The organism is Arthrobacter sp. CAU 1506 (assembly GCF_005047635.1).
In the GTDB taxonomy this organism is placed as follows: Bacteria; Actinomycetota; Actinomycetes; order Actinomycetales; family Micrococcaceae; genus Crystallibacter.
On record NZ_SUKC01000002.1, the window covers coordinates 342,086 to 454,599 of the forward strand.

The following is a 112,514-nucleotide window of genomic DNA, read 5'->3' on the forward strand; positions in this document are numbered from 1 at the left end:
GCCATCTGCGCGAGCGACTGGCCGCGGTCCGCCGCCAGCCGGTTCAGCCCACGGACGCGGTCCAGGTTTTCTTCGGAGAGCATCTGCGGGAACAATGACTTGTTCTGTGCCGCGCGGGAGTCCTCCGGAACGCCGTTCAGATAGCGGTCGGTGAGCATGCCTTGGGCCAGCGGCGAGAACGCGATGCACCCCATGCCCTCTTCGTCGAGCACTTCCAGCAGGCTCGGGCTGCCCTCTTCCACCCAGCGGTTCAGCAGGGAGTAGGACGGTTGGTGGATCAGCAGCGGGGTGCCGAGACCGCGCATGATGCGGGCCGCATCCCGAGTCTGTTCGGCCGTATAGGAGGAGATGCCGGCATACAAGGCCTTGCCGGAACGGACCGCCTGGTCCAGCGCACCCATCGTCTCTTCCAGCGGCGTGTTGGGGTCCGGCCGGTGGCTGTAGAAAATGTCCACGTAGTCCAGGCCCATCCGCTTCAGCGAGGCGTCGAGGCTGGACAGCAGGTACTTACGCGAACCCCATTCGCCGTAGGGTCCCGGCCACATCAGGTAGCCCGCTTTGGTGGAAATCACCAGTTCGTCGCGGTACGGCAGGAAATCCTCGCGCATGTGCCGGCCGAAATTCGTCTCGGCGCTGCCCTCGGGCGGACCGTAGTTGTTGGCCAGGTCGAAGTGCGTCACACCCAAGTCGAAGGCCCGGCGCAGGATGGCGCGCTGGACCTCCAGAGGCTTGTCGTCGCCGAAATTGTGCCAGAGCCCCAACGAGACTGCGGGCAATTGCAGGCCGCTTCGTCCCACCCGGCGGTAGGGCATGTTCTGGTAACGGTTCTGTGCAGCTTCAAACGCCATCCCCTCATCATGCCATCGCGCACCTACTGGTGCGGACCGCAAAACGACGGGGAGGGCGGATTTCCCGTCCTCCCCGTCATCGGGTCCTTAGGTTAGGGGCGAGTCGCTAGTCGCGGTCGCAGTGGAAACGGACCTTGTTGCTCGACACCCAGCCGTCTTTACGGCTGAAGGTCACCGCCTTGTAGGTGCGGTCGCAGCGCAAGCCGTCGTCACGGACCGTGAAGTGGCCATGATGGGTCCGGGCGTAGGACTCGTGCACGACGCGGTCTCGGGAAACGTTGACAACCCAGACGTGGACACGGCGTGCATCGTAGTCCGCGCCCCGCACCCGGTAGTCGCCATTATGGAAAATGCGCAACGACAGATTGGCATCGCCTCTGTCTCCCCTGTCAGCCTGGGATTGCGAAGACGTCGCGGCGACGCTGCTGGCACCGGCTGGAGCTGCCACGCCCATGCTGGCGAGCAGTCCCAGGAAGACGCCGGCGATCAACAACCGCGCGCGCCATTTTGCTGAGCTTCTCATCATTAGTGCTTCCGTGATTTCCGGTGAGCCCGGACGCGGAAGGCGCGTCCGCCTGTCATCGAGAAGCGGCTCGGCGGGCCCCCGGCTTTCCTGTCGCCGCTGCCGCTCACTGGCGCCGGATAAACCCACGGGGCTGCCCCGGCCCATCGTTGTCATCCTGAGGTTGCCGTCCCTCGGAGGATCCTGCCTCCTATGCTCCGCGCCGTGCCCCTTTGGTGCGGTTAACACGTGCATTCAGAGTAGTGGAAACAGGTAGCGGCGGATAGCCTGTCAAGGCACTTTTCCGTCACCCCCCCTCCGGCCCGGCGCAGCCCCTACCTCTGCCGCCCTGCCATCGTGCGGCTAGCGGTTCCGATCGGCGATGATCCGGCCCACCACGGCAGGTACGGCGGCGCTGATATCGGATGCAGCCAGCGGGCGGCCCCGCTCGAATGACGACGGCGGTGCACACCACCCGCGGCTCGCCTCCGCGGGGCCCGGGTCCGCTGCGGATTTGATATTGTCCCGTCCCGCTGCCTCCGTCCCGGCCAGTCCGTGAAGGCAGGCAGCCATGGCGGCAACCACCGCCCAATGCTCCGGCTCCGCGATTCCGGCCGCCTCCAGTTGCTCCGTGCGGACGGTCGCTGCGAGGGCTCCAAGGATCCCGGCGAGCGTGTCGCCGGATCCTGCGGTGGCCAGCCAGTCGGGCCCGTCGTGCTGGCAGAACAGGACGCCGTCCGGTGCGGCGATCACCGTTACCGCCCCCTTGAGCAGCACGGTGGCACCGGTGAGGCCGGCGGTCAGGGCTGCGAATTCGGCGGGTGTGGCCTCAATATGTTGTCGGTCGGTGGCGACGCCCTGAGCTTCCAGGATGCGCACCAGTTCGCCGGCGTGCGGGGTCAGGACCACGTGCGGTCCCAGCTCGGCCGGAAGTACGTCGAAGGCGCCGGCGTCGGCGACCACCGGCAGCCCGGAAGCGATGGCGTCCCGAGCCCGCTCGCGCTGATCCTGGTCCCCGTCGGTTCCAGGACCCACCAGCCAAGCCTGGACCCGGGAGTCTGCCACCGTTCCCTGCGAACAAACGGCCTCGGGTGTCTGCAGGTTGATCAACCGGCACACTTCCGAAGGCCCCAGATACCTGATCATTCCGACCCCGGTGGCCGACGCCGCCTTGGTCGCGAGCAGGGCCGCGCCGGGATAGGAGCTGGATCCGGCGGCGATGCCCAGCACTCCGCGGGTGTACTTGTGGTCGGTCCGCCGCGGCACCGGCCAGAGCGTGGCCAGGTCCTGCGCGTCGAGGCGCCGCAGTCCTGGCTCCGGAAGCAAGTGTCCGATACCAATATCCACCGTCTCGATCCTGCCGGCGAGCGCGGCCGCGGGGTCCAGCAAAAGACCGGCTTTGGCCCCGCCGAAGGTGACCGTGAGGTCTGCGGGCAGCACCGGCCCGTTCACTTGGCCGGTCTCGGCGTTGACACCACTGGGCAGGTCGCACGCCACCACCAGGGGCCGGCGGCGGAGGCCTTCGTGGGAATCCAGCAGCGCCTGCACCAGCTCCCGCGCCGGACCGCGCAGTCCCCCGGCGGCGCCGGTGCCCACAATCCCGTCGACGATGGCATCCGCGGCGGCACAGACCTCTGTCGCGGCCCGAAGCGTGTCCGCCGGTACTGGTGCACCGGCTGCAGCCGCCGAATCCAGCCGGATTACCCGGCCGCTGCTCCGTTCGAAAGCAGCCAGCGCCTCCGGGTGCACGCGCGCGGAGGTGAGCACCGCCGTCGTCATGGCACCACGTTGTGCCACCGCCGCCGCTGCGAAGAGGGCGTCCCCGCCGTTGTTGCCGCTTCCGGCCAGTACCACCAGGCGGGTCCCGTAGACCCGGCCGGCCACGCGTTTGAGTTCGCCGATGATGCCGGAGGCCAGTCCGGCTGCCGCGCGGGCCATGAGTTCCGGGCCCTGTCCGTCGTCGAGCAGCGGGCGTTCGGCGGCGCGGATCTGGTCCGGGGTCCAGGCCTCGATCATGCGGTCCTTTCGGTCAAGCAGCCAGCGGGGCAACGAGCGGTGAGGCGGATGGTGCGGTTACTGCTGCCGGAGCGGCCAGGGCTGCCAGCCGTTGGGCAACAACTCCAGTGTCCGTTCCGCCCGCAAGAGTTGATCCTCGGTGTAGTCGTGGGAGGGTTCACCGCCGCCACCTTCCCAGCCCGAGCCGTCCACCCGTACCAGTTGGTATTCGGCTCGCCGGTGCTTCCCCAACGGATACCGCTCCGCGAAGCCGCCAGCAGCCACAGAGAGCACTTGCTGCTCCAGCCCGGCCGCCTCGGAGTCCAGGATCTCGTCGCAGGCATCGCAGCCACAGGACGGAAACGGTGTGCTGTGCAGCAGCCCGCTGTGCAGCAACACGCCGGGGAAATCGGTATACGTAAAGACCAACGGCGCGGCATCCGGGCTGGCTGGGTCCACCCGGACGGCCCGGAGCACACTGACCTGCCCGCGCATCCGGGCCTCTGTTTCGGCCGTGACGTCCCTGGTGCTGGCCGCGTAGGTGGAGACCAGGAAGTCGATCAGACTGTCGGCCACGGCATGGAGGCCGCTAAAACGCCCGGTGTTGCTGGTGACGCCATAGGACTCGGACGCTGCAGCTTCGTCTCCCCACCTGGTGCCGTAGGGAAGCGGCGTCCCGTCCGCATCGCGGTAAACCTCCACCGAAATATCCGGCCGAACGTAGGGTTTCCAGCCGGCGGGCAACGGAACCGGTTGCGGCAAGTTGCCGTCGTGCTCCTCGAACCGTGGCAGCGGCTCCGGGTCCGATTCAACCCACTCGCGGACGGTCGCCAGCGACTCCGCGAACTGTTCCACGCTGGCGGAATGCAGCCGCTCGACCAAGCCCTGGACAATCAGGCTCATCTCGTGGTCCCCGGCCTCGGTGACCCCGCCTTCCATGCTGCGCCATTGGGCGTCCGGGCGCTGCGCCACGACGGTGTTGCCGGTGAACACTTCCGCGGCGTTCGCCACGTCCGGATCGGCGAGCAGGGCGGCGGCGTTGGCCCGCAGGAATTCCAGCAGCCGCACTGGGTCGGCCGCCAGACCCGCAGCATCTTCCCCAAGCCGGGCACAAAACCCGACGAACGGTGCATAGCCGCCGACGTGCCGGATCTCGGACTCGTCAGTCTCCGACCGGTACAGCGCGCGTCCGGAGTACACAGGGAGCGGCGGCCCGGTCGCGGGTCCTTCGAACAAGTCCTCTGCGGCAGCCATGAAGCCGATCCTAGCCTGAGGCTCCGCTGCGGACTATGGCGGCAGAGTGCCCGGGCAGAACCAGCCCGTCAAACGCCCCGGTGCCGTCACTCCCAGCCCCGTCCTCGCGGCCGGCGGCACTCGCGGCGGTGTACGCAGCGCCGTCGTCGGTAGCCAGCACCACCGTGCCTGACGCCGGGACCACGCGGGACTCGGTGGCGAAATTGCAGCAGATCGCGAGCGGGCCACGGTGCAGGATGAGCCACCCTGCGCCCGGGTCCGTTTGCACCGAGACCGCTGCGAAGTCCGGGTCGGTGAGCTCGGGCTGCTCTTTCCGCAGCCGGATCAGCCGCTTGTACAGCTCCAGCATCCGTGCGTGGTCGCCGGTTTCGGGCTCCGTCCAGTCCAGCTTTGAGTTGCGGAAGGTGCGCGGGTCCTGCGGGTCGGGCACGGTCTGCCGGTCCCAGCCCATCCGTTCGAACTCTTTGAGCCGGCCCGCGGAGGTCGCTTCGCCCAGTTCCGGTTCGGGGTGCGAGGTGAAGAACTGCCATGGGGTGGACGCGGCGAACTCCTCGCCCATGAACAGCATGGGGGTGAACGGCGCGGTCAGGTTCAGCACCGCTGCGAGCGCCAACTGTCCGTAGCCAAGGCTGCCGGTGAGCCGGTCGCCGGCGGCACGATTGCCGATCTGGTCGTGGTTTTGCGTGCAGACCACCAGCTGCGGTGCGGCCACCCGCTCCTTGTTGATCGGCCGGCCGTGGTGCCGTTCCCGGAACGAGGAGTAGCTGCCGTCGTGGAAGAACCCGTCCTGCAGCACCTTCTCCAGCGCTCCCAGTCCGGCGAAGTCGGCATAGTAGCCACTGGCCTCGCCGGTGAGGTTCACGTGCACGGCATGGTGGAAATCGTCGCTCCACTGCCCGGCCAGTCCGTAGCCGTTCGACTGCCGGGGCTCGATGAGCCGCGGATTGTTAAGGTCCGATTCCGCGATCAGGAACAAGGGCTTGCCCAGCTCGGCCGCGCAGTCGTCCGTCACCGCCGCGATTTCCTCCAGGATGTGGACGGCCCGCTCGTCGCGCAGGGCGTGCACCGCATCCAGCCGCAGCCCGTCCACGTGGTAGTCGCGGAACCACATCAGCACGTTGTCCGTGATGAAGCGGCGGACTTCGTCCGAGCCCGGCCCGTCCAAATTGACGGAGTCGCCCCAGGTGTTGGCGCTGCTGCTGCTCAGGTACGGCCCGAACCGCGGCAAGTAGTTTCCGCTGGGACCCAGATGGTTGTAAACCACGTCCTGGATGACGCCGATGCCCTTGGCGTGCGCGGCATCCACGAAGCGCTGATAGGCGGCCGGCCCGCCGTAGCTTTCCTGCACGGCAAACCACAGCACGCCGTCGTAGCCCCAGTTGTGCGTTCCGTTGTAGGCGTTGACCGGCAGCAGCTGCACGTAGTCCACGCCGAGTCCGGCCAGATAGTCGAGCTTGCCAGCGGCCGCGTCCAGTGTTCCTTCGGGGGTGAACGTGCCGATATGCAGTTCGTAGATCACTCCGCTCAGCCCCGGGGAAACCCAGTCTTGGTCCTGCCACGGGTGCGCCCCGGCGTCGAACGTCCGGGACAGTCCGTGCACACCGTCCGGCTGGCGGCGGGACCGCGGGTCCGGCAGCGCCCTGTCCTCGCCGTCCAGCAGATAGCCGTAGTCGGCCTCTCCCTCGGGCACGGCGGCGGTGTCTGCCAGCCGCCACCAGCCGTCGTCGGTCCCCCGCAGCGGTAGCCGTGCGCCGCCCGCCCGCAGTTCCACCGTTCCGGCCCGCGGCGCCCACACCGCAAAGTCCCGGCTCAAGGTTGTTCCTCTCCGCGCACCAGCAGCGCCACTGGCAATTCGGCCAGCACGCCGGACAGCCGGAGGACCCCGTCGCTGGTGTGCCTCCGCCCGCTCAGCACGTCCTGGTATGGCCCCGGCGGAATCACGACGGCGGTGTCCCGCCATCCGCCGTCCCGCTGCAGCCGGACCGGCAGCCTGGTGGCCAGCGTGATGGCCCCGCCGCGGTCGAAGCCGAAGGCGTGATCGGCGGCGGGACCGCGCACCGAAATGGCCTGGTAACCGGTAAACAGCTCGGGCCGGTCCCGGCGCAGCCGCAGTGCCCTGGCCACCACCAGCATCTTGGCGGCAGCGCTGTCGTCCACCGGCGGCGTCCCGTACCGGTCCAGGTTCTCCAGCGCCGTGCGCCGGGCCTGGAAGTCGACCGGCCGGCGGTTGTCCGGGTCCACCAGCGAGTGGTCCCAGAACTCCGTCCCCTGGTAGACGTCCGGCACTCCGGGCATGGTCAGCTGGATGAGCTTCGCGGACAGGGAGTTGCTCCTGCCGAAAGCCGTGGTGTCCTCCACCAGTCCGACCAGCAGCCGGTTCACCTCCGGGTCGTCGAAGGCAGCATCCACAGCGGCATGCAGCTGCTTTTCAAAATCGGTGTTGGGGTCGATCCACGACGTGCTGTTGCCGGCTTCGCGGGCGGCCTTCTCCGCATAGGCGTGCGCGCGGTCCCGGCTGAACGGCCAGGCCCCCAGCGCCGCCTGCCACAGCAGGTCGGCGAACGGCAGGTCCCCGAACGGGGCCAGCCGGTCCAGCTCCGCCAGCCGCGCCGGCCATTGGTCCGCCAGCTCGGCGAGCACCGAGATGCGGGCGCGGGTGTCCTCGCTGCGTTTCGTGTCGTGCGTCGAGAGCGTGGTCATCGCCAGCGGCGCCTCCTGCTGCCGGCGGATCAGCCGTGTGTGCAGCTCAAACGGCTCCACCGCGAAGATGGACGGATCGGCGCCCACCTCGTTCAAGGAGGTCAACCGTGTGTACCGATAGAAGGCGGTGTCTTCCACCCCCTTGGCCATCACCATTCCGGACGTCTGCTGGAAACGCACCGCCAGTTCGGTCAGCACACCGTCCGGCTGCAGCAGTGGCAGCAGGGCGGTGACCGCTTCGGCCAGGTCCGGCCGGCGGGCCCGGGCCGCGATTCCGGCTTCCTCCAGATACTCCGCGCCGACCGGAAGGTAACTCCGGTACACCGGAAAGCAGCTCAGCAGTTCGGCGAGCGCATCCGCGGCGAGGTCGAAGCCGACTCCGGCCTCGGCCGGAACCAGCCGCGCCAGGCGCAGCACCTCGGAACGCAGGATGCCGTCGGCGATTCCCCGTTTGGTGTCATGGATCATGTGCTGGTACGGCTGGACCGGTGCCGCCTCGGTCAGGCGTTCCCGCCCGTCGGGATCAACCAGCAGCCGGTCCACTTCCGCCAGCGCGTCGTACCCGGTGGTTCCCGCGCAGGCCCAATCCGTCGGCAGCGTCTCCCCCGGCTCCAGGATCTTTTCCACCAGCACGTAGGCGCCACCAGTCAGCTCCTGCAGCCGCTGCAGGTAGCCCTTCGGGTCTGCCAGCCCGTCCGGATGGTCCACGCGCAGCCCGTCCACCAGGCCCTCATCGAACCATCGCTTGATCTCGGCGTGGGACTCGTCAAACACCCACGGCACCTCCACCCGCACACCGGCGAGGGAGTTGACGCCGAAGAACCTGCGGTAATTAAGCTCCGCGTCGGCGCGCCGCCAATTCACCAGCTGGTAGTGCTGGCGTTCGTGGACTACCCGGGCCGTGGCGCCGTCGTCGGCCGTTCCCGCGGCGATGGGGAACCTGTTCTCGTAGTAGCGCAGCTCGCCGTCGGCAAGTTCCAGCACATCCAGTTCAGCGTCGCCGTCGCCCAGCACCGGAATCCGGATCTTTCCGCCACCGGCGTCCCAGTCGATGTCGAACGCCTCGGCATAACGTGACCCGCGGCCTTCGGCCAGGAGCGACCACCACCAACGGTTGTTGGCCGGGGTGCCCACGCCCATGTGGTTCGGGACAATGTCCACCATGACTCCCAGCCCCGCTTTCCGGGCGGCCGCGGAGAGCGCGCGCAGCCCGTCGATGCCGCCCCTGGCCGGATCCACCGCACCGAAATCCACCACGTCGTAGCCGTGATCCGACCCCGGTTCAGCCGTGAGCAGGGGCGAGAGATAGACCCAGTCGACCCCGAGATTGTGCAGGTACGGCACCAGGTCAGCCGCGTCGTACAGCGTAAGAGATTCCCTGATCTGCAATCTGTAGGTCGACGCCGGGGACCTCATCCGTCCTGCTTCCCCTTGTTGCCCTTGGCGGCCGGCTTCGGGGCGGATTCGGGGGCCGCCTCCGGCGCAGCGTTGGTGTCCGGTCCCGCCGCGGTTTCTGGGGCCGCGGCATGTGCGGGTTTCGGCGCCTGCGCGGATTCCGTTGCGGGTTTCGGCGCCTGCCCGGATGCAGGCACCTGCTCCGCCTCGGACATGGCAGCCACCGAAGCGGCCACGGAGTGGTCCGGCTCGTCTTCCTGCGGCGAGTGGGCCCGCAGCACCATGGTGGACTTCGCGGCGACCGGCGCGGTCTCCCCGGCCTTCAGCGGGCCGGTCGAGTCCGCGCCGCCTGCTGTATCGATGACGACGTCCCACGCCGGCGCATATTCCCGCGGCGGCAGGACGAACGGCACATCGTCGTCGTCCGCATTGAAATAGATCAGGAAATGCTCATCGGTGATCCGTTGCCCACGGTCGTCGCGTCCGCGGATGCCTTGGCCGTTGAGGAAGATGCCGATGCACCGGCCCAGTGCTTCGCCCCAGTCCTCCGGTTCCATCAAGGTCCCCTCCGGAGTAAGCCACACGACGTCGCTCAGCGGTTCGCCCTCGCCGCGGCGGACCGGTTTTCCGTCGAAGAACGTGCGGCGCCGGAAGGTGGGGTGCTCGGCCCGCAGCCGGTTTACCGTGGCCACGAACTCAAGCAGCGGCTGGTCCATGTTGTTCCAGTCCACCCAGGACAGCTCCGAATCCTGGCAGTACACGTTGTTGTTGCCCTGCTGGGTGCGGCCCAATTCGTCGCCGTGGGCGATCATCGGCACGCCCTGGCTCAGCAGCAGCGTGGCCAGGAAGTTTCGCTGCTGCCTGGCGCGCAGGGTGAGGACCTCCGGGTCGTCGGTAGGGCCTTCCACCCCGCAGTTCCATGAGCGGTTGTGTGACTCGCCGTCGTTATTGTCTTCGCCGTTGGCCTCGTTGTGCTTCTCGTTGTAGGACACCAGGTCCCGCATGGTGAAGCCGTCGTGGGCGGTGATGAAGTTGATCGAGGCGACCGGCCGGCGACCGGTCGCTTCGTACAGATCGGACGATCCGGTGATGCGGGACGCGAATTCGCCCAGAGTGGACGGCTCGCCCCGCCAGAAATCGCGCACGGTGTCCCGGTACAGGCCGTTCCACTCCGTCCACAGCGGCGGAAAGTTGCCCACCTGGTAGCCGCCGGGACCGATGTCCCACGGCTCGGCGATCAACTTGGTCTGCGACACGATCGGGTCCTGCTGCACCATTTCAAAGAAGGTCGAGAGCCGGTCCACATCGTAGAACTCGCGGGCCAGCGTCGAGGCCAGGTCGAATCGGAATCCGTCCACGTGCATCTCCGACGCCCAGTAGCGCAGCGAGTCCATCAGCAACTGCAGCGAGTGGGGATGGCGCACATTGAGGGAATTTCCCGTGCCGGTGTAGTCCATGTAGTACTGCGGCTGATCGTCCACCAGCCGGTAGTAGGCACCGTTGTCGAGCCCGCGGAAGGACAAGGTGGGCCCCAAATGGTTGCCCTCCGCCGTGTGGTTGTACACGACGTCGAGGATCACTTCGATGCCGGCCAGGTGCAGCTCCCGGACCATCGCCTTGAATTCTTGCACCTGCTGACCGGTATCACCGGAGGAGCAGTAGGTATTCTGCGGCGCGAAAAAGCCTATGGTGTTGTAGCCCCAGTAGTTGGACAGTCCCTTGTCCTGCAGCGTGCTGTCGTTGACGAACTGGTGGACCGGCATCAGCTCGATGGCCGTCACGCCAAGCTTCTTGAGGTGCTCGATCACCGCCGGATGGGCGATCCCGGCGTAGGTGCCGCGCTGTTCTTCCGGGATCTCCGGATGCAGCTGGGTCAGGCCCTTGACGTGGGCCTCGTAGATCACCGAGCGGTGGTACGGCGTGCGCGGCTTCCGGTCGCCATCCCAGTCGAAGAAAGGATTGACGACGACGCCGAGCATCATGTGCTCTGCCGAGTCCTCGTCATTGCGGGAGTTCTCGTCCCCGAAGTTGTAGCCGAACAGCGGCTGGGCCCAGTCGATCTGGCCGCTAACGGCCTTGGCGTAGGGGTCCAGCAAGAGCTTGTTCACGTTGCAGCGAAGCCCCCGGCCGGGCTCGTACGGGCCTTCCACCCGGAATCCGTACTTCTGGCCCGGTTGGATCTGCGGCAGATAGCAGTGCCACACGTAGCCGTCGACGTCTTTGAGCTTGATCTGCTGCTCGACTCCGTCGTCGTCAAACAGGCACAGGAAGACGGCATCCGCTACTTCGCTGAACACGGCAAAGTTGGTTCCGTTGCCGTCATAGGTTGCCCCCAGCGGATAGGCGTCTCCCGGCCAAACTTCCATGCGCAACTCCTGATCATCGATGGCGGATCCCTCTTTCTTTCTTACCCCATGGCGATGACATTGGATATCCCGGTTTGCCCGCCAAAAGGCCGCACCACGACGACGGAGCCCGGCTCCGCGCGGAATCCGGCGGCTGCCGTCCCGCTGAAATGCCCCGCCAACTGCAGCCTTCGGGGTCGATCAGGCAGGAGGCGCCACCGGCCCTACACAGCGATGGGTACTACTGTCGACCAGCTCACCGCGGGCGTATCGTTGAGCTACTATCGGGTTCTGGTGAAGCGGGGGCGGCCATGACTGGCGGCGATTCGGGATCCATCGGCGTCGTCTCCCGGCGCCAGTTCACCACAGCGACGGCTCTGACCGTGCTCGGCGCAGCAGGCCTGCTCGGCGCCCTTCCCCGGGCCCTAGGAGCATGACGTGACGGATCCTCCAGGAGCAGGCGGACACCAGGACCTCGCTGTGCTAGACCTTCTTGCCCGCCGGTATGCCGACGACCCGCTGGTTGAACGCGGCACCATGTTCCGCGGTCCCGGCCTGCGGGTGGGTGGAAAAATCTTCGCGTTCCTCGGCCACGGCGACCGCCTGATCGTGAAGGTTCCCCGGCGACGCGCCGATTCTGCTGTTGCTTCCGGTGCGGCAGAACCGGTCACCATGGGCCAGCGGACCATGAAGGAATGGGTGGCTTTTCCGGCGGTGGCAGACGACGCGCCAGCCACCGAGCGACTGTGGCTCAGCGCCGCAGACGAAGCCTATGCGTACGTCAAGAGCCTTGGCGGCAGCTGAGGCTGCGACTTCCGCGAGCTGGCGTCACCCAGGCTGCTCTGCCGGCTGGAACAATTCCACCAAGTTCCCTGCCGGGTCGGCGAGCAATATCTGGCGGCCGCCCGGGCCCTCCACCAGGTCGCTGCGAAATTGCAGCCCGGCGCTGTGCAGCCGGCCGACCTCTGTCTGCAGGTCGTCAACGATCAGATGGATGCGGTTGCCGCCGGCGGTTGCGTAGTCCGCCGGGGTGGCCCGGGCGCCCGAGCTCGCCGGCCCGGACAGCAACAGCCGCAACGGGCCGCGCCGCACGTCGGCAAAGGCGGGTGAGCGCATGCTGACCGTGAAGCCGAAATGGTTGGTGTAGAAGTCGACGGCGGCATCGACGTCGTCCACAAGATAGCGGACGCTGGCGTACTGCTCCGGTGCTGTCACGGCTCATTCTCCTTCGATCATGGCCTGCTGCCAGTGCCTGCAGGATACACACCGCGCGGTCTTGATGGAATGGGGCCTTCGGCCGTTCCCGGTGCCGCCTGAAACAGTGCCGCCTCAACCGGTTCCCCCGAAAGACCTGGTCGGGAACAATGGGACAACGCTGCCCCGCCAGTCCGATCAGCCCAGGAGCCCTCGTGGCAAAACTACTGTATTCGGCCATCATGTCCCTGGACGGCTACATTGCCGACCAGAACGGCAACTTTGACTGGAGCATGCCGGACGACGAAGTTCATTCGTTCGTGAATGGCCTGGAGAACCATGTCGGAACGTACCTTCTCGGCCGCCGGATGTATGAAGTGATGGTGTTCTGGGAGACCGTCCCGGCCGGCCCAGACGTCCCGCCGGTGGAACGCGACTTCGCCGAGTCGTGGCTGCGGAAGGACAAGGTGGTTTACTCGCGGACCTTGGACAAGGCCGCAAGCGCCCGGACCCGGATCGAGCGGGAGTTTGACCCGGAAGCCGTCCGTCGGATGAAAATCGAAGCGGCTGAAGACCTGAGCATCAGCGGGCCGGACCTGGCCAGCCATGCGTTCAGGGCCGGTCTGGTCGACGAATGCCAGTTCTTCGTCTCCCCGGTCGTAGTCGGGGGCGGGAAGCGCTTCCTGCCGGAGGACGTGAAAGTGGATTTGGAACTGCTGGACGAGCGGCGCTTCGGCAATGGGGTGGTCTACCTGCGCTACCGGGTGGCGGGCGGCTGACCGTTACCTTTCGGCTATCACCATGGCAGTGGCCAGATCGCCGTCATGGCTCATCGACAGGTGCCAGTACTTCACTCCCCTGGCCTCGGATGCCGCGGCGACCGTGCCGGTGAATTCCGGGTAAGGGTCTCCGCCTGGGTCCACACAGATGGTGCAGTCCTGCCAGTTCATGCCCGAGGGAGCGCCCAGGGCCTTGGCGATCGCTTCCTTGGCGGCGAAGCGGGCAGCCAGCGACCTGGTGTTGAGCTCACGTTCGGCGGGTGTGAAGAGCCGCTCGCGCAAGGCCGGGGTGCGCTGCAGCTGCCGGCGGAACCTGGAGACTTCCACCACGTCCACGCCGATGCCAACGATCATTTCCCGGCCCCTGCCCGGACCGCCCATGGCGAGCGGGCGCATCTGGGCGACAGCGCCGGCTCCGGGTTGGACCGGAGCGTGCACCGCACCGGCGGCACGGACAGCAGCCGCACGCGCAAGAGCAGCGCTGCCCGGCGCACGCGCACCGGACGCCGGGGAACGGAGCAGTCCCCGATCCTGTTGTACGGGGATCGGGGCGATGCGAAGAGAAGGCGGGTAGCCATGCTTGCCTGCTGCCTCTTATTCGACAGTGACGCTCTTGGCCAGGTTCCGCGGCTGGTCCACGTCGTAACCCTTGGCCGTGGCCAGCTCGCAGGCAAAGATCTGAAGTGGAACGGTGGTCAGCAGCGGAGCCAGCAGGGTCGGCGTCTCCGGCACGAAGAAGACGAACTCGGCGAAGTCCTTGACCGCCTCATCGCCTTCTTCGGCGATCACGATGGTCTTGGCGCCGCGGGCCCGGATCTCCTGGATGTTGGAGACCACTTTGGAGTGCAGCGAATTGCGTCCGCGCGGCGAGGGCACCACCACGAAGACCGGCTGGCCGTCTTCGATCAGGGCGATCGGTCCGTGCTTGAGCTCGCCGGCGGCGAAGCCTTCGGCGTGGATGTAGGCCAGTTCCTTCAGCTTCAGCGCGCCCTCCATGGCGACCGGGAAGCCGACATGCCGGCCGAGGAACAGCACCGACTTGGTATCCGCCATGCGGGCGGCCAGGTCCTTGATGCCCTTGGCGTTGTCCAGCACGTTCTGGATCTTGGCCGGGATCTTGCCCAGGTCCGCCAGAATGTCCCTGATCTCGCCCTGGAACTTGTTCCCGCGCAGCTGCGCCAGGTACAGGCCCAGCAGGTAGGCTGCGGTGATCTGCGCCAGGAAGGCCTTCGTCGAGGCGACCGCGATTTCCGGACCGGCGTGCGTGTAGAGCACTGCATCGGCTTCACGCGGGATGGTTGACCCGTTGGTGTTGCAGATCGCCATCACCTTGGCGCCCTGTTCCTTGGCGTAGCGGACGGCCATCAGGGTGTCCATGGTTTCGCCGGACTGGGAGATGGCAACAATCAGCGTATTGGCATCCACGATCGGGTCGCGGTAGCGGAACTCGTGCGACAGCTCCACCTCTACCGGGATCCGGCACCAGTGCTCGATCGCGTACTTCGCCACCTGGCCGGCGTAGGCCGAGGTGCCGCACGCCAGCACGATGATCTTGTTGACCGCTTTGAGCAGCTCGGGGTCGATCCGCAGCTCGTCCAAGGTCAGCCGGCCGTTCAGGTCGTACCGGCCAAGCAGGGTCTGTCCTACCGCCTCCGGCTGGTCGTTGATTTCCTTCTCCATGAAGGACGGGTAGCCGCCCTTCTCCGCGGCGGCGGCATCCCAATTGACCTCGAACTCGGTTCCCTCGGCGGCATTGCCATGGAAATCGGTGATCTCGAAAGACTCGGGAGTGATGGTGACGATCTGGTCCTGATCCAGTTCCACGGCGCGACGGGTGAAGTCGATGAAGCCGGAAACGTCGGAGCCCAGGAAGTTCTCGCCCTCGCCCAGCCCCACGACCAGAGGAGAGTTGCGGCGTGCAGCCACGACGACGTCGGGCTGCTCCTCGTGGATGGCCAGCAGAGTGAAGGCGCCCTCCAGCCGCTGGCAGGCAAGCTGCATGGCCTTGGCCAACGTGGCCGTGGCGGGGTCCTTGGCCACCAGCGAACGGTAGATATCGCCGAGCAGCACTGCCGCCACCTCGGTGTCGGTCTCGGATCGCAGCGTGTAGCCCTTGGCCAGCAAGGACGCGCGGAGTTCGGCAAAGTTCTCGATGATGCCGTTGTGGATCACGGCCAGCTTGTCATCGTCGGCCAGATGCGGGTGCGCGTTCTGGTCGGTGGGTCCGCCGTGCGTCGCCCAGCGGGTGTGGCCAATGCCGGTCAGCGACTCGGGCAGCGGGTCGGTCTCGAGTTCCTCCAGCAGGTTGCTCAGCTTGCCGGACTTCTTGCGGGCTTCGATGCCGGCCTCGGAAATGACCGCCACTCCCGCGGAATCGTAACCGCGGTATTCCAGGCGACGAAGTCCCTCAAGAACAACATCCAGGGCGCTGTGGTCAGCAACGCTGACTCCGGCCCCGCCGTCGCGGCGGCCAACATATCCGACGATTCCACACATGGGGTTAAGGGTACCTGCCCGCAGGCCGGCCGAAGACAGCACGTCCTCTTCTCCCTCCCCGCCGACAGGCCGGCTCCAGACCCACAGCCCGCATGCGGTGAGCCGAAGGCGTAACCCGGCGCGCCGCCGTCGTGCGCCTTTTGGGATTTGAAAGCCGCAGCAGGCACAATTCATAGGTGACTGATGCGACACCGAAGACGACGGCGTCAAGCGGTGAGAGTAATTTCACACCATTCGTTGAGCTGGACCGGCAGACGTGGTCCCGGCTATCCAACGAGATTGAACAGCCGTTGGACCAGGACGATATTGAGCGCCTGCGGGGCCTGGGCGATGCCCTGAACCTGGATGAGGTCCGCGAGGTGTACCTCCCGCTTTCCCGTCTGCTCAATCTGTATGTGGGCGCGGCCGGCGAGCTGCACAAGGCCACCACCACGTTTCTGGGCGAAACCACGCGCCGCACTCCGTTCGTGATCGGCGTCGCCGGGTCGGTGGCGGTCGGAAAGTCCACCACGGCACGCGTGCTGCGCGAGATGCTGCGCCGCTGGCCGGACACCCCGAACGTGGAACTGATCACCACCGACGGATTCCTCTATCCGAATGCTGAGCTGACCCGGCGCGGCCTGATGGAACGCAAAGGCTTCCCCGAGTCCTACGACCAGCGGGCGCTGCTGCGCTTTGTGTCCGAGGTTAAATCCGGTGCCGAAGAAGTCCGTGCCCCCTGGTACTCGCACCTGACCTACGACATCGTGCCGGACAAGGAAGTGGTGGTCCACCGCCCGGACGTCCTGATTGTGGAAGGCCTGAACGTGTTGGCTCCGGCGCGCCCGCGGGCGGACGGCCGGACCGGACTGGCGCTGAGCGACTTTTTCGATTTCTCCGTATATGTGGACGCCAAGACGTCCTATATTGAGCAGTGGTACGTCAGCCGCTTCCACAAACTGCGGCGGACGTCCTTCGCCGACCCGGAATCCTATTTCCACCGCTATGCCTCACTCACGGACACCGAGGCCACCGAGACGGCGCTGGGCATCTGGCGCCGGATCAACGAACCGAACCTGAGGGAGAACGTGCTGCCGACACGCGGCCGGGCACAACTGGTGCTGACCAAGGACGCGGACCACTCGATCCGCAGAATGCTGCTGCGGAAAACCTGAGATGGCGCTCCTGAGGGCTCCGGTGCTCGTGGCAGGCCTGGCCGCCGTGCTGGTCCTGCTGACCGGTTGCGTTCCGGCCGAAGAAACCACGCCCTCCCCCAGTTCGACGGCGGCCGTGCCGGATCCGTCGGAAGGCGCCACGTCCCTGCCAGTTCCGTCGCAGAGCCCGAAAGCCACGAAGAAGAAGGACGGCAAAACCCCCGATGCCCGGGAAGACCACACTGATCCGGCAAGCATCGGCGTCGTCGTCAATAAGCGCAGGCCGTTGGCTCCGCTGGACTACCACCCCGACGACCTGCGCCAGCCGGCGGTAAGCATCGGGACCGGCGGTGAGTCTGCCCTGCTGCGCGATGCGGTGGCTGACGCCACCGAGAAGATGTTCAGCGCTGCCGCGGCCGACGGGGCTCCGATGATCATGGTCAGCGGATTCCGTTCCTATGCCACCCAGGTGGATACCTACAACCATTGGGTCCTGCAGCACGGCAGCGAGGCCGCCGCCGACATGATTTCGGCACGCCCCGGCTACTCCGAGCACCAGACCGGCTTGTCCATGGACATCGGCGACATCACGGGAGCCTGCAACCTGCAGCAATGCTTTGCCGACACTGCCGCCGGAACCTGGGCTGCCCGGAATGCAGTGCGCTTCGGGTTCATCATCCGCTACTCGCCCGGGGAGGAAAAAGTGACGGGGTATTCGCCCGAACCGTGGCACCTGCGTTACGTCGGCAAAAAAGTGGCCGGGAAGATGGAGGAACGCGGCATCGGATCGCTCGAGGAGTATTTCGGTCTTCCTGCTGCACCCGATTATTCATGACGAATTCGAATGAACCGGCGGCTTGAACACCCTTCTGCTGCGAACGGACGATACATTTAGCGACATGCTCAACGGGTTTAAAGAATTCATCATGAAGGGCAACGTCATTGACCTCGCCGTCGCCGTGATCGTCGGCGGTGCCTTCGGCGCCGTGGTCAATGCCCTGGTCAACAGTGTGCTGATGCCGTTCATCGCCGGACTGACCGGTTCGCCCGACTTCAACAGCTTCCTGCTATGGAACTTCAACGGCAATGAAGTGGCGTTCGGGGTCCTGCTCACCGCGATGGTGAACTTCCTGCTTATTGCCTCCGCGATCTACTTCGTGGTCGTCACGCCAATGAACCACCTGATCGCCCGGCGCAACCGCCGTATGGGCATTAACAAAGAGGAAGAGGCCGTGGATCCTCAGATCGCGCTGCTGACCGAGATCCGGGACGCTCTGCACGCGCGCAACCGGATGTAGCCGCCAAGCACCACGAAGCACCACGGCCGTCAGGCAGACATCAACAGGCCCTTCCCGCAGACCAGTTCAGACCTGCGGGAAAGGCCTGGCCTTTCGAGGTGGTGGTCGACGCCCGGCGCTAACGGCCAGTTGCCGCGCCGGGGGTGATCAGACGCCGGGATGAACAGGCGAGGGCTCAGTCGACGTCACGGGTTCCAGCGACAGGTGCTGCTTCACGACCCCGGCCAACTCCTCGGCGGTGGCCTGCGCGGTTGCCATGTCCGCGGCCTCCACCATCACGCGGACCACGGGCTCCGTGCCGGACGGCCGCAACAGCACCCGTCCGGTCTCACCCAGTCGCGCGGAGGCTGCTTCGACCGCCGACTGAAGCGGCTGGTTGGTGGTGACGGCTGTTTTGTCCACGTCCTTGACGTTGATCAGGACTTGCGGAAGCCGGACCATCAGCTGGGCCAACTCGGACAGCGGTTTGCCGGTCTTGGCCAGCCGTGCTGCCAACTGAAGGCCGGTCAGCACGCCGTCGCCGGTGGTGGCGTAGTCCGAGAAGATCACGTGGCCGGACTGCTCGCCGCCCAGCGAGTAGCCATTGGCGCGCATGTTCTCCAGCACGTATCGGTCGCCCACCGCGGTTTCCTCAATCCGGATGCCGGCCTCCTGCAGCGCCAGCTTCATGCCGAGGTTGCTCATCACGGTGGCCACCAGGACGTCGTCCTTGAGCCGGCCCGCTTCGCGCAGGGCAAGCGCCAGGATGGTCATGATCTGGTCGCCATCCACCACTTCGCCACGCTCGTCCACGGCGAGGCAGCGGTCAGCATCGCCGTCGTGCGCAATGCCCAGGTCTGCACCATGCTCGACGACGGCGGCCTGCAGCCTCTCCAAGTGTGTGGAGCCAACGCCGTCGTTGATGTTCAACCCGTCCGGCTCGGCGCCCATCACCACAATGTCGGCACCGGCGGCGCGGAACACTTCCGGCGAGCAACCGCTGGCGGCGCCGTGGGCGCAGTCGAGGACTACCTTCAGGCCCTCGAGGCGGACCGGCAGGCTCTGCAGCAGATGCAGGATGTAGCGGTCCTCGGCATCGGAGAAGCGCTGGATCCGCCCCACCTCCGCACCCGTGGGCCGGACGCGCGGCCGCGACATCTCCTGCTCGATCGCGTCTTCGACCTCGTCGGGCAGCTTATGACCACCGCGGGCGAAGAACTTGATCCCGTTGTCCGGAGCCGGGTTGTGCGAAGCGGAGATCATGACGCCGAAGTCCGCATCCAGGTCCCCCACCAGATAGGCGGCAGCGGGTGTAGGCAGCACGCCGGCGTCGTACACGTCGACGCCGGAACTCGCCAAGCCGGCCTCGACCGCAGAGCTGATGAACTCGCCGCTGGCACGCGGATCCCGGGCGATAACCGCCGTCGGGCGCTTGCCGTTGTCAACTTGCCGGTGGCCCAAGACCACTGCGGCTGCCTGCGCAACTTGCAGCGCGAGCTCGGCAGTGATCAACCCGTTGGCCAGGCCGCGGACTCCGTCGGTACCAAATAATCTAGACATTGCGAATCATTTTACGGCAGGCTCCGGCCGGGACGTTTCACAACGTGTCGACCGCCACGTGAAGCTGCCAGCCGTGCCGGGTGGGTGCCGTCCGTATACAGCGGCGTCGCGGGAGTGGGCGCGCTGGGGATTCCGGTGTCACAGTTGAGGCGTCGCGGGAGCGGACCCCGGGGTCCCGGTGTCGCTGCTGCGGCGGCCCGAACCGGAGGGTGGATCCCGGCGTCGCTGCGGCGCGGGTCTGGGGCCTGAATGATCCCTGTGCCGCTGCGGCGCGGAACAGCCCACCTTACTGCTTAAACGGCCGCGAGGCCCCGCAGCAAATGCTGCGAGGCCTCGCGGTGGAAGCACAGACTTCCGAAGCGGTTTAGCGCTTCGAGTACTGGGGTGCCTTGCGGGCCTTCTTGAGGCCGGCCTTCTTGCGCTCGATGATGCGAGCGTCGCGGGTGAGGAAACCGGCCTTCTTCAGCGTCGGGCGGTTGTTCTCGCGGTCGATCTCGTTCAGCGCGCGGGCAACGCCCAGGCGCAGCGCACCGGCCTGGCCGGAGGGGCCACCGCCGTGGATGCGGGCGATAACGTCGTAAGCGCCTTCCAGATCCAGGATCTTGAACGGATCGTTCACTTCCTGCTGGTGCAGCTTGTTCGGGAAGTAGTTCGCCAGTTCGCGATCGTTGATGGTCCAGTTGCCGGAACCCGGAACCAGGCGCACGCGGGCAATGGCCTGCTTGCGGCGACCGACGGCAGCTCCGCCGACGGTCAGGGCCGGACGTTCCTTCTTGGCGGTCTCGGTGGCCTCGGATGACTCCGAGGTGTAGCTGGTGAGGGTTTCGCCCTCAGCAGCGGTGTTCAGCTCTTCAGCCACGATTCTCCTTGAATTAAGTTTCTAGTGGTGGCCGGCGCTACTGGGCGACCTGGGTGATTTCGAAAGTCTTCGGCTGCTGGGCAGCGTGCGGGTGCTCGGCACCCTTGTAGACCTTCAGCTTGGACAGCTGCTGGGCAGCCAGGGAGTTCTTCGGCAGCATGCCCCTGATGGCCTTCTCAACAGCGCGAACCGGGTTCTTTTCCAGCAGTTCGGCGTAGCTGACGGAGGACAGGCCACCCGGGTAACCGGAGTGGCGGTAGGCACGCTTCTTTTCGAGCTTGGCGCCGGTCAGGGCAACCTTCTCAGCGTTGATGATGATGACGAAATCGCCCATGTCCATGTGAGGAGCAAAGGTCGGCTTGTGCTTTCCGCGCAGCAGTGTTGCGGTCTGGCTGGCAAGACGACCCAGGACAACGTCGGTGGCGTCAATGACGTGCCACTGGCGGTTGATATCGCCGGGCTTCGGAGTGTACGTACGCACGGTTTTTGCCTTCGTTTGGTGTTCTTAGGTAGCGGCGCATTCTTCACAGAACGCACGCGCAAAGTTGGTGATGCGCTACCGGAACTTCAGGTGAGGACTGAAATCTAACCAGTGGCCCAGAGAGTCTCGGCTATCTCCGTGGATCAGGTTGGCCCTGCAACCGGGCCGTCTCACGGACATAGCGTATCGAGGTTGGACACGCACAACGACGATTAAGATTATCCTGCCGCCCCGGGTTAGGTCAAAAAGACTAAGAACGACGGCGGTTGGTCTCGCTGGTTGGACCCTGCCCGACCGACGGCCCGCGCCGACGGAGCACCCAGGGCGCAGAGACGACCGTGCAACCAGGGGCCGCCCCGGAACCGTCCTTCACGGTCGGAGCACACCGCGCTTCGCGACATGGCCACCGTTTGGGAAACGCGATGCCTGCAGACGCCAAGCCCCTTAGTGGGCCGGCTAAGAGGTCAACTCCCGCTGGTATCGGCGTTGCCGGCGGTATTCAGCCCCAAGAGGGCCTTGATGCGTTCCTCGGCCTCCGGCCCGCTCTGCGCGGCAGCCACATTGGCTTCGCTGACGGCCTGGACCACCTCATCGCGCTGGATTTTCACTCCGCGCGGGGCTTCGATGCCAAGGCGGACGCCATCGCGGCGGGCGTCCAGCACGGTGATGACAATGTCGTCACCGATCAGGATCCGCTCTCCGGGTTTTCGCGTCAGCACCAGCACCCATCAACTCTATCGCAGGAAAAACGCGGTTCGGCCGGGCCACGCTCGCCTGCCACCAAACGTGGTGAACCCATTAAGCAAGACGAGGGTCAGCACTATCTTTTACCGCAGGCTTATCTGGGGGTCCGGAGTCAGAGCCAGGCGGCTTCCGACGGCGCGCCGTCAATCCAGCCGACAGGAACGCCCAGGGTGTTGACGGTCTTCGGAGTGCTGGTGAGCCGGCTTCCGGTCACGGCCAGACCGTCGGGAACTACAACGCGCTGCACGGCCTGTACCCAGCGGTCCGTGTCCTCGGCCTTACGCCCGGCGTCCACGGCCAGCCAGATCTGGTCCGCTCCCAGGGCGGGCAGGATCGCAAGCATCTGGAGGGGCGGCGTCAGCGTGTTGCCCAGGCCAAACGCCACAAAGACGCTCTGTCCCCTTTCCACCCCGCGGGCGCGGGCACCGATGGCGCTGTTGCGGTCCTGCACCGGACGCCTGACGTCAGCAGCGTGCGAGCCGGCCATCCTGACCATGTTCCCGCCGCTGGAGATCCAGTCCGCAGCCTCCGACGGCGCGCCGTTGACGGCAGGCGCGGCGGCGGCCATGGCGTTGGCGGCCTCCAAGGCATTGCTTCCCTGGCCGATCACCAGCACCAGGTCACCGGGCCCGTACAGCGGCGCCGGAATGTCCGACACTGCGGCCGACCCCGGCCCCGTAACCTGTCTCGCCTCGTCCCGGTCCCCCGGTCCTGCCGCCGGCAAGATGCCGCTGTCGACGACGGTGCCTGCCACGACGTCCGGCTCGCCATCGGCGAGCCCCGGGCGGTGTGGCGCCGGTCCGGCGGCCTCCGGGTAGGCGCCCTGATGAGCCGTGGCGGACGCCGGGTTGGCCGCTGCAGTAGTTTCAACCGATGCACCGGCGGTGCCCGCCGCTTCGGCGTCGGATCCTTGGCCTTGCCCGGCCGCCGCTGACTCTGACGCGTCGTCGGGCTGTGGTTTCGGGTCGGTCCGCCGTCGGCCGAATCCGGGTCGTGCCGGACCATTCGCGGCACCCGTCGGCCCGGCACCCGGCGTCCCAGCACCCATCGGAGTGGCAACGGTCGGTGCGGCGCCCATCGGAGCGGCGCCAGACGCAATGACAGTCGACGCAGTGCCCGCTTCTGGGGTTCCCGCTTCCGGATGGCCCGCTTCCGGCCGCGCCATGCCCTGCGCGGCGACGTCGGTCCCGGGCTCCTCCAGTTTGGCACCCTTGGGCAGCCGGGTGGGCCGGGCGGTGTTGAACGTCAGGTTGTCCATGATTACCGCGAACTGGTCGGTATGCGTGGACACCTGCAGTTCGGGAGCCTTGCCGGGCAGCCGGGAGCCGTGCAATTGGGATTCGGCGAGCTCGGCGTCCGCCAGCAGCGCAGCGATGCCGGCGCGGGCCTTCTGGTCCAGCGCATGCTGTCCGCGCACGGACGGGGCAGGCAGTTCCACGGTGACTTCGTAGTGCTCCCGGGCGAAGAAGCCGCGGATGCCGCCGACCGTGACTTTCTCGGCGGCGACAATTTTCGCGTCGGGTCCGTGCTCGGCCAGTACTTGGGCTTTGAGCTCCTGCAGTGAAGCGCCCTTAAGCTGCAGCCGTCTGGCCGACACGCACTACCCCCACGGTCTCGATCTTCACATTCGCGGAGGTGACCTCCTGGTAGGACAGTACCGGAAGTCCCCCGGCCTGCGCCGAGACCAGCCGGCGGATGGCCGGGCGCAACGCGGGCGCGCAGACCAACACTGCGGTGAGCCCGTTGGCTTCCACCTTTTCCAGAGCATCCCGCAGCGACGCCAGCACGGCTTCGGTCCGGTCGGCCGAGAGCAGGATCTGCGTGCCCAGTTCGGATGGCCGCATGCCCTCCAGCATGGACTGCTCCAGCGTGGGATCGATCATGATGACCCGCAGCAGCTGCCCGTCCAGATACTGTGCGGTTAAGGCCGGCCCCAGAGCCTGCCGGGCGGCCTCGATCAGCCCCTCCGGATCGGTGGACGACTTGGCCTTGAGCGCCAGCGCTTCGTAGATACGCGGCAGGTCGTTGATCGGGATCTGCTCCGCCAGCAGCCCCTGCAGCACCCGCTGCACCTCGGCCAGCGAGAGCAGCGACGGCGTGAGTTCGTCGACGGCGGACGGGTTCACGGTCTTCACGCCTTCGGTCAGCACGCGCACGTCCTCGCGGGTGAGCAGCCGGGCCGCGTTGGCCGAGATCAGCGAGGACAGGTGGGTCACCAGAACCGAGACCCGGTCGATCACCGTGGCCCCGGTCATCTCCGCGCTGTGCCGCATCTCCGCCGGCACCCACTTGCCGGCCAGGCCGAACACCGGCTCCACCGTCGCGATGCCCGGCAGCGAGTCCAGGTTGTCGCCCAGCGCCAGCACCTTGCCGGCCGGGGCCTCGCCGCGGCCGGTCTCCACACCGGCAATCCGGATCGCGTAGGTGGACATCGGCAGGTCGATGCTGTCGCGGGTGCGCACCGGGGGCACCACGATGCCCAGTTCCATCGCGATCTTCCGGCGCAAGGCCCTTACCCGTGCCAGCAGGTCGTCCGACGCACCGGAGACCAGGTCCACCAGGTCAGGTGCCAGCTGGATCTCCAGCGCATGCACCCGCATCTGCTCGATCAGGTCCTCGGTAGTCTCCGAAGCGGGAGCCGAGGGACCCGCTTCGGCGGCAGCGGCGTCGTCGTCCTTGGCTTTGGCCGCCTCCGATGCCTTGAGCCGTTGCGACATGAAAATCAGGAACGCGCCCACCAGGATGAACGGGATCTTCGGCATGCCCGGGATCAGGGCCAGCAGAATGGCCGCGCCGCCGGCGATCATCAGCGCCTGGCGGGACTGGGTCAGCTGGTCGGACGCGTCCGAGCCCATCTCCGAATCCGCGTTGGAACGGGTCACCACCATGCCGGTGGACACGGCCATCAGCAGCGCCGGGATCTGCGTGACCAGGCCGTCGCCGATGGTCAGCAGCGTGTAGGTGCTGACCGCCTCGCCGATCTCCATGCCGCGCTGCAGCATGCCGATGGCAATGCCGCCGACGATGTTGATGATGATAATGATGATGCCGGCGATCGCGTCGCCCTTGACGAACTTGGACGCACCGTCCATAGCGCCGTAGAAGTCTGCCTCGGCGGATACCGCCGCACGGCGTTCGCGGGCCTGCACGTCGGTGATCAGGCCGGCGTTGAGGTCGGCGTCGATCGCCATCTGCTTACCGGGCATCGCGTCCAGCGTGAAGCGCGCGCCCACCTCGGCCACGCGCTCGGCGCCCTTGGTGACCACCACAAACTGGATGACCACCAGGATCAGGAACACCACCGCACCGATGATGATCGACCCGCCCACGGCCACATGCCCGAAGGCCTCGATCACCTGTCCGGCGTACCCGTCGCCCAGCACCAGCCGGGTCGACGCCACGTTCAGGCCCAGCCGGAACAGCGTGGCCACCAGCAGCAGCGACGGGAACACGGAGAAGTCCAGAGGCTTCTTCACGAACATGGTGGTCAGTAGGATCACCAGCGCCAGCAGAATGTTCACGATGATCAGCACATCCAGCAGCCCGGCCGGGATGGGCACCACCAGTAGCAGGATGATGCCCACCACGCCCATGGGGACAGCGAGCTTGGAGAGGTTGCGGTTCATCAGTCACCTCCAGGCGACGGTAGGGACAAGGCACGTCGGCCCTGCGGGGTTGCAGCATGGGCGGCAGCATCGGCATCGGTCATCGCCGGTTCCGCCATAGTGTGGACGCCTGCGGCCGCGCTGGCCGAGGTGCCGCGGGCCTTCAGGCTCATCACGAAGGCCAGCACGCGGGCCACGGCGTTGTAGAGCTCCAACGGGATTTCCTGCCCGATCTCGCAGGCCGCGTGCAGGGCCCGCGCCAGCGGCACATCACGGACCACCGGCACCTGGGTGGTCTCCGCCTCCTCACGGATGCGGGCCGCAATGATGCCGGCTCCCTTGGCCACCACGCGCGGCGCGGATTTGCCCGGTTCGTATTTCAGCGCCACCGCGTAGTGCGTCGGGTTCACCAGCACGACGTCGGAGCCGCCTACCGCGGCAATCATGCGGTTCCGGCTCATCGCCAACTGCCGCGAGCGCCGCTGCGACTTGATCAGCGGATCGCCTTCGGAGTTCTTGTTCTCGTCCCGGACTTCCTTCTTGGTCATCCGGGTCTTCTTCCGGTTGCGCCGGATCACCACCATCACGTCCAGTGCGGCCAGGATGAGTCCGGCGATGATCGCCGTCTGCAGCAGTCCGACGGTGCCGGCGCCGGCGGCGTCCAGCAGTGAGGACACCGAGAGCCCGCCGGCGGTCATCAGTACCGGCACCAGCCCCTGCACCACAAAGTAGAGGGCAAGCCCCACCACGACGGTCTTCAGCAGCGCCTTCACGCCCTGCCAGAGCGCCTGCATGCCGAACACCTTTTTAAGCCCGTTGACCAGGTTGAACTGCTGGGTTTCCGGCTTGAACTTCTTCCAGTGGATGCCGCCCTGCAGCGCCGCGCCGGCCACGATCACCGCGACCACGGCCAGGAACATCGGCGTGAGCGTGTACATGATGGTGCCCAGCCCGTCCTCCAGCGCCTTGACCACCAGACCGGGATCCGGCGACGCGATCATCCGCGTGACGGTGAACATCTGGTCGGTGCCGGCCTGCGAGGCCCGATCGATGGTCATCGGCAGCATCACGGCCGCGGCGCCGATGCCCAGCCAGGCCGTCAGGTCCTGGGACTTGGAGAGCTGGCCCTTTTGGCGGACTTCCTTCAGCCGCTTGGGAGTGGCTTGTTCTGTCCGTTCTTCGGAAGTTTCCTGCGACACCTAGCCCACCCCCGTCAGCGCTGTCACGGCCTGGCCGGCCAGCGAGGAGACGATCCGCGGCAGCGCCACGAACACCACGCCGCCCAGCATCAGGGTCAGGAAGATTTTCAAGGGAAAGCCCAGCGCAAACGCGTTCAGCGCCGGGGCCACGCGGGTGAGCAGGCCCAGGCCGGCGTCGGCCAGGAACAGCACCACCAGCAGCGGCCCGGCGATCTGCACCGCGGCCAGGAACATCTGGGTCACGCCGGTGATCATCAGCTGCACCGGTTCGGTCAGGTCCACTCCCCCGGCCAGCGGCAGCGCGGTGAAGCTGCGAGCCAGCCCGCCGATGATCAGTTGGTAGCCGTCGGAGGCGAAGAGCAGCGCCAGCGCGGCCATTTGGAACAGCCGGGTGAACTGCGCGCCGTTGACCATGGACTGCGGATCGAACGCCTGCGCCATCGAGAAACCGCCGAACAGGTCGATCAGTGTGCCCGCGGATTGCACCGCAGAGAAGACCAGGAACACCAGGAAACCCAGCAGCGCGCCCACCAGGATCTCCAGCACCAGGGCGCCGAAAAACCCGGCGGTGTCCAGCGGCTCGTACCCGTTGACCACCCGCGGCGACACCGCCAAGGCCAGCCCGACGCCGAGCATGGCCTTGACCCGGGCCGGAATGGCTCCGTACGAAAACGGCGGGGCAATGAGCAGGAACGCCACCATGCGGACTCCTGCCAGCATGGTGGCCTCGATCCACGCTTGGTCAAGCGGGATGTTCATTATCCGCCGCCGAGCAGGCCGGGGATTTTCTCGAACATTTCCTGGGTGAAGGAGACCATCTCGGAGATCATCCAGTGTCCGCAGATGAGCAGTGCCACCGCCACGGCAACCGCCTTGGGCACGAAGGAGAGCGTAATTTCCTGGATCTGCGTCATGGACTGCACCAAGGAGACGGCGAAGCCCACCACCAGCGCGGTGACCAGCACGGGTGCGGAGAGCTTGGCGGCGATCAGCAGGCCCTGCAGGCCGATGTCCAGGACGGCGTTTGTATCCACAGCTAGGTACCGTAACTTCCGACCAGGGCGGTGATGATCAGGCCCCAGCCATCCACCAGCACGAAGAGCAGGATCTTGAACGGCAGCGAGATCATCACCGGCGGGAGCATCATCATGCCCATGGACATCAGCGCCGAGGCGACCACCAGGTCGATCACCAGGAACGGCACGAAGATCACGAACCCGATGATGAACGCGGCACGCAGTTCCGAAATCATGAAGGCCGGAATCAGGGTCTGCAGCGGCACTTCCTCCGGGTTGGCCGGGTTGGGCATGTCCGCCGCCCGCATCATCAGCGCCAGATCTTCTTGCCGGGTGTGCGCCAGCATGAAGTTCTGCAGCGGTGCGGCAGCGGCCGAGACCGCATCGGTGAATGTCTCGGTTCCTTCCATGTACGGTTGCACGCCGAGCTCGTTCACCTGGGTCAGCACCGGCCACATGATGAACAAGGACAGGAACAGTGCCAGCCCGGCGAGCACCTGGTTCGGCGGGATCGACGGCAGCGACAGGGCGTTCCGGGTCATCGCCAGCACCACGAAGATCTTGGTGAACGACGTCATCATCAGCAGCAGTGCCGGGGCCACCGACAGCAACGTGATGCCCAGCAGCGTGATGACCGCCGACGACGGGGTGCCGTTGGGACCGTTGATCTCCACCGAGAAGCCGCCGTCACCGTCCGGTGAACCCGGCTCCGTGGGCGCCAAAGGGTCAATCGGAGGTACAGGCGCGACTGGCGATGCGAAAGCTGAAGGAGCGTTGAGGAGCGCGGCAGCTACGGCAAAAAGCACTGCCAGCAGTAGTGCCAGGAGTGCTGTGGTGGCCAGACGGGGCCAGCGGCCTGCCGTGAGGGCCGGAGTGCCGGTGGTGCTCAACGCGAACGGACCTGCTTCAGCGCTTCGGCCGTCTGCTTCCACGTGGACGGAGAAAGGATGGATCCTGCCAACGGGGAGTCCGGCACCTGATCCTGCCAGCTGGCCGACCGGGATGCGCGGCGGCCGGTGCGCTCGGAACGGCGCCCGCCGTCGATCGGGTACAGCCCGGCGTGCCGCAGCGGAATCACGTCGGTGTCCTGGCTCGGTTCTTCGAATGCTGGGCCGTCGAGTTCCTGGTCGCCCATCGACTGGTCGTAGCCGTACGTGTCCGTCTCCACCGGTTGCGGTTGCGCTGCGGCACGACGCGCCGCGCGGCGCGGGAGGTCGAAGGATCCGGCAGCGGGTGCTGCGGAGGAGCCGGCCACCGCGGCATCAAACACGTTGGCAGGACCGGCGGCATCGCGCGAGGCAGAGCCTCCGGTTCGGCCGTTGCCGGCAGCGAAGCCATGGGCACCGTCCGTGAAATCGGCACCGGCGGCAGGTGCCGCGGCACGGCGTGGCGAGGCACCGCCGTCGTACTGGGCTGATGTCTGGGCTGCTGCCCGGTCAGTGGCCATCGCACGCGAAGGGGCGCGGCCTGCGGTTTGGCCCTTGCCGGCGGCACGGCCGGTGGCCGCTTCCAGCAGCCGGGCGAAGCTGTCCGAAGCGGTCTGCGAGGCCCGGTGGGATGGCTGCGCCTCTTCCTCCGCCGGAGCCTCGCGGGTGTCGAGTACACTCACGGCCTGGTCGGTCACGCCCAGCAGGAAGCGCTGGCCGTCGGCATCCACCACCACAACCGAAGCCTTCGGCCCGATGGTTTGACGTTCCACCACACGCACCAGCTTGCGCGCGCCGGTGCGGGCGCCGCGGCTGAAGCGGCGCTGCAGCACCCAGAGCAGTCCGAGCACCACGGCCAGCGAGAGCGCTACCCGCAGTGCAAGGACCACGGTCTCCATTTAGAGAAGTCCTTCGGGCACATCGAGGATCTTGGTGATGCGCACGGCGTAGTCCTGGTCGACGACGACGACCTCGCCATGCGCAATCAGGCGGCCGTTGAGCAGCACATCTGCGGGGGCACCGGCCGAGCGATCCAGTTCAATCACGCCGCCCGGTTCCAGGTTCAGCACATCGCGCACCGACATCCGGGTCCGGCCGATCTCCACGGTCAACGCCATCTCCACGTTGTTGATGCGCCCCAGCTTGGCCAGCACGGACTCGTCCACACCGTTGCCCGCATGATTCTCGCGCAGCCGGATGGCGAACCAGCCGCCTGCCTCGCCGTCTCCGCCGGTGAGCTTGAAGACTGCGGCTTCCGGGTCGGAGAACAACGCCGCGGCGTTGGCCACGTGGGCCTCCCCCAGCACGCCGGCGCCGAGCACCGACGTGGCCGCTTCCAGCGCCGGGCGCAGCAGGTCCGCGGCGGAAACCAGCGGGGAATCGGTACCGGCGGCCGCGGCCAGCGCGGCCTGATCGGCCACCACCAGCGCCACATCGGCGGACGTGCCGCCCACGAAAGAACCGACGACGGCGGAGGCCACCTGCCCGGGCAACGGCCCGCCCTCGTCCTGGCGGACCGCGTACAGCGGAGTGTTGGTGGGCAGCAGCCCCAGGAGCGCGTCGGCGGCAGCAGCCTGCAGGGTCTGGGTCTGTGTCATCGGGCATTCTCCTCGGTTGTAACAATGACTCCGGCCAAGCGGTTGCCGTTGGCGCCGACGGCGGCATGGGCCAGACATTCGCCGTTGATGGCAACATCCAGCGGACGGTGCTGCGGGTGCGGCAGCGGCAGCAGGTCCCCGATCGACAGGTCAAGGACCTGGCCAGGACGGACCCGCATGGGGGCAAACTGCAGTGACACATCCACGGGGATCTGCACCAGCTGGGTCTCGAGCAGTTTGCGGGCGTTGGCAGGGCTGCTCAAGGCGAACGAATCGCGCAATTGGGTCAGCAGCACCTCGGCCGGGATGGCCACCGTGGCCGGTGCGGCCAGATCGCCCACGCGGATCTCGAACGTCGCCACGATCATCAGGTCGTTCGTGGCGGCCGCCTGGGCGAACTGCGAGTTGTAGTGGATCTGGTCCAGGCTGATCGGCGTGGTCAGCAGCGAGCCGAGGGAGTAGCGCAGGTCCTCCAGCGCATCTTCCATCAGCCGGCTGACCAGGGCCTGTTCAATCTGGGTGAACTTGCGGTCCGGGTAGTTGTGGGTGCCGTTCCCGCCCAGCATGTGGTCCACCCAGGTCATCGCGGCCTTGGTGGGGAACTGGATCACCGCTTTTCCGGTGATGTCATCCAGGGCGCAGAGCACCATCGCGGTACTGGCCGGCAGCGAGGCCGCGTACTCGTCGTAGGTCTGCATCTGGACCTGCTCTGAGGTCACCGTGCAGATCACGCGGACCTTTGCGGTCAGCTGGGTGCCCCACTGGCGGGCGAAGGTTTCGAAGGCCAGTTCCAGCACGCGCGAGTGCTCGCGCGCCAGAGTGGTCGGCCTCCGGAAGTCGTACACTTCGACGGCTCTGGCCGGCTTTTCGGGCGCGCTAGATTGCACATGTTCCTGGACCGTCACAGCAGGCACTATCGGCAGCTTTTTCCCGGTCGTTAGGAGTCCGGGAAGTGTGATGCACCTGGGTTGCCGAATTGCTCCCCCGCACGAGCACGCGCCAGCGGCAACTGCTGCTGGTGCTCCGGCTTCAGCAGCCAATCCCGCGTTAGCAGCCAGCGTCAGCCGCCAGGGGCCCCGTCAGTGACTGCCGGAATTTCCGCCCGCCTCAGTGGCCGTGGGAATTTCCGGCTGCCTCAGTGATCGTCGGACTTTCCGCCCGCCTATGTGGCCGTCGGAATTTCCGGCTGCCTCAGTGATCGTCGGATTTTCCGCCCGCCTATGTGGCCGTCGGAATTTCCGGCTGCCTCAGTGATCGTCAGACTTTCCGCCCGGCGCCGGTGAATAGGTGGCGCTCGGGCCCGGACCGACTTTGCCGTCGCCTCCGGTTACTACTTCGCCACCGCCGGAGCCTCCGGCGCCAGGCTCGCCGGCCACCCGCTCGGCCGACTTGCCTTCGGAGCCTTCGGCCTCGGCCGCAGCCTTTGCCGCCGCGTCGGCTTCGGCCGCCTTCTTGGCCGCTTCCGCCCGTTCGGCGGCAGCATCCTTGGCGGCACCGGCCGGGTCCTTGAGCACCTCGGGCATCAGATTGCGGATGGCCTCGGGCTGGCCGGAGAGCACCACGATGTCCACGCGGCGGTTCATCGCCAGGTCCTCGTCGCTCCCGCTGGTCTTCAACGGCCTGGACTCACCGAACCCCACAGCGGAGATCCGGTTCGACACGACGCCGCTGTCCTCCACCAAATGCCGCAGCACATTCACTGCCCGCTCGGAGGAGAGTTCCCAGTCCAGGGCCCCCGGGTCCAGATGGCGCACCTGCGCCGTGTGGCCCTCGACCTTTAGTTCGTATGAAACAGGCTTGAGCACGGGTCCCACCACATTGAGGATCCTGATGGTCTGCCGCGTGAGTACGGGTGAATCCGGTTCGAAGAACGTTTCGCTGCCGATCAGGCGGACGGTCAGGCCGCGTTCATCCAGTTGGAAGCGGACCGCCTTTTCCAGGTTCTCTTCCTGCAACCCCTTGGTGATTTTCTCCTGGATGCTGCGCAGGTCGCTGACTTCCTCGATGGCCAGATCCAGATCGGTCTTCCGCTCGCCTTCGGTGTCTTCCTCGGCGTCGCCCGCGGTGAAGCCTTGCCCGTCTTCGTCGATGAGGTCGGGAGGAACCACTACACCCTCAGCCGTATCGACCGTCTGGGTCCGCACCACGCCAAAGCCGGTAGCCAGAGAGTTGGCCAGCTGCTGGAACTTGGCCGCATCGACCGTGGACATCGCGAAGAGGACGATGAACATACACATGAGGACGGTGACCATGTCCATGTAGGACGCCATCCACCGCTCGTCCGGGTGCTCGTCTTCTTCTTCGAGCGGCCGACGCGGACGCCGTGACTTCATGCCGCCTTGGCCTCTGGCTTGCCGTCAGACTTACCGGACTTGTTTTCCTTGCCCGGTTTGCCGGCGCCCATCTCATGTGCAGGAACCATGGCCCGCAACCGCTCCCCCAGCAGACGCGGCTGACTGCCGGCTTGTACGGCCAGCATGCCTTCCATCAGCAGGGTCATGCGCTCGGTTTCCAAGTCGGAGAGGCGCTTCAGCTTGCCGCCGATCGGCAGCCAAATGAAGTTGGCGGAGAGCAGGCCCCACAGCGTTGCCACGAACGCCGTCGCAATCATCGGTCCGAGGGTGTCCGGCGTGGACAGGTTTTCCAGCACGTGGGTCAGCGAGACGACTGTGCCGATAATGCCGATGGTCGGTGCATAGCCGCCCATGCTCATGTAGAACTTCGAGGACTGGCGATCGGCGCGGGCTTTCGTGCTGATCTCGTCTTCGAGGAGGATCCGCAGTTCCTCGCCGTCGGTGCCGTCGGCAATGTTCTGCAGCGCCCGCTGCATGAACGGGTCCTTCTCCTCGGTAGCCTCGGCATCGAGCGCCAGGAGCCCCTCACTGCGAGCCTTCTCGGCCAGCTCGACCACCCGGTCAATGACTACCTGAGGCTTCGCAACCTTGCCGGTGAAAGCCCGTGGCAGCGCCTTGAACGCCTGGAGTCCATCCTTGAGCGTCGTGCTGGCCAAGCCCACGGCGATAGTAGCGCCGAAGACCAGAATCATGGGGGCCGGGATGAGGAGCGCCTCGACGTGTGCACCCTCAAGGGTGATCATCGCGTAGAGCGAGCCGAAGGCCAGCAGGAGGCCAATAAGTGTTGCGGGATCCATTTACGTATTCCTAGGGCGCAGCGGCACAGTGTTACCGGAGTCCCCGGATTCGTCTCCGGAAGCCGGCGCCGCGGGGGGCACAAGGCCGAGTTGGGGGTGGCTGTGCTGGTGGACTGAAGGCGGCAGCTCACGGGCCAGATGCAGCACGTAGGCGCGGTAGCTGGCGATCATCTCGATGACCTGGCTCAACGTCTCGGTGACGATGTACTTTGCTCCGTCTACCATCACCAGCGTGGTGTCCGGGTTGGCATGGATGCGCTCAATAAGGTCAGGGTTGACCGCAAACTGGCTGTCATTCAGCCGCGTTACTACGATCATCAGCCCATCCCAGGTTTCTCGAGGGCTCCGGTGAGCCGCTACCTACTACCTTCGGCCGCGCACGCCCCGCGGTTAGCTAAGCGGGCCGGTTGTCAGATGTGTCACCCCGCGCGGATGGGTCGGAACAGTCGCTGATTCCTATTGATTGGAATGCGCCACGCGTCTGCTCAAGCACCGGTGGGTGGGTTGCGCTTCGCTTGGGCGGCGGTGGTGCCCCTCCCATGGGCATCGCCTTTCCCTTGGGCGGACCGCCCGCCGTTGGGCGGAGCCCCTCCATTGGGCGTCGGCGCCATTCCCTTAGGCGGAGCCGTCCTTCACTTCGGGCGACGGTTGAGCACTCTCTGAGGCCGTTTCGCACCATGGCAGGGGGCACCGGCGGAGCCGACTCTACTCTGGTGTGCGGAGTGGTTGGGGTGGGATGTGGGTTTGCCAGTAGGTGTTGCGCAGGGGTTGGCGGTCGGGGTCGATGTAGTCGGGCGGGGTGAACCAGGGGATGCCGTCGCGGACGGTGATGTTCCAGTTGCCTTGCTCGATCAGGTCGTGGTGGAGGCCGCAGAGGCAGACGCCGTTGTTGACCTCGGTGCGGCCGCCGGCCCACCAGGGCACGATGTGGTGCGCTTCGGTCCAGAACGCGGGCATGGTGCAGCCCGGGAAGGCGCAGCCTTTGTCCCGGATGAGCAGTGCGCGGCGGATTGCCCGGTTGAAGAACCGTTGCGACCGGCCCAGGTCCAGGACTTCGCCTTGGGAGCCGAGGATCGCGGGGATGATCTCGGCGTCGCAGGCCATCCGGCGCACCGTTTTGGCCGAGACCGGGCCGTTGAATACCGCGTTGCCGCCGCCGGTGAGCAGCCCGGCGAGTTGTTCGTAGCCGGCGGTGACCATGACCTGGGTGCGGTGCCCGCCGGAGTCCGGGAGCCGGCCGGTGTTCAACGCGATCCGGCAGGCACCGACCAGCCCGGCCAGCAGCTTCTGCGCCCTCGTGAAATCATCCAGTCCTTCCAAGACGGCCGGATCCACCACGCCGCTAGCTGACTCTGCCTCCCCAGGATCGCCATCTTCCTCGCGCAGAGGTGTGGGCGAGGCAGAGCCCTTCTCGGTGCGGCGGTCGTCTTCGCTTCCAGCCACCGCGATACCGGTCCCGGTCTCCGTGGGGCCAGCGTGCCCGGCGTTGCCGATAGTGCCGGGGGCCGGGGTGCCGTCCCCGTGCAGGCCTGCGTCGGTGGCCCCGCTTTCGCGCGGGTTGCTGCCGGAAGGGCTGGTGGCGGCGGTTTCGATGGCGTCGGATTGGATGCGGGGGTTCGCGGCGCTGTTCATCACGGTGGCGAGGGCTTCGTATTGGTCGTCGGTGGTGTTGATGACGAACTGGTGCAGTCCGCGCCGGCGTCCGCGGTAGAACATGCCCTGCCGGGACCGCAGTTCCTCCTCCGAGGGCTCGGCACCGTCCTGGTCGACCGCTGTCTCCCAGGTCTTGGCGACCATCGCCAGCGTATCCGCGTCGGTCTCGGCGGCCTGCCGGACCAGTGACGCTTCCATCGCCTCCAACGTCCCAGGATCGGGCGCGGCGTGGCGGGCACGGCCGATGGAGTCGGTGACCAGGGCCGCGGCGCCGCCGCTGATCTCCCCGGCGGCCATCGCTTCCGCCAGCACGGGCAGGGCCGGGGTGCCGGGTTCGCCGTCGAACCGCACCGGCGCGGTCACCGCCTTGCCGACCCGCAGCCGGCGCCGGGCTTCGATGATGCTGATCCCCAGCCTCGAGCGCAGGTACTCGGCGTTGTTCCGGAACTCGGTCTTTCGCCGCCGCTGCTTCGTACCCGCACCGCCCGGCCCCGCGATGTCCGGCCCCGCCGGCTCAAGGCCTACGGGGTGGTCCGAAGCGTCGCCGGCACTGATCGCCGCGGCCGGGTCCGCCCACCCCGCCTCGCCGGCATCAGGCGTGCCAGCAAGGGTGCTGGTGGTGGTAGCCGCGGTTTCTCCGTTCGCGGCGATGTCGGCACTCTCCACCGCGTGTGCGCCGACGGCCTGCAGGAACTCCACGACCTTCGAAACGTCCTCGACAGCCGCTACCGTGTTGGCCAGTTCCCGGGTGCTCAGCGCCCCGGACCCGGAGGTGAAACGGGCGGCGATATCCTGCAGCAGCGCACGCACCGCGGAGAGGGATTCCTCCATCTCCCCGGTCCGGTGCAACGGTGCAAGCGCCATACCACAATTTTATTCGCACACACTTTCGACCCGCCATCGAAACAGCCCAATGTGTAGGGATAGTGAGACGGCCGCTGTGGCATCAGAAGCCAGAGGAATCCCCCGGGCGAAGAAAAGCGGCCGCCTGCGAACGGTGCAGACGGCCGCTGCAGCTGCCCGCGAACGGTCGGGCAGCTGCACTTCGGTGGTGGCTTGAAGCCTCCGGATTAGCGCTTCAGATTGGTCAGTTCCTGCAGCACTTCGTCGGAGGTGGTGATGATGCGTGCGTTGGCCTGGAAGCCACGCTGCGCAACGATCAGGTTGGTGAACTCCTGAGACAGGTCCACGTTGGACATTTCCAGCGAGCCGCCGGCCAGCGTGCCGAGGCCGCCCGTGCCTGCAGTGCCCAGCTCAACCTGGCCGGAGTTGGCCGTAGCGCGGTACGACGACGAGCCTGCCTTTTCGAGGCCGCCCGGGTTGGTGAAGTTGGCCAAGGCGATACGACCAACGACAGCCTGCTGGCCGTTGCTGAAGGAGCCCATGAGGGTTCCGTCATTGGCCATCGTGAAGGACTCAAGTGCGCCCGCGGCGCGGCCGTCCTGACTCTCGAAGCCGACAGTGGTCATGCCGGCATAGCCGGTCAGCGTTGAGAGATCCACGGCAACGTTGCCGGCAGGTGTGACGACGGCGTTCTGGGCGCCGTTGAGGGACAGCGTTCCGTCAGCGGCAAGATCGAGCGTGGCCACGGCGGCTCCGCCGTTAGAGTTCGTCACGGTCCAGCCGTTCGTGGTTCCATCATTCACGCGCGTGAAGGTCAGGGACATAGTCGTCTTCGTGCCATCAGCTGTGTAAATCTCAATGTCGCGGACCAACGCATCGCCGTCCTTCGCATCGGCGGGGAGGTTGCCCGAGAGTTCTGCAGCGGTGGTCGCTTTCGCTTCCGAAATCGCTTCCGGGGAAAGATCGATGGGACCAATGGGTCCGCCGACCGGGATCTGGCCGTTCACGGCCATCCATCCCTGCAGAATCGCGCCATCCGGCGACACCAAGCGTCCGGTGGAGTCCAACTCAAACGCGCCGGCACGGGTGTACAGCTGCTCGCCGCCCTTGGTGGTGACGAAGAAACCGTCGCCGGAGATCATCATGTCGGTGGCCTTGCCGGTGGCCTGAGAGGAGCCCTGGGTGAAGTTGGTGGAGATGCCGGCAACCTGCACGCCGAGACCCACCTGAGCCGGGTTGGTGCCGCCGGCCTGGGCCTGCGGGCCGCCTGCGCCCTGGGTCATCTGGGACAGCGTGTCCTGGAACTGGACCGAGGAGGCCTTGAAGCCGGTGGTGTTGACGTTGGCGATGTTGTTGCCGGTGACATCCAGCATGGTCTGGTGCGACCGGAGACCGGAAATTCCGGAGTAGAGCGAGCGGAGCATGATCAGCGCCTTTCGGATCGTGGAACGGACGAGTGATTCAGTGACTGGGAAAATCTGATGTTTGCGAAAGCGGAGTTAGGGCACAACAATTCAGGCGGCGCCCCCACTGGTCCCCGTGGCGCCGGTCCCCGCGCCGTCGGTGCCCGAGCCACCAGAGGAGGGAGCGCCGTCGTCACCCGAACCGGGATCCCCCGGCGTGGCTGCGTTGATCCCGGCAATCAGATCCAACGGGATCTCCTTGCCGTCGACGATCACCTGCGGAACCGGCCCGGCGTAGGACACCGAGGTGGCCGTGCCGGTAATCAGCGCGCCGTCCTGGCCGTAGTAGCTCACCTGCTGACCCACCAACGCCGCGGCCACACCGCGCATTTGCAGCGAGAAGTTCTCCTCGCTGGTGGTGGTCATGGTGGCGATGCTCTCCATCATGGCCAGCTGCGTGCTCTGCGAGATCATCTGGTTGGTGTCCATCGGCGAGCTGGGGTCCTGGTTTTGCAGCTGGGTGACCAGCAGGTGCATGAACATCTCGCCGTCCATGGTCTGCTTCGGCGCACGCGTGGGAGGCGTGGTGTACATCCCGGTGGCCGCGACGGGCGTGACTGAGTCGGTGGGCATGGTTCTCCTTGTCTCAGGCCAGCACGTCGAGGCTGGTCGAAATCCCGTAGGGACGTCTTAGGGCGGATGGATCGGTAGTGTCCGTGGCGGTGTCTGTTCCGGTGCCTGTTCCGGAGGTTGTTCCCGGCCGGCCGTCTTGGCCTTGCGAGCTGCCGGAGGGCCTGCCGTCGGGACCGAACTGCATGCCTGGGCGGGCATCGTTGGGCCGGTTCTGGTTGGACAAGTCCAGGTTGGCGTTCATGCCGGTGGACGCGAGGTCGCGTTTCAGCTCGGACATGATGGCGCGCAGGGCATCGCGTCCGGCGTCGTTCGGTGCGAAGAGCTCCACCCGCACGCCCTCCCCCGTCACGTGCGCACGGACCGTGACCGGCCCCAGATTGTCCGGTGTGACGCTGATGGTCATCACGTGCTCGCCCGGCTTGGCCTGCGCCAGGGTGAACAGTGGTCGTGCCACCTGCGCGGTGAAGGGCAACTGCTGGTGTGGCGGGACGGGAGCAGGTGCCGCGGTCGGAGCCGTTGCCGCCGGCTGCGACACCGGGGCGGGCTGGGCCGCGACCGGAACCTGGCCGTTGGCCGGTAGCTGTTCCGCGTCGGCCCGTACACCGGTGGCCGAGGCCAGGGCTGTGGCTGCGGCCGTTGCCCCGGATACTGCTGCAGCCGCTCCAGCTGGCCCCGTTCCAAGCCCGGTTTGGCCAGGAAGTACGACGCCGGTGGGCAGCTGGGTAGCTACGGTCGCCTGTGCCGGTGGCTGGGTCGGGGCGGAGTCTGACGCGGACGGGGCCGCAGTCTGATTTTGTGATTCCCCGGCACCAACCGCGACGGCGGCGGTTGCGGTCACGCCGGCCGCGCTCCCTGAGGCTGAGCTGGTTGCGAGTGCCGCGGAGGCAGCGCCAGCAGCCGGAGAGCCGGTGACGGCCGCCGAGCTGGCGGCGGCGAGGGCATTCGAAGTTGCGGTGCCCACACCTTGGGCTCCGGCTTCTCCGGCTCCCCCTGATGAGAGGCCAAGGCCGGGAACCGCGTTGGCCGCAACGGGCTCGCCGGCACCAACCTGGGGCGCAGCCTGGCCGGCAGGACTCGCGGCACCACCGGCTGCACCGGTCCCGCCACCGGCAGCGGCTAGCGTGGCAACCCCGTCACCGGTGCCGCCGTCGCTCGCTGAGCCTGTGGTCAGGCCCGCAAGTCCATCAGCCGGGCCGGCCGCAGACACCGCGGCTTCTCCCGCGGCTGGAGAGCCGGTTGCCATGTCGCCTGCGGGAAGGATGTGGCCGCCCGCCAACGGCCAGGCCAGCGGAGCATCGACGGGCTGCGCAGCAGTTCCTTCAGGAGCCTTAGCACCGCCGGACGGGGCAGCGGCAGGCCCGGTCGTCGCCTTGTCTCCGGAGCCAGACGCGGCACCGGCGCCGGGCTGAGCCGACACGCTTCCGGTGCCTCGCTGAGCAGCGCCAGAGGCAGGCTGAGCCGAACCGATGCCGGCCCCAGCCGGCGCGGATCCGGTCTGCCCGGTGGCCCCGCCGGCAGGCTTGCGGCCCCCGGTGGAGGCAGCGGCGTCGTACTTGGAAGGCTTGTAGGCAGACCCCTGCTGAAGCGCGTCCTGCATGGCGGAATCGAAGCCGGAGCCGGTGGATCGCGCACCCGACGCATTGCCGGCGCGGGACGGCGCGGCGGCAGCGATAGGCAGGGAATTCAGCGGGAGGCTCATGCTCTCTGTCCTGTCGCCATGGCTGCCTGTGCGGTGGCCAGCAGATCGGTCAATGGTCCGGAACCCGAAGCGCCCTGGCCGGAGAGCATGGCGGCAAGGCCGGTGTTCCCGGTCTGGCCTGACAGCATGGCGCTGATCGCTCCGGAGGTGCCGTTCTGGCCGCTGAGCATGGAGGTCAACCCAGTGGACGTGGAGAGCTGGGCCGCACCGATCAGTTCGGTCAGCGCGCGCTGCTGGTCCGCGGTCAGTGCGGTTGAGCCCGGCGCAACACCGGCAACAGCACCAAAGACGGCCCCAAGCCCGCCCGCGGCGCCCAGCCCGCCCGCGGCGCCCAACCCTCCGGCGCCCTGGACGGTGGGTTCATCGGGCAGGATGCGGCGGATGGTGGTGATGTTGGAATCGTTCTCCCACGCGTCGCGGACCTTGATGGTGTCGCCGGGCTGCGGGGCATCGATGGCCTTGCCGTTGCCCAGGTAGATGGACACATGGCCGCCGTCGAAGCTGAAGAGCAGGTCGCCAGGCTTGGCATCGGCCATGGAGGCTACCGGCGTGCCTTCTTTCATCTGATCCCAGGTGACGCGCGGCAGGTCAATGCCGATGTCACGGAAGGCATGCTGCACGAAGGAGGAGCAGTCCAGCCCGACGGAAGCATCGTTGCCGCCCCAGACGTAGGGCAGGCCCACATACTTCTCGGTGGCGGCGATCAGTTCGGCCGCGCTGCCGGTCGCGGCGCCCGACGCCACGGCGGTCGGGCCGCCTACAACGGAGCTGCGGGACGCGGCAGTCAGTGCATCGGCAAAGGTGCTGGCCGCGCTGCCCCCGGTTGAGCTGCCGGCGGACGTGCCGGAAGCGGTCTCGGTGGCAACGGCGGGCTGGGCCAGCTGTGTCAGGGTGGACTGGATCTGCTGGATCCGGCCCATGGCATCAGTCATGCTCATCGTCCGTCACCGCCCCGGGCGCCGATGGACAGCTCGTCCAGGATCAGCTGCTCGCGGCGGAGCTCTTCGACTGCCTCGGCCTGGGCATGCCGGGTTTCCAGCTTCTCCAGCCCCACGGACTGCTTGCGCACGGCGAGGAACTCCTGCTGCGCCTGCTGGGCCTCGTGCTGCCGGGTCCGGTCCAGGTTCTCCAGATCGGCCAGCATGCTGCGCGAGGAGGACCGGGCGGCTGCCACGGCATGGAGCGTGGCGGCGTCCGAGACCTCGCTGATGATCTCGCCCAACTCGTTCCGGGCGGCGACCACCCGGGCACCGGACTCGCGGGCGCGGTTGTTCGCGGCGGCGAGGTTGCCGGCGGCTTGGTCCTGCTGGAGCTGGCGCAGCCGCAGCAGTCCGGCCAGGGGGAAAGATCGAGCCATCTCTACATACCTCCGAGGGTGCGGGTCAGGCGGTTCAGCTGGTCCCAGGACTGGGCGGCGGGCGTTTGGTCGTCCATCCGCTGCTGCAGGAACAGGTTGATGTCGTCTTCGTGCTGCACGGCGGCATCCACCATCGGGTTGGAGCCGGCCTGGTAGGCGCCCACGTCCAGCAGGTCCTGCGCCGCCTTGCGGGCCGCGAGTACCTTGCGCAGGGCGCCGGCGGCGCGGGAGTTCTCCGGGGTGTTGACCTTGGAGGCCACGCGGGAGATCGAGCCCAGCGGATCCACCGACGGGTAGTGCCCGGAGACCGCGAGCTTGCGGTCCAGCACCACGTGCCCATCCAGAATGGAGCGGGCGGAGTCGGCAATGGGTTCGTTGTGGTCGTCGCCGTCCACCAGCACGGTGTACATGCCGGTAACGGAGCCGACCTCAGCTGTTCCGGCGCGTTCCAGCAACCGGGCCAGCACGGAGAAGGTCGACGGCGGGTAGCCGCGGGTGGCCGGGGGCTCGCCGACGGAGAGCCCGATCTCGCGCTGCGCCATGGCGACCCGGGTGAGCGAGTCCATCATCAGCATCACGTCGGCGCCGCGGTCGCGGAAGGACTCGGCGATCCGGGTGGCGGTAAAAGCGGCACGCAGCCGCATCAAGGCGGGTTCATCGGAAGTGGAGACCACCACGATTGAACGGGCCAGCCCGGCCTCGCCCAGGTCGTCCTCCAGGAACTCGCGGACTTCACGGCCGCGCTCCCCCACCAGCGCGATCACGGAGACCTCGGCGTCGGTGCCGCGGGCGATCATGGACAGCAGCGAGGACTTGCCCACGCCGGAACCGGCGAACAGCCCCATGCGCTGGCCCTTGCCCACCGTGGTCAGCGTGTCCAGCACGCGCACGCCCAGCTGCAGCGGGGTGTCGATCCGCGCGCGGTGCATGGCGGACGGGGTGTCGTTGTCCAGCGGGACCAGCTGATCGAAGACCAGCGGGCCTTTGCCGTCGATTGGCCGGCCCATGCCGTCCAGCACGCGGCCGAACAGTCCGGCGCCGGTGGGTACCAGCACCGGGACTCCTTTGGCTTTGGCCGGCGTGCCGGTGTTGATCCCGGTGAGCCGGCCCAGCGGCATGCAGCGGATGCTGTCCCGGTTGGTGGCCACCACCTCGGCTTCCACGCCCTCGCCGTCGCCGATGACCACCAGGTCGCCAATGGCGCAGTCCAGGCCGATGATTTCGACGCCGAGGCCCACCACCGAGGACACCATCCCGTAGCGCTGCGGCGCGGCGGCTGCAAGCGCGTCGGCGAACCGGTCGGCACGCGGGCGCCAGGCCACGGCGGTCACCGCCGCACCTCCAGCAACGCAGTCTTGGCGCGGGCCAGCGCCGTGCCGATCCGCGCGTCCAAGAAGCCGTCGGCGAACTCGGTGACCGCGTCGCCCGCGGCCAGGGAGGAATCGGGGCTGAAAACCACACCGGCCTGGGCCCGGGTTTCCGGCGCCAGCATGGTCAGGTCGGCCGGGTTCATCCGCACGGTGTGCACCCGGGAGGCGTCCACGCCGGCCAGCGCCCGGGTGAGGGCCGAGCGCGCGGAGGCCTCGCCGTCGGACAGTTCATGGCCCAGGATGGCTTCGGCCAGCTCCATGGCTGCTTCGGCCAACGTGTTCTGCGCGGCGGCCAGCACCGGCGCGGCACGTTCTTCCAGCGCCCGGGTGGCAGCCCCCAGCGCGGCCACTGCCTGCTGCAAGCGGGCGCGGCCGTCTTCCATCATGGCCGCGTGGTCCTGCTCCATCGCCAGCTGGCGTTCGCGCATCATCTCGGCGCCTTCGCGCATGCCGGCCGTGTAGCCGGCAGCGTGACCCCGGACCTTGGCCTGTTCGAACGCCCGCTCCTGCGCCTCGTCGTCGCTGCGCAACTCGGTGTAGGCCACCTTGGAGAAGTTCTTGGACCCGGTGTTCAGCTCCGGAAAGCTCAGCCTGGAAAACGTGGCGTCAGTAGACATATTCGTCTTCCTCCACGCCGCGCTGGACCGTGATGATGCCGCTGGCTTCCAGCTCGCGGATGGACCGGACGATGTCCGCGCGGGCCTCTTCGATCTGCGACATGCGCAGCGGGCCGGTGGCGTTGATCTCGTCGTCGAGGATGTCGCGGTTGCGTTCGGAGACGTTCTTGCGGATCAGTTCGGTGACCGGTTCGCTGGCACCCTTCATCGCCACCGCCAACACCGCGATCTCGATCCCGCGCAGCACCTGCTGCACATCGCGCGGTTCCAGCTTGGTGATGTCTTCGAAGGTGAGCATCCGCGAGCGGACTTCCTCGGCCAGCTCCGGATCGCGTTCGTCCAGTGCCTCCAGCAGCGCGCGTTCGGTAGCCACGTCGGCGCGGTTGATGATGTCCACCAGAGGCTGCACGCCGCCCACCACTTCCACCTGCTGGCGGGGCACGACGGCGCCGGCCCGCACCTTGAGCGTCTCGGCCACGATCGTGACAGCCTCCGGGGTGGCCGTTCCCATGGTGGCGATGCACTGGGCCACCTCGGGCCGGACCGAATCATCCAGCCCGGCGAGCACCGCGGAGGCCTGTTCCGGGCGCATGTGCGCCAGCACCAGGGCAATGGTCTGCGGGATCTCGCCGCTGAGCAGCGTGATCAGCTGGCTGGGATCTGCGTCGTCCATGAACTCGAACGGCTTGCCGGCCATCGAGGTGGCCAGCCGGTCCAGCACACCGGCGGCCTTTTCGGCGCCGAAGGAGGCAGCCAGCAGCCCGGCGGCGAACTCCTTACCGCCGCGGGGACGGCGCCGGCCCTTGACCGTCATCTCGTGGAATTCCTTGAAGGCCTCTTCGGCGACTTCGGGATCCACCCGGCCCATGCCCACCAGTTCGGCGGTGATCAGTTCGGCTTCCGCCTCGCTGAAGCGCTTCATCACCTCGGCGGCCCGGGCCTGTTCCATCTGCATCAGCACCACCGCCACCTTCTGGGTGCCGGTCAGGGCGGTCAATAGCTCGCTCATGCGTTCTGCTTTTCATCCATCAAGGACCGCAGGAAGTCGGCGGTCTTGTCCGGTTCCTGCGCGGCCAGGGCGTCGATCTCGGCCCGCTTGCGGTTCATGTCCTTCTGTTCGTCGGAAAGTTCCGGCGGTCCGGTGAGCTCCAGCGCGGTGGTGGACGGGGCGACCACCGGGATCGGTTCCGGCACGATCACGGGCTTCGGCGCGGGCAGCTGCAGATCCACCGGGGCCTCGATTTCCGGCTGGAAGTCCTGCAGCTCGCCCAGGTCCACCGGCTCGCGGTTCTGGCGGCGCGACCAGCGGGCGTAGACCAGCAGCGCGATGATCACCAGCAGCACAATGCCCGCGGTGATGATGGCGGTGCGGATCAGCTCGGCCTGGCGCGCGGCTTCCTCGGCAGCCTGAGCGGCGGCCAGCGCCTCTGCGGCCTCCTGCGCGCCGGCGGTGTTGAACGGCACCAGTTCCACGGTGACCTCGTCGCCGCGGTCGGCGTTGATGCCTGCTGCGGTGGTGACCAGGCCCTCGATGTTGGCCAGGTTCAGCGCACCGGCGGCGTCGGCGTCCAGCGCCACGGAAACGGTCTGGCGGTTGATCGCGCCGGCGGGGATGGCCCGGGTCTCGGTGACCTTGTTCAGCGCGTTGTTCTTGGTTTCCGACTCGGAGGTGAAGGTGCCGTCGCCAGCCGCGTTGCCCGGCACCGCGATGTTGTCCGGGCCCAGCACCCCGGCCGCTCCTCCGCCGGAGCCGGTGTAATCCTCGGTCTGCGTGGACTCATTCAGCGCGGGGGCGCCGTCCGGCGTCGTAAAGGTCTCTTCCACCCGTTCGGCGGACTCGTAGTTCATGTCGGCGGCCACCACCACGGAGGAATTGCCCGGCCCAACCACGCGGTCCAGCATGGTCTGCACCGAAGCGCGGACCCGCTCTTCGTAGTCGGAGGCCTGCTTGTCCGCGGAACCGGTGGCGCCCACGCCGACGGCGGAGAGCACGGTGCCGGCGGCGTCGATCACGGCCACGTTCTCCGGCTTCATCCCGTCGATGGACGCGGAGGTCAGGTGGACGATGGCCTGGACCTGGTCCGCGCTGAGCGTGGTCCGCTCGGTGTCCACGAAGACGGAGGCGGTGGGCTCACCCTTTTCGGAGACGAACACCGTCTCTTCCGGGATGGCCAGCCGCACGGAAGCGGTCTTGACGCCGTCGAGCGCCTGAATGGTGTTGGCAAGTTCGCCTTCGAGTGCGCGCTTGTAGGTCACCGACTGCTGGAACTCGGAGGAGGTCACGCCCATGTCGTCCAGCAGCGAGTACCCGCCGGTGGAGGAGCTCGGCAGCCCCGCCGAGGCGGCCTTGAGCCGCTGGTCGTAGACGTTTTGCTCCGGCACCAGGATGGTGCCGCCGCCGTTGGTCAGTTCGTACGGTACTCCGTCGGTGCGCAGCTGCTCCACGATGGTGTTGGCGTCCGCGGCGGCCAGGCCGGAGAACAGCGGTGTGTAGGAGGGCTTGGACGCCCAGGCCGTCAGGGCGGCAATGCCCAGCACGACGACGGCGATGCCGATGATCGCGATAGTGCGCTGCGCGACGGTGAACTCGCGGATGGTTTTACCCAACCGCGAGAACCAGGAGGAGACTGTAGCCGGCATTAGGCCTGCATCCTCATGATCTCGTTGAAGGCGTCAACGCCCTTGTTGCGGACCGCGGCCACCAGTTCCAGCGTCACGGCGGCGCGGGTGGAGGCCAGCGTCGCGTTGTGGATGTCGGTCAGGTCGCCGGTCACGGCTTGGATCGCCAGTTCGTTGGACGTGGACTGCAACTGCTGCAGGTTGTCGACGGCGCCGGTGAGCGAGGTGGCAAACTCTGCACCGTTGGTGGACTGCGGGGCGGCGGGCAGGTAGCCGGTGCCGGTCACGCCCTGGATCGGCGGAATGGAAGAGAGCGGCATCAGTTGCGTCCAATCTGCAGGGCGGCCTCGTAGGTGGACTTCGCCCGGTCCACCACGGCGGCGTTGGCCTGGTAGCCGCGCTGGGCCATGATCAGGCTGCCCATCTGCTGGGAGAGGTCAATGTCCGGATAGCGGACGTAGCCGTCCTCGTCGGCCAGCGGGTGGTCCGGCTCGTGCACCATGCGGCCCTCGGCGTCGCCGAACTGGGCCCCGGCCACGTACACGCCCGTGACGCCCTGGCCTTCCTGCGCCACCACGTAACGGGCCTGGAAAGCCGCACCGTCGGTGCTGGTGGCATTGTTCGCGTTGGCCAGGTTGTCGGAGACAGCGTCCAGCCACTTGCGGTGCACGGTGAGGCCGGTGCCAGCGATTCCAATGGCGTCGAAAGTCATTAGTTGGTCCTCATCGCCGTGCGGACGCCGCTGAAGGTGCTTTCCGCGGCCCGGGCTGCGAACTGGTAGCGCAGCACAGTTTCAATGTTGGAAAGGGTCTCGGTATCCAGGTTGACGTTGCTGCCGTCCAGCCGGGTGGGCTCCAGCGAGCGGTCCATGCTGGCGCTGGCGCTGCCGTCCCCGCGGGCGACCGACTTGGCCAGGGCCTCCTCAAACTGGACGCGCTGGGCGTGGTAGCCGGGGGTATTCACGTTCGCAATGTTGTTGGCGATCGCACGCTGGCGCATGGCGAGGCCGTCCAGGGCGCTCTGCATGGCAGCCCCCGTCACAGATTCGAACACAGCAAGACCCGTCTCACTACTGGCATGTGGTCGGCCGATCCATGGCCTGTTCGGTGAGCTATCCGTGCTCACTATCCAGCTATCGGCACGCAGACGGGAGTGCGTTAGGTAAATCTTGAGATTGGTTAACCGTTTACGTCGAGGTAAACCGAACGGCCACCCGCGGCGCGGGTCGGGACCGCCTCCAGGAAGGCCAGCTCCTGCCGGTTCTTCCGCATATCGGCGCGCAGTTCGCGGATCGCTTCCTGCTGCGCCGCAGCCAGTTTAGTGGCGCGCTCCACCAGTTCATTCGGGATAGGGCCCAGCCCCTGCGGCGCCTTCCACAGCACGACGGCGGTGCGCCGGCTTGCGTCCGGATTCTCGCCTTCGCTGGTGGCTTCGGCAGCGGTCGCCAGCGTCAGCTCCAGCTCATCGAGCACTTCAATCCAGCGGCGCAGATCGCTGGTGTCGCTCTCTGTGGCGTCTTCCGAGACGTTCTCCGTGGCGTTTTCCGGCATCTCAGGCGATGCCAAGTTCGCCGCCCATGCCGACTCCGCGGTCAGGCTGCGCCGGAAGCTGCTCGGCTGCCTCGTGCCAGGCTTCGCGCAGCGGTTCCAGCAGCTCAATGCACTCACGGGTCCGCGCAGCGTCGCGGTGGATGTTCGCGTTCATCATCGCGTTCAGTGTGTAGGTGTAGAGCGCCTTCAGGCCCTCTCCCCCGTCCCACACGTCGGTCTTCAGCGTGGACAGCAATTCGGACACAATCGCCTGCGCGTGGATCAAGTTCTCAGATGCCACCGACCACTGCTGGTTCTGCTGAGCGGTTTCAGCGCGGTTCAAGTCCAGCAGCAGCCGGTCGTACAACATGGTCAACAACCGTGCAGGCGTGGCGGACATGATGGCGTCACGCTGGAACTGGTTCCGCTTTGCCTGGGCTCCGAGGCCCGGCCCGTAGGTCAATGTCATTTCTTGTTACTCCCCCATGCCGGCAGGGTGGCCAACTGCGAACTGAGCCAGTCGCCCTGCGATTGCAGGCTGTTCAGCGTTACTTCAAGCTGCGCCCAGGTGCGCTCCAATGTGGAACGCCGCATCGCCAACCGCGTGTCCCACTCGGTGACCTGGTCATTCAAGGTCTTGACCAGTGATTCCTGGCCCTGGATACGTTGGGTGATCGCGCCGTCGTACTGATCCGATGCTTCCTTGGCTACCGTCTCAACCCGGCCGGCAATCGTCTGCACGACTTTCTCGGCCCAGGCCGAATCTTCCTTCATCGCCTTGCCGAACTTCTCGGCGTCGAATTCAATCGCGCCTTCCTTGGTAATGCTGATGCCGATTTCCGACGGCGACCGCCCATCAATCGGGCTGATGGTAGCAGTGAGCATGCGCTGTTCAATGTCGCGCACGCTGCTGTCGCCGGTGAAGATCCCGCCCTTGGCCGTCGTTGACCCTGTGGACGTGGACACGGTGACGGAAGAGTTCTTTGCAATGAAGGCGAACAGGTCCGTCAAGCCATCGACCAAGGCCTTAGCCTTCGCAGTCACGGCTTCTTCGTCGCGAGTCACCGTGATGGACGTTTTCTCCCCCACCGGCGTATCCGCGGCCAGCGCAACGCTGATTCCAGGAAGAAGATCGGTGAAGGTGTTAGAGGCCGACTTGATGCTTTGGATGCCTCCCCAAATCAGGACTTCGGCGTCCTGAGCCTTGCTCACTTCGAGGGTGTCGAACCGCTCGGCTCCCAAGCTTACGGAAAATTCCTGGGCGGCACCTGTCGCCTTAGACGCGAATTGCAGCCTGTACTGGGGGTTGGCCGGATCGGTGCCGACGGACACCTTCGTCGCTACGACCCCGGCCCCGGAGTCATTGACGGCTTTTATTACCTGGTCAAGGTTCTTTCCGGCGGTGTCAACATCGATTTCCCGGCCGTCCTGGAGGGCGATGGTGAGAATATTAGCGCTTTCGGGCCAGTCACTCAGAAGTGCAGAAACCGAGACCTGCGCCTTGGCCAACTGGACAACCTCAAGATCAAGGCCGCCGGCAGAAGCCCCCTCTGCCGTGGTCACGGTGACCTTTTCCGAGGTGCTGGTGCCCGTATAGATGTCCAAGGCCCGCGGCTTGGCGGTCTCTGCGGCGACCTTGCCGAGATCCGCTACACGTGTGTTGAGTGCTTGGAGCGCACTGACCAGCGTCTGGGTGCCGGCCACCTTGTTTTTCAGAAGGGTCTGCGGACGCGCTTCCAGCTGCATCAGCTGGTTAATCATGGTTGCGGTCTCCAAACCGCTGACCAAACCACCAATGGAAAACGCCACGCCAGTTCCTCCTGAAGAGTCTGTTTAGTAGAGCGAATGCTGACGCCCGGCAGCGAAGAGTGTGAGGTCCAATTCTTATCCCTCGCTGCCGGGCCGCATTCAGCCGTTAGCTACCCGGATTAGCCGAGGAGCTGCAGCACACCCTGGTTGATCTGGTTGGCCTGAGCCAGCATCGCGGTGCCGGCCTGGGACATGATCTGGTTCTTGGTGAACTTGGCCATTTCCGAAGCCATGTCGGTGTCGCGAATCCGGGACTCCGATGCCGCCAGGTTCTCTGCGGCGATGGTCAGGCTCTTGATGGTGGATTCAAAACGGTTCTGAACCGCACCGAGTCCCGCACGTGCGGTGGAGACGCCGGTGATTTCGGTGTCGATGGCTGCGATCGTCGTCAGAGCGTTGGCAGCCGTGTCGACGGTCAGGGCCTTGACCGTTGCGCCGAGAGTTGCGAAGTCGGTCAGGTCGACGTCAATCTGGTCCTCTGCGGCAGTGCTGCCGGCGCCGACCTGGAAGGTCAGCGTGGTTCCGCCGCTCAGCAGCTTGATGCCGTTGAAGTTGGTGCTGGCAGCCACGCGGGTGAGCTCGTCGCCCAGTGCGTCGATTTCTCCCTTGATGGCGGTACGCGCTTCAGCGTTGTTGGAGTCGTTACCTGCCTGGACAGCCAGGTCACGAACGCGCTGAAGGATGGAGTGGACGCCGGTGAGTGCACCTTCAGCGGTCTGGATGACCGAGATGCCATCCTGGGCGTTGCGGGCTGCAACGTTCAGGCCGTTGACCTGCGAACGCAGGCCCTCGGAGATGGACAGGCCAGCTGCGTCATCGGCAGCGCGGTTGATGCGCAGGCCGGTGGACAGCTTCTCCAGGGACTTGGAGATGTCGTTCTGGGTGTTGGACAGGTTGCGGTACGAGTTCAGGGCCGCAACGTTGGTGTTAATGGCGAAAGCCATGATGAAACTCCTCCATGAGATGGTACAAATTCACCGGCCCGTCCATGGGCTGGCAACTGTAGCTATCGGAGGAAGTTGGGGGTTGGTTAGGAGATTCTTGGAAATTTGTTAGGAAGTCAGATCTCCACGCGGCGCTGGCGCGCCTTGGTCGATCACCGTGTGCTGTTGCCGTCGCGCCTTGGTCGATCAACGAGTGAGGGCTCGAAGGCCCTTGGTCGATCAACGGTCGGCTAGGAAAGGGCTGTTTGGTGCTGGCGGGTGAAGCGGGTGATTCCGCCGACGGTCTGATCAGCGAGGGCGGTCAGGTACGCATTCCTACGGGAGGGCGCAATCCGCGACTCGGGCACGTAGGAGGCGCCGCCGTCGTCGGAATAGTGAGTGTTGAGGCCGTCGCGCAGCAGGCGGATGGCTTCGGAGCGCTGTTGGGACACGGCAGAGTGGGTGGCGCCGACTTCCTCGGCGATCTCCTTGACGGACCGGTCCTCGAAGTAGATCTGTTCCACGATGTAGCGCATCTTCGGGGGGAGGTTATGAACAGCGGCTTTGAGGAAGGCGAGGCGCTCCTCAGTGAGCAGCGACCCCTCGGGGGATGCGGTTTCGGAAACCAGGAGTTCGGCCATCGTGTCGTCCAGTGCGGAGACCGTCCGGGATGCGTCGTCCAGAGCCGCTTCGGCCGTCTCGCGATCCACCCCAAGAGCAGCCGCAACTTCGTCGACGCTCGGGTACCGGCCCAGTTCCGCGGTCAGCGTTTCACGAACGGAGAGGGTTTCCTTGATCCGCTTGCGTACGGAGCGGGGCGCCCAGTCGATGGCCCGCATTTCGTCCGCGAAGGCGCCGATAATCCGCCGTCGGGCGAAGGCGCCGAAGGGAACCCCCAGAGTCGGATCGAACGCGTCAGCAGCGGTGATGAGGGCGACGGATCCGGCCGAAGCGAGGTCATCGCGGGAAAGATGAGTGGCCTTGGCACAGACTTCGGAGACCAGATATCCGACGAGCGGGAGGTTTTCAACCACCAGCGCATTACGGTCAGCACGATCCACTGACATGTCCCCCTCCGTGCCAAGATACGTGGACGAATCATTCCAATGAGACTCCGAGGGGTGCGGCCCCGGAAGAACGATTCATCTCTCGGTGAAACCTATCATCAAACGCTCCTAACGCAAGGGGTTTTGGGGCCGATAGATAGGAATGTAGCCGTGCCGTTACTTTTTGTTCATCAGTGGCGGCCCATTGACGCGGACCTTGGGGGTGTGTGTCCGCGGAACAACCAACCAGGGGAGGTGCCTGCCATGGGAGCCCATGAACTGTCAGCCATGCTGTGGCACGAACGCGAACTTCTTGAACTATTGGTCTTCAAGCTCGAAGAGGAGCAGCTGCTCCTGACCGCCGGCAAGTCCCGCTGGCTGCAGCACGCCACCCGCGAGGTGGAACAGGTGTTGGAGCGACTGCGCGACGCCGGCCTGGCCCGCACAGTAGAGGTCGCCTTACTGGCCCGGGAGTGGGGCACACCCGAAGGGGCAACACTCCGTGAGCTAACCGACCAGGCGCCGGACGGACCTTGGGGCGACATCTTCAAGGGGCACCTGCAGGCACTGACCCAGCTGACCTTGCAGATCCGCGAGCTGCGCGACGTGAACGAGAAGTTCCTGCGCGCCGCAGCCCGCTCCACGCAGGAAACACTGGCCAATTTCAATCCCGACGCCGGGACCTACGATTCCCACGGAACGGCAGGGATCCCGGGCAACCGCTCCCAACTGTTCGACACAACGATCTGAGGTTTTCGCAGTGAGTACCTTCAGCGGACTGAACACCGCGTACACCGGTCTGGTTGCCGCCCGCCAGGGTTTGAACGTGGTGGGCCAAAACATCGCCAATGCGAATACCGAGGGCTACACCCGTCAGCGGGTCAGCACCTCTTCGATCGGTGCACTCGAACGCACCGGGCTGCTGACCGGCGGAGTGCAGATCGGGCAGGGCGTCTCGGTCGATGCGATCGCGCGGCTGGGCGACATGCATCTGGATACCCGCGTGCGGTTCTCGGCCGGCGTTGCAGGCTATGCAGCGGTGCGGGCCAACACGATGTCCGGCTTGGAAGCTTCCTTGCGCGAGCCGGGGGAACAGGGCATCTCCACGCGACTCCAGGAGTTCTGGGCTACTTGGCAGGATCTGTCCAACCGTCCGGACGATCCTGCTGCCGGCGGAGCGGTGCTGGAAGAAGCGAACATTCTGGCCAACATGATCAAGCGCGGTTACCAGGAAGTGCGTGAGCAGTTCTCCCGCCTAAGCACCAACGTGGACACGATGGCTGCCGAGGTAAACGGTACGGCGTCGCAAATAGCCAGCCTGAACGAGAAGATCCGTTTTGCCGTAGCAAACGGCGGCTCCGCCAACGAGCTGATGGACCATCGCAACCTGCTGACTGAGCGACTGTCTGCCCTCACTGGCGCCACGGTGCGCCAAGGCACCGACGGACAGGTTGATGTGTTGATCGGCGGCAACGCCATTGTCACCGGTTCCAGTGCGCAGCGCGTCGCAGTTGCACCTGGTTCAGATACGGACATCTCCGGCACGAACGGCGTCCAGCTGGTTTGGGAAAACCCCAGCCGCGCGGGCATGCCGGTGGTACTCGAAGGCGGCGAAATTGCCGGGGCGCTGTCCATGCTGAGCGGGACCGACGGCGGCCCCTTGCGAATCGCTGCGAATGACTACAACGCCTTCGCCGTGAAGCTCGCCGATGCCGTGAACGGACTGCATGCATCGGGAACAACGGCGGACGGATCAACCGGTATCGATTTCTTCTCCTACGACACTGATGCCGCGGGCAATCCAGTAAATGCTGCCTTGTCGCTAACGGTTGTCGTGGACGACGTCAAGAATCTGGCTTCCGCCGCTGCGGGTGCCGGCAGTCTTGACGGCTCGATAGCCGATAAGATTTCGCAGCTCGGCATCGGCGCAAACTCCCCCGACCGCTTCTGGGAGAACATCGTCACGAAGATTGGCGTGGCCGCCAAGACGGAACTGCAGCAGGCAAACCTGGCAGACATCGCCTCCCAATCGGCCAAGTCCCTACAGATATCCAACGCCTCCGTGGACCTCGACGAGGAAAACGTGAACCTGCTGTCATACCAGCACGCGTATCAGGGCGCGGCTCGAGTCATGACGGCGATAGATGAAATGCTCGATACCTTGATCAACCGCACCGGACTGGTTGGGAGATAGTCCATGATTTCGCGAGTCACTAACCAAACGATGAGCAGCTTTGCCCAGCGCAATCTGCAGGACAACATGGCGCGCATCGCCAAACTTCAGGAGCTCGCTGCGGGCGAGTCGCTGATCACCCGTCCATCCGACGATCCGACCGGCACAGCAGACTCCATGCGCACTCGAGCCGATATCCGGGCGAACGAGCAGTACAAACGCAATATCGATGATGCTAATGGCTGGCTGACCACTGTCGATTCGGCCTTGGGCACCGTCACCGGATTGTTGAACAAGGCCCGTGACCTCACCATCCAGGCAACCAACGGATCGGTATCAACTTTAGGCCGCGAGGCCCTCGCGCTTGAACTGGAAAGCATCAAGGGAAGCCTGCTCAATGCGGCTAATACCAAATACCTGGGACGCAGCGTTTTCGCCGGCAACTCGGATGGCGCCGCGGTCTTCGATTACGCGGGTAATGCCGCACCGTACACCTTCACCGGTCCGAATTCCCAGGTCGACCGACGCATCGGTCCTGACATGACGGTCCGCGCCGATGCTGACGGTGCCAAGATCTTCGGCAGCGATCCCGCAGACGGCAGTCCCGGCAACTCTGTCTTTGCCATGCTCGACACGCTTGCCGCCGAGGTCCGCGCGGGAGCTGACGTCAGCAACCGATTGAACGACATCGACGCCCGGCTGGGCGCAGTCATCAACGGCCGCGCCGAAGTCGGCACCCGCCATGCCCAGATCCTGAAAGCCCAGGAGACGAACTTGGACGAAGCTGTTTCGCTGGAAGCCCGCCGCTCCGGGATCGAGGACCCTGACCTCGGCAAGGTGGTCTTGGACTTGAAGATGCAGGAAGTGGCCTACCAGGCAGCCCTGCAGGTCACGGCGCGTGTGCTGCAGCCGACGTTGATGGACTTCCTGCGATGAGCGCCTCGCTGAGTTTCGTCGCCCCTCCCCCGGGTCTGGCTCCGCTGGTGGACTTCACTCTGGACGAAATCGAGGGTGCGGCCGGCTTGTACTCCCTGCAACCGGTTGCTGAACCGGCCAAGCGCCTGTTCGTGCTGGACGCGGCGACCTACCTGAACCAGTACACGCCGGTGATTTCCGACGACGACCGTGCAGCGCTGGACCTCAATACCTCCGAGGACGCCATGGTGCTGGTGGTGGCCAACCCGGGCGAATCCGGCACCACCGTCAACCTGATGGCTCCGATCGTGGTCAACGTGCACACCGGCGTCAGCGCACAGGTCATTCTGGAGGGCCAGGACTGGCCGCTCCGTGCAGAACTGACGCCAAAAGCGGCCTAGAAACAACGCCGCATCCAGCTGTCTACCCGCGTAGTGGGGCGAGAAGTCAGACGTCTAAAACTATTGAGCTTTACGCATTCCCTGTGCAAGATTTATCCAGGACGGTCCAACGGACCTGCCAGGGGGATCCGGGATTACACCGGTTGAAAGGCTTCCGGCGGCTCATGGGGGAACCGCCGGAAGCAATCCACCCACGACAGCGCTTTGCACGACACGTCGCGCTGCCTCTGCTGCTTCCCGCCGAGGGCAAACCGCAGCGGTTAGCCTCGGGATGTGGACCCCATAAGCCTGCAGATCGCGTTTGCCGCCGGTTCCGCGATCATCGCCTTCATCGGCGCTTGGATCGCCTTTCCTCTCGCCCAATGCGAGGAACGCACCTCGCTGCCTCCCCAATGGCGAATAACGACGGCGGTGCTCGCCGCCGCGGCGGGCGCCCTCCTCGGTTGGGCATTCGGTGGGAGCTGGGCGCTGCCTGCTTACCTGCTCCTCGCCGTTGCAGGGGCACTGTTGGCGGCGATCGATATTCGCCACCACCTCCTGCCGAATCGCCTCATCGGCCCTTTCCTGGCTGGCGCCGTCGTGCTCCTGCTGCTGGCCACGCTGGCTACCGGGTCCTGGACGCGGTTGTTCCTTGGCCTAGCCGGCGGACTCTCGCTCTTTGCCATTTATCTGGTCCTGGCTTTGATCAAACCCGGCGGCATCGGAATGGGCGACGTTAAGCTTGCCGGCGTGATCGGACTTTATGCAGGCTATTTGGGTATTTCGGCGTGGGCTTATGTGCTGCTCGGCGCGTTCCTTTTGAACGTATTCGCTGCGATCGTGTTACTTCTGTTGCGCAAGATCAGCTTAAGATCGGAGACTGCCTTCGGCCCCTCCATGGTAGCCGCGGCAGTGCTGGCCCCGCTCCTTACGTAAGCGCTCCCGCCCCGGTTTCTCGCATGGTTATACGCTAAACGACATTGATGTCATTTCGAGTGGTTATTTCTTTCACCACCTAGCCTGGTTGAACGTTGCCTCCTTAAACCAAAAAAATTCTTTAGGGGCATGTATTGCAAACCGTATAACCACGTGCGACAGTGTTCCCAACGCGGTCATTCCGGACCAAGTTGGGGGATCTTGGAAAAACTACTCCGGGCATTCCTTTGTCGTTTTCAAACAATTGGGGGGTAACCAATGCTTGCTATCTACGCGACCATGCAGACCATGTTCCACACCATCACCGATCGCCTGAACCGCGAAGAAAAGGGCGCCACCGCCGTCGAATACGGCGTCATGGTTGCGCTCATCGTCGCAGTGATCGTGGGCGTCGTCTTCACGATCGGCCAGGACCTGCTCGCCGCCTTCACCACCGTCGAACAGCAACTTCCGTAGCGGGAGACTGCCGAGGCGGCTGGTTCCGGCTTACGGGGCCAGCCGCCAAAGCTATCTTCGAACCAAAAATTGCAAACAATTTCCGACTTCAGCTGGGGGGCATCGTGAAGTCCAGGAATTCCGAAAAGGGCGCGACAGCCGTGGAAATGGCGATAGTCTTGCCGCTGCTGGTGCTCATTCTGATGGGAATCATGGAATTCGGGCGTGTTTTTTACGTTCAAATTTCACTCAGCCACGCTGCTCGCGAAGGCGCCCGCTATGCGGCTATCCACTATGACGACGCCGGCTATGATGCCGCGACCTTCACGCTGAACGCTTCGCCGCTGCTGGCCTCGTTAGCTGGCACTGAAACTGCCACCGTCGTCGACAACGGAGCCTCGTGTGCGCCCGGGGGGATGGCCACGGTAACGGTGACGGCATCGTTGAACTCAATGACCGGCTTCGCAGATTTCACGCCGTTCTTCCCGCTCCAACTACAAGGCGAGGGGGCCATGCGATGCGGTGGATAAGACTTCAGGCATCTTCTGATAAATCCGAGACAGGCGCTGTCGCCGTGATCGTGGCTATCGGCATGATTGCGCTACTTGGCCTGGCCGCCCTGGTCGTCGACGTCGGTGCTATGTACGCAGAGAAGGCACAACTCCAGAACGGAGCGGATGCAGCGGCTCTCGCCATCGCGGCTACCTGTGCCGACGATGAGTCTGACCCGCTGTGTCAGAGCGGGTCAGCCCTGGCTGGCACTTACGCCGACGCCAATGCCGGCGATGGAGCAACGGCCATCACCGGTGCCACGGTCGACAAGGCGGCCAACAGTGTCCACATCACCGACACCAACGAAACTGCCGCCGGAGACCAGCATTTCAGCCTGGTGTTCGCGCGCATCTTCGGGATGGACACCACGCAGTTCGGGGCCGAGGCTACCGCGGTGTGGAGCGGGGTTGGCAGCGGTCCAGCGGTCTTTCCGATTATCTTCAAGCGCTGCGAGTTCGAGGAATCAATCATCAATGGCACGTGGCAGGTCTTGGACTTTCATGGATCCGCCGGGTGTGACAACAACAATCCATCGGGCCAAAACTACCCAGGTGCCTTCGGCTGGCTAGACCAGGCCGCCGGTTCTTGCTCTTCGCCCATCCTGCAGATCGACACCTGGGCCGGCGGCGACACTGGTGTCGCATTTCCCGGTTCATGCCAAACCATCATTGACCAGTGGAAGACAGACCTCATTGCCGGAAAACAGGTTTACATCATCCTGCCGATTTACGACGACGGGCGAAACTCCGGCTCGAATGTTGAATACCGAGTTTCTGGCTACGTGACCTTTGAAATCAAAGGATGGCGTTTTACCGGCGGCAGAAATTACAACAACACCACCAGTCCTTACGCCTGCACCGGCAGCTGCCAGGGCTTCATAGGTCGCTATATCGACGAATCCACCGACGATGGAAGCTATCAGGGTGGCGGCCCGAATCTCGGGGCATCGATCATCGAATTGACGCAATAGACACAACAAAAATTGGGGGAACAAAGTGAAAGCACGCCTGCTGGGGGGCATAGCGGCGCTGCTACTCGCGGTCATCGGGACTGTACTGTTGGTTACATACGTACAGAACGCCGACCATCGAGCGGCACAAGGTCTAGAACCCACCAATGTATTAGTCGTCCAAGAGAAGGTGCCGGCCGGGACACCCGTCGAGAGCCTGGCCAGCGTGGTCGAGTTGGAGGCGATTCCATCATCCGCAGTTCCGGCGAGCGCGGTGGCCAGCTTGACCGACCTCAAGGGCAAGATCACGTCGGTTGAACTGCAGCCCGGCGAGCAGCTGCTCGCAACGCGGCTCGTGGAACCTGACGAACTCATCCGTGGCACGGTCCCGGTTCCCGACGGACTGCAAGAAGTGACCGTCCAACTTGAGCCGCAACGGGTGATCGGCGGCAAGGTAAAGGCCGGCGATACCGTTGGGTTGTTCATCTCCTACGAATCTGAGGGAGAAAACGGTCCTGCCCAGACAAAACTAGTAGCCCACAAAATGCTCGTCACCGGTCTTCAACGTGCCCCGGAATCCGATGGCACAACCGGACAAGACGACGCGACCACCGTCCCCCAGGATTCTCTGTTAGTGACGCTCGCCGGTAACGACCGCGATGCCGCCAAGATTGTGCACGGCTCCGAGTTTGGGAAGGTCTGGCTCTCCAAGGAGCCCGCCGAGGCAAAGGAATCGGATCCGCTGGTCTTCACCAAGGAAGAGGTGTACCGATGAGCCGCTTCCTGGTCATCACGTCCGTGCCGGATTTTGAACGTCGCGTCCGAGCTGCGGTGACCGGCTCCATGCACGGCGAAGTTCAGGCCCTGCCGCCAGAGGTGCTGAGCGGCGGGCCAGAAGATGTCTTCCGGCGGCTTGTGGGGGAGCCGCCGGAAGTACTCCTCATTGGACCAGGTGTGCCCGGCATCGAAGCATTGAAATTTGCCACCGTCTTCGATCTCCAGCATCCGGAGGTCAGCCTGGTCCTCGTGACTGATCCTGATCCTGATCTGATGCTGGCTGCCATGCAAGCGGGTATCCGCGACGTCGCCGAGCCAAACGTGGACGTTGCTGGCCTGCGCGGGCTGCTGGAGCGGTCCTGTTTGGCTTCAGCCAGCAGGCGTCGCGGCCTGTCCAACCCGGGTGAAGGTGATGAGCCAGGCCGAATTATCGCCGTGATGTCGCCGAAAGGTGGCGTGGGTAAAACTACGGTGTCCACCAACTTGGCCGTCGGGTTGGCAAAAATCGCTCCGATGGGCGTCGTTATCGTGGATCTCGATGTCCAGTTCGGCGATGTTGCTTCAGGGCTTCTGCTCGAACCCGAGCACTCCATCACGGAAGCCGTTCACGGCCCCGCCGCGCAGGACACCATGGTGCTGAAAGCGTTCCTCACCGCTCATCCGAGTGGCTTGTACGCGCTGTGCGCGCCGCGGCGGCCCAACGAGGCGGACTATGTGACAGCGGAGCACATCAGCAGACTGCTACGCCAGCTGTCGCACGAGTTTAGGTACGTGGTGGTGGATACGGCACCGGGTCTCGGAGAACGCAATCTTGCCGTCTTGGAATTGGCCACCGATGCCGTGTGGGTTTGCGGCATGGATATTCCCAGCGTCCGCGGACTGAATGCCGCCTTCGATGTTCTTCGCGAGTTGCAACTGGTGCCCGACGGGCGACACGTGGCCCTGAATTTCGCGGACCGCCGCAGCGGCCTCTCGGTCCAAGACGTGGAGTCGACCATCGGTGTGCCGGTCGACGTCGTCATTCCACGGTCTAAAACACTCCCCTATTCCACTAATCGCGGGGTGCCCGTGCTTCAGGACGGCGCGCGGGACGCTGCGCTGAAGGGGCTGCGGAAGCTGGTTCAGCGATTCGATCCGCAGTGGGCGAAGGCCCCGCAATCCAAGCTGCATCGAAGGGTGGTTGTGTCATGAGGCTCTCAGAACGACTGAATGTGGCCCGCAACGCGGATATTGACCAGGCCGCGGCAATGGAACGGAGCGCTGCCAGCGTCCCCGTCCTTGATCACGCGCCAGTGGGCATGGCGGGCTCGCAGCAGCCGTGGACGGCGCCGCCAGCTCAGGATCCGATGCTCGGCGCGATGGCCGTCGATGGCTTGGCCGGCCTTAAGCAGCGCGTGGGACAGGCCCTGTTCGAGCGCATGGGGGCGAGGTTCAGCGACGTGTCGGTTTCGGAGGATGAGCTCGGCCGGCTCGCCCGCGACGAGCTCACCGCCATCATCGATGCTGAAAACGTCCCGCTCTCTCCGGACGAGCGACGACGGCTGATCCGCCAGATCGGTGACGAAGTTCTGGGCTACGGACCGCTACAGGTTCTGCTCGATGATCCGTCTGTTACGGAAATCATGGCGAACCGTTACGACCAGATCTACATTGAACGGTCCGGTCAACTGTTCCTGACAGGTTTGCGCTTCAGTTCGGACGAACATTTGCGCAAGGTGATCGAACGAATCGTGTCCAGGATTGGCCGTCGCATCGATGAGTCCTCCCCCATGGTGGATGCGCGGCTGGAGGACGGGTCGCGGGTGAACGCGATCATTCCGCCGCTGGCCGTCAACGGGCCGGCCTTAACGATCCGCAAATTCTCCAAGGAGGCGCTGAGCGTTCAACGGCTGATCGATCTCGGAAGCCTGACGCCCGAAATGGCGGAGTTGCTCAGCGCGTGCGTCCGAGCCAGGCTGAACATCTTGGTCACCGGCGGAACCGGTACAGGAAAAACCACCTTGTTGAACGTGTTGTCATCGTTCATCCCAGCCAGTGATCGGATCGTCACCATTGAGGACGCGGTGGAGCTCCAACTTCAGCAGCCGCACGTGGTCAGGCTGGAAAGCCGACCCGCCAATATCGAAGGGCGCGGCGAAATCGCCATTCGTGATCTGGTGCGTAACTCACTGCGCATGCGTCCCGACCGCATTGTTGTGGGTGAGGTCCGCGGCGGGGAGTCCTTGGACATGCTCCAGGCGATGAATACGGGCCATGACGGGTCCCTTTCGACCGTCCACGCCAATTCACCTCGTGATGCCATTGCCCGTTTGGAGACTTTGGTCCTCATGGCAGGAATGGACTTGCCGCTTCGTGCCATCCGGGAGCAGATTGCTTCGGCTGTTGACGTGATTGTCCAACTGTCGCGGCTGCGGGACGGCACCCGGCGGGTCACGCATGTCACCGAGGTACAAGGCATGGAGGGTGATGTGGTCACGCTCCAGGATGCGTTCGTCTTCGATTTTGCTGCGGGGATCGACCAGCAGGGCAGGTTCCTGGGACGGCCGGTGCCGACCGGAATCCGGCCTCGCTTCATGGACAAATTCAGTGAACAGGGCATTGCCATTTCGCCCGCAATTTTCGGTGTCGTACCGGTTCAGGGCGGTCGGCGATGATTCCCGAAACAGCATGGCTTTATGGGGCCTTGGGCATGTGCTTCCTGGCGTTGGTGCTGTTGTTCTTCGTGGTGCTGAAACCGCGGTACCGGTCAGTCGCTGCGAGCCGGTCAGATGCCGTGGCGCCCCATGAGTCCTCACTGCTGACCCGGGTCACTGATTCTACAGTGCACGCTGTTGACGGGGTGGTGGGTCGGACCGCCGGACCGTTCAATCACCTCGTCCTGGGCATTGCGGGCATCAAAATGTCGCCCGCAGACTTTACCGTCATGGTGCTGTGCGGGGCGGTGGTCGGAGGGCTGTTCGGTACGCTGCTGGCCAACATCTTCTGGGGGCTGCTGCTGGCTGTGTTGGCGCCGATCGCTGCCAAGATCCTGCTGGTGGTTAAGACCGGCAGACGGCGTGCACGCTTTGAAGCCCAACTGGGCGACACCTTGATGATGCTCACCGGTGGTCTCCGTGCGGGACACAGCGTCTTGCGCTCGCTGGAAGCGGTAGCCCAGGAGTCCGAATCGCCGACGGCGGAGGAAATTGGCCGTGTGCTGAATGAAGCAAGGATCGGCAGAGATGTTTCCGTGGCGTTGGAAGAGTCGGCGGCGCGGGTGGGCAGCGAGGATTTCGCCTGGGTGGCGCAGGCCATTCAAATCCACCGTGAAGTGGGCGGTGACCTCGCCAACGTTCTGGACCAGGTGGGCCACACCATCAGGGAGCGACTGCAGATCAAGGGTCAGGTGCGTGCGCTGAGTGCCGAGGGCAAATTGTCTGCCTATATCTTGGTCGGCTTGCCGATCGTGATGGCGTTAGTGCTCGCCGTGATCAACCCCGGCTACTTGTCCTTGCTAGTGCAGGACGTCATCGGGTTCGTCATGATCGGCGCCGGCGTTGTCCTGCTGGCTATCGGCAGCTTCTGGCTCAGCCGCACCGTGAAGATCAAGTTCTGAGGGGGAAGACTCGTGACACTCATGGCATGGGGGCTGATAGCCCTGGTCATTCTGCCCGCTACGTTTTTGGTGTGGTCGCTCTTGGCCATCGACCGACGATCGGTCATCGCGGTTCAAACCAACCTCGGCCGAATCTCCTACAACGGCGATGGCCGGCCTCCGAGCCGCGCGCCGATCTTCCTGGGCCTGGCCCGCAGGCTGACGCCGGGTAGCTACGAAGCCCGGTTGGACAAGCTCCTCGCTACTGCCGGACGGCCGTTGTCGCTGCCGCTGGAAAAGATGATCGTGGGCAAGCCGCTGTTGGCCCTGGCAGGCTTCGGCTTCGGGGTATTCGTCTTCAGCAAGAACCCTTCCGCAGGAATGGCGTTCTTCACGCTGGGACTAACAGTATTGGGGTACTTCGGCCCCGATCTGATGATCTACAACAGCGGCATCAAGCGGCAGCAAGCGATCGAGCTTGAACTGCCGAATACCCTGGACCAGATGCTCATTGCTGTTGAGGCAGGGCTGGGGTTCGAAGCCGCAATGGCCCGAACGGCTGAAAACGGCAAGGGCCCGTTGGCCGAGGAGTTCATGCGTACGCTGCAGGACATCCAAGTGGGCAGATCCCGTGGCGAGGCCTACCAGGCCATGGCAGAACGTTCCACAGTGCAGGACCTCAAGTCCTTTGTCCGCGCAGTCGTCCAGGCGGACAAGTACGGCATTGGCCTGGCCACGGTACTGAGGACCCAGGCCAACCAGATGCGCGTCAAGCGACGGCAACGAGCCGAGGAGAAGGCCATGAAGATCCCCGTTAAGGTGATCTTTCCGCTGATTCTGTTCATCTTCCCAGTGTTGTTCATCGTCATCATGGGACCGGCCGCCATCCGCTTGATGGACGCCTTCAGCTGATCCATGCGCTTAGGCGTCCTCAGGCCTCGTCAGGGTCGGAGCGCTTGGCTCTGGTTTGCTCGGCGCGGCGCAGCAGCTCACCGCCGTCCGGGTAGAGCACTTCTTCCAGCACCAGTGGGTGAGGCGGAGCCAGCTTGCTCTGCGAATCGCGGACCTTCGCCAGCATCCGGTCGCGTAGCCATTCGGCTGGCTGCTCCCCGCTGCCGACCAACAGCGAAGCGCCGATCAGGGCACGGACCATGTTGTGGCAGAACGCATCCGCCTGGATGGTGGCCACCATCACTCCGTCGGTCCCCCGATCGAAGGAGAATTTCTGCAACTCGCGGATGGTGGTGGCGCCTTCGCGCGGCTTACAGAAGGCGAGGAAGTCGCCGATGCCCAGAATACGGGCAGCGGCGTCGTTAAGCAGGTTCACGTCGAGCGCGTGCTTATGCCAGAGGGTGGTGTTCCGTGACAAGGGGTCCCACAAGTCCGTTCGGTCGGCGATGCGGTAGCTGTAGCGGCGCCACAAGGCAGAGAACCGGGCATCGAATCCGGCCGGTGCGAGAACCGCGTTGCTCACCTCAATGGCGCCGGCGAGGTCCCGGTAGGGCACGGGCGCACCGACGCGGCCGCCGAGCACCTTGGCCAGCACACCGCGCAGCCGACGGACCAAGGCAAGGCCCGGGTCGATCTCCCGTCCGCGGGCCAGCCCCTGCCATTCCCCCGGGTCCAGATCGAAGTGCACCACCTGCCCGCGGGCATGCACCCCGGCGTCGGTGCGGCCGGCAACGGTGAGCCGGACCGGGCGGCGGATCATCGTCTCAAGCGCTTCCTCGATGGCACCCTGGACGGTGAGTCTGCCGGGCTGCACCGCCCACCCGCTGAACGGGCCGCCGTCGTACGCCACATCCATCCGGACGCGCAACAGGTCGTCGCCGTGGTCGGGCACGGCGGTGGTGTTCAAAGGCATGGTTCCCATGCTATCCGCAGCCCCGGTGGCATCGCCGGGCTGCTGAGGTGTTCGCCCTCGTCAGCACATGGTGGCTGCGCCGGAAGCCGGCACGCACCGCGCCCAGGCCGCGCACCGCCGTCGTGATCCAATAACCCGCGGCACGCAGAAGCCCGCCGCTCCCTAAGGAACGGCGGGCTTCCGACGGTGCGGTGAAGAAGTTACTTCTTCTCTTCGGCAGCTTCCTCAGCGGACTCTGCCGACGGAGCGGACTCCGCGGAGTCAGCCGACTCGGCGGAATCGCCGGACTGAGCCGACTCGGGCGACTCAGCAGACTCGGCCGAAGCGGTCTCTTCCTCGACCGGAGCCGGGGCAGCCTTGGCAGTGGCCTTCTCGGCCTCGTTCACCACGGCCTGCTTCGGGGAAACGGGCTCCATCACCAGTTCGATGACGGCCATGGGGGCGTTGTCGCCCTTGCGGTTGCCGATCTTGGTGATGCGGGTGTAGCCACCGTCGCGGTTGGACATGACCGGAGCGATGTCGGTGAACAGCTCGTGGACGATGCCCTTGTTGCTGATCACGGCCAGCACGCGGCGGCGCGAGGACAGGTCTCCGCGCTTGGCGAAGGTGATCAGGCGCTCGGCGAACGGGCGCAGACGCTTGGCCTTGGTGACCGTGGTGGTGATCCGCTTGTGCTCGAAGAGCGCAGCAGACAGGTTGGCGAGCATCAGGCGCTCGTGGGCAGGACCGCCTCCGAGGCGCGGACCCTTAGTGGGGGTAGGCATTATGTTTTCTCCTCAATGGTGCCGCTGTGCGCTCCCGAGCGCCAAGGCGGCAAAATTCTTGCGATTTAGAGTTCGTCCTCGAAGGTTTCGTCCTCGTCGATGGCAGCCGCGCGGGCAGCCAGATCGAACCCAGGAGGCGAATCCTTCAGCGACAGACCCAGTTCCACCAGCTTTGCCTTGACCTCGTCGATGGACTTGGCACCGAAGTTGCGGATGTCCATCAGGTCGGCCTCGGAGCGGGCAACGAGTTCACCCACGGAGTGGATGCCCTCACGCTTAAGGCAGTTGTAGGAACGGACGGTCAGCTCCAGGTCCTCGATCGGCAGGGCCATGTCGGCAGCCAGGGCGGCGTCCGTCGGGCTCGGGCCAATCTCGATGCCTTCGGCGGCGGTGTTCAGCTCGCGGGCCAGGCCGAACAGTTCAACCAGGGTGGTTCCGGCAGAGGCGACGGCGTCGCGCGGTGCAATGGAGTCCTTGGTTTCGACGTCGACAATCAGGCGGTCGAAGTCGGTGCGCTGCTCAACACGGGTTGCCTCAACCTTGAAGGTCACCTTCAGCACCGGAGAGTAGATGGAGTCAACCGGGATACGGCCGATCTCCTGGTCACCGGACTTGTTCTGGGCTGCCGACACGTAGCCACGGCCGCGTTCGATGGTCAGTTCGAGTTCGAACTTGCCCTTCTCGTTCAGCGTGGCGATGTGCAGGTCCGGGTTGTGGAATTCCACGCCGGCCGGCGGAGCGATGTCCGCAGCGGTGACGACGCCGGGTCCCTGCTTGCGCAGGTAGGCAACCACGGGCTCGTCGTGCTCGGAGGAGACTGCCAGGTTCTTGATGTTCAGGATGATCTCGGTGACATCTTCCTTCACACCCGGCACGGTGGTGAACTCATGCAGCACACCGTCGATGCGGATGCTGGTTACAGCAGCACCCGGGATCGAGGACAGCAGGGTGCGGCGAAGCGAGTTTCCGAGGGTGTAGCCAAAGCCCGGCTCCAGCGGTTCGATGACGAACCGGGACCGGTTATCGGCCACTACTTCTTCAGTAAGGGTGGGGCGCTGTGCAATGAGCACTTAGTTTCCTTTCAGCGAGCATCCGCTATATGACGCAGCACGAATTGGTGGAAATGGGCGGCTGGTCAGCCTCCAGCGTGGAACTTTCGGCCGCCGACAGGATCCCCCACCGAAGTGGGAGGAAGCTGTGCGGCGGCCAAAAGCATCCTTGGGCTGATTAGACGCGGCGGCGCTTCGGCGGACGGCATCCGTTGTGGGCGCTGGGGGTGACGTCCTGGATGGAGCCAACCTCGAGGCCAGCGGCCTGCAGCGAACGGATAGCAGTCTCGCGTCCCGACCCCGGGCCCTTCACGAAGACGTCGACCTTCTTGAGGCCGTGCTCCTGGGCACGCTTGGCAGCCGATTCGGCGGCCATCTGCGCGGCGAACGGAGTGGACTTGCGGGAGCCCTTGAAGCCAACCTCGCCGGCCGAAGCCCACGAGATGACGGCACCGGTCGGGTCCGTGATGGACACGATGGTGTTGTTGAAGGTGCTCTTGATGTGCGCCTGGCCCAGCGCGATATTCTTTTTGTCCTTGCGACGCGGCTTGCGGACCGCTCCACGAGTCTTGGGGGGCATTTCTTCTCCTACAAAGTTGGTTGGTAGCTAGCTGACCGGCTGGAAATTAGCGGGTCTTCTTCTTACCGGCGACGGTACGCTTCGGGCCCTTGCGGGTGCGGGCGTTGGTCTTGGTGCGCTGTCCGCGGACAGGCAGTCCGCGGCGGTGGCGGAGGCCTTCGTAGCTGCCGATTTCAACCTTGCGGCGGATGTCGGCTGCAACTTCGCGGCGGAGGTCGCCTTCAACCTTGTAATTGCCCTCGATGAAGTCACGCAGCTGAACGAGCTCAGCGTCGGTGAGGTCCTTGACGCGGGTGTCCGGGCTGATGCCGGTCTCCGCGATAACCTGCTCTGCACGGGTCTTGCCCACGCCGTAGATGTAAGTCAGGGCGATAATTACCCGCTTTTCGCGGGGAATATCTACGCCAGCGAGACGAGCCATAGTGGCGGTTCTCCTTGTTGTATCCGGAGGTCTGAAGCAGCACATCCCCGTTTCGGGTCCCCGGCCTCCGTACCGGGGGTATGCAGGTTGCCCTGCTGCGCTGCCTATATTGAGTTACTACGCGTGGGCGTGCGGCCCCTGCTGAAGCAGGAGTCTTAGCCCTGGCGCTGCTTGTGGCGCGGGTTCTCGCAGATCACGATGACGTTGCCCTTGCGACGAATCACCTGGCACTTGTCACAAATCCGCTTGACGCTCGGCTGGACCTTCATGGTTTTCCTTTGCGTTGTTAGCTGATGCTGTTGTAACTACTTACGTTCCCCGCGGTTGCCCGCGGCATAAGTCTTTACTTGTAGCGGTAGACGATACGGCCCCGTGAGAGGTCGTACGGGCTGAGTTCCACCACAACGCGGTCCTCGGGGAGGATCCTGATGTAGTGCTGACGCATCTTTCCTGAGATATGAGCCAGCACAACGTGCCCGTTGGTCAACTCAACGCGGAACATCGCATTGGGCAGAGCCTCCTGCACAGTGCCTTCAATCTCAATGACACCGTCTTTCTTAGCCATATCCTCCGCTAACGTCAGTAACCATCGCTGACGCGGTGGCTAGTTTTTGGGTTTTGCTTGCCGCTACACCCCACTGACACCGTGCGAATCCAAACGGCTTTCGCGGGTGCCATGCACCCGAAGATGGGCATGAAAGTAGAGACAACCAACAGACAACTGTACTCCGGATGAGGGATTAAGTTAAATCCGGATAACGATGGGCAGCGCCCCGCGACGCCGCGCGCTGGTGGACAGTAGGATGCCGCACCCACATGCCTCGGCAGGACCTCGGCTGCACCTGAGCGCTGTCACGAGGCTGGGAGCCGCACCTCAGTCCGGGTACGGGTACTTTTCCAGTACGACGTCGGTGCCCTCCACCCGTTCGGCGCTCACCACCGCGTCCCGGATGGCTGCGGTGACAGCCTCCGCGGCGAGCACATGCAGTTCCGCCCTCGCGTCCATCGGGCCTTCCTGCACCAGCTGCTGCTGGCCGGTGGCCAAGGCGAAGACCACGTCTCCGTCCATCAAGGTGTGCGACGGGCTGAGCGCCCGGGCCAGCCCTGCGTGCGCGGCGGATGCGGTCCGCTTGGCCTGGGCCGGATCCAGCACCGCATTCGTCGCGACCACACATAAAGTCGTGTTCAACGGGGAGCCCTCTCCCCCTGCTGCTCGACTCAGACCCGCAGCACCCTCCCCCTCCGGTGGTCGACCAGGGCGCGCAGCGCCCGTGTGGAGACCCCCCGCCCCACTCGCTGCACCCTGAAACGGCATCCCCGCGGCGTTCACCACCGCAAGCGCGCCGACCACCACTGCGTCGTTCGCGCCGCTCATCCGCAGCGAGGCAGTCCCTACTCCCCCCTTGTACTGCTGGAAACCCAACGCCGCTCCGGTGCCGGCACCGACGTTGCCCCGCTGCACCGCGCCGAAGTCTTGCATCGCGCCCGCGGAGGCAGCGGCGTCGTACCCCATCTGCTCATCCGGGCGGGCAGCGATATCCCCACCGCGGCCCAGGTCGTAGATGGCGGCCGCCGGGACAATCGGCACCACGGCGTTTGCCGTGCGGAACCCTCGTCCCTGTTCCTCCAGCCAGCGCTGCGCCCCATGTGCCGCGATCAGCCCGAAAGCGCTGCCGCCGGCGAGCACCACCGCGTCCACGGTCGGCACCAGCGTGGTGGGGTCCAGCGCGTCGGTTTCGTGCGTCGCCGGCCCCCCGCCGCGCACGTCCACCGCGCCCACGGTGCCCGGTGGCGGCAGCACTACGGTGACACCGGTGAGCCAGCCGGCGCCGGTCTTCTGGACCTGCCCGACGCGGATGCCGGGTACGTCGGTGATGGAAGAAGCCATGGCCTCATCCTCACCCGGCAGGTGCGCCGGAGCAAGGATGAGGCCGTGTGGCGGTGTTCCGCTACAGGTAGGACTTCACGTTCTGCTCGAACGACTTGGTGATCGCATCACTGGCCACCTTGAAGGCCGAGGCGGGATCGGCTTGCTGCAGCACAATCTTCTCCAGCGCCGTGGTCAGTTCCTTGTCTCCGTTGGGCACGAAGACCCGGCCCCAGTCCTGCACGCGGGTGGTCTCCAACTGGTCCACGGCGGTGCGGAACTGCGGCTGCTTCCGGTAGACATCGGCCATGATGTCGCCGTCCCGCGCGGAGGTGCGCACCGGCATGTAACCGGTATTGGAGGAGAAGTAGGCGGTGTTCTCCGAGTTGGTCAGGAACTTCAGGAACATGCCCGCTGCCAGCTGCTGCTCGGGGGTCTTGTCCGCGGCGATGGCCACGCCGGTGCCGCCGGTGGGGCAGGCTGCGCCGCGCGGTCCCTCGGGCAGGAAGCCGGTGCCCACCTCGAACTTGGCCGCCTCCAGGATGCCGGAGAGCGATCCGGTGGACGCCAGTGTGGTGGCGGAGAGGCCGGCGCCGAAGTCCGCCACGTAGTCGGTGGCCGCGATGGCGGCAACCTTGTCGTCGAAGACCAGCCGCTGCAGGTACTCGGCCGCTGCCAGGGCTTCCGGCGTGTCCAGGGTCATGGTCCACTCCTCCGAGTAGGCACCGCCGCGGCCCCAGAGCATGTTGCAGAACCACCAGGCAATCCAGCTGGTGCCCTTGCCCAGGCCCAGCGGCATCAGGCCGGGTTTGTCAGCCAGCTTCGGCGCCCACTCGTCGAATTCGTCCCAAGTCTTAGGTGCGCGGTCCGGCAGGCCGGCCTTCTTGAAGGCGTCCTTGTTGTAGTAGAACAGCGGCGTGGACCGGGCGTAGGGCACGGCCCAGTGGCTGTTGTTGTACTCGTAGTCGTTGTACAGCGTGGTGTTGAAGTCCGCGGCGTCGAACTCCAGGTGGTCGGCCAGCTGGTCGAGCGGCAGGATCTGGCCGTTGATCATGTACCGGAACCACCACACGTCGGAAGCGCCCACCAGTTCGGGGACGTTGTCCGTGCCCGCGGCGGCCTGGAACTTCTGTGCCACTTCGTCGTAGTTGGCGCCGGCGGTCACCAGGTTGACCTTGATGCCGTGGGCTTCGCGGAACTTGCGGATGATCTCCTCTTCCACCGGGCGGGACGCGCCGGGGTGGTTGCTCCACCAGGTGATCTCCTTGGCCGGGGTGATGCCGGACCAGTCCCGGTCGGTGGCCTGCACGGCGCCGCCGGCAGCTCCGATGGACGGGCCGCCGCAGGCCGCCAGTGCGGCGGTGCCGCCCAGCAGTGCGCCGAGCTGCAGGATCTGCCGCCGGTTGATGGTGAAGGACTTTGTTGCGGACACAGTGTCTCCTTGGTTGAGGTGCGAATGAACGGGACATGGAACATCTCAAAGGGCGCGGTTTGGGCGCACACGGGTCTTGGGTCTCGGCTGGCGGCAGGGGCCGGAGCCCGGCCGGACTCCTTCGCTGTCAGCCGGTCACGGCTCCGGTGGTGAGTCCGGCAACAATGCGCGTCTGCAGGGCGAAGAAAGCGATCAGTACCGGCGCGGTGACCAGCACGGTGCCGGCCATCAACACACCCCAGTTGGTCACGCCGTCGTTGTTCTGCAGCAGGGTCAGACCCACCGGCAGGGTCATCATTTCGGCCCGGTCCACCACCAGCAGCGGCCACAGGTATTCGTTCCATTCGGACACGATGGACACCAAGGCCACGGCGGCGATGGTGGGTGCGCTGATCGGCACCACAAACCGGAACAGCCGGCGGAAGTGCCCGGCGCCGTCCAGGGCGGCGGCCTCCAGGATGGACACCGGCAGGGTCAGAAAGTGCTGGCGGAACAGGAACGTGCCGAAGGCACTGGCCAGGCCGGGGATGATCAAGCCCTGGTCGGTGTTGAGCCAGCCGAGCTCTGCTACCAGCGTGTAGTTCGGGATGATCACGATCTGCTGCGGCACCAGCAGCGCGAATACCACGATGCCGAACACCACGTTCTTGAACGGGAAGTCCAGGAACACCACGGCATAGGCGGTGGTCAGGCCCAGGGTGATCTTCAGCCCGGCCCCCACAATCGTGGTGATGGCGCTGTTGAGGAAGAAGCTGTCGAACGGCACGGTGGCCAGCGCGTCAGCGTAGTTGGAGAGGTCGTAGCTGGAAGGCAGCCACTGGATCGGGATGGTGTAAATCTCGTCGCGATCCTTGAAGCTGGCCAGCAGCATCCAGACCAGCGGCAGCACCATCACGGCCACGGCCAGCAGCAGGCTCAGGTAGCCTCCCGCGTTTGCCGGCCGACGGCGGCGCGGGCCATCCGCGGTCCGCTCCCGTCCGTGCCCAGGCGCCAGGGCGGCGGCGGGGGCCGGTCCGGCAGCCATTCCACCGGATCCGTCCGCGGCGGCCGATGTGGGCTGCGGTGTGCCGGAGACACGGGTCTGGGCGGGAGCGGACATCAGTAGTGCACCTTCTTCTGGATGTAGCGCATCTGGACAAACGTCACGATCAGCAGCACCGCGAACAGGATGGTGGCCACCGCTGAGGAGTAGCCGGCCCGTCCGGTCTGGAAGCCCTCTTGGTAGATCTGGTACATCATCGTGGTGGTGCCCTCCAACGGTCCGCCCTGGGTCATGGCGCGGATGATGTCGAAGGACTGCAGCGAGCTGAGCAGCGTGGTGACGGCCAGGAAGAACGTGGTGGGTCCGAGCAACGGCAGCACAATGTCCTTGAAGGTTCGGGCCGCGGAGGCGCCGTCCAGCGAGGCGGCATCCAGCAAGTCCCGCGACACCGCCTGCAGCGCGGCCAGGTAGATCAGCGCCACGTAGCCCACGTTCTTCCACAGGTACACGATGATCACCATCCAGAGCGCGGCGCCCGGGTCGTTGTACCAGTCGGGCGAGGCGATGCCGACGGCGTTCAGCAGCGCCGAGGTGATGCCGAAGTTGGGATCGAACACGAACAGCCAGAGCAGGCCCACGGCCACGCCGGAAAGAACATAGGGAGCAACGACGACGGTGCGCGCCAAGCCGCGCCCGGCCAGCTTGCGGTTCAGCAGCAGCGCCAACGCCAGGCCGATCACCATGCCGCCGCCCACCGTGGCCACGGTAAAGACCAGGGTCACGCCGGCCACCCGCGGAGTGGACGGGTCGGTGAACCAGTCCACGTAGTTGGCCAGGCCCACCGGCATGGCCGCGGCGGACCCGATGTTCCACTGCAACGTGGAGTAGTAGAAGGACTGCAGCAGCGGCTTGTAGGTGAACACCAGCAGCAGTGCCAGGTTGGGTCCGGCAAACAGCAGGAACAGCAACCAGGACTTCCACGGCTTGCGCCGCCTGCGGAGAGTTGGTGCGGTGTCCGCTGCCCTGCGGCGGACGTCGATGGCGGTTGCCATGATGCGAGAGCCCTTCCCCAACCTGTTATTTCCTTTAGCAGGCTAGGGGCAGTTGGGCAGCCAAAACGCCGAATTCAGGGGCCTGAGGGCAGATGTCCCGCAGTGTTCACCCGGGGGTAGTCTGGCGTCGGACAGGCGTCACTTGTTCCGTGGTGCAGGCCACACACGGAGCTGTACACCTGGCAAGTCCGCGGGCTCTACCCCCGGCGGAGGATCAGCGAATGTCCCGCCTCTGCCTCCGACGCCGCCGGAGCAACCAGGCCACGCCGATGCCGGCGACGGAAGCGGTCAAAGCGCCAAGAGCCGCTGCCAAGAGGACTCGAACCATTCCCGGCTCCGTCTTATCCCACGTGCCGGAGACCAGGGCGAAGCCAGCGCTGACCGCCGGGAGCAGCACCGAGGCGACGAGCGCGGCCACCACCGCCACCAGCACCACTGCTTTCCCGTCAACGCGCTTCGGGTTCCGGTTCATGCGTCTCTCCTTTGGTTCTTCCCCTGCATCCCCTACTGTCGGCCCGCGGGCCACGGGAGTCAGCCGGCGCCGAGCGCCGTCAGGCCCTGATGTCCGACGTCGAGGCAAGCACCCAATAACAAGACCACCACGTAGGCACTGACCGGCACCAGCAGCGCCCATTCGCGGGCAGAGCCGGCATTGCCCAGCAACGGGATGGCGAAGTAGCCGTTCCGCCGCCAGATGGTGTTCAGCAGCGGGACCCGGCGCCACACCTTTGGCGGCTTGATGCGCAGCGGCCAGAGCAGGTTCACTCCCCCGGTGGTCAGCATGTCGCCGAGGACGTGCATGACCACGCCGATGCCCATGGCCAGCGGGAACCAGTTCTGATGGTCCGGGGCGTACACGGCGATGAAGGCGGCCACCGACAGGCCCACGGCCCAGGGAATCTTTTGCAGCCCGTCGGGCAGGAACTTGAGGGCTTTTGCAGCGAAGGCCACCAGCAGCACGCACAGCACTCCCGCGCCCGGATATACGGTCCCGAACCATTCGGTCTGGACCGTCCAAAGCCCGGCCAGCCACGCCGTCGCCACGAAGGCGGCCAGACCGATCAGCGAGTGCGTCCCCCGGCGATGTCCGCCGGCCAGCGCCCCTATGCCGCCGCACACTGCGTTGGAGAGCGGAGGCAACGAGTGGGCGATGGTGGCGTTGTGGTGGTCGGCGTCCGGCACCAGGGCGGCTCCGGCGGTCACCATCGCTCCTGTGATCAGGCCCAGCGGCCCGACGTCCAGCAGTCCCCAGCCCAAGGTGAGGCTTTGCCCGCCCCAACCCAGCGGCGTCGTGATGGCATCCAACGGCACGTGTACCTGGCTGGTGAGGGCGATCCAGGCGGCGGCGCCGGAGAGGGCGTGGTGGGATCCCATCATGATCCGGGACATCCTTTCGCGGAAGTTCGTTAAACGCGCGAAGGCCGGTCCGGCTGGACGATCTATCCAGCGGGACCGGCCTTCGCGCGATGAAGTCGGGCCGGGCGTGCGTCAGTCCAGCGGCACCGGGGTGACGCCCAGCGGGGCCAGCCTCGCTGCTCCGCCGTCTTCAGCCGTCAAGACCCAGATGCCGCGGTCGTGCACGGCCACGGTGTGCTCCCACTGGCAGGAACGGGACCCGTCCGTGGTCACCACGGTCCAGTCGTCGTCCAACACCTTGGTCTCGATGTCCCCGCGGACCAGCATCGGTTCAATGGCCAGGCACAGCCCGGGGCGGATCTTCGCCCCGCGGTGGTTGGTCCGGTAGTTCAGCACATCCGGCGCCTGGTGCATCGCGGTTCCGATGCCGTGGCCTACGTAGTCCTCCAGGATGCCCAGCGGCTTGCCGGGCACCGAGGAAACGTAGTCATCGATGGCGTTGCCGATGTCGCCCACGCGGTGGCCGGTGGCCAGGGCGGCAATCCCCCGCCACATGGCTTCCTCGGTGACGTCGGAGAGCCGCTGGTCTTCCGGATCCGCGGTGCCCACGATCACGCCGCGGGCGGAATCGCCGTGCCAGCCGTCCACGCTGCAGCCGCCGTCCACCGAGATGATGTCTCCGTCCTGGAGCACCTTGCCGCCGGGGATGCCGTGCACCACTTCCTCGTTGACGGACACGCAGACCGTCGCTGGGAAGCCGTGGTAGCCCTTGAAGTTGCTCTTGGCTCCCGCTTCGTCCAGCACAGCTTCGAAGGCCGCATCCACATCCGCTGTCGTCGCACCGGGGACGGCAGCGGCAACCGCGGCGTCAAGGGCGCGGCTGACCACCAGACCGGCGGTGCGCATTTTGCGGATCTGGTCGTTGGTCTTGTATTCGATGCTGGGCTGGCGGAACGCCATGGGCTGTCTCTAACTTTCTGGGGTGTCAGGCCGTGACGGACTTGAGCGCGGTCATGATGCGCTCGGTAACGTCGTCGATGTCGCCGATGCCGTCCACGGTGGCCACGATGCCGCGCTCCGCGTAGCGGTTCACGACGACGGCGGTTTCCTCGTGGTAGAGGGCCAGCCGGCGGCGGATCACTGTCTCGTTGTCGTCGCTGCGGCCTTCCTGCGCGGCGCGGCCGAGCAGGCGCTTGACCAGCTCTTCGTCGTCGGCGGTCAGCTGCAGGACGATGTCCAACTGCGATCCGGCCTCAGCCAGGATGTTGTCCAGCTCGTCCACCTGGCCGCTGGTGCGGGGGTACCCGTCCAACAGGAAGCCGTCGGCGGCGTCGGGCTGCTTCAACCGGTCGCGCACCATGTTGTTGGTGACGCTGTCCGGGACGAACTCGCCCTTGTCGATGTACTTCTTGGCTTCGATGCCGAGCGGCGTCTCTTCCTTCACGTTGGCGCGGAAGATGTCTCCGGTGGAGATCGCGACGATGCCCAGCCGGTCGGAGATGCGGGTGGCCTGGGTGCCCTTGCCGGATCCGGGCGGGCCGATAATGAGCATTTGAGTCATCGCAGAAGTCCTTCGTAGTGCCGTTGCTGTAGTTGTGCGTTGATTTGTTTGACGGTCTCCAGGCCCACACCAACCATGATGAGGATCGAAACGCCGCCGAACGGGAAGTTCTGGTTCGCGTTGATGAGCACCAGTGCGATCAGCGGGATCAGCGAGATGATGCCCAGGTAGAGCGCGCCGGGCAGCGTGATCCTGGCCAGCACGTACTGCAGGTACTCCGCCGTGGGGCGGCCGGCCCGGATGCCCGGGATGAAGCCGCCGTACTTCTTCATGTTGTCCGCGACTTCCTCCGGGTTGAAGGTGATGGCCACGTAGAAGTAGGTGAAGAAGACGATCAGGGAGAAGTAGACCGCCATGTAGAACGGCGAGTCGCCGCTGACCAGGTAGGTGTTGATCCAGTTGACCCATTCCGGCGGCGCGGTGGTGCCGTCGGTCGGCGTGTTGAACTGGGCGATCAAGGACGGCAGGTACAGCATCGACGACGCGAAGATCACCGGGATGACGCCGGCCATGTTGACCTTGATCGGGATGTAGGTGCTGGTTCCGCCGACCGTGCGGCGTCCCACCATGCGCTTGGCATACTGCACCGGGATGCGGCGCTGCGACTGCTCCACGAAGACCACCGCGGCCACCGTCAGCAGGCCGACGATCAGCACGCCGAGGAAGACGTTGACGCCCTGGGTGTTCCAGATTTCGCCCAGCGAGCTCGGGAAACCGGCGGCAATGGAGATGAAGATCAGCAGGGACATGCCGTTGCCGACGCCCTTCTCGGTGATCAATTCGCCCATCCACATGATCAGGCCGGTGCCCGCGGTCAGGGTCAGGATGATCAGGCTGATCACCACAAGGTTGTCTTCCGGGATGATCGGAACCGGGCAGTTGCCCAGCAGGGCACCGGTCCGCGCCAGCGACACCAGCGTCGTGGCGTTGAGCAGGCCCAGTGCGATGGTCAGGTAGCGGGTGTACTGCGTCAGCTTGGACTGGCCCTGCGGACCTTCCTGGTGCAGTTCCTGGAACCGCGGGATGACCACGCGAAGCAGCTGCACGATGATGCTGGCGGTAATGTACGGCATGATGCCGAGGGCGAAGATGGACACCTGCAGCAGCGCGCCGCCGCTGAACAGATTGACGAACTGGTACAGCCCGCCGCTGGTGTTGCCCAGCGCCAGACACTGCTGCACGTTGCCGTAGTCCACGCCCGGTGCCGGGATGAATACGCCCAGCCGGTAGACCGTCATGATCCCGAGCGTGAACAGCAACTTGCGCCGCAGGTCCGGCGTCCGGAATGCCCGGCCAATTGCGCTAAGCAAGCGTCCTCCCAAAAAGTTTCTGATGCCGCTGCGCGGCAAGTCACAAGATCCGAGTCTATCGGCTCGGCCCGTTCGCATTAAACGGATTAAGAATACGTCGTGCGCCTTTAAAGCGGCTGAACTCGTGGCGGCCGGCGAATACCGGCCACCACGAGTTCAGTCAGGGGCTGCTAAAAGACTGCACCCGGTACGGGCTGCTAGAGCGCCGTCACGGTGCCGCCAGCGGCGGCAATCTTCTCAGCGGCACTGGCGGAGAAGGCGTCAACCTTCACATCGACCTTGACGGTGATGTCGCCGGTGCCCAGGACCTTCACGGGCTGGTTCTTGCGAACCGCACCCTTGGCCACCAGGGCCTCCACGGTCACGTCGCCGCCCTCGGGGAACAGCTCATTGAGCTTGTCCAGGTTCACAACCTGGAATTCCACCTTGAACGGGTTCTTGAAGCCGCGCAGCTTCGGCAGGCGCATGTGCAGCGGCAGCTGGCCGCCGGCAAAGCCAGCCTTGACCTGGTAACGGGCCTTCGTACCCTTGGTACCGCGACCAGCGGTCTTACCCTTGGAGCCTTCACCACGACCAACACGGGTCTTGGCGGTCTTGGCACCGGGGGCAGGACGCAGGTGGTGGACCTTGAGAGTCTTGTTCTCTTCTGCCATCTTTACTTCGCCTCCTCAACCTTCACCAGGTGAGAAACAGTGTTGACCATGCCCACGGTCACTGCATCGGCGCTGCGGACAACGGTGTGTCCGATGCGCTTCAGGCCCAGTGAACGCAGCGTGTCGCGCTGGTTCTGCTTGCCGCCAATGACGGACTTGATCTGCGTGATTTCCAACTGTGCATCCGACGGAGTCAGATTCTTGGGCGTGGTCATTACGCACCTGCCTTCTGCATGTTGCGCAGCAGGATCGCCGGAGCAACCTCATCCAGCGGCAGGCCACGGCGGGCTGCCACGGAGCGGGGCTCTTCCAGGCGACGCAGCGCGTCGACGGTAGCGTGCACGATGTTGATCGCGTTGGCCGAACCCAGCGACTTGGAGAGCACGTCGTGGATGCCGGCGCACTCGAGTACGGCGCGGACCGGGCCACCGGCGATCACACCGGTACCGGCAGCAGCCGGACGCAGCATGACAACGCCTGCAGCAGCTTCGCCCTGCACCTGGTGCGGGACGGTGCCGGCGATGATCGGCACGCGGAAGAAGGACTTCTTGGCCTCTTCCACGCCCTTGGCGATCGCCGCCGGAACTTCCTTGGCCTTGCCGTAGCCCACGCCGACCATGCCGTTGCCGTCGCCGACAACTACCAGAGCCGTGAAGCTAAAGCGCCGGCCGCCCTTGACGACCTTGGACACGCGGTTGATGGTGACGACGCGCTCGAGGAACTTGTCCTTCTCGGCATCGCGTGCATTGTCGCGGCCACGTCCGCGGCCACCACGGTCGCCGCCGCCGCTACGTTCGCCACGGCGTCCGCCGCGGCGGTCGTCCTGGCCGGAAGCAGCGGTGGTCTCAGCGGATCCCGCGGCAGCGGTCTCAGTTGCTTCAGTCACCTGAGTTTCCTTTTCGTTGTTCTCAGCGGTCACAGTGCCAGCCCACCTTCGCGTGCGCCGTCGGCAACCGCTGCGATGCGGCCGTGGTACCGGTTGCCACCGCGGTCGAAGACCACGGCCTCAACACCGGCAGCCTTGGCGCGCTCGGCCACGAGCTCGCCGACGCGCTTTGCCTTGGCAGACTTGTCGCCGTCGAGGGCCCGCAGATCGGCTTCCATGGTGGAAGCGGATGCCACGGTGATGCCCTTGCTGTCATCGACAACCTGGACAAAGATGTGGCGTGCGGAGCGGTTGACCACCAGGCGCGGACGGACCGCGGTACCGGTGATGCGCTTGCGGACGCGCAGGTGGCGGCGGCCGCGTGCTGCGGACTTGGACTTCGAGGTCCGCTTCTTATTGATGCTGATCGCCATGGTTTACTTACCAGCCTTTCCGACCTTGCGGCGGATTTGTTCGCCGGCGTAGCGAACGCCCTTGCCCTTGTAGGGGTCAGGCTTGCGCAGCTTGCGGATGTTGGCAGCAACTTCGCCGACCTGCTGCTTGTTGATACCGGAGACGGAGAGCTTGTTAGCGCCCTCCACGGCGAAGGTGATGCCTTCGGGGGCATTCACGATCACCGGGTGGCTGAAGCCCAGGGCGAACTCAAGGTTCGCGCCCTTGGCCTGCACGCGGTAACCGGTGCCGACGATCTCGAGGTCCTTCTTGTAGCCCTCGGTCACGCCAACGATCATGTTGTTGATCAGCGTGCGGCTCAGGCCATGCAGGGACCGGGATTCGCGCTCGTCGTTCGGGCGGGCAACGGTGAGGGTGTTCTCGTCCAGGGACACCGTGATCGGCGAAGCCAGCGTGTGGCTCAGTTCGCCCTTGGCGCCCTTGACGGAGACGACGTTGCCGTCGACCTTGACCTCAACGCCGGCGGGAACGGTGATGGGGAGACGTCCAATACGTGACATTTAATCTCTTCCTTTCCGTTACCAGACGTAAGCGAGGACTTCGCCGCCCACGCCCTTCTTGCCGGCCTGACGATCAGTCATCAGTCCGGAAGAGGTGGACAGGATTGCGATGCCCAGGCCACCGAGCACGTGCGGCAGGTTGGTGGACTTCGCGTAAACGCGCAGACCGGGCTTGGAGATGCGGCGGATGCCGGCGATGGAACGCTCGCGGTTCGGACCGAACTTGAGTTCCAGGGTCAGCTTCTTGCCGACCTCGGCCTCTTCTTCCTTCCAACCGGCGATGTAGCCTTCGGCCTTCAGGATGTCGGCGACGCGAGCCTTGAGCTTGCTGTACGGCATCGACACCGAGTCGTGGTAAGCCGAGTTGGCGTTGCGCAGACGCGTGAGCATGTCTGCGACAGGATCTGTCATAGTCATTGTGGGCTCTTGCCCTTCCTCGTAACGGTTTCCTCGCTCCGGTCAGCGCTGGGCGCCGGGGCGGGACCTTTCACGTAGCTAGATTAGTCTTCGGTCTTGAACGGGAAGCCCAGCGCCTTCAGCAGCGCACGGCCCTCGTCATCGGTCTTGGCGGTGGTCACTACGGTGATGTCCATGCCGCGCACGCGGTCGATCTTGTCCTGATCGATCTCGTGGAACATCGACTGCTCGGTCAGACCGAAGGTGTAGTTGCCGTTGCCGTCGAACTGCTTGCCGTTGAGGCCGCGGAAGTCGCGGATACGGGGCAGGGCCAGCGAAACCAGGCGGTCAACGAATTCCCACATGCGGTCGCCGCGCAGCGTCGCGTGGGCGCCGATCGGCATGCCTTCGCGCAGCTTGAACTGGGCGATGGACTTGCGGGCCTTGGTAACCTGCGGCTTCTGACCGGTGATCTGGGTCAGGTCGCGCACGGCGCCGTCGATGAGCTTGGAGTCCTTGGCGGCATCTCCAACACCCATGTTGACAACGACCTTGACCAGGCGCGGAACCTGGTTCACGTTCTCGTACTTGAACTCGTCCCGCAGAGCCTGCTTGATCTCGCCGGCGTAGCGAGTCTTCAGACGGGGGACGATCTTGGTGACAGTCTCAGTCATTAGAGGTCCTTCCCGGAGGCCTTGGACACGCGGATGCGCACAGTGCGCTCACGGCCATCACGCTCGACGGTTTCGGTGCGGTAGCCAACCCGGGTCGGCTTCTTGGTCTCGGGATCGACGATCGCGACGTTCGAGATGTGGATCGGAGCCTCAACGGTCTCGATGCCACCGGTCTTCGTGCCGCGCTCCGACTGTCCGGCCTTGGTGTGCTTGGTGACGCGGTTGACGCCTTCAACCAGCACACGGTTGGTCTCCGTGAACACCTTCAGGACCTTACCCTGCTTGCCGCGGTCGCCGCCGCGCTCTGCCTTGGCACCGGTGATGACCTGAACCAGGTCACCCTTCTTGATCTTGTACTTAGCCATGGACTACAGCACCTCCGGAGCCAGCGAAATGATCTTCATGAACTTCTTGTCGCGAAGCTCACGGCCAACCGGACCGAAGATACGGGTGCCGCGGGGATCGCCGTCGTTCTTGAGGATCACGGCTGCGTTCTCATCGAACTTGATGTAGGAACCGTCCGCACGGCGGCGTTCCTTCTTGGTGCGAACGATGACAGCCTTGACGATGTCACCCTTCTTGACGTTGCCGCCGGGAATTGCGTCCTTGACGGTGGCAACAATGGTGTCGCCAATGCCTGCGTAGCGACGGCCGGATCCACCGAGAACGCGGATGGTCAAGATTTCCTTGGCACCCGTGTTGTCGGCGACCTTCAGTCGCGACTCCTGCTGAATCACTTATTACTCCTGTCGTCGCGCTGGTTCTCATGAACTGAGCCTTGCGGAACGGATATGGGTAGCCCGCACCGTAACTCCCCCTGGCCACACGCGTGTGCAGTCCGAAGGCGGTTGCGGGAATTTGCCTATTCTGTCCAGGCGGAAGGATGGATGGTCCTCCCAAACGGCACAGGCAAGATTACTAGTTTATGACCAAGACACCCCGGACGTGAAATCACGGCCAGGGGCTTGTACTTTTCAAAGGGTTCGCGGTCTACATTTCGACGACCACGTTCCCTCCCAAACCCTTCCGGTTGCTCCGGCGGACCGGGATCCTAGATGCCGGAAGGGAAACTTAAAGGGTGCGGGGCCCGCCCGCTTGGCAGGCGGGCCCCGCGCAGGACTTCAAGTCCTACTTGGCCTTTTCGATGATCTCGACCAGGCGCCACCGCTTGGTGGCGGACAGCGGCCGGGTCTCGGCGATCAGAACCAGGTCGCCGATGCCGGCGGAGTTCTGCTCGTCGTGGGCCTTGCGCTTTTCGGTCCGGCGGATCACCTTGCCGTACAGCGCGTGCTTCACGCGGTCCTCAACCTCGACCACGATGGTCTTGTCCATCTTGTCCGAGACGACGTAGCCGCGGGCGGTCTTACGGTAACCGCGAGCCTGAGTGGCTTCTTCCACAGTTGCATCCTTGTTCGTGTTTTCGCTCACTTGGCCTCATCCTCCGAAGCGGGGGTTGCGGTCTCGGCGGTGTCGGCGTCAGCAGCCTTTTCAGACTTCTTAGCCTTCTTGGCCTTCTTCTCCTCGGCCGGGGCTGCAGCTGCAGCCTCAACCTCGGGGCGAATGCCCAGCTCGCGCTCGCGCAGCACGGTGTAGATGCGTGCGATGTCGCGCTTGACTGCCTTCAGGCGGCCATGGTTTTCCAGCTGACCGGTGGCGGACTGGAAACGGAGGTTGAACAGCTCCTCCTTGGCCTTGCGCAGCTCCTCTGCGAGACGGTCCTTATCGAAAGTCTCGAGCTGATCGGTTGCCAGTTCCTTTGAACCAACTGCCATTTCTATTCACCACCTTCGCGACGCACAATGCGTGCCTTCAACGGCAGCTTGTGGATCGCCAGGCGCAGTGCCTCGCGAGCTACCTCTTCATTGACACCGGAGAGTTCGAACAGAACCCGACCCGGCTTGACGTTTGCGACCCACCATTCCGGCGAACCCTTACCGGAACCCATACGGGTTTCGGCCGGCTTCTTGGTCAGCGGGCGGTCCGGATAAATGTTGATCCAAACCTTGCCGCCACGCTTGATGTGGCGGGTCATCGCAATACGGGCCGCTTCAATCTGGCGGTTGGTGACGTATGCCGGCGTCAGAGCCTGGATACCCCACTCGCCGAAGCTGACTTCGGTGCCGCCGGTAGCAGCGCCGGAACGACCCGGGTGGTGCTGCTTGCGGAACTTAACTCGACGTGGGATAAGCATTTAAGCTTCTCCTCCTTCTGCCGCCGGCGCTGCCTCAGCGGCAGGTGCCTCGGCCTTGGCTGCGCCCTCGCCTGCGGCGGGAGCGCCAGGACGGTCATTACGACGACGGCGCTCGCCACCGGCGGGGCGGCCCGGGCGGTCGCCACGGCCACGCGAGGACGGAGCAGCTGCCTGCTGGGCAGCCAGTTCCTTCGCGGTCACGTCGCCTTTGTAGATCCAGACCTTGACGCCGATGCGGCCGAACGTGGTCTTGGCCTCGAAGAAGCCGTAGTCGATGTTCGCACGCAGGGTGTGCAGGGGCACACGGCCTTCGCGGTAGAACTCCGAACGGCTCATTTCAGCGCCGCCGAGGCGACCGGAGCACTGGACACGGATGCCCTTGGCGCCGGCGCGGGTCGCGGACTGCATGGCCTTCTTCATGGCGCGGCGGAAAGCCACGCGGGAAGTCAGCTGCTCAGCGATGCCCTGGGCAACCAGCTGTGCTTCGATCTCCGGGTTCTTGACCTCGAGGATGTTCAGCTGCACCTGCTTGCCGGTGAGCTTCTCCAGCTCGCCGCGGATGCGGTCTGCTTCGGCGCCGCGGCGGCCGATGACAATGCCGGGGCGGGCGGTGTGGATGTCCACACGCACGCGGTCACGGGTACGCTCGATCTCAACCTTCGCGATGCCCGCGCGGTCCATGCCCGTGGACATCAGCTGGCGGATCTTCACGTCCTCGCGGACGAAGTCCTTGTAGCGCTGGCCGGCCTTGTTGCTGTCAGCGAACCAGTGGGAGACATGGTCGGTGGTGATACCGAGTCGGAATCCGTGCGGGTTTACTTTCTGTCCCACTTACTGGTCCTCCTCTTTCTCCGGGGTAGCGACAACAAGCGTGATGTGGCTGGTCCGCTTCTTGATACGGTAGGCACGCCCCTGGGCGCGCGGCTGGAACCGCTTCATGGTGGGGCCTTCATCCACGAATGCTTCGCTGATGTAGAGGTCGCTCTCGTCAAAGGCGACGCCATCACGGTCCGCGATAACGCGGGCGTTGGCGACGGCTGACGCGAGTACCTTGCTGACCGGCTCCGAAGCTGCCTGCGGGGCAAACTTCAGGATTGCCAGAGCCTCATTCGCCTGCTTGCCACGAACAAGGTTGACGACGCGCCGGGCCTTCATAGGCGTCACGCGAATATGGCGCGCAATAGCCTTGGCTTCCATTGCTTTCCTTCTCTCGTCTTCTGCCGAAAGAGTAAGCGCCTAGCGGCGCTTGCCCTTGCGGTCGTCCTTCACATGGCCGCGGAAAGTCCGCGTCGGGGCGAATTCGCCGAGCTTGTGCCCGACCATCGACTCAGTGACAAACACCGGGATGTGCTTGCGTCCGTCGTGTACGGCGATCGTGTGCCCGAGCATGTCGGGAACGATCATCGAACGGCGGGACCACGTCTTGATGACGTTCTTGGTGCCCTTTTCGTTCTCTGCAGCGACCTTTACGTAGAGGTGCTGATCGACGAAGGGGCCTTTCTTCAGGCTGCGTGGCATGTTCCCAGGCTCCTATCGCTTGTTCTTGCCAGTACGACGGCGACGCACAATCAGGCGGTCGCTTTCCTTGTTCGGGCGGCGGGTGCGGCCCTCGGGCTTGCCGTTCGGGTTGACCGGGTGGCGGCCACCGGAGGTCTTGCCCTCGCCACCACCGTGCGGGTGGTCGATCGGGTTCATGGCCACACCGCGGACGGTCGGGCGGACGCCCTTCCAGCGCATACGGCCGGCCTTGCCCCAGTTGATGTTCGACTGCTCGGCGTTGCCGACCTCGCCGATGGTTGCGCGGCAGCGCACATCAACGTTGCGGATTTCGCCGGAGGGCAGACGGAGCTGGCCGTACTTGCCTTCCTTGGCTACCAGCTGCACGGAGGCACCGGCGGAGCGGGCCATCTTGGCACCGCCGCCCGGCCGCAGCTCCACAGCGTGGATCACGGTACCGACGGGGATGTTGCGCAGCGGCAGGTTGTTGCCCGGCTTGATGTCGGCGCTGGCGCCGGCCTCAACGGTGTCTCCCTGCTTCAGCTTGGCCGGGGCCAGGATGTAGCGCTTGGTGCCATCAACGTAGTGCAGCAGTGCGATCCGCGCGGTGCGGTTCGGGTCATACTCGATGTGAGCGACCTTGGCGGGCACGCCGTCCTTGTCGTGACGACGGAAGTCGATCAGACGGTACTGACGCTTGTGTCCGCCGCCCTTGTGGCGGGTGGTGATCTTGCCGGAGTTGTTACGGCCGCCGGACTTGGTCAGCGGACGCAGCAACGACTTTTCCGGTGTCGACCGCGTGATTTCGGCAAAGTCGGCTACGCTCGAGCCGCGACGGCCCGGTGTAGTCGGCTTGTATTTACGGATTCCCATAGTTCAATTCCTCGTTAAAGTGGTCTCCGCTTAAGAAAGCGGACCGCCGAAGATGTCGATTGTGCCTTCCTTCAGGGTGACAATGGCGCGCTTGGTGTCTTTGCGCTGTCCCCATCCGAAACGGGTGCGCTTGCGCTTCCCGGCACGGTTGATGGTGTTGATCGAGTCGACCTTGACGGAGAAGATCTTCTCCACGGCCAGCTTGATCTCGGTCTTGTTCGAGCGCGGGTCGACCAGGAAGGTGTACTTACCTTCGTCGATCAGGCCGTAGCTCTTCTCCGAAACGACGGGAGCAAAAATCACGTCGCGGGGATCTTTAGTGGTGGTCGCGCTCACTTGGCGTCCTCCTTGGCAGTTGCTTTAGCTGCGACGAACGCGTCGTAGGCGGCCTTGGTGAAGACCACGTCATCGGAAACCAGCACGTCGTAGGTGTTCAGCTGATCCACGTAGATGGTGTGAACTTCCTCGATGTTGCGCAGGCTCAGGGCCGCAACATCGTTGGCGCGCTCGATGACTACGAGCAGGTTCTTGCGTTCGGTGATGGCGCGCAGGGCCTCGGTGGCAGCCTTGGTGGACGGCTTCTCGCCGGCAACCAGGGTTTCCAGGACGTGGATGCGGCCGTTGCGTGCCCGGTCGGAGAGGGCGCCGCGCAGGGCAGCTGCCTTCATCTTCTTGGGGGTGCGCTGGCTGTAGTCGCGCGGGGTCGGGCCGTGCACCACGCCGCCGCCGGTCATGTGCGGAGCGCGGATCGAACCCTGACGGGCGCGGCCGGTGCCCTTCTGCTTGAACGGCTTGCGGCCGGCACCGGAAACCTCGGCGCGGGTCTTGGTCTTGTGGGTTCCCTGACGGGCAGCAGCGAGCTGTGCGACGACGACCTGGTGCAGCAGCGGCACGTTGGTCTGGACGTCGAAGATCTCTGCAGGCAGGTCAACCTTGAGCGTGTTAGCCATTGAACTAGGCTCCCTTCACAGCGGAACGGACGAGAACGACCGAGCCGCGAGCACCGGGAACGGCACCCTTGATCAAGAGCAGCGAGTTCTCAGTGTCCACAGCGTGAACGGTCAGGTTCAGCGTGGTCTGTTGGGCGGCGCCCATGCGGCCGGCCATGCGCTGGCCACGGAAAACGCGGCCCGGAGTGGACGCGCCACCGATGGAGCCGGGCTTGCGGTGGTTTTTGTGCGCGCCGTGCGAGGCGCTCACACCGGCGAAGCCGTGACGCTTCATAACACCGGCGAAGCCCTTGCCCTTGGTGGTTCCGACAACGTCGACCTTCTGGCCGGCTTCGAACAGCTCCACGGAGAGTTCCTGGCCCAGCTCGTAAGAGTCGGCATCGGAGGTGCGCAGCTCGACCACGTGCCGGCGCGGAGTAACTCCGGCCTTCTCGAAGTGGCCGGCCAGCGGCTTGGTCACCTTGCGCGGGTCGATCTGGCCGAAGCCGATCTGAACGGCGGTGTAGCCGTCGACGTCCGCAGAGCGCAGCTGGGTGATGACGTTGGAGTCAGCCTTGACGACGGTGACCGGGATGAGCCGATTGTCAGCGTCCCAGACCTGGGTCATGCCGAGCTTGGTGCCCAGCAGGCCTTTTACTTGGCGTGTAGTGGTAGACATATTAATCCGCACTCCCCTACAGCTTGATTTCGATGTTCACGTCCGCCGGCAGGTCGAGACGCATCAGCGAATCGACGGCCTTCGGCGTGGGATCGATAATGTCGATCAGCCGCTTGTGGGTGCGCATTTCAAAGTGCTCCCGGCTGTCCTTGTACTTGTGCGGCGACCGGATAACGCAGTACACGTTCTTCTCGGTGGGCAGCGGCACGGGGCCGACTACCGTTGCGCCTGCACGCGTGACCGTCTCAACGATCTTCCGTGCTGAAACATCAATGACCTCATGGTCATATGACTTCAGACGGATGCGGATTTTCTGTCCCGCCATGGCGTCTCCGCTCTCTTTCTCAGTGCTGCTCTGTGGACTTTCTTCCTGTGCGCCCCGACGGCCGCAACTCCGGCGTGCCTGGCGCTCCTCCGGCAGACTGAATCCGGATGAATCCGGGTTCCTCACCCTGCTGAGGCTCCGACCCCCGCGGTCGGGCGTGTCGCGAACATTCTGCGCACTCCGCCCGCTCAAAATGGAGGGTGGGTTATATTTGGGCTTTCAGGCCAGTGGAGCCTGACCCTGCCCCGGGCATTATCCCGGGCGGGACACGGCTTCGCACATAGACATGCAAAAGCGCTTGAACAACTCGTCTAGTGTGTCAGACTTTGGCCGCGATTGCGAATTGACGCCTGCGCACCCGATGGCGGCCCGGCTAATGCGGCGCTATGGCGCGCACCGGCTCCCGGTGCAATGCTGGTGCCTAACCGCCCTGGTGGGACCAGATGCCCTGCAGCGGTACCTTCGTTGCAGCATCCGTGGGCTGCAACGGAACTCTGTAGCAGCTTACCGTGTTGCAGCTCGGTTGCAGCTCACCTTGTTGCAGCGGAATCTATGTCTAACGGGAGGACAGTCGCGAATGACACTGAACAGCGAGCATCTGGCGGCCTCGATCCCGTCCGATTTCACCGTGGGAGTGGCGACCGCGGCGTTCCAGATCGAGGGTGCCGTGGCCGAAGACGGCCGCGGACCGTCCGGCTGGGACGCCTTCACCCATGAGCCGGGCCGAGTCGCCGGCGGCGCCACGGCAGACACCGCCTGCGACCACTATCACCGGATGCCGCAAGACGTGGAACTGCTGGCCGAGCTTGGGGCGGACTCGTACCGCTTTTCGCTGTCCTGGCCGCGGATCCAGCCCGGTGGCCGGGGACCGGTCAACCAGCGGGGCATCGACTTCTACGACCGGCTACTCGACGAGTTGCTGTCACGGGGCATCTCCCCCATGTGCACGCTCTATCACTGGGACACGCCCCTGCCGCTGGAGCATGCCGGAGGCTGGCTGAACCGGGACACCGCCTACCGGTTGGCGGACTTTGCCGCCATTGCCGCGGAAAAGTTCGGCGACCGGGTGGAGCGCTGGGTGACCATTAACGAGCCGACCACCGTCACTCTCAACGGCTACGGCCTGGGTGTCCATGCGCCGGGCCACGCCGGACTGTTCGATGCCTTGCCCGCGGCGCACCATCTTCTCCTGGCGCACGGGCTCAGCCTCTCGGCGCTGCGGGCCGGCGGTATCGCGGGCGAGGCCGGCATTACCAACGTCTACTCCCCCGTGGTCGGAGCAAAGGACGGACTGGCCAATGCTGTGCTGGTCGAATTGTTCGATGTGCTGCACAACAAGATGTTCTCCGATCCGGTGCTGCTGGGCCGCTATCCAGACTTCAATCCCATGCTGAAGCCGTTCCTGCAGTACCTGCGGGAAATCCCGGACGAAGACCTGGCCATCATGAGCCAACCGCTGGACTTCTACGGGCTGAACTACTACTTCCCCACGCGGATCGGCATCGGCCCTGGTCCCTCAACGGGGCCGGACGCGATCCCGGACGGGCTGCCGGAGCCGCTGCTGGAGCAGGGCGCCGAGTTGCCGTTCCACCTGGCCGGCTGGCCCGGCTATCCGAGAACCGAGTTCGGCTGGCCGGTGGCTCCGGACTACCTGCCCGTGGCCCTGGCCGAGATGGCCGAACGCTATCCGGACCTGCCGCCGGTCTACATCACCGAGGGCGGCGCCAGTTTCAAGGATGTGGTGGTGCCTGATGCACTGACCCACGAACCGTCGGTGGCCGACGTGCGGCGGGTGGACTATCTGGCCCGGCACCTTGAAGCCGCCCTGTCCGCCACGGCACCCGGCGGGCCGGCCGCGGGCATCGACCTGCGCGGTTATTACGTCTGGACTTTCATGGACAACTTCGAATGGGCGGCCGGCTACAGCCAGCGGTTCGGGCTGGTCTACGTGGACTTCGCCACCCAGCATCGGGTCCGCAAGTCCTCGTTCCATTGGCTTAAGGACCTCATGGAGCGCCGCCGTCGTGATTCAGGTACCCGCGGCGCCGCAGCGCCGGGGCATACCGCGGCGGACAGCGCCGCCGTCCAGAACGCACGGCCGCAGGCCTGAAGCTGCTACTGTTTGCCGTCGTTCGCCCGCCGGACGCGGCGCACACGTTCCAGTTCATGGCGGAAATACCGCCTGCCCCAAAACACTGCCCCGACCACTGCGGCGATCAGGCCGATAATGATCCACACAAGGAGCCATTCCATGGTTCCGATCCTAGTGGTAGAGCCGGAAACTTCGTTGCGTTTCACCGGTTCCAAGGGCGGCGCGCAGGTCTATTCTGGGAAATGTCCACCGCAGATGCTCCCAGGAGGCTGAAATACCATGCTCAGCACCACCACCATGACGACGGTCCTGCCCGTGAAGGACATGGACCGGGCGCGCGCGTTCTACCAGGACTCCCTCGGCTTGAAGCCCGCGGGCTCCAATGGGGACGATTCGTTCATGTTTTCCAGCGGCGGGTCCAACGCCGTGGAACTCATCGTTCGGCCGGAGGCCGATACCTCGGACCACACCTCGGTCAGTTTTGAAGTGGCTGATCTTGAATCCGAGATGTCCGACCTGGCTGGCAAGGGCATTGAATTCGCCGACTACGACCTGCCGGGCCTGAAGACCGAGAACCACATCGCTGTCAGTGAGCACCAGCGCTGCGCGTGGTTCCCGGATACCGAAGGCAACATCCTCTGCCTGCACCAGAACATCTGACCTGCTGGAGACTGATCCCTGCCGGCAGCGGCAGGCTGCATCGAACGCCGTAAACGGTATTAAAAGGAGAACCCCCGCCGTCGTGAGACGGCAGGGGTTCTCCTGATTCTGGCCGGATTCCTCCGGTCAGCAGATCACAAGTTACTTGGTGATCTTGGTGACGCGGCCCGAACCAACGGTGCGGCCGCCTTCACGGATAGCGAAGCCGAGGCCCTCTTCCATAGCGATCGGCTGGATGAGCTCAACGGTCATCTCAGTGTTGTCGCCCGGCATGACCATTTCGGTGCCTTCCGGCAGCGTGATAACGCCGGTCACGTCGGTGGTGCGGAAGTAGAACTGCGGACGGTAGTTCGAGTAGAACGGGTTGTGGCGGCCGCCTTCATCCTTGGACAGGATGTAGACGTTGGCCTCGAAGTCGGTGTGCGGGGTGATCGAACCCGGCTTCACGATAACCTGGCCGCGCTCCACGTCTTCGCGCTTGATACCGCGCAGCAGCAGACCACAGTTCTCGCCTGCCCATGCTTCGTCGAGCTGCTTGTGGAACATCTCGATACCGGTAACGGTGGTCTTCTGGACCGGGCGGATGCCGACGATCTCGACCTCGGAGTTGATGGCGAGGGTACCGCGCTCGGCGCGGCCGGTCACCACGGTGCCGCGACCGGTGATGGTGAAGACGTCTTCAACCGGCATCAGGAACGGCTTGTCCTTGTCGCGGATCGGGTCCGGAATGTACTCGTCAACGGCGTCCATCAGGTCCTCAACGGACTTGACCCACTGGGCGTCGCCTTCCAGGGCCTTCAGGCCGGAAGTGCGGATGACCGGTGCGTTGTCGCCATCGAATTCCTGCGAGCTGAGCAGCTCACGGACTTCCATCTCGACCAGGTCGAGCAGTTCCTCGTCCTCAACCATGTCCGACTTGTTCAGGGCCACCAGCAGCGTCGGAACGCCAACCTGGCGGGCCAGCAGAACGTGCTCGCGGGTCTGGGCCATCGGGCCGTCAGTCGCGGCAACCACCAGGATTGCGCCGTCCATCTGGGCGGCACCGGTGATCATGTTCTTGATGTAGTCAGCGTGGCCGGGGGCGTCCACGTGTGCGTAGTGGCGCTTCTCGGTCTGGTACTCGACGTGCGAGATGTTGATGGTGATACCGCGCTGGCGCTCTTCCGGGGCAGAGTCGATAGCTGCGAAGTCACGCTGCTCGTTGAGATCGGGGTACTTGTCAGCAAGCACCTTGGAAATGGCAGCGGTCAACGTGGTCTTACCGTGGTCAACGTGACCGATGGTGCCGATGTTGACGTGCGGCTTAGTCCGCTCGAACTTTGCCTTCGCCACGGGTTCCTCCTAGAACGTTTTGAGAAGAATTGCTCTCCGGACGCGATTGTCACGGCCGAAACTTGAACAAGTCTACTTCGGGCTTTTGTATTTGGTGAAATTACTGGTTCCGTCAGGTACCGGCAAAAGGATTGCGCGGTTCCCTCCGAGGGGTTGTGCCGGCGGCCGGCTGCAATGCTGTGGCCGGCCGCTGGCACGGGGCGTGCCGGGTCCTTACGGATAAGGACCCGCCACCATGGTTTTACTCGCCGCGCGTCTTCTGGATGATCTCGTCGGCAACAGCCTTCGGGACCTCAGAGTAGCTTTCGAACTGCATCGAGTACACCGCACGGCCCTGCGTCTTGGAACGCAGGTCGCCGATGTAACCGAACATCTCGGAAAGCGGAACGTTAGCGCGCACAACCTTCACGCCACTAGCGTCCTCCATGGACTGGATCTGTCCACGGCGGGAGTTCAGGTCGCCGATCACGTCGCCCATGTATTCCTCAGGGGTACGTACTTCGACGGCCATCAGCGGCTCGAGCAGGACCGGGTTGGCGCGGCGTGCGCCTTCCTTGAAGACCTGGGAACCAGCGATCTTGAAGGCCATTTCCGAAGAGTCGACGTCGTGGTATGCGCCGTCGAGCAGGATGGCCTTGACGCCGACCAGCGGGTAGCCGGCCAGCACGCCGAGCTGCATGGCATCCTGGATGCCAGCGTCGACCGAGGGGATGTATTCGCGCGGAATACGGCCACCGGTGACCTTGTTCTCGAACTCGTAGAAGGTGCCGTCGGAGGTGTCCAGCGGTTCGAAGGAAACCTGGACCTTCGCGAACTGGCCGGATCCACCCGTCTGCTTCTTGTGGGTGAAGTCGACCTTCTCGACAGCCTTCTTGATGGTTTCGCGGTAGGCAACCTGGGGCTTGCCCACGTTGGCCTCGACCTTGAATTCGCGGCGCATGCGGTCCACCAGGATATCCAGGTGCAGCTCGCCCATGCCGCCGATTTCGGTCTGCCCGGTCTCTTCGTTCAGCGAAACGGTGAACGTCGGGTCCTCGGCGGACAGCTTCTGGATGGCCGTGGAGAGCTTCTCCTGGTCGCCCTTGGTCTTCGGCTCGATGGCCACGAAGATCACCGGCTCCGGGAAGGACATGGATTCGAGGACGATCGGGGCCTCGACGGCAGACAGGGTGTCGCCGGTGGTGGTGTCCTTCAGGCCGATCACCGCGTAGATGTGGCCTGCATGCACCTCATCCACCGGGTTTTCCTTGTTGGCGTGCATCTGGAAGAGCTTTCCGATGCGTTCCTTCTTGCCCTTCGTGGTGTTCAGCAGCTGCGCACCGGAGGTGGCCTTGCCGGAGTACACGCGGATGAAGGTCAGCTGGCCGAAGAACGGGTGCGCCGCAATCTTGAACGCCAGGGCGGAGAACGGCTCGTCCTCGCTCGGCTTGCGGGTCAGTTCAACTTCTTCGTTCTTCGGATCGTGACCGATCATCGACGGAACGTCCACCGGGGAGGGCAGGTAGTCGATGACGGCGTCCAGCATCGGCTGCACGCCGCGGTTCTTGAACGCGGAGCCACAGAAGACCGGGTAGATCTCCGAGTTGACGACCATCTTGCGGATGCCCGCCTTCAGCTCGTCGATCGAGATCTCTTCGCCTTCGAGGTACTTCTCCATGAGTTCGTCCGAGGACTCGGAAACAGTCTCAACGAGCTGCGCGCGGTATTCCTCGGCCTTGGCCTGCAGGTCGGCGGGGATCTCCCGCGTCTCGTAGGCAGCACCCATGGTGACGTCGCCCTTGGCGTCGCCTTCCCATACCAATGCCTTCATGGTCATCAGGTCCACGACACCAATGAAGTCGTTCTCGGAGCCGATCGGCAGCTGCATGACCAGCGGCTTGGCACCGAGGCGCTTGATGATGGTGTCCACCGTGAAGTAGAAGTCAGCGCCGAGCTTGTCCATCTTGTTGACGAAGCAGATGCGTGGAACTTCGTACTTGTCGGCCTGGCGCCATACAGTCTCCGACTGCGGCTCCACACCTTCCTTGCCATCGAAGACAGCGACGGCACCGTCGAGGACGCGCAGCGAACGCTCAACCTCCACAGTGAAGTCCACGTGGCCCGGGGTGTCGATGATGTTGATCTGGTTCTGGTTCCAGAAGCAGGTCACCGCGGCGGAGGTGATGGTGATGCCGCGTTCCTTTTCCTGTTCCATCCAGTCAGTGGTCGACGCACCGTCGTGAGTTTCGCCGAGCTTGTGGTTCACACCCGTGTAGAACAGGATGCGTTCGGTAGTGGTGGTCTTGCCGGCATCGATGTGGGCCATGATGCCGATATTGCGGACCTTCGTGAGGTCGGTTAGCACGTCCAGTGCCACAATGTCTCCCTTTGTAGGTGAGGGGTACGACGACGGCGGTTAGCGCCGCCGTCGTACCGGCTCTTTTACCAGCGGTAGTGGGCGAAGGCCTTGTTGGACTCAGCCATCTTGTGGGTGTCTTCGCGACGCTTCACAGCGGCACCGAGACCGTTCGACGCATCCAGAATCTCGTTCATGAGACGCTCGGTCATCGTCTTCTCGCGGCGGGCCTTGGAGTAGCCGACCAGCCAGCGCAGGGCCAGAGCCGTGGCACGGCCCGGCTTGACCTCAACCGGAACCTGGTAGGTGGCGCCACCGACGCGGCGGGACCGGACCTCCAGGGTCGGGCGGACGTTGTCCATGGCCTTCTTCAAGGCGGCAACAGGGTCGCCACCCGACTTGGCCTTCACACCTTCGAGGGCACCGTAAACGATGCGCTCTGCGGTGGACTTCTTGCCGTCGACGAGAACCTTGTTGATCAGCTGGGTGACCAGCGGGGAACCGTGGACGGGATCTACGACTAGCGGCCGCTTGGGGGCCGGACCCTTGCGGGGCATATTACTTCTTCTCCATCTTCGCGCCGTAGCGGCTGCGAGCCTGCTTGCGGTTCTTGACACCCTGGGTGTCAAGTGCGCCGCGGACGATCTTGTAGCGGACACCCGGCAGGTCCTTCACACGACCGCCGCGCACCAGCACGATGGAGTGTTCCTGCAGGTTGTGGCCCACACCGGGGATGTAGGCAGTTACTTCGACGCCGCCGGCGAGCTTGACACGGGCTACCTTGCGGAGCGCGGAGTTCGGCTTCTTCGGGGTGGTGGTGTAAACGCGGGTGCAAACGCCGCGCTTCATCGGGCTGCCCTTAAGGGCAGGCGCCTTGGTCTTATTGACCTTAGGTGAGCGGCCCTTGCGGACCAGCTGGTTAATCGTAGGCACTTTCGTGTTCTCCGTTTTTCTTGGGCTTTGCCCCGCCTCACATGCAGGGCCAGGCACTGTCGGTCGTCTTCGCACCCGCTGCCGAATCGAAGCGACCGTAGGCGTGCAAAAGTGTGGCATCCTCCGCGCAAGAACCCCGCGGACCGGAAACAGGCCCCGCTCCGGTTTGATCCGGAACGGCCTTCATCCACTGCCACACAAAACAATCGAAGAAAAGTCTATCAGACAATCGCGGCTCCGGCGGACGCCGTCGAACAGGGGCCGCCTGCACCGCGCTCACTGGTCCATCGCCTGTAGCAGGGCGGCTTCCAGCGGTGCGGCCAGAGTTTCCATGTAGGTGCCGCTCACGTGGTTCAAGTCCCGGTAGACCAGAACGTTGCCGATCACCACCGGGCAGGTATCCCGGTCACAGAAGCGGGAGGACAGGTCCACGACCTTAGTATGCGGAGCGAGCGCTGCAGCATCGTCCGTCAGGTCCTTGCCGTCCAGCCCAGCGTCTCGAGACTGCCCACAGCCGGATGGATCCTCATAGTTGGCCGCCGCGCAGTCGCGGGCCAGCGCACCGTCGCGTGGCCGGGGCGTATCCTTCAAGGCGTAGACGTCGACACCGGCGTCGGCGAGCTTGTTCCAGTACTCAGCAAAGCCCGCTACTCCCGGCCGGTGCCCCGTGCCGGCGTCGACGAACGAAGACTCCGCGTAGTAGGACGTGAGCACCGCGTCCACCTCGCCGTCGGCCGTCAGCCGTTCCATCGTTTGTTCATTGGGCGCCCGGCACACGGATTCACCCTTCGCCTCGATCGTGCGCTGCTCAGCGTTGAACGGGCAGGAATTGTGGATGTAAGTGCGCAGGCGCCAGCCCTCGCGCTCGGCGATCGGCTCCAAGGCTTTGAACCATTGGCCGGCGTGCGAGTCCCCCACCAGCGCTAGGGTGAAATCCCCGTCAGGGTTGCCGTACGTGCACTCTTTGGTCTGGGAGGCCATCGGCTTGACGGCGCAATCACCAAGGCCCGACTGGTCGTCCTGGGCCCGGGCAGGATCCGGAACAATCAGCGGAGTGCTGGTGGCGAACACCTGATGGCCGTTTTCGTTGATCGAAGCCACGCCGAACCCCGGTGGCGGCACGTCCAGCAATGCCGCAGTCGCTTGGTCGCGTTGCGCCAGGATGCGATCCTGCTGGTTACCCGGCACGAAAGCCAGCGTGCCGACCAGCGCGGTAGCAGCGGCACCGGCGGCGAGCGGACGCCATGCGCTGGCACTGAACCAGCCAAAGCGGCGCACCGGCGTCTCCACAAAGTAATAGCTCAGTGCGGCCAGGACAAAGGAGCCGGCCAGCAGCAGTGGGCTGGTGGCGGGTCCCGGCTCCTTGCCCGCCAGGATCGTAAAGAACACGATCAGGGGCCAGTGCCAGAGGTAGAGCGAGTAGGACACGTTCCCGGTCCACTGGATGGGCCGCCAATCCACGAGGCGATGGAGGGATAGCGGGCCACTGGTCCGACCGGCGGCGATGACGGCAACGGTGCCCAGCACCGGCAGCAGGGCCGCGGTCCCGGGGAACGGCGTGCTGCTGTTGAAGAGGAACGCCGACGCCACGATGGCCGCCAGCCCGGCCGCTGCCAGCAGGCTGCGCAGGTGCGGCCAGCGCCGCGGGTCGTGGTGCAGTGCTGCCAGCAGGCCACCCAGCCCCAGTTCCCAGATCCGGGTGGGCGTGATGAAGTACGCGTCCGGGCTGCCGCCGGCCGTCGCCCAGATGCCATAGGCCAGCGAGGCAGCGACTGCCACGGCAAACATCACGACGGCGGCCTGCTCCACCGTCCACGCCCGGGACCTGCCGGTGCTCCCCCGCTTGCCCGGGCGGCTACTCCGCCGCCTGCGGCGCACCACGTAGACAGACAGAAGGACCAGCAGCGGCCAGAGCAGGTAGAACTGCTCTTCGACGGCGAGGGACCAGAAGTGCTGGAGCGGTGTCGGCGTTTCGGTGGCCGCCAGGTAGTCCACTGACGAGGCGGCCAGCACCCAGTTCTGCACATAAAAGGTAGACGCGAGGGCCTGCCCGCCAATGCGTTCCCATTGGCTCATCGGCAACAGCGCCAGGGTTGCGGCCAGGACGACGGCGATGACCAGCAGCGCCGCAGGCAGGATGCGCCGGATCCGCGCCGCCCAGAACGACCTCAGCGAGATGGTCCCGGTGGCCGCCGCATCGCGCAGCATGTGGCCGGTGATCAGGAATCCGGAAATGACAAAGAAGACGTCCACTCCAACGAAGCCGCCGGGCAGCCAGCGCGGCTCCAGGTGGTAGGCCACCACCAGCAGCACCGCAAGGGCCCGCAGGGCTTGGATTTCGGGCAGAAACTTCCGCCGCGGGGTCACAGATTCCATCACCGGATATTCATCCACGCCAAGATCAACGACAGTTGGCCGCGGGGTAAACGACCGGGGGCTTGCGCTACTGCTGTGCGCGCAGGGCGTCCGTGATCTTGGCCGAGGCGGCCCGCAACTTGGGCAGGGCCTCGGCGACCACGGCGTCCACATCCCGGGTGCCGTCGGCCAGCGAAGCCTGCATGGACATGTTCAACGCTGCGGCCACAGAGCCGTCCGGATGCAGAACCGGCACCGCCACCGAGCGCAGGCCGATCTCCAGTTCCTGATCCACCAGGGACCAGCCTTGGCTGCGCACCTTGTCCAGTTCCGCCCGCAGTTCCACCGGATCGGCGATGGTCCGCGGCGTCAGTTGCTTCAGCGTGGTGGAGGCCAGCCGCTGTTCCAGTTCCTCGGTCGACAGGCCGGCCAGCAGCACCCGGCCCATCGACGTGGCGTAAGCCGGGAACCGGGTGCCCACCATGATCCCCACGGTCATGATCCGGCGAGTGTGAATGCGGGCGATGTACACGATCTCGTCGCCGTCAAGAATCGAGGCGGACGTGGATTCATGCAGCTCGGCGGAAAGTTCCTCCAGCAATGGCTGCACCAGCTGGGGCAGACTCTGCCCGGCAAGGTAGGAATACCCCAGCTGGAGCACCAATGCGGTGAGCTCGAAGACCCGGCCGTCGGTGCGCACGTACCCCAGGTCCACCAGGGTGTGCAGGAAACGCCGCGCCGTGGCGCGGGTCAGGCCGGTCCGCTTGGAGACCTCGCTCAGCGTCATGGTGACGTTGTCTGCGTCGAAAGCCCTGATCACGGTCAATCCGCGGGCCAGTGACTGGACGAACTGATCGCCAGGCGTTTTGGTCTCGGTCATGGTTCCTTCGAGCTCTAGGTGGGCGTTACTCGGTGGGCGGGAGCAGCTTGATGTCCATCTTGGACTGCAGTTCTTCAAGCGTGGTCCCGAATGTCTCGCGCACCCGGACGCCGTCCGGCGTCAGCAGGAAGACCGCGTCATTAGTGTATACGCGGGTGACGCAGCCCACGCCCGTGAGCGGGTAGCTGCATTCCTGGACCAGTTTCGGGGTGCCGTCCTTGGCGAACAGGGACATCATCACGTAGACGTCTTTGGCACCGGTGGCCAGATCCATCGCGCCGCCGACGGCGGGGATGGCATCCGGTGCGCCGGTGTGCCAGTTCGCCAGGTCGCCGCTGGCCGAGACCTGGAAGGCGCCCAGCACGCAGACGTCCAGATGGCCGCCGCGCATCATGGCGAAGGAATCCGCATGGTGGAAGTAGGACGCGCCCGGGACTTCGGTGACCGGGACCTTGCCCGCATTGATCAGGTCCTGGTCAATCTCATCGCCGTGCGCTTCCGGCCCCATGCCGAGCATGCCGTTCTCGGTGTGCAGGGTGATGTCCTGTTCGGCCGTCAGATAGTTCGAGACGGACGTCGGCTGGCCGATGCCGAGATTGACGAAGGAACCGGGCTGGATGTCCTTCGCGACCAACCGGGCCAGGTCCTCGCGGCTGAGTTTCTCGCTCACTAGTGTGCCTCTCCTTCTGCGGCCTGCGGCGCAATTTCCACAACGGTGTCCACATAGATGCCCGGAGTCACGATGACTTCGGGATCCAGTTGGCCGGTCTCCACGATTCCGGAGACCTGGACGATGCTTTTCTTGGCGGCGGCAGCCATGATCGGACCGAAGTTGCGGGCGGTCTTGCGGTAGACCAGGTTGCCCTTCTTGTCCGCGGTCAGCGCCTTGACCAGTGCCACGTCGCCGTAGATCGGTGACTCAAGCACGTAGCCCTTGCCGTCGATGACGCGGGTTTCCTTGCCCTCGGCCAGCATGGTGCCGTAGCCGGTGGGGGTGAAGAAACCGCCGATGCCGGCGCCGGCTGCACGGATGCGCTCGGCGAGGTTGCCCTGCGGCACCAGTTCCAGTTCAATTTCTCCCGCCCGGTAGGCCGTGTCGAAGTGCCAGGAGTCGGACTGGCGCGGGAACGAGCAGATGATCTTCTTGACCCGGCGCTCCTTGATCAGCAGCGCCAGGCCGGCGTCAGCCTGGCCGGCGTTGTTGTTCACCACCGTCAGGTCCGTGGCGCCGCAGTCCATCAGCGCGTCGATCAGTTCCATCGGCTGGCCGGCGTTGCCGAAGCCGCCGATCAAAACCGTGGCGCCGTCCTGGATGCCGGCCACGGCGTCCTGGGCAGTAGCAGCAAATTTTGCCATGCTGGCTTACCTCCTTAGTTCTTGGTTGAGTTGACGTTTTCCAGCACGACGGCGAGGCCTTGGCCCACGCCGATGCAGATCGCGGCCACGCCCCAGCGCTCGCCCGATTCCTGCAGCCGGCGGGCCAGCGTGCCGAGGATGCGAATGCCGGAGGCGCCCAGCGGGTGGCCGATGGCCACGGCGCCGCCCCAGGCGTTGACGATGGCGGGGTCGATGTCCCAGTTGTCGATGCAGGCCAGCGACTGGGCAGCAAAGGCTTCATTAAGCTCGACGGCGGCGACGTCCGACCAGCTGATGCCGGCCCGACGGACGGCCTGGTTGGCGGCCTCGACCGGCGCGAAGCCGAAGAACTGCGGCTCCAGCGCGGACGCGCCGCGGCCGGCGATGCGGGCCAGCGGCTCGGTGCCCAGCAGTCCGGCGGCAGCCTCGCTGCCCAGCCACGCCGCAGAGGCGCCGTCGTTCAGCGGTGACGCGTTGCCGGCCGTCACGGTCCCGCCCTCGGGGCCGTCGCCAACCGGCCGGAAGACGGTCTTCAGCCCGGCCAGCACGTCAGCGGTGCTGGTGGGGCGGATCGATTCGTCGCGGGTCAGCTCGGTGCCCGGCACCTGCACCACCATCGAGTCGTACTTGCCCGCGTTCCAGGCCTCGTCGGCCAGGCGGTGCGATGCGGCCGCAAACTCATCCTGGCGCTCACGGGTGATGCCGTGCCGCTCGCGCAACTGTTCGGTGGCCTCGCCCAGCGAGACGGTCCATTCCTGCGGCATCTTCTTGTTCACCAGCCGCCAGCCCAAAGTGGTGGAGGCCAGGGTCATGTTGCCGGCCGGGTAGGGCTTCTCGGTCTTCGGCAGCACCCAGGGCGCGCGGCTCATCGACTCGACGCCGCCAATCAGCACCAGGTCGCCTTCGCCGGCGTTGATCTGGCGGGAACCGATGATAGCGGCATCCAGACTGGAACCGCAGAGCCGGTTCACTGTGGTGCCCGGAATGGAGGTGGGCAGGCCGGCCAGCAGCGTGGCCATCCGCGCAACGTTGCGGTTTTCTTCGCCGGCGCCGTTGGCGTTGCCGAAAATCACCTCGTCGATGCGTTCCGGGTCCAGGCCCGGCGCGCGGGCCACTTCGGCCTTGACCACTTCGGCGGCCAGGTCGTCCGGCCGGACGCCGGCCAGCCCACCGCCGAACTTTCCAAACGGCGTGCGGACGGCGTCATACAGATATGCCTGGTTCATTCGAGGCTCCTTCGTGGCGCACGGCTGGCGTGCGCCTTGGTTACAGCAAACGGTCCGGTCCAGCGCTGTGGCTGGACCGGACCGCTCCATAAACATGATGGGGATCCGCGCAGGAACCCTCCGTAGCGGCTTCACGAGGTCTTGGGACAGCTCCCATGGAACCTTCACCGAAACCCGGAAGTGTTCGCTTCACGAACGCATGTACGTTATATGAACTATATCGAGGCGCTGTGATCCTCGTCAAGGCTGGCGAAAACACCCTTGGCCACCTTGAACGCCACGTTCGCGTCCGGCACGCCGCAGTAGATTGCCGACTGCAGCACCACTTCCTTGATCTCGTCCCGGGTCATGCCGTTGGTCAGCGCCGCGCGGACGTGCATGGCGAATTCTTCCCAGTGGCCCTTGGCGATCATGGCGGTCAGCGTAATGGCGCTGCGCGTGGTGCGCGGCAGCCCGTCCCGGGTCCAGATGGTCCCCCACGCGTAGCGGGTGATCAGTTCCTGGAAGTCCTGGGTGAAATCGTCGATCGAGCTGTTCGCCCGGTCCACGTGCTCATTGCCCAAGACCTGGCGGCGCACGGCCATGCCGTCGTCGTAAACCTCCTGCTGGGTCTTGGCAGGATCGAAGGTGCGGTTCTCGCTCACGGCGGGTACTCCTTGGGTAGTTTCAGTCAACGGTCCGGCTGCGCTCAGGCAGCCAGGAAGAAATCGCGCAGCAGTGCCGCGGTTTCTTCGGGCGCTTCGACGGGCGCCTGGTGGGCGGCGGAATCGACGACGGCGGAGCTCCCCTGCCGCACGCCGGTGGCCACTGCCTTGGCGAACTCGGGCGGACAGACCTGGTCCATTCCACCGGCAATGGCGATCACCGGAGTGGTGATCTCGCCGAGCCGGTCGCGGACGTCGAAGCCGGCCAGGGCCTCGCAGCAGTGCGCGTAGGCGAACCGGTCGGCGTTCTGCAGGGTATGCAGCAGCCGCGTGGTGCGTTCGGAATGCTTCTCGATGAAGCCCGGCGCGAACCAGCGCTGCGCTGAACCGACCACCATGGTGGGTGTGCCCGCGTTGCGGACGGTCTCGGCACGCTCCAGCCAGGCGGACGGCTCTCCGATCTTGGCGCCGGAGCACACCACACCCAGTCCGGCGAAGCGGTCCGGGTAGTCCAAGCCCAGCTGCAGGGCCAGTTCGCCGGCCATCGAAACCCCGGCAAAGTAGACCTTGGCGCCGGCCTCAATGTCGCCGGCCGCGGCCAGCTTGTCCAGCATGGCCACCACGCCCTGGGCCAGTTCGGCCATGGTGAACGGCCCGGTGGACGCGGGGCTCGCCGCGTGGCCGGGCAGGTCCACTCCCACTACCTGGAAGTCCTGAAGGTAGGGCACGGCGTCGATCCAGAGCGCTTTGGCGCCGGTGCCCAGGCCGGCGCCGGCCAAGAGCACGGGCTTGCCTTTGCCCTCGGACAGCAAGGTGGGGGTGATGTCGGGAACGCTCACGAATGGCTCCATTCTGCATAGTGGGAGGTGATCCGGTCGATCAGTTCGCTGCTCTGGCCGATATAGCCAGCCGGATCCAGCAGTTCGGCCAACGCCTCGTCGCTCAGGACGTCGACAGGTACCGCATCGCGCAGCAGCTGCGCCAGTGTGCCCTGGTTGGCCAGCGACTGGTTGACAAGGTTCTGGACCTTGGCCTTGCCGGCGCCCGGCGATCCGCCGTCGAGCATCGGCGCCACCGTGGCCATGATCCGTTCGCTGACCACCAGCTCACCGGTGATCGCCAGGTTCCGGCGCATCTGCTCCGGCCGGATCATTAGGCCCTCTGCGAGTTCGGCCAGCTTGGCGGCAGCCCCGCCAGCCAGCCGGAGCAGCTGGCGCAGCGCTTGCCACTCGACGTGCCAGGAACCGTCTGGCCGCTCATCGATGGCGCCGGCCGCGGCGGCCTGGATCTGGGCCAGATGCCCGGGACCGGCCAGCGCGGCGCTGCGGATCAGCACGGACAGCACCGGATTCTGTTTCTGCGGCATCGCCGAGGAACCGCCACGGCCTTCGGCGGCCGGTTCGGCGACTTCGCCCAGCTCGGGCCGGCTGAGCAGCAGCACGTCGTTGGCGACCTTGCCGGCAGCAACCAGCACATCGGCCAGCGCCGCGGCCAGTGCTGTCACCGGCAGCCGGTTGGTTTGCCAGGGCGCCACCGGGTCGGCCAGCCCCAGCCGTTCGGCGAGACGGGCCGCCAAAGCCAGCGCACCGCCGTCGTCGTTTGATGCAGCATCGTCGCCGTTTGGCGCAGCACCGCCGTCGCCGTTTGGCGCAGCGCTGCCGTCGGTTCGTGCAGCGCCGCCGCCGTTTGGCGCAGCGCCGCCGTCGTTTGATGCACCGCCGTCGTCGTGTGGCGCAGCGGTGCCCGCCGCGGGACCGGCAGATGCGGCGCTGTCCGCGGCAGCCGCGGGGTGGGCCGGACGGCCGGCCAGATCCGTCAGCGCGGCCATGGTGCCGGCCGCGCCGCCCCACTGGAGCGGCAGTTCGCCGGCCACCTGCTCCAGCCGGGCACCGGCCTGGGCGACACCGGAGAGCCAGTTCGCCGCCTTGAGTCCGAAGGTGGAGGGCAGCGAATGCTGGGTCAGTGTCCGGGCGACGGTGATGGTGCCGCGGTGCTCGTCCGCCTGCCGTGCCAAAGCCGCGGCGGCGGTCTTCAGGTCCGTCACGATGCCGGCCAGTGCGCGGCGCGCCATCAGCATCAGGGCGCTGTCCAGGATGTCCTGGCTGGTGGCGCCCTTGTGGATCGCCGAGGGCGCACCCGGATGGTGCTGCTTGGCCTCCGCGCGCAGGTCGGCGAGCAGCGGGATGACCGGGTTGCCGCCGCCCTGGGCACGCTCGGCCAGGGCCGCCGCGTCGTAAAGGTCCGCCCGCGAGGCCTGCTCGACGGCCGGAACCGCGTCGGCCGGGACCCGGCCGGCGTCGGCCAGCACGCGCGTCCATTCGAGCTCCACGTCGAGCATGGCTTGGATGAATTGGTAGTCGCTGGTTAAACGGGACGCTGCTGTCCCGGCCGAAGCCGGAGACAGCAGCCCGAAATCAGCGTGGTCCGCTGGATTCATGGATCCCTAGATCCCCGGGTAGCTCAGGAAGACGGTTTCGCCTTCGCCTTGCAGCCGGATGTCGAAACGCAGGTCGCCGTTCGGTTCGCGCTCGGCGATCAGGGTCTTCCGCCGCTCTTCCGGCAGCGAGGACAGCAGCGGGTCGTTCGCCAGGGCCTCGGTGTCCTCCGGCAGGTAGATCCGGGTGAACAGGCGGTTCAGCAGGCCGCGGGCAAAGACCACCATGGAGATGAACGGGGCCTTGCCCTGCTCGGTGGGGCCCGGGTTGACCGTGGTGAAGGTGTAGTGGCCAACGTTGTCCACGGCTACCCGGCCGAAGCCGGTGAAGGTGTGGTCGTCGCGGACCAGCGAACCGGTCTCCCGGGAGATCTCGCCGTGCTCGTCGGCCTGCCAGATCTCCAGCATGGAGTCGGGGATCGGGCTGCCGTTGCCGTCCGTCACCACGCCGTGCAGCCGGATGGATCCGGCGTGCGCGCGGTGGACCAGCTGGCTGTCCTTCTCGTACGGGAGCGCAAAGCCGTAGAACGGCCCGATGGTCTGGCCCGGGGTAGCTACCAGTTTGGTGGTGGACTCGCCCATCAGTGCTCCTCTCCTTCTTCCATCCAGGTGCGGTTGCTACCGGAGAGGACAATGTCCCAGCGGTAGCCGGTGTTCCATTCGTGGCTGGTCACCGAGTGGTCGTAGGTGGCGACCAGCCGGTCGCGTGCATCCTGGTCGGTGATCGCCTGGTAGATCGGATCCAGCGGGAACAGCGGGTCGCCCGGGAAGTACATCTGGGTGATCATGCGCTGGGTGAAGTCGGTGCCGAACAGCGAGAAGTGGATGTGCGCCGGACGCCAGGCATTGTGGTGGTTCTTCCACGGGTACGGGGCCGGCTTGATGGTGGTGAACTTGTATTCGCCGTTGGGTCCGGTGATGCAGCGGCCCACGCCGGTGAAGTTCGGGTCGATCGGTGCCGGGTGCTGGTCACGCTTGTGCACGTAGCGGCCGGCCGCGTTGGCCTGCCAGATCTCCACCAGCTGGTTGCGCACCGGGCGGCCGTCGCCGTCCAGCACGCGGCCCTGCACCACGATCCGCTCGCCGAGGGGTTCGCCGTTGTGCTGGATGGTCAGGTCCGACTCCAGGATGTGCACGTCCCGCTCGCCGAAGGCCGGGCTCCACAGTTCGATGGTCTCCGGGTCGGTGTGGTGCAGGTCCTTGGTGGGATGGCGCAGCAGCGAGGAACGGTAGGGCGCAAAGTCGATGCGCGGCTGCGTTTCTTGTGCTTCTCCGGCCTCCACGCCCTTGCGGTAGGCCTCGTGGATGTCGGTGATTTCCTGACTGATTGTCTCCTGCGAATCCGCGGTGGCGGCAGGATCCAGCACGTGGCTGTCGTCAAAGGTCTCGGCGTCGAAAGCCTCGTCCTGAGCAGTAGCGTCGCTCATCGAGAACTCCTTTCTGTTGTTCGGAATCTGGCGGTTCAGGGTTTGTGGGGGCCTGCGCCGCTGGATGCGGCAGGCGGCGGGTAGCTGCCCGGCGGGTGGCTGGGTAGCTGCCGGCGGCTTACTTGTGCGGCCAGCCGGTGTACGACTCGGCCAGGTACTGCTGGCCGAAGCGGGACCCGGTCACCGTAGCCAGCTCACCCAGGGCACGCTTGGTTTCGAACGGCGAGGCATCGGTGCGGGTGTGCAGCATGCTGGTCATCCAGTAGGAGAAGTTCTGCGCTTTCCAGACCCGCTGCAGGGCCAGGTCCGAGTATCCCTCGAGCAGCGCGTCGCTGCCGGTGGCGTAGAACGAATCGATGGCTTCGAAGAGCACCTTGACGTCCGCAAAGGCGAGGTTCAGCCCCTTGGCGCCGGTCGGCGGTACGGTGTGCCCGGCGTCGCCGGCCAGGAACATGCGTCCGTGGGAGAGCGGTTCGCGGACGAAGGACCGGAAAGCCAGCACCGTCTTGTCGAAGATCGGCCCCTGTTTGAGCTGGAAGCCGTCGGCTCCGTCCACGCGCTTCTGCAGTTCGGTCCAGATGCGGTCTTCGCTCCAGTCGTCCACGTTCTCGGTCGGATCACACTGGAAGTACATCCGCTGGACGGTCTCGCTGCGCTGCGAGATCAGCGCGAAGCCGTGCGGCGAGTTGGCGTAGATCAGCTCCGGGGCGCTCTTCGGTGCCTCGGTCAGGATGCCGAACCACGCGAACGGGTATTCGATCTTGTAGTCCTGCTCCCCCTTCACCGCGCGGCGGCAGAAGCTGCGCGAACCGTCGGCGCCGACCAGGATGTCGCAGTGCACCTCGAATGCGGTGCCGTCCTTGTCGGTGAAGCGGAACTTGGGCGTGGTGGTCTCCAGGTCCAGCACCTCGGTGACCTCGGCCTCGTAGCGCACGTCGCCGCCGTCGCGCTTGCGCGCAGCAGCCAGGTCCACGAAAACCTCGTTCTGCGCATACAGCGTCACCGTTGCGTCCACCAGGTCCTTGAAGTCCAGCGGGTGCGATTCGCCGTTGAAGCGCAGGTCGATGCCCTCATGCTCGTCGCCGTCGGTGAGCACCCTGCCGTCGACGCCGGTGTCGGTGAGCATCTGGACCGAGCCCGCCTCCAGGATGCCGGCGCGGTGCGTGTTGCGGATGGTCTCGTGGTCGCGTGATTCCACTACCAGGTTGTCAATGCCCTGCTTGGCCAGCAGGTGGCTGAGCATCAGACCCGCCGGTCCGCCGCCGACGATGCCGACCTTGGTTTTGATGATGTGTGCCTGCGCCATAAGTGAGTCTCCTGAAGCCCTGTTGATCACGTCTTGATCCAGTGTGACCCGGCCGACACGACGAATGCGCCCGCGTTCTCATTGAATGAGAATTACGACGGCGGTGCTCCCCATCTGCGTCTCCCCCACCCCCAGGACTCCCCAAGGCTCCCCGCCAGTGTTCCACCGCCCGCGTCTCCAGCCGGCCGTCGCCGCTACATTCCCACCCGGGTGTCCCCCCGCCTTATGTCCCCCCGCCTTGTGTCCCCCAGTCAGCCGTCCCCGCTACGTTCCCACCCGGGTGTCCCCCGCCTTGTGTCCCCCAGTCAGCCATCGCCGCTACGTTCCCACCCGGGTTTCCCACAGCCGGCGATCCCCGCCACGTTTCCACCCGGGTCTCCCGCAGCCGGCCATCCCGCCCAGCTCGCATGGCTCAGGGCAAGGCCACACCCATCGCGCGGGAAATGCCGCGGGCCGCCGTCATCAGCGCCGGGACCACGGCGTTAAAGTTTTCAAATCCCAGCGGCACCACAACGCCCAGGGCAGCCACCGGCCAGCCGGCCGGCCCCGCCACCGGGACGGCCACACCGGTGGTGTCCACGTCGATGCGCCCGTCGAACGCGGCATAGCCTCGCTTGCGGATATCGGCCAGATGCCGGCGCAGGTCGAAGGAGACCGCATCGGCTGAGGTGACGGCTTCCGGGTGGCGGGAGAGATACGCCTCTTGGACGTGGTTCGGTGAATTGGCCAGCAGCACCATGCCCATCGAGGTCCGGTGCACCGGCATGCGGCCGGCAATCTGTGCCTGGTTGACTACCGAGCCGCGGCTGGAGAGCCGCTCGATGACCAGGACTTCGTCATCCCGGAGCACGGCCAGCTGGGTGTGCTGGCGCACCACGGACTGAATGTCCTCCATGAACGGCATCGCGGCCTGCCGGAGGTCGACGGCCGGTGAGCTGCGGTTGGCCAGTTCCCACAGCCGCAGCCCTAACCGGATCTCGCCAGTGCCTTCCTTCGTCAGCAGCCCGTGCCGCGAGAGCTCGTCCACCAGCCGGTAGGTCGTTGCCAACGGCACGTCCGCCCGGCGGGACAAGGTGGCAACGTTCATGGCCGGCTTATCCGGCTCGAACGCAGACAGGATGCGCACCAGCCGGTCCAGCATCGAGTCTCCGGACGGGGAATTGGCCATGCTCCTAGGTTCTCACGGCTTGGAGCGGCGATCAGCAGGCCTGCCGGGCGGCTCAACATGGCGGGCCGGGATGCCAGGCACGCAGGCCGGACGGCTTAGCATAGCCGGCCGGACCTTCAGGCTTGCGGCATCGCCCAGGCCCGAAGACTATTCCCCCCGATCCCCCATCCAGTGGTCAAAAATGGCTTAAAACGGGCCCGTACAGTGGCCACTTTTGACCACTGGAAGGTATACGATCCGGCCGCCCTCCCCGGCACCTTCAACTCCCCCAGCCCCGCGCCGCATAAACGACGAACCGCCTCCCGCTGCCCAGGTATCGGGGAGCAGGAGGCGGTTCGGTGCTTCAAGCCAGGACGCGCGCCGCCCTAGAAGAGTGGGGCGCGGGGGCCCCGCCGTGGCGACGAAGTCGACACCGCGGGAGCGCCCCACTCGTTAGCGGTAGTCGTTGCCCAGGTCGTAGTCATCCAGCGGGATGGCGTGGAACTCGGGCGTCATCGAACCATCGCCACCGGCGTAGTCGAAGTCGCCGAAGGCGCTGGGGCCGGTGAAGAGGTTGGCCTTGGCTTCCTCCGTCGGCTCCACCGATACCTGGGTGTACCGGTCCAGGCCGGTGCCGGCCGGGATCAGCTTACCGATGATGACGTTCTCCTTCAGGCCGAGCAGCGGGTCGGACTTGCCTTCCATGGCCGCCTGCGTCAGGACGCGGGTGGTCTCCTGGAAGGACGCGGCCGACAGCCACGACTCGGTGGCGAGCGACGCCTTGGTGATGCCCATCATCTCGTCACGGCCGTTGGCGGGCTGCTTGCCTTCGGAAACCGCCTTGCGGTTCTCCGCCTGGAAGCGGCTGCGTTCGGCCAGTTCGCCCGGCAGCAAGTCGGTTTCGCCCGACTCGATGACGGTGATACGCCGCAGCATCTGCCGCACGATGACTTCCACGTGCTTGTCGTGGATGCCAACGCCCTGGCTGCGGTACACGCTCTGGACCTCGTCCACCAGGAACTTCTGTGCCTGGCGCGGGCCGAGGATACGCAGCACCTGCTTCGGGTCCTTGGCACCGGTGACCAACTGCTGGCCGACCTCCACGTGCTGGCCGTCTTCGACCAGCAGTCGGGCGCGGCGCAGCACCGGGTAGGCGATCTCTTCCGAACCGTCATCGGGGGTGACGATGACGCGCATCTGGCGCTCGCCGTCCTCGATGGACACGCGTCCGGCCACTTCGGCCATCGGCGCGACACCCTTCGGCGTACGGGCCTCGAAGAGCTCCTGGATACGGGGCAGACCCTGGGTGATGTCTTCCGCGGAGGCAACACCACCGGTGTGGAAGGTACGCATAGTCAGCTGCGTGCCGGGCTCGCCGATGGACTGTGCGGCGATGATGCCGACGGCCTCGCCGATGTCCACGGTCTTGCCGGTGGCCAGTGAGCGGCCGTAGCAGTACGCGCAGGTACCGACGGCGGACTCACAGGTGAGCACGGAGCGCACCTTGATCTCGGTGATGCCGGCGTCGATCAGTTCCTGGATCAGCACATCGCCGACGTCGGAGCCGGCCGCGGCCACCACGGTGCCCTCGGAGTTCACCACATCGGTGGCCAGCGTACGGGCGTAGGCGGAGTTCTCCACCTCTTCGTGTCGGCGCAGTTCACCGTTGTGGTCTGCCTCGGCGATGACCGTGGTCAGGCCGCGCTCGGTGCCGCAATCCAGCTCGCGGACAATGACGTCCTGCGACACATCCACCAGACGACGGGTCAGGTAACCCGAGTTGGCGGTACGCAGCGCGGTATCGGCCAGACCCTTACGGGCACCGTGCGTAGCGATGAAGTACTCCAGCACCGACAGGCCCTCGCGGTAGGAGGACTTGATCGGGCGCGGGATGATCTCGCCCTTCGGGTTTGCCACCAGACCACGGATACCGGCGATCTGGCGGACCTGCAGCCAGTTACCACGGGCACCGGAGGACACCATGCGGTTGATGGTGTTCTCCTTGGTCAGGTTCTTCCGCATCGCGTCGGCGACCTCGTTGGTTGCCTTGTTCCAGATGTCGATCAGTTCCTGGCGCCGCTCGTCGTCGGCAATCAGGCCCTTGCTGTACTGGGACTCGACGCGTGCTGCCTGTGCCTCGTAGCCCTCCATGATGGAGGCCTTCTCGGCGGGGGCGGCAATATCGGAGATCGCCACGGTGACACCCGAGCGGGTCGCCCAGTAGAAACCGGCGTCCTTCAGGTTGTCCAGCGTTGCCGCGGTGACAACCTTCGGGTAGCGCTCGGCCAGATCGTTCACGATCGCCGAGAGCTGGCCCTTGTCCGCCACGCGCTCAACCCAGGGGTAGTCCTCGGGCAGGGTGTTGTTGAAGACGACCTGGCCGAGCGAGGTCTCGATCAGCGCATCCTGGCCCTCTTCCCAACCTTCCGGTGCCGGCTGGTCCGCGCTCGGCACGAAGCCGGGCACGCGGATCTTGACCACGGAGTTCAGGTGCAGCTCACCGGCGTCGTGGGCCATGATGGCTTCGGCCGGGCTGGCGAAGACACGGCCTTCGCCTTCTGCGCCTTCGCGCTTGGTGGTCAGGTGGTGCAGACCGATGATCATGTCCTGTGAAGGCAGGGTCACCGGACGGCCGTCCGACGGCTTCAGGATGTTGTTCGAGGAGAGCATCAGGATGCGCGCCTCGGCCTGGGCCTCGGGGCTGAGCGGCAGGTGCACAGCCATCTGGTCGCCGTCGAAGTCGGCGTTGAACGCAGCACACACCAGCGGGTGCAGCTGCAGTGCCTTGCCTTCAACCAGCTGCGGCTCGAACGCCTGGATGCCCAGGCGGTGCAGGGTTGGTGCACGGTTGAGCAGCACCGGGTGTTCGGTGATGATCTCTTCCAGCACGTCCCAGACCTGCGGGCGGAAACGCTCGACCATCCGCTTGGCGCTCTTGATGTTCTGTGCGTGGTTGAGGTCAACCAGGCGCTTCATCACGAACGGCTTGAAGAGCTCCAGTGCCATCTGCTTGGGCAGGCCACACTGGTGCAGCTTCAGCTGCGGACCGACCACGATCACGGAACGGCCGGAGTAGTCAACACGCTTACCCAGCAGGTTCTGGCGGAAGCGGCCCTGCTTGCCCTTGAGCATGTCGGAGAGCGACTTCAGCGGACGGTTGCCCGGCCCGGTGACCGGACGGCCGCGGCGGCCGTTGTCGAACAGCGAGTCCACAGCTTCCTGCAGCATTCGCTTTTCGTTGTTGACGATGATCTCCGGCGCGCCCAGATCCAGCAGGCGCTTCAGGCGGTTGTTGCGGTTGATCACGCGGCGGTACAGGTCGTTCAGGTCGGAGGTCGCGAAGCGGCCACCGTCCAGCTGCACCATCGGGCGAAGCTCCGGCGGGATCACCGGAACGGCGTCCAGCACCATGCCCAGCGGCGAGTTGGTGGTGGTCAGGAAAGCGTTGACCACCTTGAGCCGCTTCAGGGCGCGGGTCTTGCGCTGGCCCTTGCCGTTCTTGATGATGTCGCGCAGCGACTCGGCCTCGGCAGCCATGTCGAAGTTCTCAAGACGGTTCTTGATCGCCTCGGCACCCATGGCGCCTTCGAAGTACAGGCCGTAGCGGTCGCGCAGTTCACGGTACAGGCCTTCGTCGCCTTCAAGGTCGGCGACCTTGAGGTTTTTGAAGCGGTCCCACACCATGTCGAGGCGCTCGATTTCGGCGTCGGCGCGCTTGCGCACGTTGGCCATCTGGCGGTCGGCGGAGTCGCGGGCCTTCTTCTTCTCGGCGGCCTTGGCGCCTTCGCCTTCCAGGCGGGCCAGTTCGTCCTCGAGGTCCTTGGCGATGGCCGCGATGTCGGAATCGCGGGTGTCGGCCAGCTGCTTCTTCTCCAGGTCGTGCTCGGCCTGCAGGTTCGGCAGTTCCTCGTGGCGACGCTGGTCGTCCACGCTGGTGATCATGTAGGCAGCGAAGTAAATGACCTTTTCCAGGTCCTTCGGTGCCAGGTCGAGCAGGTAGCCCAGACGCGACGGGACACCCTTGAAGTACCAGATGTGCGTGACCGGGGCGGCCAGCTCAATGTGGCCCATCCGCTCACGGCGGACCTTGGCCCGGGTGACCTCGACGCCACAGCGCTCACAGATGATGCCCTTGAAGCGCACACGCTTGTACTTGCCGCAGTAGCATTCCCAGTCGCGGGACGGGCCGAAGATCTTCTCGCAGAAGAGGCCGTCCTTCTCGGGCTTCAGGGTGCGGTAGTTGATGGTTTCCGGCTTCTTGACCTCGCCGTAGCTCCAATCGCGGATGTCGTCCGCGGTGGCGAGGCCGATGCGCATGAGGCCGAAGGAGGATTCGCTGGACATATGGTCCCTGTTCTCTCTTGTTCTCTAAATCTGAAAGTCTGTCGGGTTACGGAAAGAGGGAATGAGCGGCTGGCCGGCTGAAGGGCGCTCAGGCGCCCTCTGCCGGCCGGCCCGGCTAGACCTCTTCGACGGAACTCGGCTCGGCCCGCGAGAGGTCGATGCCCAGCTCTTCCGCGGCCCGGAAGACTTCTTCATCCGAGTCACGCATTTCGATCGCGGTGCCGTCGGTGGAGAGGACCTCCACGTTCAGGCACAGCGACTGCATTTCCTTGATCAGCACCTTGAAGGATTCGGGAACGCCCGGCTCCGGGATGTTCTCGCCCTTGACGATCGCCTCGTAGACCTTGACGCGGCCGTGGATATCGTCGGACTTGATGGTGAGCAGTTCCTGCAGGGTGTACGCGGCACCGTAGGCCTCCAGGGCCCACACTTCCATTTCACCGAAGCGCTGGCCGCCGAACTGTGCCTTACCACCCAGCGGCTGCTGGGTGATCATCGAGTACGGGCCGGTGGAGCGCGCGTGGATCTTGTCGTCCACCAGGTGGTGCAGCTTCAGGATGTACATGTAGCCCACGGACACCGGGTCCGGGAACGGCTGGCCGGAGCGGCCGTCGAACAGACGCGCCTTGCCGGACGAACCGATCAGGCGGTCGCCGTCGCGGGTCGGGTTGGTCGAATCCAGCAGCCCGGTGATTTCGAACTCGCTGGCGCCGTCGAACACCGGGGTGGCCACCGTGGTGGGACCGGTCTGGCGCGGCAGGTTCGGCAGGTTCTTGGCCCAGTCCGGATTGCCATCGATGTTCCAGCCCTGCTTCGCGGCCCAGCCGAGGTGGATTTCCAGCACCTGGCCCACGTTCATGCGGCCGGGGACACCCAGCGGGTTCAGCACAACGTCAACCGGCGTGCCATCTTCCAGGAACGGCATGTCCTCGATCGGCAGGATCTTGGAGATGACGCCCTTGTTGCCGTGACGGCCGGCGAGCTTGTCGCCGTCGGTGATCTTGCGCTTCTGCGCCACGTACACGCGCACCAACTGGTTGACGCCCGGGGGCAGTTCGTCGTCGTTGTCACGGTCGAAGATGCGCACGCCGATGACGGTGCCGGACTCGCCGTGCGGAACCTTCAGGGAGGTGTCGCGCACTTCGCGGGACTTCTCGCCGAAGATCGCGCGCAGCAGGCGCTCTTCCGGAGTCAGCTCGGTCTCGCCCTTCGGGGTCACACGGCCCACCAGGATGTCGCCGGCGTCGACCTCGGCACCGATGTGGATGATGCCGCGCTCGTCCAGCTGGGAGAGCACTTCCTCCGACACGTTCGGGATGTCGCGGGTGATTTCCTCGGCACCGAGCTTGGTGTCGCGGGCATCAACCTCATGCTCCTCGATGTGGATGGAGGTCAGCACGTCGTCGGAGACCACACGCTGGGAGAGGATGATCGCATCCTCGTAGTTGTGGCCTTCCCAGGACATGAATGCCACCAGCAGGTTCTTGCCCAGCGCCAGTTCACCCTGATCGGTGGACGGGCCGTCGGCAATGATGCTGCGGGCTTCCAGGCGCTGGCCCTCGGACACGAGGACGCGCTGGTTGTAGGCGTTGCCCTGGTTGGAGCGGGCGAACTTCATGATCGGGTACCGGGTCTCGGTGCCGTCGTCGTTCAGCGCCGTCACCAGGTCTGCGGACACCTCGGTGACCACGCCCGGCTTGGCGGCAACCACGGAGTCGCCGGCGTCAACAGCCGCGTAGCGCTCCATGCCAGTGCCCACCAGCGGTGCTTCCGAACGCAGCAGCGGCACAGCCTGGCGCTGCATGTTGGCGCCCATCAGTGCGCGGTTGGCGTCGTCATGCTCCAGGAACGGAATCAGGGCGGTTGCCACGGACACCATCTGGCGCGGGGACACGTCCATGTAGTCGACTTCGTCGGCCGGAACGAGCACCGGCTCGCCGCCGCCGCCGCGCTCACGGCTGAGGACCAGGTCTTCTTCGAAGTGCAGGTCCTCGGAGAGCGGAGCGTTCGCCTGGGCGATGACGCACTCGATCTCGTCGTCGGCAGTCAGGTAGTCCACCTGGTCGGTGACCTGGCCGTTGACGACCTTGCGGTAGGGCGTCTCGATGAAGCCGAAGGCGTTGATCCGGCCGTAGGAAGCCAGCGAGCCGATCAGGCCGATGTTCGGGCCTTCAGGAGTCTCGATCGGGCACATGCGGCCGTAGTGCGAGGGGTGCACGTCACGGACTTCCATGCCGGCACGGTCGCGGGACAGGCCGCCCGGGCCCAGCGCGGACAGGCGGCGCTTGTGCGTCAGTCCGGCCAGCGGGTTGTTCTGGTCCATGAACTGGGACAGCTGCGAAGTACCGAAGAACTCCTTGATCGCTGCCACCACGGGGCGGATGTTGATCAGGGTCTGCGGGGTGATCGCCTCCACGTCCTGGGTGGTCATGCGTTCGCGGACCACGCGCTCCATGCGGGAGAGGCCGGTGCGGACCTGGTTCTCGATCAGCTCGCCGAC

Annotated in this window: 120 protein-coding genes (2 of these 120 running past the window's edge); 21 read left to right on the forward strand and 99 right to left on the reverse strand. The window is 65.4% G+C overall.

Going from position 1 to position 112,514, the window contains the following annotated elements; genetic code table 11:
• The 7 genes from mgrA to glgX all read right to left on the reverse strand — a co-directional run.
• On the reverse strand, positions 1–848 hold the 5' portion of the coding sequence (gene mgrA / locus E4J89_RS04255; RefSeq protein WP_136784845.1) for an L-glyceraldehyde 3-phosphate reductase. 193 nt of this gene lie to the left of the window's left edge; only the first 848 of its 1,041 coding nucleotides appear in the window; it begins with the start codon at positions 846–848; the stop codon falls past the left edge of the window.
• A 106-nt stretch (positions 849–954) separates the two neighbouring features.
• Entirely contained in the window at positions 955–1,374 is a 420-nt protein-coding gene (locus tag E4J89_RS04260) for a hypothetical protein (protein ID WP_136784846.1), read from the reverse strand.
• A gap of 339 nt (positions 1,375–1,713) precedes the next feature.
• Entirely contained in the window at positions 1,714–3,366 is a 1,653-nt protein-coding gene (locus tag E4J89_RS04265) for a bifunctional ADP-dependent NAD(P)H-hydrate dehydratase/NAD(P)H-hydrate epimerase (protein WP_205754395.1), read from the reverse strand.
• A 57-nt stretch (positions 3,367–3,423) separates the two neighbouring features.
• Positions 3,424–4,599 (reverse strand): DUF6226 family protein, encoded by a 1,176-nt coding sequence (locus E4J89_RS04270; RefSeq protein WP_136784847.1) that lies wholly within the window; start codon positions 4,597–4,599, stop codon positions 3,424–3,426.
• Positions 4,600–4,609: 10 nt separating this feature from the next.
• Entirely contained in the window at positions 4,610–6,412 is a 1,803-nt protein-coding gene (gene treZ / locus E4J89_RS04275; protein WP_136784848.1) for a malto-oligosyltrehalose trehalohydrolase, read from the reverse strand.
• Positions 6,409–8,715: a malto-oligosyltrehalose synthase gene (treY, locus tag E4J89_RS04280; RefSeq protein WP_136784849.1), complete on the reverse strand. Its 2,307-nt coding sequence runs from the start codon at positions 8,713–8,715 to the stop codon at positions 6,409–6,411. Before treY ends, treZ begins: the two co-directional genes overlap by 4 nt.
• A complete protein-coding gene (gene glgX / locus E4J89_RS04285) occupies positions 8,712–11,060 on the reverse strand; it encodes a glycogen debranching protein GlgX (protein ID WP_136784850.1) in 2,349 nt (782 codons plus the stop codon). The genes treY and glgX overlap by 4 nt, the downstream gene beginning before the upstream one ends.
• A 290-nt stretch (positions 11,061–11,350) precedes the next feature.
• On the opposite strand from glgX, the gene E4J89_RS19885 reads away from it, so the two are divergent.
• Both E4J89_RS19885 and E4J89_RS04290 read left to right on the forward strand, forming a co-directional pair.
• The gene (locus E4J89_RS19885) at positions 11,351–11,476 is read left to right on the forward strand and encodes a hypothetical protein (protein ID WP_276606332.1); all 126 of its coding nucleotides are present in this window, start codon (positions 11,351–11,353) and stop codon (positions 11,474–11,476) included.
• Between the two features lies 1 nt (position 11,477).
• Entirely contained in the window at positions 11,478–11,843 is a 366-nt protein-coding gene (locus E4J89_RS04290) for a TfoX/Sxy family protein (RefSeq protein ID WP_136784851.1), read from the forward strand.
• Positions 11,844–11,867: 24 nt separating this feature from the next.
• Here E4J89_RS04290 and E4J89_RS04295 read toward each other — a convergent pair whose 3' ends face one another.
• Positions 11,868–12,254 carry a VOC family protein gene (locus E4J89_RS04295; RefSeq protein ID WP_136784852.1) on the reverse strand — a complete coding sequence of 129 codons (387 nt, stop codon included), beginning with the start codon at positions 12,252–12,254 and terminating at the stop codon, positions 11,868–11,870.
• Positions 12,255–12,448: 194 nt separating this feature from the next.
• Here E4J89_RS04295 and E4J89_RS04300 point away from each other — a divergent pair, with 194 nt between their 5' ends.
• Positions 12,449–13,012: a dihydrofolate reductase family protein gene (locus tag E4J89_RS04300; protein WP_136784853.1), complete on the forward strand. Its 564-nt coding sequence runs from the start codon at positions 12,449–12,451 to the stop codon at positions 13,010–13,012.
• A gap of 3 nt (positions 13,013–13,015) precedes the next feature.
• Here E4J89_RS04300 and E4J89_RS04305 read toward each other — a convergent pair whose 3' ends face one another.
• Together E4J89_RS04305 and glmS are read right to left on the reverse strand one after the other, a co-directional pair.
• Positions 13,016–13,366, reverse strand: coding sequence for a holo-ACP synthase (locus E4J89_RS04305; protein WP_136784854.1), 351 nt, complete (start codon positions 13,364–13,366; stop codon positions 13,016–13,018).
• Between the two features lie 240 nt (positions 13,367–13,606).
• Positions 13,607–15,508, reverse strand: a complete 1,902-nt coding sequence (glmS, locus tag E4J89_RS04310; RefSeq protein WP_136784855.1) for a glutamine--fructose-6-phosphate transaminase (isomerizing) — start codon at positions 15,506–15,508, stop codon at positions 13,607–13,609.
• Positions 15,509–15,684: 176 nt separating this feature from the next.
• On the opposite strand from glmS, the gene coaA reads away from it, so the two are divergent.
• From coaA to mscL, 3 genes are all read left to right on the forward strand, one after another.
• Entirely contained in the window at positions 15,685–16,662 is a 978-nt protein-coding gene (coaA, locus tag E4J89_RS04315) for a type I pantothenate kinase (RefSeq protein WP_136784856.1), read from the forward strand.
• A gap of 1 nt (position 16,663) precedes the next feature.
• Positions 16,664–17,476, forward strand: a complete 813-nt coding sequence (locus E4J89_RS04320) for a M15 family metallopeptidase (protein WP_136784857.1) — start codon at positions 16,664–16,666, stop codon at positions 17,474–17,476.
• 64 nt (positions 17,477–17,540) lie between these two features.
• Entirely contained in the window at positions 17,541–17,939 is a 399-nt protein-coding gene (gene mscL / locus E4J89_RS04325) for a large conductance mechanosensitive channel protein MscL (RefSeq protein ID WP_136784858.1), read from the forward strand.
• Positions 17,940–18,086: 147 nt separating this feature from the next.
• On the opposite strand, the gene glmM is transcribed toward mscL, so the two are convergent.
• The 34 genes from glmM to E4J89_RS04495 all read right to left on the reverse strand — a co-directional run bounded on the left by glmM (position 18,087) and on the right by E4J89_RS04495 (position 50,579).
• Entirely contained in the window at positions 18,087–19,478 is a 1,392-nt protein-coding gene (glmM, locus tag E4J89_RS04330) for a phosphoglucosamine mutase (protein WP_136784859.1), read from the reverse strand.
• 364 nt (positions 19,479–19,842) lie between these two features.
• Positions 19,843–20,337 (reverse strand): 30S ribosomal protein S9, encoded by a 495-nt coding sequence (gene rpsI / locus E4J89_RS04335; RefSeq protein ID WP_205754396.1) that lies wholly within the window; start codon positions 20,335–20,337, stop codon positions 19,843–19,845.
• A gap of 37 nt (positions 20,338–20,374) precedes the next feature.
• On the reverse strand, positions 20,375–20,818 hold the full coding sequence (rplM, locus tag E4J89_RS04340) for a 50S ribosomal protein L13 (RefSeq protein ID WP_136784861.1): 444 nt from the start codon (positions 20,816–20,818) through the stop codon (positions 20,375–20,377).
• A gap of 464 nt (positions 20,819–21,282) precedes the next feature.
• Positions 21,283–21,543 carry a carbon storage regulator gene (locus E4J89_RS04345; protein WP_136784862.1) on the reverse strand — a complete coding sequence of 87 codons (261 nt, stop codon included), beginning with the start codon at positions 21,541–21,543 and terminating at the stop codon, positions 21,283–21,285.
• A 131-nt stretch (positions 21,544–21,674) separates the two neighbouring features.
• Positions 21,675–23,159, reverse strand: a complete 1,485-nt coding sequence (locus tag E4J89_RS04350) for a hypothetical protein (RefSeq protein ID WP_136784863.1) — start codon at positions 23,157–23,159, stop codon at positions 21,675–21,677.
• Positions 23,134–25,188 carry a flagellar biosynthesis protein FlhA gene (locus E4J89_RS04355; RefSeq protein WP_136784864.1) on the reverse strand — a complete coding sequence of 685 codons (2,055 nt, stop codon included), beginning with the start codon at positions 25,186–25,188 and terminating at the stop codon, positions 23,134–23,136. Before E4J89_RS04355 ends, E4J89_RS04350 begins: the two co-directional genes overlap by 26 nt.
• Entirely contained in the window at positions 25,188–26,366 is a 1,179-nt protein-coding gene (locus E4J89_RS04360; protein WP_136784865.1) for an EscU/YscU/HrcU family type III secretion system export apparatus switch protein, read from the reverse strand. The genes E4J89_RS04355 and E4J89_RS04360 overlap by 1 nt, the downstream gene beginning before the upstream one ends.
• Complete coding sequence (locus E4J89_RS04365; protein ID WP_136784866.1) at positions 26,367–27,125, reverse strand: flagellar biosynthetic protein FliR; 759 nt, start codon at positions 27,123–27,125, stop codon at positions 26,367–26,369.
• On the reverse strand, positions 27,125–27,400 hold the full coding sequence (fliQ, locus tag E4J89_RS04370) for a flagellar biosynthesis protein FliQ (protein WP_136784867.1): 276 nt from the start codon (positions 27,398–27,400) through the stop codon (positions 27,125–27,127). The genes E4J89_RS04365 and fliQ overlap by 1 nt, the downstream gene beginning before the upstream one ends.
• 2 nt (positions 27,401–27,402) lie before the next feature.
• On the reverse strand, positions 27,403–28,206 hold the full coding sequence (fliP, locus tag E4J89_RS04375) for a flagellar type III secretion system pore protein FliP (RefSeq protein ID WP_136785017.1): 804 nt from the start codon (positions 28,204–28,206) through the stop codon (positions 27,403–27,405).
• 62 nt (positions 28,207–28,268) lie between these two features.
• On the reverse strand, positions 28,269–29,207 hold the full coding sequence (locus tag E4J89_RS04380) for a flagellar biosynthetic protein FliO (protein ID WP_136784868.1): 939 nt from the start codon (positions 29,205–29,207) through the stop codon (positions 28,269–28,271).
• Positions 29,208–29,906 carry a flagellar motor switch protein FliN gene (gene fliN / locus E4J89_RS04385; protein ID WP_136784869.1) on the reverse strand — a complete coding sequence of 233 codons (699 nt, stop codon included), beginning with the start codon at positions 29,904–29,906 and terminating at the stop codon, positions 29,208–29,210.
• The gene (locus E4J89_RS04390; protein WP_240691701.1) at positions 29,903–30,820 is read right to left on the reverse strand and encodes a flagellar motor switch protein FliM; all 918 of its coding nucleotides are present in this window, start codon (positions 30,818–30,820) and stop codon (positions 29,903–29,905) included. The genes fliN and E4J89_RS04390 overlap by 4 nt, the downstream gene beginning before the upstream one ends.
• A gap of 333 nt (positions 30,821–31,153) precedes the next feature.
• The gene (locus tag E4J89_RS04395; protein ID WP_136784870.1) at positions 31,154–32,239 is read right to left on the reverse strand and encodes a flagellar motor protein MotB; all 1,086 of its coding nucleotides are present in this window, start codon (positions 32,237–32,239) and stop codon (positions 31,154–31,156) included.
• Positions 32,236–33,057, reverse strand: a complete 822-nt coding sequence (locus E4J89_RS04400) for a MotA/TolQ/ExbB proton channel family protein (protein ID WP_136784871.1) — start codon at positions 33,055–33,057, stop codon at positions 32,236–32,238. Before E4J89_RS04400 ends, E4J89_RS04395 begins: the two co-directional genes overlap by 4 nt.
• Complete coding sequence (locus tag E4J89_RS04405; RefSeq protein ID WP_136784872.1) at positions 33,058–33,375, reverse strand: flagellar FlbD family protein; 318 nt, start codon at positions 33,373–33,375, stop codon at positions 33,058–33,060.
• 387 nt (positions 33,376–33,762) lie between these two features.
• A complete protein-coding gene (locus E4J89_RS04410; RefSeq protein WP_136784873.1) occupies positions 33,763–35,574 on the reverse strand; it encodes an HNH endonuclease signature motif containing protein in 1,812 nt (603 codons plus the stop codon).
• Between the two features lie 206 nt (positions 35,575–35,780).
• Entirely contained in the window at positions 35,781–36,977 is a 1,197-nt protein-coding gene (locus tag E4J89_RS04415; RefSeq protein WP_136784874.1) for a flagellar hook protein FlgE, read from the reverse strand.
• 90 nt (positions 36,978–37,067) lie between these two features.
• Positions 37,068–37,589: a flagellar hook capping FlgD N-terminal domain-containing protein gene (locus E4J89_RS04420; RefSeq protein WP_136784875.1), complete on the reverse strand. Its 522-nt coding sequence runs from the start codon at positions 37,587–37,589 to the stop codon at positions 37,068–37,070.
• 13 nt (positions 37,590–37,602) lie between these two features.
• Positions 37,603–39,288, reverse strand: a complete 1,686-nt coding sequence (locus tag E4J89_RS04425) for a flagellar hook-length control protein FliK (RefSeq protein ID WP_136784876.1) — start codon at positions 39,286–39,288, stop codon at positions 37,603–37,605.
• Positions 39,285–40,226 carry a C40 family peptidase gene (locus E4J89_RS04430; protein ID WP_136784877.1) on the reverse strand — a complete coding sequence of 314 codons (942 nt, stop codon included), beginning with the start codon at positions 40,224–40,226 and terminating at the stop codon, positions 39,285–39,287. The genes E4J89_RS04425 and E4J89_RS04430 overlap by 4 nt, the downstream gene beginning before the upstream one ends.
• Positions 40,223–40,645 carry a flagellar FliJ family protein gene (locus E4J89_RS04435; protein WP_136784878.1) on the reverse strand — a complete coding sequence of 141 codons (423 nt, stop codon included), beginning with the start codon at positions 40,643–40,645 and terminating at the stop codon, positions 40,223–40,225. The genes E4J89_RS04430 and E4J89_RS04435 overlap by 4 nt, the downstream gene beginning before the upstream one ends.
• Before the next feature lie 2 nt (positions 40,646–40,647).
• Complete coding sequence (locus E4J89_RS04440) at positions 40,648–41,976, reverse strand: FliI/YscN family ATPase (protein WP_136784879.1); 1,329 nt, start codon at positions 41,974–41,976, stop codon at positions 40,648–40,650.
• Complete coding sequence (locus E4J89_RS04445) at positions 41,973–42,632, reverse strand: FliH/SctL family protein (protein ID WP_136784880.1); 660 nt, start codon at positions 42,630–42,632, stop codon at positions 41,973–41,975. Before E4J89_RS04445 ends, E4J89_RS04440 begins: the two co-directional genes overlap by 4 nt.
• On the reverse strand, positions 42,622–43,641 hold the full coding sequence (gene fliG, locus E4J89_RS04450) for a flagellar motor switch protein FliG (RefSeq protein ID WP_136784881.1): 1,020 nt from the start codon (positions 43,639–43,641) through the stop codon (positions 42,622–42,624). Before fliG ends, E4J89_RS04445 begins: the two co-directional genes overlap by 11 nt.
• On the reverse strand, positions 43,638–45,272 hold the full coding sequence (gene fliF / locus E4J89_RS04455; protein WP_136784882.1) for a flagellar basal-body MS-ring/collar protein FliF: 1,635 nt from the start codon (positions 45,270–45,272) through the stop codon (positions 43,638–43,640). Before fliF ends, fliG begins: the two co-directional genes overlap by 4 nt.
• Entirely contained in the window at positions 45,272–45,571 is a 300-nt protein-coding gene (gene fliE, locus E4J89_RS04460) for a flagellar hook-basal body complex protein FliE (RefSeq protein ID WP_136784883.1), read from the reverse strand. The genes fliF and fliE overlap by 1 nt, the downstream gene beginning before the upstream one ends.
• The gene (locus tag E4J89_RS04465) at positions 45,571–45,963 is read right to left on the reverse strand and encodes a flagellar basal body rod C-terminal domain-containing protein (RefSeq protein WP_136784884.1); all 393 of its coding nucleotides are present in this window, start codon (positions 45,961–45,963) and stop codon (positions 45,571–45,573) included. Before E4J89_RS04465 ends, fliE begins: the two co-directional genes overlap by 1 nt.
• Positions 45,963–46,304: a flagellar basal body protein gene (locus tag E4J89_RS04470; RefSeq protein WP_136784885.1), complete on the reverse strand. Its 342-nt coding sequence runs from the start codon at positions 46,302–46,304 to the stop codon at positions 45,963–45,965. Before E4J89_RS04470 ends, E4J89_RS04465 begins: the two co-directional genes overlap by 1 nt.
• 125 nt (positions 46,305–46,429) lie before the next feature.
• Positions 46,430–46,801 carry a hypothetical protein gene (locus E4J89_RS04475; protein WP_136784886.1) on the reverse strand — a complete coding sequence of 124 codons (372 nt, stop codon included), beginning with the start codon at positions 46,799–46,801 and terminating at the stop codon, positions 46,430–46,432.
• Between the two features lies 1 nt (position 46,802).
• Positions 46,803–47,249, reverse strand: a complete 447-nt coding sequence (gene fliS, locus E4J89_RS04480) for a flagellar export chaperone FliS (RefSeq protein WP_136784887.1) — start codon at positions 47,247–47,249, stop codon at positions 46,803–46,805.
• Positions 47,246–48,589, reverse strand: a complete 1,344-nt coding sequence (gene fliD / locus E4J89_RS04485) for a flagellar filament capping protein FliD (protein WP_136784888.1) — start codon at positions 48,587–48,589, stop codon at positions 47,246–47,248. Before fliD ends, fliS begins: the two co-directional genes overlap by 4 nt.
• A 119-nt stretch (positions 48,590–48,708) precedes the next feature.
• Entirely contained in the window at positions 48,709–49,533 is an 825-nt protein-coding gene (locus E4J89_RS04490) for a flagellin (RefSeq protein WP_136784889.1), read from the reverse strand.
• 230 nt (positions 49,534–49,763) lie between these two features.
• The gene (locus E4J89_RS04495) at positions 49,764–50,579 is read right to left on the reverse strand and encodes a sigma-70 family RNA polymerase sigma factor (RefSeq protein ID WP_346763370.1); all 816 of its coding nucleotides are present in this window, start codon (positions 50,577–50,579) and stop codon (positions 49,764–49,766) included.
• 243 nt (positions 50,580–50,822) lie between these two features.
• On the opposite strand from E4J89_RS04495, the gene E4J89_RS04500 reads away from it, so the two are divergent.
• The 13 genes from E4J89_RS04500 to E4J89_RS04560 all read left to right on the forward strand — a co-directional run bounded on the left by E4J89_RS04500 (position 50,823) and on the right by E4J89_RS04560 (position 62,161).
• Positions 50,823–51,308 carry a flagellar protein FlgN gene (locus E4J89_RS04500; protein ID WP_136784890.1) on the forward strand — a complete coding sequence of 162 codons (486 nt, stop codon included), beginning with the start codon at positions 50,823–50,825 and terminating at the stop codon, positions 51,306–51,308.
• A gap of 10 nt (positions 51,309–51,318) precedes the next feature.
• A complete protein-coding gene (gene flgK, locus E4J89_RS04505; protein ID WP_136784891.1) occupies positions 51,319–52,752 on the forward strand; it encodes a flagellar hook-associated protein FlgK in 1,434 nt (477 codons plus the stop codon).
• 3 nt (positions 52,753–52,755) lie between these two features.
• Positions 52,756–53,667, forward strand: a complete 912-nt coding sequence (flgL, locus tag E4J89_RS04510) for a flagellar hook-associated protein FlgL (RefSeq protein ID WP_136784892.1) — start codon at positions 52,756–52,758, stop codon at positions 53,665–53,667.
• Positions 53,664–54,047 (forward strand): flagellar assembly protein FliW, encoded by a 384-nt coding sequence (locus tag E4J89_RS04515; RefSeq protein ID WP_136784893.1) that lies wholly within the window; start codon positions 53,664–53,666, stop codon positions 54,045–54,047. The genes flgL and E4J89_RS04515 overlap by 4 nt, the downstream gene beginning before the upstream one ends.
• A gap of 273 nt (positions 54,048–54,320) precedes the next feature.
• Entirely contained in the window at positions 54,321–54,962 is a 642-nt protein-coding gene (locus tag E4J89_RS04520) for an A24 family peptidase (RefSeq protein ID WP_136784894.1), read from the forward strand.
• Positions 54,963–55,220: 258 nt separating this feature from the next.
• Positions 55,221–55,418 (forward strand): Flp family type IVb pilin, encoded by a 198-nt coding sequence (locus tag E4J89_RS04525; protein ID WP_205754397.1) that lies wholly within the window; start codon positions 55,221–55,223, stop codon positions 55,416–55,418.
• Positions 55,419–55,522: 104 nt separating this feature from the next.
• Entirely contained in the window at positions 55,523–55,927 is a 405-nt protein-coding gene (locus E4J89_RS04530) for a TadE/TadG family type IV pilus assembly protein (protein WP_136784895.1), read from the forward strand.
• Positions 55,928–55,971: 44 nt separating this feature from the next.
• Complete coding sequence (locus E4J89_RS04535) at positions 55,972–56,919, forward strand: Tad domain-containing protein (RefSeq protein ID WP_169303918.1); 948 nt, start codon at positions 55,972–55,974, stop codon at positions 56,917–56,919.
• 25 nt (positions 56,920–56,944) lie between these two features.
• Positions 56,945–57,673 (forward strand): RcpC/CpaB family pilus assembly protein, encoded by a 729-nt coding sequence (locus E4J89_RS04540; RefSeq protein ID WP_136784897.1) that lies wholly within the window; start codon positions 56,945–56,947, stop codon positions 57,671–57,673.
• Positions 57,670–58,866, forward strand: a complete 1,197-nt coding sequence (locus tag E4J89_RS04545) for an AAA family ATPase (RefSeq protein ID WP_136784898.1) — start codon at positions 57,670–57,672, stop codon at positions 58,864–58,866. Before E4J89_RS04540 ends, E4J89_RS04545 begins: the two co-directional genes overlap by 4 nt.
• Complete coding sequence (locus E4J89_RS04550) at positions 58,863–60,329, forward strand: CpaF family protein (protein WP_136784899.1); 1,467 nt, start codon at positions 58,863–58,865, stop codon at positions 60,327–60,329. Before E4J89_RS04545 ends, E4J89_RS04550 begins: the two co-directional genes overlap by 4 nt.
• Positions 60,326–61,270, forward strand: a complete 945-nt coding sequence (locus E4J89_RS04555; protein ID WP_136784900.1) for a type II secretion system F family protein — start codon at positions 60,326–60,328, stop codon at positions 61,268–61,270. Before E4J89_RS04550 ends, E4J89_RS04555 begins: the two co-directional genes overlap by 4 nt.
• 21 nt (positions 61,271–61,291) lie before the next feature.
• Complete coding sequence (locus tag E4J89_RS04560; protein WP_346763372.1) at positions 61,292–62,161, forward strand: type II secretion system F family protein; 870 nt, start codon at positions 61,292–61,294, stop codon at positions 62,159–62,161.
• Between the two features lie 19 nt (positions 62,162–62,180).
• On the opposite strand, the gene E4J89_RS04565 is transcribed toward E4J89_RS04560, so the two are convergent.
• From E4J89_RS04565 to rpsJ, 36 genes are all read right to left on the reverse strand, one after another.
• Complete coding sequence (locus E4J89_RS04565) at positions 62,181–63,113, reverse strand: tRNA pseudouridine synthase A (protein WP_136784902.1); 933 nt, start codon at positions 63,111–63,113, stop codon at positions 62,181–62,183.
• 200 nt (positions 63,114–63,313) lie between these two features.
• Entirely contained in the window at positions 63,314–63,877 is a 564-nt protein-coding gene (rplQ, locus tag E4J89_RS04570; protein WP_136784903.1) for a 50S ribosomal protein L17, read from the reverse strand.
• Between the two features lie 65 nt (positions 63,878–63,942).
• Positions 63,943–64,947 carry a DNA-directed RNA polymerase subunit alpha gene (locus tag E4J89_RS04575; protein WP_127511086.1) on the reverse strand — a complete coding sequence of 335 codons (1,005 nt, stop codon included), beginning with the start codon at positions 64,945–64,947 and terminating at the stop codon, positions 63,943–63,945.
• 157 nt (positions 64,948–65,104) lie between these two features.
• On the reverse strand, positions 65,105–65,506 hold the full coding sequence (gene rpsK / locus E4J89_RS04580; protein WP_005267760.1) for a 30S ribosomal protein S11: 402 nt from the start codon (positions 65,504–65,506) through the stop codon (positions 65,105–65,107).
• Positions 65,507–65,552: 46 nt separating this feature from the next.
• A complete protein-coding gene (gene rpsM / locus E4J89_RS04585) occupies positions 65,553–65,927 on the reverse strand; it encodes a 30S ribosomal protein S13 (protein WP_136784904.1) in 375 nt (124 codons plus the stop codon).
• A 155-nt stretch (positions 65,928–66,082) separates the two neighbouring features.
• Positions 66,083–66,196 (reverse strand): 50S ribosomal protein L36, encoded by a 114-nt coding sequence (gene rpmJ, locus E4J89_RS04590; RefSeq protein WP_005267758.1) that lies wholly within the window; start codon positions 66,194–66,196, stop codon positions 66,083–66,085.
• Between the two features lie 74 nt (positions 66,197–66,270).
• A complete protein-coding gene (infA, locus tag E4J89_RS04595; RefSeq protein WP_005267757.1) occupies positions 66,271–66,492 on the reverse strand; it encodes a translation initiation factor IF-1 in 222 nt (73 codons plus the stop codon).
• Between the two features lie 309 nt (positions 66,493–66,801).
• Positions 66,802–67,815 (reverse strand): P1 family peptidase, encoded by a 1,014-nt coding sequence (locus tag E4J89_RS04600; RefSeq protein WP_136784905.1) that lies wholly within the window; start codon positions 67,813–67,815, stop codon positions 66,802–66,804.
• A 61-nt stretch (positions 67,816–67,876) separates the two neighbouring features.
• Complete coding sequence (locus E4J89_RS04605; RefSeq protein WP_240691703.1) at positions 67,877–69,226, reverse strand: ABC transporter substrate-binding protein; 1,350 nt, start codon at positions 69,224–69,226, stop codon at positions 67,877–67,879.
• 127 nt (positions 69,227–69,353) lie between these two features.
• A complete protein-coding gene (locus E4J89_RS04610; protein WP_240691704.1) occupies positions 69,354–70,325 on the reverse strand; it encodes a carbohydrate ABC transporter permease in 972 nt (323 codons plus the stop codon).
• A complete protein-coding gene (locus E4J89_RS04615; RefSeq protein ID WP_136784906.1) occupies positions 70,325–71,260 on the reverse strand; it encodes a sugar ABC transporter permease in 936 nt (311 codons plus the stop codon). The genes E4J89_RS04610 and E4J89_RS04615 overlap by 1 nt, the downstream gene beginning before the upstream one ends.
• A gap of 214 nt (positions 71,261–71,474) precedes the next feature.
• Positions 71,475–71,732 (reverse strand): hypothetical protein, encoded by a 258-nt coding sequence (locus E4J89_RS04620; protein WP_136784907.1) that lies wholly within the window; start codon positions 71,730–71,732, stop codon positions 71,475–71,477.
• A gap of 59 nt (positions 71,733–71,791) precedes the next feature.
• Entirely contained in the window at positions 71,792–72,637 is an 846-nt protein-coding gene (locus E4J89_RS04625; protein WP_136784908.1) for a metal-dependent hydrolase, read from the reverse strand.
• Positions 72,638–72,748: 111 nt separating this feature from the next.
• On the reverse strand, positions 72,749–73,576 hold the full coding sequence (gene map, locus E4J89_RS04630) for a type I methionyl aminopeptidase (RefSeq protein ID WP_136784909.1): 828 nt from the start codon (positions 73,574–73,576) through the stop codon (positions 72,749–72,751).
• A gap of 25 nt (positions 73,577–73,601) precedes the next feature.
• A complete protein-coding gene (locus E4J89_RS04635; RefSeq protein ID WP_136784910.1) occupies positions 73,602–74,177 on the reverse strand; it encodes an adenylate kinase in 576 nt (191 codons plus the stop codon).
• Positions 74,174–75,487 (reverse strand): preprotein translocase subunit SecY, encoded by a 1,314-nt coding sequence (gene secY, locus E4J89_RS04640; RefSeq protein ID WP_136784911.1) that lies wholly within the window; start codon positions 75,485–75,487, stop codon positions 74,174–74,176. The genes E4J89_RS04635 and secY overlap by 4 nt, the downstream gene beginning before the upstream one ends.
• A 197-nt stretch (positions 75,488–75,684) precedes the next feature.
• On the reverse strand, positions 75,685–76,140 hold the full coding sequence (gene rplO / locus E4J89_RS04645; RefSeq protein WP_127511077.1) for a 50S ribosomal protein L15: 456 nt from the start codon (positions 76,138–76,140) through the stop codon (positions 75,685–75,687).
• Between the two features lie 2 nt (positions 76,141–76,142).
• Positions 76,143–76,355: a 50S ribosomal protein L30 gene (gene rpmD, locus E4J89_RS04650; RefSeq protein WP_127511076.1), complete on the reverse strand. Its 213-nt coding sequence runs from the start codon at positions 76,353–76,355 to the stop codon at positions 76,143–76,145.
• Positions 76,355–77,059 (reverse strand): 30S ribosomal protein S5, encoded by a 705-nt coding sequence (gene rpsE / locus E4J89_RS04655; RefSeq protein ID WP_136784912.1) that lies wholly within the window; start codon positions 77,057–77,059, stop codon positions 76,355–76,357. Before rpsE ends, rpmD begins: the two co-directional genes overlap by 1 nt.
• Complete coding sequence (gene rplR / locus E4J89_RS04660) at positions 77,056–77,439, reverse strand: 50S ribosomal protein L18 (RefSeq protein ID WP_127511074.1); 384 nt, start codon at positions 77,437–77,439, stop codon at positions 77,056–77,058. Before rplR ends, rpsE begins: the two co-directional genes overlap by 4 nt.
• A gap of 3 nt (positions 77,440–77,442) precedes the next feature.
• Positions 77,443–77,979, reverse strand: a complete 537-nt coding sequence (rplF, locus tag E4J89_RS04665) for a 50S ribosomal protein L6 (RefSeq protein ID WP_136784913.1) — start codon at positions 77,977–77,979, stop codon at positions 77,443–77,445.
• Positions 77,980–77,997: 18 nt separating this feature from the next.
• Complete coding sequence (gene rpsH / locus E4J89_RS04670) at positions 77,998–78,396, reverse strand: 30S ribosomal protein S8 (RefSeq protein ID WP_136784914.1); 399 nt, start codon at positions 78,394–78,396, stop codon at positions 77,998–78,000.
• Positions 78,397–78,479: 83 nt separating this feature from the next.
• Entirely contained in the window at positions 78,480–79,049 is a 570-nt protein-coding gene (gene rplE / locus E4J89_RS04675) for a 50S ribosomal protein L5 (protein ID WP_127511071.1), read from the reverse strand.
• Positions 79,049–79,414, reverse strand: coding sequence for a 50S ribosomal protein L24 (rplX, locus tag E4J89_RS04680; RefSeq protein WP_136784915.1), 366 nt, complete (start codon positions 79,412–79,414; stop codon positions 79,049–79,051). The genes rplE and rplX overlap by 1 nt, the downstream gene beginning before the upstream one ends.
• A 3-nt stretch (positions 79,415–79,417) precedes the next feature.
• Positions 79,418–79,786, reverse strand: a complete 369-nt coding sequence (rplN, locus tag E4J89_RS04685) for a 50S ribosomal protein L14 (RefSeq protein WP_127511069.1) — start codon at positions 79,784–79,786, stop codon at positions 79,418–79,420.
• Between the two features lie 391 nt (positions 79,787–80,177).
• Positions 80,178–80,477, reverse strand: a complete 300-nt coding sequence (rpsQ, locus tag E4J89_RS04690) for a 30S ribosomal protein S17 (RefSeq protein ID WP_127511068.1) — start codon at positions 80,475–80,477, stop codon at positions 80,178–80,180.
• A complete protein-coding gene (rpmC, locus tag E4J89_RS04695; protein ID WP_136784916.1) occupies positions 80,474–80,821 on the reverse strand; it encodes a 50S ribosomal protein L29 in 348 nt (115 codons plus the stop codon). Before rpmC ends, rpsQ begins: the two co-directional genes overlap by 4 nt.
• A 2-nt stretch (positions 80,822–80,823) precedes the next feature.
• Positions 80,824–81,240, reverse strand: a complete 417-nt coding sequence (gene rplP, locus E4J89_RS04700; RefSeq protein ID WP_127511066.1) for a 50S ribosomal protein L16 — start codon at positions 81,238–81,240, stop codon at positions 80,824–80,826.
• The gene (rpsC, locus tag E4J89_RS04705) at positions 81,241–82,071 is read right to left on the reverse strand and encodes a 30S ribosomal protein S3 (protein ID WP_136784917.1); all 831 of its coding nucleotides are present in this window, start codon (positions 82,069–82,071) and stop codon (positions 81,241–81,243) included.
• Positions 82,072–82,437, reverse strand: coding sequence for a 50S ribosomal protein L22 (rplV, locus tag E4J89_RS04710; RefSeq protein ID WP_136784918.1), 366 nt, complete (start codon positions 82,435–82,437; stop codon positions 82,072–82,074).
• 39 nt (positions 82,438–82,476) lie between these two features.
• Entirely contained in the window at positions 82,477–82,758 is a 282-nt protein-coding gene (rpsS, locus tag E4J89_RS04715; protein ID WP_136784919.1) for a 30S ribosomal protein S19, read from the reverse strand.
• 12 nt (positions 82,759–82,770) lie between these two features.
• Entirely contained in the window at positions 82,771–83,610 is an 840-nt protein-coding gene (rplB, locus tag E4J89_RS04720) for a 50S ribosomal protein L2 (protein WP_136784920.1), read from the reverse strand.
• A 30-nt stretch (positions 83,611–83,640) separates the two neighbouring features.
• Positions 83,641–83,946, reverse strand: a complete 306-nt coding sequence (gene rplW, locus E4J89_RS04725; RefSeq protein ID WP_136784921.1) for a 50S ribosomal protein L23 — start codon at positions 83,944–83,946, stop codon at positions 83,641–83,643.
• Positions 83,943–84,560: a 50S ribosomal protein L4 gene (gene rplD, locus E4J89_RS04730; protein WP_136784922.1), complete on the reverse strand. Its 618-nt coding sequence runs from the start codon at positions 84,558–84,560 to the stop codon at positions 83,943–83,945. Before rplD ends, rplW begins: the two co-directional genes overlap by 4 nt.
• Positions 84,561–84,564: 4 nt before the next feature.
• Entirely contained in the window at positions 84,565–85,218 is a 654-nt protein-coding gene (rplC, locus tag E4J89_RS04735; RefSeq protein WP_136784923.1) for a 50S ribosomal protein L3, read from the reverse strand.
• Positions 85,219–85,234: 16 nt separating this feature from the next.
• Positions 85,235–85,543, reverse strand: a complete 309-nt coding sequence (rpsJ, locus tag E4J89_RS04740; protein ID WP_003803825.1) for a 30S ribosomal protein S10 — start codon at positions 85,541–85,543, stop codon at positions 85,235–85,237.
• 577 nt (positions 85,544–86,120) lie between these two features.
• Here rpsJ and E4J89_RS04745 point away from each other — a divergent pair.
• A complete protein-coding gene (locus E4J89_RS04745; protein ID WP_136784924.1) occupies positions 86,121–87,653 on the forward strand; it encodes a family 1 glycosylhydrolase in 1,533 nt (510 codons plus the stop codon).
• Between the two features lie 5 nt (positions 87,654–87,658).
• On the opposite strand, the gene E4J89_RS19355 is transcribed toward E4J89_RS04745, so the two are convergent.
• Entirely contained in the window at positions 87,659–87,796 is a 138-nt protein-coding gene (locus E4J89_RS19355) for a hypothetical protein (protein WP_169303919.1), read from the reverse strand.
• A gap of 118 nt (positions 87,797–87,914) precedes the next feature.
• Here E4J89_RS19355 and E4J89_RS04750 point away from each other — a divergent pair, with 118 nt between their 5' ends.
• Complete coding sequence (locus tag E4J89_RS04750; RefSeq protein ID WP_136784925.1) at positions 87,915–88,295, forward strand: VOC family protein; 381 nt, start codon at positions 87,915–87,917, stop codon at positions 88,293–88,295.
• Between the two features lie 141 nt (positions 88,296–88,436).
• Here the strand turns inward: E4J89_RS04750 and tuf are convergent, their stop codons facing one another.
• The 18 genes from tuf to rpoB all read right to left on the reverse strand — a co-directional run.
• Positions 88,437–89,627, reverse strand: a complete 1,191-nt coding sequence (gene tuf, locus E4J89_RS04755) for an elongation factor Tu (RefSeq protein WP_136784926.1) — start codon at positions 89,625–89,627, stop codon at positions 88,437–88,439.
• Positions 89,628–89,868: 241 nt separating this feature from the next.
• A complete protein-coding gene (fusA, locus tag E4J89_RS04760; protein WP_136784927.1) occupies positions 89,869–91,983 on the reverse strand; it encodes an elongation factor G in 2,115 nt (704 codons plus the stop codon).
• 65 nt (positions 91,984–92,048) lie between these two features.
• Complete coding sequence (rpsG, locus tag E4J89_RS04765; RefSeq protein WP_136784928.1) at positions 92,049–92,519, reverse strand: 30S ribosomal protein S7; 471 nt, start codon at positions 92,517–92,519, stop codon at positions 92,049–92,051.
• A 1-nt stretch (position 92,520) separates the two neighbouring features.
• Positions 92,521–92,895: a 30S ribosomal protein S12 gene (gene rpsL / locus E4J89_RS04770; RefSeq protein WP_136784929.1), complete on the reverse strand. Its 375-nt coding sequence runs from the start codon at positions 92,893–92,895 to the stop codon at positions 92,521–92,523.
• A gap of 276 nt (positions 92,896–93,171) precedes the next feature.
• Positions 93,172–95,271 (reverse strand): acyltransferase family protein, encoded by a 2,100-nt coding sequence (locus tag E4J89_RS04775; RefSeq protein WP_136784930.1) that lies wholly within the window; start codon positions 95,269–95,271, stop codon positions 93,172–93,174.
• Between the two features lie 67 nt (positions 95,272–95,338).
• Positions 95,339–96,130 carry an IclR family transcriptional regulator C-terminal domain-containing protein gene (locus E4J89_RS04780; RefSeq protein ID WP_136784931.1) on the reverse strand — a complete coding sequence of 264 codons (792 nt, stop codon included), beginning with the start codon at positions 96,128–96,130 and terminating at the stop codon, positions 95,339–95,341.
• Between the two features lie 25 nt (positions 96,131–96,155).
• Positions 96,156–96,800: a 3-oxoacid CoA-transferase subunit B gene (locus tag E4J89_RS04785; RefSeq protein ID WP_136784932.1), complete on the reverse strand. Its 645-nt coding sequence runs from the start codon at positions 96,798–96,800 to the stop codon at positions 96,156–96,158.
• Entirely contained in the window at positions 96,800–97,486 is a 687-nt protein-coding gene (locus tag E4J89_RS04790) for a 3-oxoacid CoA-transferase subunit A (RefSeq protein ID WP_136784933.1), read from the reverse strand. The genes E4J89_RS04785 and E4J89_RS04790 overlap by 1 nt, the downstream gene beginning before the upstream one ends.
• A 14-nt stretch (positions 97,487–97,500) precedes the next feature.
• Positions 97,501–98,712: a thiolase family protein gene (locus tag E4J89_RS04795; RefSeq protein WP_136784934.1), complete on the reverse strand. Its 1,212-nt coding sequence runs from the start codon at positions 98,710–98,712 to the stop codon at positions 97,501–97,503.
• A 215-nt stretch (positions 98,713–98,927) separates the two neighbouring features.
• Positions 98,928–99,356, reverse strand: coding sequence for a 4-carboxymuconolactone decarboxylase (gene pcaC, locus E4J89_RS04800; RefSeq protein WP_136784935.1), 429 nt, complete (start codon positions 99,354–99,356; stop codon positions 98,928–98,930).
• A gap of 44 nt (positions 99,357–99,400) precedes the next feature.
• Complete coding sequence (locus E4J89_RS04805) at positions 99,401–100,195, reverse strand: alpha/beta fold hydrolase (protein WP_136784936.1); 795 nt, start codon at positions 100,193–100,195, stop codon at positions 99,401–99,403.
• On the reverse strand, positions 100,192–101,793 hold the full coding sequence (locus E4J89_RS04810; protein WP_136784937.1) for a lyase family protein: 1,602 nt from the start codon (positions 101,791–101,793) through the stop codon (positions 100,192–100,194). The genes E4J89_RS04805 and E4J89_RS04810 overlap by 4 nt, the downstream gene beginning before the upstream one ends.
• A gap of 6 nt (positions 101,794–101,799) precedes the next feature.
• Positions 101,800–102,372 (reverse strand): protocatechuate 3,4-dioxygenase subunit alpha, encoded by a 573-nt coding sequence (pcaG, locus tag E4J89_RS04815; protein ID WP_136784938.1) that lies wholly within the window; start codon positions 102,370–102,372, stop codon positions 101,800–101,802.
• Positions 102,372–103,217 (reverse strand): protocatechuate 3,4-dioxygenase subunit beta, encoded by an 846-nt coding sequence (pcaH, locus tag E4J89_RS04820; RefSeq protein WP_136784939.1) that lies wholly within the window; start codon positions 103,215–103,217, stop codon positions 102,372–102,374. Before pcaH ends, pcaG begins: the two co-directional genes overlap by 1 nt.
• Before the next feature lie 118 nt (positions 103,218–103,335).
• Positions 103,336–104,523, reverse strand: coding sequence for a 4-hydroxybenzoate 3-monooxygenase (locus tag E4J89_RS04825; protein WP_136784940.1), 1,188 nt, complete (start codon positions 104,521–104,523; stop codon positions 103,336–103,338).
• A 412-nt stretch (positions 104,524–104,935) separates the two neighbouring features.
• The gene (locus tag E4J89_RS04830) at positions 104,936–105,691 is read right to left on the reverse strand and encodes an IclR family transcriptional regulator (RefSeq protein WP_136784941.1); all 756 of its coding nucleotides are present in this window, start codon (positions 105,689–105,691) and stop codon (positions 104,936–104,938) included.
• 432 nt (positions 105,692–106,123) lie between these two features.
• Positions 106,124–110,014 (reverse strand): DNA-directed RNA polymerase subunit beta', encoded by a 3,891-nt coding sequence (locus tag E4J89_RS04835; RefSeq protein ID WP_136784942.1) that lies wholly within the window; start codon positions 110,012–110,014, stop codon positions 106,124–106,126.
• Between the two features lie 115 nt (positions 110,015–110,129).
• A protein-coding gene (rpoB, locus tag E4J89_RS04840; protein WP_136784943.1) for a DNA-directed RNA polymerase subunit beta crosses the window boundary here: on the reverse strand, positions 110,130–112,514 show its 3' portion. 1,134 nt of this gene lie beyond the right edge of the window; 2,385 of the gene's 3,519 nt are visible here — the last part of the coding sequence; its start codon lies beyond the right edge, outside the window; the stop codon is at positions 110,130–110,132.

What these genes read in the sequence shown, in the direction of transcription:
- E4J89_RS04260 (WP_136784846.1), bottom strand. Translation starts at nt 1,374, where the DNA reads ATGATGAGAAGCTCAGCAAAATGGCGCGCGCGGTTGTTGATCGCCGGC.
- E4J89_RS04265 (WP_205754395.1), bottom strand. Translation starts at nt 3,366, where the DNA reads ATGATCGAGGCCTGGACCCCGGACCAGATCCGCGCCGCCGAACGCCCG.
- E4J89_RS04270 (WP_136784847.1), bottom strand. Translation starts at nt 4,599, where the DNA reads ATGGCTGCCGCAGAGGACTTGTTCGAAGGACCCGCGACCGGGCCGCCG.
- treY (WP_136784849.1), bottom strand. Translation starts at nt 8,715, where the DNA reads ATGAGGTCCCCGGCGTCGACCTACAGATTGCAGATCAGGGAATCTCTT.
- glgX (WP_136784850.1), bottom strand. Translation starts at nt 11,060, where the DNA reads ATGGAAGTTTGGCCGGGAGACGCCTATCCGCTGGGGGCAACCTATGAC.
- E4J89_RS19885 (WP_276606332.1), top strand. Translation starts at nt 11,351, where the DNA reads ATGACTGGCGGCGATTCGGGATCCATCGGCGTCGTCTCCCGGCGCCAG.
- E4J89_RS04305 (WP_136784854.1), bottom strand. Translation starts at nt 13,366, where the DNA reads ATGATCGTTGGCATCGGCGTGGACGTGGTGGAAGTCTCCAGGTTCCGC.
- glmS (WP_136784855.1), bottom strand. Translation starts at nt 15,508, where the DNA reads ATGTGTGGAATCGTCGGATATGTTGGCCGCCGCGACGGCGGGGCCGGA.
- E4J89_RS04320 (WP_136784857.1), top strand. Translation starts at nt 16,664, where the DNA reads ATGGCGCTCCTGAGGGCTCCGGTGCTCGTGGCAGGCCTGGCCGCCGTG.
- mscL (WP_136784858.1), top strand. Translation starts at nt 17,541, where the DNA reads ATGCTCAACGGGTTTAAAGAATTCATCATGAAGGGCAACGTCATTGAC.
- glmM (WP_136784859.1), bottom strand. Translation starts at nt 19,478, where the DNA reads ATGTCTAGATTATTTGGTACCGACGGAGTCCGCGGCCTGGCCAACGGG.
- E4J89_RS04355 (WP_136784864.1), bottom strand. Translation starts at nt 25,188, where the DNA reads ATGAACCGCAACCTCTCCAAGCTCGCTGTCCCCATGGGCGTGGTGGGC.
- E4J89_RS04365 (WP_136784866.1), bottom strand. Translation starts at nt 27,125, where the DNA reads ATGAACATCCCGCTTGACCAAGCGTGGATCGAGGCCACCATGCTGGCA.
- E4J89_RS04380 (WP_136784868.1), bottom strand. Translation starts at nt 29,207, where the DNA reads ATGGAGACCGTGGTCCTTGCACTGCGGGTAGCGCTCTCGCTGGCCGTG.
- fliN (WP_136784869.1), bottom strand. Translation starts at nt 29,906, where the DNA reads ATGACACAGACCCAGACCCTGCAGGCTGCTGCCGCCGACGCGCTCCTG.
- E4J89_RS04395 (WP_136784870.1), bottom strand. Translation starts at nt 32,239, where the DNA reads ATGAAGTCACGGCGTCCGCGTCGGCCGCTCGAAGAAGAAGACGAGCAC.
- E4J89_RS04400 (WP_136784871.1), bottom strand. Translation starts at nt 33,057, where the DNA reads ATGGATCCCGCAACACTTATTGGCCTCCTGCTGGCCTTCGGCTCGCTC.
- E4J89_RS04405 (WP_136784872.1), bottom strand. Translation starts at nt 33,375, where the DNA reads ATGATCGTAGTAACGCGGCTGAATGACAGCCAGTTTGCGGTCAACCCT.
- E4J89_RS04410 (WP_136784873.1), bottom strand. Translation starts at nt 35,574, where the DNA reads ATGGCGCTTGCACCGTTGCACCGGACCGGGGAGATGGAGGAATCCCTC.
- E4J89_RS04415 (WP_136784874.1), bottom strand. Translation starts at nt 36,977, where the DNA reads ATGCTCCGCTCGCTCTACTCCGGAATTTCCGGTCTCCGGTCGCACCAG.
- E4J89_RS04420 (WP_136784875.1), bottom strand. Translation starts at nt 37,589, where the DNA reads ATGCCCACCGACTCAGTCACGCCCGTCGCGGCCACCGGGATGTACACC.
- E4J89_RS04425 (WP_136784876.1), bottom strand. Translation starts at nt 39,288, where the DNA reads ATGAGCCTCCCGCTGAATTCCCTGCCTATCGCTGCCGCCGCGCCGTCC.
- E4J89_RS04430 (WP_136784877.1), bottom strand. Translation starts at nt 40,226, where the DNA reads ATGAGCATGACTGATGCCATGGGCCGGATCCAGCAGATCCAGTCCACC.
- E4J89_RS04435 (WP_136784878.1), bottom strand. Translation starts at nt 40,645, where the DNA reads ATGGCTCGATCTTTCCCCCTGGCCGGACTGCTGCGGCTGCGCCAGCTC.
- E4J89_RS04445 (WP_136784880.1), bottom strand. Translation starts at nt 42,632, where the DNA reads ATGTCTACTGACGCCACGTTTTCCAGGCTGAGCTTTCCGGAGCTGAAC.
- fliG (WP_136784881.1), bottom strand. Translation starts at nt 43,641, where the DNA reads ATGAGCGAGCTATTGACCGCCCTGACCGGCACCCAGAAGGTGGCGGTG.
- fliF (WP_136784882.1), bottom strand. Translation starts at nt 45,272, where the DNA reads ATGCCGGCTACAGTCTCCTCCTGGTTCTCGCGGTTGGGTAAAACCATC.
- fliE (WP_136784883.1), bottom strand. Translation starts at nt 45,571, where the DNA reads ATGCCGCTCTCTTCCATTCCGCCGATCCAGGGCGTGACCGGCACCGGC.
- E4J89_RS04465 (WP_136784884.1), bottom strand. Translation starts at nt 45,963, where the DNA reads ATGACTTTCGACGCCATTGGAATCGCTGGCACCGGCCTCACCGTGCAC.
- E4J89_RS04475 (WP_136784886.1), bottom strand. Translation starts at nt 46,801, where the DNA reads ATGCCGGAAAACGCCACGGAGAACGTCTCGGAAGACGCCACAGAGAGC.
- fliS (WP_136784887.1), bottom strand. Translation starts at nt 47,249, where the DNA reads ATGACATTGACCTACGGGCCGGGCCTCGGAGCCCAGGCAAAGCGGAAC.
- E4J89_RS04490 (WP_136784889.1), bottom strand. Translation starts at nt 49,533, where the DNA reads ATGGCTTTCGCCATTAACACCAACGTTGCGGCCCTGAACTCGTACCGC.
- E4J89_RS04495 (WP_346763370.1), bottom strand. Translation starts at nt 50,579, where the DNA reads ATGTCAGTGGATCGTGCTGACCGTAATGCGCTGGTGGTTGAAAACCTC.
- E4J89_RS04500 (WP_136784890.1), top strand. Translation starts at nt 50,823, where the DNA reads ATGGGAGCCCATGAACTGTCAGCCATGCTGTGGCACGAACGCGAACTT.
- flgL (WP_136784892.1), top strand. Translation starts at nt 52,756, where the DNA reads ATGATTTCGCGAGTCACTAACCAAACGATGAGCAGCTTTGCCCAGCGC.
- E4J89_RS04515 (WP_136784893.1), top strand. Translation starts at nt 53,664, where the DNA reads ATGAGCGCCTCGCTGAGTTTCGTCGCCCCTCCCCCGGGTCTGGCTCCG.
- E4J89_RS04525 (WP_205754397.1), top strand. Translation starts at nt 55,221, where the DNA reads ATGCTTGCTATCTACGCGACCATGCAGACCATGTTCCACACCATCACC.
- E4J89_RS04545 (WP_136784898.1), top strand. Translation starts at nt 57,670, where the DNA reads ATGAGCCGCTTCCTGGTCATCACGTCCGTGCCGGATTTTGAACGTCGC.
- E4J89_RS04550 (WP_136784899.1), top strand. Translation starts at nt 58,863, where the DNA reads ATGAGGCTCTCAGAACGACTGAATGTGGCCCGCAACGCGGATATTGAC.
- E4J89_RS04555 (WP_136784900.1), top strand. Translation starts at nt 60,326, where the DNA reads ATGATTCCCGAAACAGCATGGCTTTATGGGGCCTTGGGCATGTGCTTC.
- E4J89_RS04560 (WP_346763372.1), top strand. Translation starts at nt 61,292, where the DNA reads ATGGCATGGGGGCTGATAGCCCTGGTCATTCTGCCCGCTACGTTTTTG.
- E4J89_RS04565 (WP_136784902.1), bottom strand. Translation starts at nt 63,113, where the DNA reads ATGCCTTTGAACACCACCGCCGTGCCCGACCACGGCGACGACCTGTTG.
- rplQ (WP_136784903.1), bottom strand. Translation starts at nt 63,877, where the DNA reads ATGCCTACCCCCACTAAGGGTCCGCGCCTCGGAGGCGGTCCTGCCCAC.
- rpsK (WP_005267760.1), bottom strand. Translation starts at nt 65,506, where the DNA reads ATGCCCCCCAAGACTCGTGGAGCGGTCCGCAAGCCGCGTCGCAAGGAC.
- rpsM (WP_136784904.1), bottom strand. Translation starts at nt 65,927, where the DNA reads ATGGCTCGTCTCGCTGGCGTAGATATTCCCCGCGAAAAGCGGGTAATT.
- rpmJ (WP_005267758.1), bottom strand. Translation starts at nt 66,196, where the DNA reads ATGAAGGTCCAGCCGAGCGTCAAGCGGATTTGTGACAAGTGCCAGGTG.
- infA (WP_005267757.1), bottom strand. Translation starts at nt 66,492, where the DNA reads ATGGCTAAGAAAGACGGTGTCATTGAGATTGAAGGCACTGTGCAGGAG.
- E4J89_RS04600 (WP_136784905.1), bottom strand. Translation starts at nt 67,815, where the DNA reads ATGGCTTCTTCCATCACCGACGTACCCGGCATCCGCGTCGGGCAGGTC.
- E4J89_RS04610 (WP_240691704.1), bottom strand. Translation starts at nt 70,325, where the DNA reads ATGTCCGCTCCCGCCCAGACCCGTGTCTCCGGCACACCGCAGCCCACA.
- E4J89_RS04615 (WP_136784906.1), bottom strand. Translation starts at nt 71,260, where the DNA reads ATGGCAACCGCCATCGACGTCCGCCGCAGGGCAGCGGACACCGCACCA.
- E4J89_RS04620 (WP_136784907.1), bottom strand. Translation starts at nt 71,732, where the DNA reads ATGAACCGGAACCCGAAGCGCGTTGACGGGAAAGCAGTGGTGCTGGTG.
- E4J89_RS04625 (WP_136784908.1), bottom strand. Translation starts at nt 72,637, where the DNA reads ATGATGGGATCCCACCACGCCCTCTCCGGCGCCGCCGCCTGGATCGCC.
- map (WP_136784909.1), bottom strand. Translation starts at nt 73,576, where the DNA reads ATGGCGTTCCGCCAGCCCAGCATCGAATACAAGACCAACGACCAGATC.
- E4J89_RS04635 (WP_136784910.1), bottom strand. Translation starts at nt 74,177, where the DNA reads ATGACTCAAATGCTCATTATCGGCCCGCCCGGATCCGGCAAGGGCACC.
- rplO (WP_127511077.1), bottom strand. Translation starts at nt 76,140, where the DNA reads ATGGCAGAAGAGAACAAGACTCTCAAGGTCCACCACCTGCGTCCTGCC.
- rpmD (WP_127511076.1), bottom strand. Translation starts at nt 76,355, where the DNA reads ATGACCACGCCCAAGAATCTGACTCCGTCGGATGCACAGTTGGAAATC.
- rplR (WP_127511074.1), bottom strand. Translation starts at nt 77,439, where the DNA reads ATGGCGATCAGCATCAATAAGAAGCGGACCTCGAAGTCCAAGTCCGCA.
- rplF (WP_136784913.1), bottom strand. Translation starts at nt 77,979, where the DNA reads ATGTCACGTATTGGACGTCTCCCCATCACCGTTCCCGCCGGCGTTGAG.
- rpsH (WP_136784914.1), bottom strand. Translation starts at nt 78,396, where the DNA reads ATGACTATGACAGATCCTGTCGCAGACATGCTCACGCGTCTGCGCAAC.
- rplE (WP_127511071.1), bottom strand. Translation starts at nt 79,049, where the DNA reads ATGACTGAGACTGTCACCAAGATCGTCCCCCGTCTGAAGACTCGCTAC.
- rplX (WP_136784915.1), bottom strand. Translation starts at nt 79,414, where the DNA reads ATGGCTAAGTACAAGATCAAGAAGGGTGACCTGGTTCAGGTCATCACC.
- rpmC (WP_136784916.1), bottom strand. Translation starts at nt 80,821, where the DNA reads ATGGCAGTTGGTTCAAAGGAACTGGCAACCGATCAGCTCGAGACTTTC.
- rplP (WP_127511066.1), bottom strand. Translation starts at nt 81,240, where the DNA reads ATGCTTATCCCACGTCGAGTTAAGTTCCGCAAGCAGCACCACCCGGGT.
- rplV (WP_136784918.1), bottom strand. Translation starts at nt 82,437, where the DNA reads ATGGAAGCCAAGGCTATTGCGCGCCATATTCGCGTGACGCCTATGAAG.
- rpsS (WP_136784919.1), bottom strand. Translation starts at nt 82,758, where the DNA reads ATGCCACGCAGCCTGAAGAAAGGCCCCTTCGTCGATCAGCACCTCTAC.
- rplB (WP_136784920.1), bottom strand. Translation starts at nt 83,610, where the DNA reads ATGGGAATCCGTAAATACAAGCCGACTACACCGGGCCGTCGCGGCTCG.
- rplD (WP_136784922.1), bottom strand. Translation starts at nt 84,560, where the DNA reads ATGGCTAACACGCTCAAGGTTGACCTGCCTGCAGAGATCTTCGACGTC.
- rplC (WP_136784923.1), bottom strand. Translation starts at nt 85,218, where the DNA reads ATGTCTACCACTACACGCCAAGTAAAAGGCCTGCTGGGCACCAAGCTC.
- rpsJ (WP_003803825.1), bottom strand. Translation starts at nt 85,543, where the DNA reads ATGGCGGGACAGAAAATCCGCATCCGTCTGAAGTCATATGACCATGAG.
- E4J89_RS04745 (WP_136784924.1), top strand. Translation starts at nt 86,121, where the DNA reads ATGACACTGAACAGCGAGCATCTGGCGGCCTCGATCCCGTCCGATTTC.
- E4J89_RS19355 (WP_169303919.1), bottom strand. Translation starts at nt 87,796, where the DNA reads ATGGAATGGCTCCTTGTGTGGATCATTATCGGCCTGATCGCCGCAGTG.
- E4J89_RS04750 (WP_136784925.1), top strand. Translation starts at nt 87,915, where the DNA reads ATGCTCAGCACCACCACCATGACGACGGTCCTGCCCGTGAAGGACATG.
- rpsG (WP_136784928.1), bottom strand. Translation starts at nt 92,519, where the DNA reads ATGCCCCGCAAGGGTCCGGCCCCCAAGCGGCCGCTAGTCGTAGATCCC.
- E4J89_RS04775 (WP_136784930.1), bottom strand. Translation starts at nt 95,271, where the DNA reads ATGGAATCTGTGACCCCGCGGCGGAAGTTTCTGCCCGAAATCCAAGCC.
- E4J89_RS04780 (WP_136784931.1), bottom strand. Translation starts at nt 96,130, where the DNA reads ATGACCGAGACCAAAACGCCTGGCGATCAGTTCGTCCAGTCACTGGCC.
- E4J89_RS04790 (WP_136784933.1), bottom strand. Translation starts at nt 97,486, where the DNA reads ATGGCAAAATTTGCTGCTACTGCCCAGGACGCCGTGGCCGGCATCCAG.
- E4J89_RS04795 (WP_136784934.1), bottom strand. Translation starts at nt 98,712, where the DNA reads ATGAACCAGGCATATCTGTATGACGCCGTCCGCACGCCGTTTGGAAAG.
- E4J89_RS04810 (WP_136784937.1), bottom strand. Translation starts at nt 101,793, where the DNA reads ATGAATCCAGCGGACCACGCTGATTTCGGGCTGCTGTCTCCGGCTTCG.
- pcaG (WP_136784938.1), bottom strand. Translation starts at nt 102,372, where the DNA reads ATGGGCGAGTCCACCACCAAACTGGTAGCTACCCCGGGCCAGACCATC.
- pcaH (WP_136784939.1), bottom strand. Translation starts at nt 103,217, where the DNA reads ATGAGCGACGCTACTGCTCAGGACGAGGCTTTCGACGCCGAGACCTTT.
- E4J89_RS04825 (WP_136784940.1), bottom strand. Translation starts at nt 104,523, where the DNA reads ATGGCGCAGGCACACATCATCAAAACCAAGGTCGGCATCGTCGGCGGC.
- E4J89_RS04830 (WP_136784941.1), bottom strand. Translation starts at nt 105,691, where the DNA reads ATGGCCAATTCCCCGTCCGGAGACTCGATGCTGGACCGGCTGGTGCGC.
- E4J89_RS04835 (WP_136784942.1), bottom strand. Translation starts at nt 110,014, where the DNA reads ATGTCCAGCGAATCCTCCTTCGGCCTCATGCGCATCGGCCTCGCCACC.